Raw genomic sequence first — 113,307 nt, forward strand, 5'->3', positions numbered from 1 at the left:
ACTCAAGGTGATTGACAATCCGTTAGCCAAGCAGAAGGAGATGCTGTGGACACCAAATTCACCACCAAGTCTCAAGAAGCCCTGAGCGCCGGGGCGTCGAACGCCGCGACCGCGGGCAATCCCAACATCGAGCCCGCCCACATCCTCAAGGCCCTCATGGACCAGCGCGACGGCGTGGCCGTGGCCGTCCTGAAGGCCACCGGTGCCAACGCTGACGCCGTGTCGATCAAGGTGAGCAACATCATCCACGAGATGCCCAGCGCCTCCGGCAGCTCCACGGCCCAGCCGCAGCTGAGCCGCACCGCCCTGCAGGCGCTGCAGGCGGCGGAGACCTACGCCCGGGAGCTGCAGGACGAGTACGTCTCGACCGAGCACATCCTGTACGGCCTGGCCGCGGGGCACGACCGCACGGCGGAGGTTCTCAAGGAGGCCGGCATCACCACCGAGGCGCTGGCGGAGGCCATTCCGCAGGTGCGCGGGGACCGTCGCGTCACCAGCCCGGACCCGGAGGGGACCTTCCAGTCCCTCGAGAAGTTCGGCACGGACCTCACCGCCATTGCCCGCGAGGGCAAGCTGGACCCCGTGATTGGCCGTGACTCGGAGATCCGCCGCGTGGTCCAGGTGCTCTCGCGCCGCACCAAGAACAACCCCGTCCTGATCGGCGAGCCCGGCGTGGGCAAGACCGCGGTGGTCGAGGGGCTGGCGCAGCGCATGGTCGCGGGGGACGTCCCCGAGTCCCTGCGTGGCAAGACCCTTATCTCCCTGGACCTCGGGTCCATGGTGGCCGGCGCCAAGTACCGCGGCGAGTTCGAGGAGCGCCTGAAGGCCGTCCTGGACGAGATCAAGAAGTCCGAGGGCCAGATCGTCACGTTCATCGACGAGATCCACACCGTGGTCGGTGCGGGTGCGTCCGAGGGGTCCATGGACGCGGGCAACATGCTCAAGCCCATGCTGGCCCGCGGTGAGCTGCGCCTGATCGGCGCCACCACGCTGGACGAGTACCGCGAGAACATCGAGAAGGACGCCGCCCTGGAGCGTCGCTTCCAGCAGGTCTACGTGGGGGAGCCGTCGGTGGAGGACACCGTGGCCATCCTGCGCGGGCTCAAGGAGCGCTACGAGGCGCACCACAAGGTGCAGATCGCGGACTCCGCTCTCGTGGCCGCGGCCCAGCTGTCCCACCGGTACATCCCCAGCCGTAAGTTGCCGGACAAGGCCATCGACCTGATCGACGAGGCCGCGGCCCGGTTGCGCATGGAGATCGACTCCGCCCCGGAGGAGATCGACAAGCTGCGCCGCTCGGTGGACCGTCTGACCATGGAGGAGCTCGCCCTGGACGGCGAGACCGATCCCGCCTCGGTGGAGCGCCTGGCCGCGCTGCGTCGTGACAAGGCGGACAAGCAGGCGGAGCTGGACGCGCTCAACGCCCGGTGGGAGTCCGAGAAGGCTGGCCTGAACCAGGTCGGCGAGCTCAAGGCGCGGATCGACGAACTGCGTTCGCAGGCCGAGCGCGCCCAGCGCAACGGGGACCTCGGCGAGGCCTCCCGGTTGCTGTACGGCGAGATCCCCGCCGCGCAGAAGCAGCTCGACGCCGCCCAGGCACAGGAGGACGCCAGCGGCGTCCCCGAGGACACCATGGTCTCGGAGGAGGTCACTGCGGACGACATCGCCGAAGTCATCTCCGCCTGGACGGGCATCCCCGCCGGCAAGATGCTGCAGAGCGAGTCCGAGAAGTTGCTGCACATGGAGGAGGTTCTGGGCAAGCGGCTGATCGGCCAGCGCAAGGCCGTGACCGCCGTGGCGGACGCGGTGCGCCGCTCCCGCGCGGGGATCTCGGACCCGGACCGGCCCATCGGCTCGTTCATGTTCCTCGGCCCCACAGGCGTGGGCAAGACCGAGCTGGCCAAGTCCCTCGCGGACTTCCAGTTCGACGACGAGCGCGCCCTGATCCGCATCGACATGTCCGAGTACTCGGAGAAGCACTCCGTCTCCCGCCTGGTCGGTGCCCCTCCGGGGTATGTGGGCTACGACGAGGGCGGGCAGCTGACCGAGGCCGTGCGCCGTCGCCCGTACTCCGTGGTGCTGCTGGACGAGGTGGAGAAGGCCCACCCGGAGGTCTTCGACATCCTGCTGCAGGTGCTTGACGACGGCCGGCTCACCGACGGGCAGGGCCGCACCGTGGACTTCCGCAACGTGATCCTGATCCTCACGTCCAACATGGGCAGCCAGTTCCTGGTGGACCCCACGATGGACGAGCAGGCCAAGAAAGACGCCGTGATGGGCGTGGTGAACGCGTCCTTCAAGCCGGAGTTCCTGAACCGGCTGGACGACATCATCATATTCGAGCCGCTGAGCACCGAGGACCTCGCGAAGATCGTGGACATCCAGGTTGCCCAGCTGGCCCGCCGCCTCGCGGAGCGCCGCCTGACCCTGGTGGTCACGCCCGCGGCATGCGAGTGGCTCGGCATGACCGGCTACGACCCCGCCTACGGCGCCCGTCCGCTGCGCCGGCTGGTGCAGCGCGAGATCGGCGACCGCCTGGCGAAGGGGCTGCTGTCCGGGGCCATCCAGGACGGCGACACCGTGGTGGTGGACGTCAACCCGGACGTCGCCGAGGACGGGCTCATCGTCACGGCCGAGCGCAGCGAGTCCGACGCCTCCCGTGACAGGGATGACGACGACGTCGTGGACGCGGAGGTCGTGGAGGACTGACCCCGCGCGCCGCTGGCCCCGCGCCAGCACAGCGCGAAGCGCCGGGACAGAGGTGATCCGTCCCGGCGCTTCGTCGTGCGCACCCGCCGCTCGCCGTCGTGGCTCAGCGTCCTGCGGGAGGCTCCGGATCCACGTAGCTGTCCCCCGCGCGTAGTCGTAGTCGACGGGGCGCCCGTCCTCGTCCGTGCGCTGGTACCAGGAGCTCATGCGCTCGCCGGTGGAGTCGATGTCGGCTCCGGCGGCAGAGGGCCCCTCCTAGTGGCGGACCTCCAGAGCGAAGTCGTCACCGTGGTCTCCCATGCCCTGGCGCACGGCGTTGTCCAGGGCGGTGCGGGCGTAGCGGTAGCGCAGACTCAAGGGGTCCGTGGAGAGGTCCCGCAGGAAGGCGGGGATGAGGGCCAGCAGGATGATCGCGAAGGGCAGGGCCGCAACGGTCACGAGATCCTGAAGCCCCTGCAGGGCGTCGGAGCCTCCGACCGCGAGCATCACGGCGGCGACCCCGGCCAGGGCCACTCCCCAGAAGATCACGATCTTGCGGTCCGGCTCCGGCTTGCCCTGCTGAGACATCGAGGCCATCACGAGCGTCGCGGAGTCCGCGGAGGTGATGAAGAAGACGGCGAGCAGCACCATGATGGCGATCGGCGTGACCTGGGAGAACGGCAGGGCGTCCAGGACCCGGAACAGCATGTCCTCGGGGGACGCGGCGCCGGCAACGTCCGTGCCGGATCGCTGCAGCCAGATCGCGGTGCCGCCGAAGATCGAGAACGCGAGCACACAGATCACCGTGGGGGCCAGCAGCACCACGCTCACGTACTGGCGCAGGGTGCGACCGCGCGAGATGCGGGCCACGAAGACCCCCACGAAAGGCGCCCAGGACACCCACCACGCCCAGTAGAACAGGGTCCACGAGCGCATGAAGTCCTCGGCCTCGGGGCCCCACGAGGCGGAGAGGGCGAGCATCTGGAACATCTCCGCGAAGTAGGTGCCCACCACGGAGGGGATGAAGTTGAGCAGGAACACGGTGGGCCCGGCCACGAAGAGGAAGAACGCCACCACGGCCGCGAGCACCATGTTGAAGTTGGACAGCAGGCGGATGCCCTTGGCCACCCCGGAGACCGCGGAGACCAGGAACATGCAGGTCAGCACGGCGATGATCGCAATCAGCACACCGTTGCCCACCCGGCCCATCCCCGTGACGATCTGCAGCCCGCTGCCGATCTGCAGCGTGCCGAGCCCCAGGGAGGCGGAGGTGGCGAAGAGGATGCCCACGATCGCGAACATGTCGATGACCCGCCCGCCCACGGTGAGGTGGGCCCGCTGGCCGAAGATGGCCGACATCAGCAGCGGCCGTCCGCGCCGGTAGGCGGCATAACCCACCGCGGCGCCCACGAGCGCGTAGATGGCCCACGCCTGCAGGCCCCAGTGGAAGATGGTCTGGGCCATGGCGGAGTGCATTGCGTGGAAGCTCTCGGCCTCGGCGCGCCCCGGGGAAGGGGTCATGTAGTAGGTCACCGGTTCGTACACACCGAAGAAGATGAGGCCCACGCCCATGCCCGCGGCGAAGAGCATCGCGATCCACGAGCCCATGGAGTATGCGGGCTCCTCGCCGTCCTTGCCGAGCGGGATGCGTCCGTAGCGGGAGAAGCCCACGTAGAGCAGGAACAGCAGCACGATGGCCGCCAGCAGGGTGAAGATCCACCCGCCGTACGTCACCACCGCGTTCAGGGCGGCCGTCGAGACCGTGGTCAGGGACTCCGTGGACACCGCGCCCCAGATCACGAACCCCACGATGAGTGCACCGGCGACACCGAACGTGATCTTGTCGATGCGGTAGCGCACCCGCTGCTCCTCCACGGACACGCCGGGCACCAGGCCCGGGTGGGTGTCGTGGGGGTACCGGCCGGTGGGCCGGGGGCTGTCGTCAGGGGACGAGCTCATGGGAAACCTGCGTTCTGGTGCGGGGAAACGCGGGTGACGCCGCCCGGGCCGTCCCACTGTACCGGCCCCTTGCGGAGGCGGCGGGGAGCCGCGGATCGGCCCGGGGTGAACGGGGCCACGGGCGGTGCGCGAGACGCGGTCAAAACATGTACCCTGGACTCACGAAAAACTGACAAGACACTCCGGGGCCGTACTGTGTGCTCAACACGGCACCGCCCACCGGACACGAGACGCAGAGGGGGTCACGCCATGGGGCGCGGCCGTCAAAAGGCGAAGGCGACACGACAGGCGCGGGAGATCAAGTACTTCAGCCCGCAGACCGACTACTCGGCCCTGCAGCGCGAGCTGCGCGGCACGAAACCGTCCTCCCGAGCCGCTGACCACGAGGAAAGCTCCGACGAGGAGGACAACTATTCGTCCTACGCGGAGAAGTACTCCGACTACGACTGACCCGGCCCCGGTGCGTCCCCTCTCGTTGCTGCGCGAGCCGGAGGCCGTGATCACTCCGGGGGACAGCGGCACGACACCTCTGCAGCAGGCGCCGCAGACCTGATGGTCACCGCAGCCGTGGTGCCACACGAAGAACCGCCCGCACAAACGTGTGGGCGGTTCTTCGTGTGGGCGGGGTATCCGTGTGGGGCTCTCTGGGAGCCCCACGTTCAGCCTCAGCTCGCGTAGGAACCCGTCATGAGCACGCCGCCACCGGCCACGCCCTTGGCGCCCTGCACCCAGTCGCTGCCGTGGCGGGCCGCGTCCGGATCCACGGGACCGATGCGTCCCATGATCCAGGCGGGCAGGCCACGGGCCTCGAGGTGGGCCACGGCGGCGTCGGCGACCTCGGGGTCGACGATGGCTACCATGCCCACCCCCAGGTTCAGGGTGCGCTCCAGGTCGGGGAGCGGCACGCGGCCGAGCTCGGAGACCAGCCGGAACACCGGGGGCAGGGACCACGTGGCGCGCTCCACCGTGGCCTGCAGGTTCTCGGGCAGCACGCGGGCGAGGTTCGCCGCGAGTCCGCCGCCGGTCACGTGGGAGAAACCGCGCACGCCGTGGCCCGTGGCGCCGTCGGCCCCGTTGACCGGGAAGGCGCGCGCGAGGTCCAGCACGTCCGCGGCGTACACGCGCGTGGGCTCGAGCAGCTCCTCGCCCAGGCTGCGTCCCAGCTCGTCCACCTGGCGGTCCAGCTGCCAGCCGGCCATCTCGACCACGCGGCGCACCAGGGAGTAGCCGTTGGAGTGCAGGCCCGAGGACGCCATCGCGATGACCACGTCACCGTCGCGCACCCGCTGCGGGCCGAGCAGCTCGTCCGCCTCGACCACGCCGGTGGCGGCGCCGGCGACGTCGTACTCGTCCACGCCCAGCAGACCGGGGTGCTCAGCGGTCTCCCCGCCCACCAGGGCGGTGCCGGCCGCCTCGCAGGCCGACGCGATGCCGCGCACGATGTCCGCCACGCGCTCGGGGACCACCTTGCCGGTGGCGATGTAGTCGGTCATGAACAGGGGCTTGGCGCCCACCACCACGATGTCGTCCACGACCATGCCCACGAGGTCCCACCCGATGGTGTCGTGGACGTCCAGCGCCTGGGCCACGGCCACCTTGGTGCCCACGCCGTCCGTGGACGTGGCCAGGTATGGCTTGCGGTAGGTCGTGAGCTCGGAGACGTCGAAGAGCCCGGCGAAGCCGCCCACGCCGCCCACGACGCCGGAGGTGTGGGTCGCCTTGACCGCGGCCTTCATGAGCTCAACGGCGCGGTCCCCGGCTTCCACGTCCACCCCCGCGCTCGCGTAGGTCACGGACCGGGAGTCCTGGGGCTGCTCGGGGCTCATGCGGTGGTCTCCTCGTGCTCGAGTGCGGTGCTCGTGACGGTTGTCACGAGGTCCTCGGAGGGCTCGGCGTGGGCACCGGGTGCTTCCAGCACGGCCTTGCCGAGCCGGTCCGCCTTGGGCAGCGCGGTGGGGTAGTCCCCGGAGAAGCACGCGGTGCACAGGTTCCCGCGGGACTGCTTGGTGGCCTCGATCATGCCGTCCTCGGAGATGTAGCCGAGCGTGTCGGCGCCGAGCGAGGCGCGCACACCCTCCACCGAAATGCCGTTGGCGATCAGCTCGGCGGGGGAGGCGAAGTCGATTCCGTAGAAGCACGGCCACTTGATGGGCGGGGAGGAGATCCGCACGTGGATCTCCGAGGCACCGGCCTCGCGCAGCATCCGCACGAGTGCGCGCTGGGTGTTGCCGCGAACGATCGAGTCGTCCACGACCACCAGGCGCTTGCCCGCCACGATGGAGCGCAGTGGGTTGAGCTTGAGTCGGATGCCGAGCTGGCGGATGGTGTCCGATGGTTCGATGAACGTGCGGCCCACGTAGGAGTTCTTCACGAGACCGTGCCCGAACGGGATGCCAGCGGCCTCGGCGTAGCCGATCGCGGCGGGCGTGCCGGACTCGGGCGTGGGCATCACGAGGTCCGCCTCCACGGCGTGCTCGCGGGCCAGCTGACGGCCCATCTCCACCCGGGACTCGTAGACCGAGCGCCCGTTGATGGTGGTGTCCGGGCGGGCCAGGTACACGTACTCGAACACGCAGCCCGCAGGGGTGGCCTCCGCGAAACGGCGCGAGCGCAGGCCGTTCTCGTCGATCGCGATGAATTCCCCGGGCTCCACCTCACGCACCAGGGAGGCGCCCACGATGTCCAGGGCGGCGGTCTCGGAGGCGACCACCCAGCCACGCTCCAGGCGGCCCAGCACGAGGGGGCGAACCCCCAGCGGGTCTCGCGCGGCGTAGAGCGTGGTCTCGTCCATGAACGTGAGGCAGAACGAGCCGACGAGCTGCGGCAGCAGCTTCATGGCCGCTTCCTCGAGTGAGTTCAGGGGATGCTCGGCGAGCAGGGCGGTGATCAGCGCGGTGTCCGTGGTGTTGCCCCGGGCCATCTCGCCGCGGGACGGGAAGCCGGACTTGTCCAGCAGCAGGTCGTAGAGCTCCGCGGAGTTCGTGAGGTTGCCGTTGTGGGCCAGGGCGAGCGTGCCGTGCGGTGTGGCGCCGAGCGTGGGCTGCGCGTTCGCCCAGTGGGACGCTCCAGTCGTGGAGTAGCGCGCGTGGCCCACGGCCAGGTAGCCCTTGAGCGTGTTGAGCGTGGTCTCGTCGAAGACCTGGGACACGAGTCCCATGTCCTTGTAGACCGAGATCCGCTCGCCGTCCGAGGTGGCGATACCCGCAGACTCCTGCCCGCGGTGCTGCAGCGCGTACAGCCCGTAGTAGGTCAGTTTGGAGACGTCCTCGCCCGGGGCCCACACACCGAACACGCCGCACGCGTCCTGGGGGCCCTTCTCGCCGGGGAGAAGGTCATGGGAGAGTTTTCCGTCAGCACGAGCCACGGGTCAAGTGTCTCACGCCCCGGGGTGCTCGCCACCCCCGCGGACATCCTGGACCTCCGCGGCCCCGGTGCGGGCTCGTTTTACGGAGATCCGGTCCAGCACGAGCCCCACGATCGCGCCCACGGCACCGCCGATGATCAGGAACGTCATGAGGAAGAACCCGATGATCGCCGCGCGGGTGTACGCGATCGATCCGGGGCCGAGCGCGCCGATCAGCAGCCCGGCGATCGCCCCGATCGCCGCTCCGGCGGCCAGGAACGCGGTCACGTTGGGTGCCCGGCGCACCGTGACCTCCTGGGTGGTGGTTTCGGGACGGGGTGCGCTCTCGGGGGACTCGCGGTGGACGGACGTCATGGTCTCCACGGTATCGCGCGTGCGGGGGTGATGTGTCCGGCGGGCGGGCGGGGGCACTTGCGATCTGCTGGGAGTTTTCGGCGCGTTGGCCGGACGCTGCCGAGTCCGCGGTCCGGGGTCGGTCCCCGCCGTCTCCGCACCCGGTCCGTTCCGCGTGTTGGTCTCCTTCGGGGTCCGCCCGGCAGATTCGCCCGCACCCACTCGGCGGTCTGGGCCCGGTGGCGTCAGCGGAAAAGCGGCATCCACTCGCTGAGGTCGGTGCGGGTTCCCGACGCCGCCACGCTCCCGGCGGCGACGGCGCCGGCCCAGGTCTCGGCGCCCGTGGCCAGGGACAACCACGTGGCGGCATCCGTCTCCACCACGTTGGGCGGGGTGCCCCTGGTGTGCCGGGGCCCGGCCACACACTGGGTGACACCGAACGGCGGGACACGCACCTCCACGGAGTTGCCCTCCGCGCGGGTGCCGAGCTCCTCGAGGCAGTAGCGCACGGCGGTGGCCACGGTGCGGCGGTCGGCGGCCTCCGGGTCCTCCCGCCAGCGGGCGAGGGCCAGGGTGCCGTCAGCGGGGTCGATCCTGCGTCGCATCACGGCGGGCCTCAGACCAGCAGGTCCTGCAGGGCCGGCGCGAGCTCAACGGCGCCCACGGGCTTTCCCGCCCCCGTGATCGGCTGTGTGACGAGATCAAGGACGCGGGCGGCGTCGGCCTCGGAGATCGCCCCGGTGTGGGCGAGCAGGGTGAGGCCCACGAGGGAGTTGGCGCGCGAGGAGCCGTCGAGCATCTTGATGGCCACGGACCATCCGGCCCGGGTGCCGAGGCCGAGCACGCCCTCCGCGCCGAGCTTGGTGATCACGTCCAGCTCCTGCATGATCACCGTGTTGGAGCGCCCCGGTCCCTGCACGTACTCCGGGTAGTCGAGCATCGAGGTGGCCACGGTCGCGGCGCGGGCGTCTGCCTGGATGTTGCGGGCCGCCCGGCCGAGCGTGGAGTACATACGTGCGAGTCCCTTGAGGCTGATGGCCGGCAGCGGTGCGCCGCAGCCGTCCACCCCCACGTGGGCGGGGGCCTCGCCGGCGAACTCCTCGACCGTCTCCAGCACGAGCCGCTGCAGCGGGTGCTCGGGGTCCAGGTAGGTGTCCGTCGGCCAGCCGTTGGTCACGCAGGCGAGCAGGAACGCGGCGTGCTTGCCGGAGCAGTTCATGCACATGCGGTTCTGGCCGCGCTCCGTGCGGACCAGCCACGCGCGGGTGTCCTCGTCCTGGGGCCAGTCCGGCGGGCACTGCAGGGCCTCGGGGCCGAGCCCGGCGGCCTTGAGGATCGAGCTGACGGCATCGAGGTGGTCGAAGGTCCCGGTGTGGGACGCCGCGGCGATGGCCACCTGCTCGCCGCGCAGCGCGGCCCCCGCCTTCATGGCGGCGACCGCCTGGAACGGCTTGAGCGTGGAGCGCGGGAAGATCAGCTCCTCGGGTGCGCCCACGGAGAGGGCCACGGAGCCGTCCGGGGCGAGCACCACGGCCGAGCCGCGGTGGCGGGACTCCACGAAGCCGCTGCGCTGCACCACGGCGAGATCCACGGCCTGATCCGAGCTGAAAGTCTGCATGGGCCCAGTATGTCAGCGTCGTGGGGTGCAATCGTTGCCCGCCCGGGCCCGGTGGCCGATACGCTGAGCCGGTGAAGGTTTTGGTGGTGGGCCCCGGCGGCCGCGAGCACGCGATGATCACGTCCCTCCTGCGGGACCCGCACGTCAGCGAGGTCCACGCGGCCCCCGGCAACGCCGGGATCGCGCAGGACGTTCCGGTGCACCCGCTCAACGCACAGGATCCGGAGGCAGTGGTGGCCCTGGCCCGCGAGCTCTCGGCGGACCTCGTGGTCGTGGGCCCAGAGGCGCCACTCGTGGCGGGGGTTGCGGATGCGCTCGACGCCGCTGGGATCCCCGTCTTCGGCCCGTCCCGCGAGGCAGCCCGGATCGAGGGCTCCAAGTCGTTCGCCAAGGAGATCATGGCCGCGGCGGGTGTTCCCACGGCGCGCGCCGTCGCCACGTCGGACATGACGCAGGTGCGCGAGGCGCTCGAGCTCTTCGGCGCCCCCCACGTGGTCAAGGACGACGGCCTGGCGGCGGGCAAGGGAGTGGTGGTCACCCAGGATCGCGACCGCGCGGAGGCACACGCCCGGGAGTGCCTCGACGCCGGCGGCTCCGTAGTTGTCGAGGAGTTCCTGGACGGCCCCGAGGTCTCGCTGTTCGTGCTCAGCGACGGCGAGCACGTGGTGCCTCTGCAGCCCGCGCAGGACTTCAAGCGCGTGCGCGACGGGGACGAGGGCCCGAACACCGGCGGCATGGGTGCCTACACCCCGCTGGACTGGCTGCCCGAGGACTTCACCCGGGAGGTCGTGGAGCGCGTGGCCCGGCCCGTGGTGAACGAGCTGCGCCGCAGGGGCACACCGTTCACGGGCGTGCTCTACTGCGGTCTGGCGCTCACGCCCCGGGGCGTGCAGGTGATCGAGTTCAACGCGCGCTTCGGTGACCCGGAGACCCAGTCCGTGCTCGCGGTGCTCGAGACCCCACTGGGGCAGCTGCTGCTCGACGCCGCCCAGGGCCGCCTCTCCGAGGACCGCCCGCTGGAGTGGGCGCAGGGCTCCTCGGTGACCATCGTGCTCGCCGCCCACAACTACCCCGGCGCCCCGCGCAAGGGTGACGTGATCTCGGGTCTCGAGGACGTCTCCCAGGACCCGGACACCTGGGTGATCCACGCGGGCACCGAGCGCGACGACGCCGGGCACCTCGTCTCGGCCGGTGGTCGCGTGCTCGCGGTGGTCTCGCGTGGTGCGGATCTGCGGGAGGCCCGCGAGCGCGGTTATCGTGGGGTCGGGCGCATCACCCTGGACGGGTCGCACTACCGCACGGACATCGCCCTGGCCGCGGCGGAGGGGCGGGTCACCGTCCCGGCGTCGTCGAAGACCGCAGGCCCGGGTTCTGAAGACCCGGGCGCCGTCGCCGATCCGGACGGTCGCACCGAGCCCAGCACAGCAGAGGAGCAGGCATGAGCGAGCACGGCACACCTCCCGAGATCCCGGGCTGGAAGCACGTCTACTCCGGGAAGGTGCGTGAGCTCTACGTCCCGGACGAGTCCCGGCTCAGCGCCACCGGCGTGGCTCTGCACAACGACGCCGAGTACCGCGCGGGCGCGGTGCTGGTGGTCGCGAGCGACCGGATCTCCGCGTTCGACCAGGTGCTGCCCACCGAGATCCCGCACAAGGGCACGATCCTCACGCAGCTGTCCCTGTGGTGGTTCGAGCAGCTGGACGGGATCCCCAACCACATCCTCACCACGGACGTGCACGAGTCCGTGCGCGGTCGCGCCGTGGTGTGCAAGAACCTGTCGATGTTCCCCGTGGAGAACATCGTGCGCGGCTACCTCACGGGCTCGGGGCTGAAGGACTACCGCGCTACCGGTTCCGTGTGCGGGATCGAGCTGCCGGACGGGCTGCGGGACGGCGACCGCCTGGAGCAGCCCATCTTCACCCCCACGGGCAAGGCGGAGCTGGGCGAGCACGACGAGCCCATCACCTACCAGGAGATGGCCAACGTGGTCGGCAACTCCGTGGCGGACCGGCTGCGGGAGCTCTCCCTGAAGATCTACACTCGCGCCGAACGGATCGCACGGGAGCGCGGGATCATCGTCGCGGACACCAAGGTGGAGTTCGGCCTGGACTCCTACCGCGGGGCCATCACCCTGGGGGACGAGGTCCTCACCCCGGACTCCTCGCGGTTCTGGGATCTGGAGACCTACCGCCCCGGTCAGCCCCAGCCCTCCTTCGACAAGCAGTACGTGCGCGACTGGCTGCGCTCGGACGAGTCCGGCTGGGACGGCAACGGTCCCGTTCCCGAGCTGCCCGAGGACGTCGTCGCGCGCACCCGCGAGCGGTACGTGGAGGCCTACGAGCGCCTCACAGGGCGCGCGTTCGATCCCCGGGGCTCGTTCTTCGAGGTGGCCGGACCGCCGGAGTACTGAACCAGTTCGGCCCACCGGGCGCGGCGAACGTCCACCTGGGCCCAGTGGGCACGGGTGTCCCGCAGGGGTGTGCCCTCGCGCTCGTAGCGCTCGCGCGCCGTGATCTGCAGGTGGTCCGGCAGGGTGCCGTCCGCCCGGACGACCCGCCACCACGGCGTGCCCCGCCCCAGCTTCCCCGAGGCCATGATGCGCGCCGCGAGCCGCGGTGTGCCCAGACCGGCCAGCTCGGCCACGTCCCCGTAGCTCAGCACCGCACCCGGCGGAATGCCCACGACGACGGCGCGCACCGCCGCCACGGCCTCGTCGCCGCGCAGCGGCTCGAACGTCTCGTTCACGCGAACGGGATCCGCACGTCCAGGTGCCAGGCGGCGTCGCGCACGCCGTACTCCACGCTGCCGTCCAGCAGCGCCACACGCTCACGGATCCCGCGCAGCCCGAAGCCGGAGGTCAGCTCCCCCACGGGGCGTTCGGCCACGGCCGTGCGGGTGGAGCGCGGGGCCGGGTTCTCCGCGTGCAGGTGCACGGCCGAGTCCGCGGTGGCCACGCGCAGCGCGCAGTGAGAACCCGCCGGGGCGTACTTGATCATGTTGGTGGTGGCCTCCTGCATCACGCGCGCCGCAGTGCCGCGCACGGTCGTGGGGAGCTGCGCCGCGCCGTCGTCCAGGGCGAAGTCCGCGTGCAGCCCGGAGTGCTCGAGGCTCGAGGCGAGGGTCTGCGCGACCTCCTGCAGCGATCCCGTGGTCAGCCCGGAGGTGCCTTCGGGCTGGGGCGGGGCGGGGACGCCGGAGTCCTGCGGGCCGGGGGACTCGCGCAGGATCTGCAGCAGGATGCGCAGCTCCTGCAGCCCCGAGCGGGCCGCGGCGTCCATGGTGTCGATCGAACGGTGCAGTGCCGCGGGGTCCTGCTCACTGTGGGCCCCGGCCGCCTGCATGGTGACGAGCGTGAGCTCGTGCGCGACGACGTCGTGCAGGTCACGGGCGAGCGCGAGCCGCTCCTGCTCGCGCAGCTGCTGGTGCGTGACCTCCAGGACGGCCAGGCGCCGCGCGTTCAACCGGTACTGGGTGAGGAAGAACCGCAGGGCCACGCCGAACAGCGCGCTGATGCCCATGGGGATACCCAGCGTCCAGACGAACCGGGTGTCGTGGGAGACGGCCGAGGCCACGAGGATCCAGACCGCCGTGGCCGCCAGGTGCAGTGCGATCACCCTGCGCCGCAGCATGGCAAGGATGCCCACCGTGACGGCACACGAGGCCAGCAGTGTGGCGGCGAAGTCGTCGTGCGCCACGGACGCCGCGTAGGCCAGGAGGATCACCACAGCGCTCGCCTTCGGGGTCCACGCGAGCAGGGCCACCGCGCCGTAGCTGAGCACCGAGGTGCCCACCGCCAGGACGGCCGTGAGGGGCGTCAGCCCCGGCCACGCGGTCGAGCGCAGATCATCCAGCAGTGCGAGCGCGGCGAAGAGGGTGACGGCGATCCGCAGCCAGTTGGGCATGGTCCTCGGGGGAGCCGCGGTGAGGAGGTCGCGCGCCGAGGTCGCCGTGGTCACGGGGCTCAGTGGCCGCCCCGGCACAGGTACGGGAAGTACCCGCAGATCACGGAGGACGGGCCGGTGCGCACGGAGGCGCCGGTGTCCGCGGCGGCGGGCGCCATGGCGCCGAAGGACAGGCCACCCACGAGCATGGCGGTAAGCAGGGTCCGCACCAGCGCGGAGCGGTGCGAGCGGGCGGAATTTGCATGCGAAGTCATCGAAGTCTGAGTCATGGCACCAGTTTATGATCGCATCATGGATTTGTGCAGACTCCTCCTCGTCGATGATCACCCGCTCATGAGGGACGCGCTCGCCAACCTCTTCCGGGCGGAACCGGGTTTCGAGGTCGTCGGAGAGGCCGGCGAGGGTGCGGAGGCCGTCGAGAAGAGCGTGGCCCTGGAGCCGGACGTGGTCCTCATGGACATCCGCATGCCGGGCATGGACGGGATCGAGGCCACCGGGCAGATCGTCCAGCGCTGCCCGGACACCAAGGTGCTGGCCCTGACCACGTTCTCCACTCTGGAGTACGTGGTGCCGGCACTGCGTGCCGGAGCCTCCGGGTACCTGGTGAAGGACGCGCGCCACGACGAGATCGTCTCGGCTGTGAGCCTCGTCCGCGAGGACGAGCTGGCGCTGTCCCCGTCCGTGGCGAGCTCGCTGGCCAACAACGTGCTGGGGGACGTCCCGGTCCCGTCCGTGCGCCGCGGCAAGCGCTGGGACGCTCTCGGGCAGTCCTCGGGGCGGTGGTCCACGGGACCGCGTCCCGGAGCGCCGCAGCTCGCACCCCGCGAGCTCGAGACCCTCGAGTGGATCGCCCGGGGCCTAAACAACAGCGAGATCGCGGAGCGGATGTCCGTGTCCCACGGCAGCGTGAAGTCCTACGTCTCCCGGCTGTGCGAGAAGCTCGCGGTGCGGGACCGCGTGCAGGTGCTGATCTCGGGCATCGAGTGGGGTCTCGTGGAGCCCGCACTGCACGACGACGACGCCCCTGGCCGCCACTGACTCCCAGGGTCCGCCCAGTTTCGGGGCCAAGGTCTGGCCGTTCGGCCATGGTGGGCCCGGCGTCCGGTGCGGCACAGTGGAGGGAGGACGCCCGGAGGGGCGTCCTCCGCTGACGGAGACGGAGCGACTGTACGGCGTTCCCGTCTCCACCGGCAGCGGATCGCTGAGTTCGCGCCGGGGGCCCTCGTCCTCCCCCTGACGAGTCCCGCGAGGCCTGGATCACCTCGCGTGCGGCTCCGAGGACCCCCGACGCGTCAGCAGACCCCCGATGAGATCGGATCCGGTCCCGGCACCCTCCGACCAGGGGGTGCCGGGACGGCGCTCATCCGGCGTCCGGCCCGCCCTGCGCCGCGGGGACCGGGGCGTAGAACCCGAGGATGTGCTCGCGCAGCAGCTGCGCGGCACGCTCGCCGTCCCGTTCCACCGTGGCCTCCAGGATCTTCCCGTGCTCCCGGTGCAGACCCGCGCGCACGCCGTCCCAGTCCGGGGTGGCCGCCACGGTCTCCTGGACGTAGCCAATGGTCGCCTCGCGCAGGGAGGCCATGATCGTCTCCAGCACCACGTTTCCACCCAGCGAGGCCAGCTGGAAGTGGAACTGCGCGTCCAGGGCGTGGAACTCCGCGGCGGAGGTGGCGGGTTCACCCATCCGCTGCAGCAGGGCGGCGGCCTGCTCCAGCACGGCCGCCCGTTCGGGCACGTCCGCCGACGCCGCGTCCAGGCTCGACTGCGTCTCCAGCAGCACCCGGGTGCTCACCACGTCCGCGACCGGGAGGGATCGGGTGGCGATGTGCATCCGCAGTGCCCAGCCCAGGGCGGCGGAGGGGTCCGAGATCACGGTGGCCCCGGACTGCGGGCCGGAGCCGGTGGCCGAGCGCACGAGACCCATGGCCGCAAGGATGCGCACGGCCTCGCGCACCGAGGCGCGCGAGATGCCGAAGTCCTCCGCGAGGGTCCGTTCGGCGAGCAGCTTGTCGCCCACGCGCAGCTCTCCCGCGCGCAGCTGCCGTTCGAGCCAGTCCAGCACCACCGTGTAGGCGGGGGCAGAGCCCATGGTTCCTCCTGGGGGATCACATGCGGTGGCCCGTCACCGCTGGCAGCGGTGACGGGCCGGGAACGCTCACTGAATCTGCGGGCCTCAGGCGGCCGGCAGCATCCAGGAGAGCACGTTGGACTGCAGGAACACGAGGCAGCACAGCACGAGCAGCATGCCGAGCGACCACGGGACGACCGAGCGGAAGATGCTGGACTCCTTGCCCTGCATGCCCACCGCCGTGGAGGCGATGGCCAGCGACTGCGGGGAGATCATCTTGCCCACCACGCCGCCGGACGTGTTGGCCGCCGTCATCAGGTGGGGGTCCAGGCCCGAGCCCAGCGCCGCGGTCTTCTGCAGGTTCGCGAACAGGGCGTTGGCGGAGGTGTCGGAGCCGGTGACAGCCGTGCCCACCCAGCCGAGGACCGGGGAGAAGAACGCGAAGGCAGCGCCGAGCCCGGCCACGAAGGTCCCGATGGCCAGCGTCTGACCGGAGAAGTTCATCACGTAGGCCAGGGCGAGCACCGCCATGATCGTGAGACCGGAGAACCGCATCTTCCAGAAGCAGCGGCCGATCTCCGCAATGGCGTTGCCCATGGTGAGGCGGAACATGCCGTTGTGGTGGAACACGGAGTAGACCAGGGCCACGATCAGACCGGTGATCAGCAGCAGGGTTCCGGGACTGGAGAGCCACTGGAAGCTGTAGACGGTGCCGGAGATCGCCTCGCCCTTGGCGTTGAGCAGGTGACCGTGCAGACCGGGCCAGGGAATCTTGACGTCCGTGGCGGCCAGCGCCTTGGGCACGTTCACGCCCGCGGTCCACAGCTTGGCGACCCCGAAGATCACGACCACCAGCACGTAGGGCAGCACGGCCATCCACACGCGGCCGGGAGTCAGGACGGCCGCGCTCTCCGGCTTCTCGACGCCCAGGTCCGCGCGCACGGCGTCGGCGCCCTTGGGGCGCCAGAACCGCATGAGGACCACGGCCGCGGCGAGGCCTACAAGGGACGCCACGACGTCCGTGAGCTCGTAGGAGAAGTGCGTGGCGCACCACCACTGCGCGATCGCGAAGCTGCCGCCCACCACGAGCGCGGCGGGCCAGGCCTGCTTGAGGCCGCGGGCGCCGTCGACGATGAGCAGCAGGAAGAAGGGGACGGCGAACGCGAAGAGCGGGGCCTGGTGGCCCACGACCGCGCCGATGTGGGCGGGGCTCAGGTCGGTCAGCGTGCCGGCGGTGGTGATGGGGATGGCGATCGCGCCGAAGGCCACCGGGGCGGTGTTGGCGATCAGCACCAGGGTGGCGGCCTTGAGGGGCTTCAGGCCCAAGGCCAGGATCATGGTCGCGGTGATGGCCACGGGCGCGCCGAAGCCGGCCAGTGCCTCCAGCAGGCCGCCGAAGCAGAACGCGATCAGCATGGCCTGGATCCTCAGGTCACCGCCGCCGATGGTGTCGAAGATGGTGCGGAGGTCCTCGAAGCGCCCCGAGAGCACGGTCACCTGGTAGAACCACAGGGCCATGACCACGATCCACACGATCGGGAAGAGGCCGTAGACGGCACCCTGCGTGGCGGTGAGCAGGGCGAGCTGGGTGGGCATGCCGAAGCCCAGGATCGCCACGGCCAGGGCGACCACCAGGGAGGTCAGCCCGGCCACGTACGCGCTGGCGCGGAAGGCCAGCAGCATCACGAAGAAGGTCAGCAGGGGGAGGCAGCCCACCAGGGCGGAGAGGCCGATGCTGCCTCCCACGGCATCGGTCACGGCGGTGAAGGTGGTCACAGGATCTCCAAGGGGTGAGGGGTGGATCGGAACCGCAGTTCTCGGGGTGGGGCGGTTCTGGCCGGGGCGGTGTGCACCGTGTTCGGAACCGGTCGTAGGATAAGTGGTCAGGCCACAGTGGTCCGACCACACAGCGTACATGATCCAGGTCACACGATTAAGGCATGGCGCCCGGTGATTCGTGAGATGACGAGCGCGTCCGGCGGATGTCCGCGGCAGCGTGCGCGCATTGTTGTGATCCGGTTCACGGGCGTAGCCTGGCCTGGACGCAGAGATGGACCGAGGCAGACGATGACCAGAGCAGACGGTTGGGAGACCACAACATGAGAATCGCGCTCTTCGCCACGTGCATTGTGGATGCCATGTATCCGAAGGTGGCCCTGGCCACCGTGCGGATTCTGGAGCGGCTGGGACACGAGGTGGTGTTTCCCCAGGGGCAGGGCTGCTGCTCCCAGATGCACATCAACAGCGGGTACTTCGAGGACGCCGTTCCCGTGATCCGCAACCATGTCCGGGCCTTCACCAGCACGGACTACGACGTCGCCGTGGCGCCCTCCGGCTCGTGCGTCGCCTCCCTGGGCCACCAGCAGCCGCTGGTCGCGCGGCAGTGCGGGGACGCCGCGCTCGCCGATGACGCGGCCATGGTTGCGGAGAACACCTACGAACTCTCGGAGCTGCTCGTGGACGTGCTCGGCGTGACCGACTCGGCCGCCCAGCTGGGCTCCTGGTTCCCCCACCCCGTCACCTACCACCCGTCCTGCCACGGCATGCGCCTGCTCGGGCTCGGGGACCGCCAGAAGGACCTCGTGCGCTCCGTGGAGGAGATCGAGTTCCACGAGTTGCCGGACGCCGAGGAGTGCTGCGGCTTCGGCGGCACCTTCTCCTTCAAGAACCCGGACGTCTCCGGCGCCATGGCGGATGAAAAGCTGCGCAACATCGTGGACGCCGGTGCCTCCCTGTGCACCGGCGGGGACGCCTCCTGTCTCATGCACCTGGGCGGAGCCGCCTCCAAGCGGAAGCTGGACGTGCAGACGGTCCACTTCGCGGAGATCCTCGCGTCCACCCGCGCCAACCCGTTGATCGTGGACGGGCCCGTGGAACTGTCCATCCCCCAGCCCGGCCGCCGGTCGGCAGCCCCGGTAGGAGCCACCCGATGAGTATCACGTCCCTGGGCATGCCCGCCGTGCGCCCCGTCCACGGCCAGGGCAACCTTCACGCTCAGGTGGCCTTCCCACAGGCCGCCAAGAAAGAGCTGCAGAACGAGCAGATGCGCGCCAACATCCGGCACGCCACCCACTCCATCCGCGCCAAGCGCGCGAGAGTGGTGGGCGAGGTCCCCGACTGGCAGGCGCTACGCGACACAGGGTCCGCGACCAAGGAAATGGTCATGGCGCACCTTCCCGAGCTGCTCGAGGAGTTCGAGCGCAACTTCACCGCGCAGGGCGGCGTCGTCCACTGGGCGCGGGATGCGGACGAGGCCAACGCCATCGTGACGAGCCTGATCCAGGAGCAGGAGGTCACGGACGTCATCAAGGTCAAGTCCATGGCCACCCAGGAGATCGGGCTGAACGAGCACCTGCAGGAGCACGGCATCTCCGCCACGGAGACGGACCTCGCCGAGCTGATTGTGCAGCTGGGCAAGGACAAGCCCTCTCACATCCTGGTCCCCGCCATCCACAAGAACCGCGAGGAGATCCGCGAGATCTTCCGCAGCGAGATGACCGAGATCACGGACGAGCTCACGAGCGAGCCGCGCGTGCTGGCCGAGGCGGCCCGAAAGCACCTGCGCGAGAAGTTCCTGACCTCCAAGGTCGCGATCTCCGGAGCGAACTTCGGCATCGCGGACACGGGAACGCTGTCCGTGGTGGAGTCCGAGGGCAACGGCCGCATGTGCCTCACCCTGCCCGAGACGCTGATCACGGTGATGGGTATCGAGAAGCTGCTGCCCAGCTACGAGGACCTCGAGGTCTTCTTCCAGCTGCTTCCGCGCTCCTCCACCGGTGAGCGCATGAATCCGTACACCTCCCTGTGGACCGGTGTCACCCCCGGCGACGGGCCCCAGAACGTGCACGTGGTGCTGCTGGACAACGGCCGCTCGGCGGTGCTCTCGGATCCCGAGGGACGCTCCGCGCTGCACTGCATCCGCTGCTCGGCGTGCCTGAACGTGTGCCCGGTGTACGAGCAGGTCGGCGGCCACGCCTACGGCTCCACCTACCCGGGGCCCATCGGCGCGATCCTCTCCCCGATGCTCACCGGCATCACCTCCGAGGAGAACGCCTCCCTGCCCTATGCCTCCACCTTGTGCGGGGCCTGCTACCAGGTGTGTCCCGTGAAGATCAACATCCCCGAGATCCTCGTGCACCTGCGGGACGAGGACGTCCGCACGCAGCACGGGGAGCGCACGGACGTGGCCGCCTCAGCGCCCACCTCGACGGATCCCGCGATCACCGCGGGGGACGAGTGGCGCGAGGAGAAGTCCCTCACCGCGGACGAGGGCAACGGCGGACAGGACGGCGCGCCCGAAGAAGGGACGCTCAAGGACCTCTCCACGAAAGCGCGGCGCGTCGGCCGCCGGATGCGCGATGCCGTTCCCACGCGCGGGCTGCCCACGCAGATGGACGCGATGATGAAGGGTGCGTCCTTCGTGATGTCCTCGGGTCAGCGCATGTCCCTGGCCGAACGCGCCCTGCCTCTGGGCCGCGTGGTAGCGGGACGGGACCACGCGATCGGCTGGCTCCCCGGCATGCTGGGTGGCTGGACCCAGCAGCGTGACGTCCCCGCGCCGCCCAAGGAGTCCTTCCGCAACTGGTGGAAGAAGCACGAGGACGAGACGGCCCAGCGTCTGGATCGGGACGGCGCGACGCTTGACGCCCGGGCGGAGGTGCCCGGGTCGGATCGCTCCGCGCCCGCGGATGGCAGTGCAGCCGACCAGGGCGTTGCGTCCAGCCGGGGCAGTGCCGCCGGTAAGAGCAGTGCCGCTGGTGGTGGGTCCGCCGGTGGGGAGTCCTCCGGGGTTTCCGGAGCGAGAGCGGACGACGTCGCCGGGGGAGTCTCGGAGGCGAACGCCGACCCCACCGAGCACAACGACCGGAACGCCGGGCGACGCACGGAAGAGAACGGGGAGCAGGCATGAGCACGGACGCCAAGACCGAGATCCTGGAGCGGCTCGCGGGCGCGCTCTCGGACCATCCGCAGGCACCCGAAATCCCTCGGGCCTACCGGCGGCACTCCGAGCTGAGCCGCGAGGAGATCGTGGACATGCTCGAGGACCGGCTGCTGGACTACAAGGCCAACGTGTTCCGCGAGAGCGCGGAGACCGTGGCCGAGCGGATTGCCACCCAGCTCGGTGCGTCTGCCCGCTACGTGATCCCGGAGGGCTTCGACACCGCCCTGCTGCCCGAGGACACCGCCGCGCGCCGCGTGATCGTGGACCCCAACGACTCCCGCCGTGCCTCCGCGCTGTCCGTGCGGGAGCTGAACCGGGTGGACGCCGTGGTGACCTCCTCCACGGTCTCCTGCGCCCAGACGGGGACCATCTTCCTGTCCGGCCGCCCGGACGAGGGACGCCGCGCCATCACGCTCGTGCCGGACCACCACATCTGCATCGTGCCGCTGGACACCGTGTTCGAGCTGATCCCGGAGGCCATCGCCCGGGTGGAGCCCACCGCTCCCACCACCATGATCTCGGGGCCGTCCGCAACCTCGGACATCGAGCTCGAGCGCGTGGAGGGCGTGCACGGCCCGCGCACCCTGGACGTGATCCTGCTGGGCTGACCGGGCAGGCGCGAACGTCAAGTGCAGCTAACGCCATCTACCCATCGGTAGGTGGCGTTAGCTGCACTTAGAACTGCTCTCGCGGGTGGCTCGGAGCCGTTCTCCTTGTCGGAGCGACCGCGGGCGGCGGGGTCAGTAGCGGGGGAGGTTCGGTGCCACTGCGTCGATCCAGGCGAGGACGCCGCCGTCCAGGTGTTTCACGCGGTCCTCGCGCATCGCGTAGTCCGGGCGCAACGCCGCCAGGGCACGGGCGGAGCGGACCCCGGCCTTGCAGTGCAGGATCACGTCCCCCTCGGTCCCGGCGGGCAGCGCACGCGCACCGTCGGCAAGCAGCCGTTCCAGCGGGACCGGAACCGCTCCCGGGATGGAGACGAGCTCGCGCTCCCAGTCGTCCCGCACGTCCACGAGCGTGAACGCGGTCTCCCCGCGCTCCCGAGCGGCCAGCAGGAGGGCCAGTTCTTCCGCCTCCACGGTCTCGGCGGCGCTCGGCGCGGCGGGGTCGGTGGCGGATGGGGCCGCGGCCCCGGGCCCGGAGGCCGACGCCGCGGCGTCGCCGGGGGAGGGGATACCGCACGCCACCAGGACCTCCGAGAGGTCCGTGACCGGCTCCCGCGCGGGGTCCGGCAGCACGGTGAGGGTGCGCCAGGTCTGGGCGAGGGCGTCGTGGACGAGGACCCGGCCCACGAGCGGATCGCCCATGCCGGTCAGGAGCTTCAGCGCCTCCGTGGCCATGACCGAGCCGATGGTCGCCGGCAGGACGCCCAGCACACCGCCCTCCGCGCACGAGGGCACGGAACCGGCCGGGGGCGCCTCCGGGTAGAGGTCGCGGTAGACGGGACCGTGGCCGGCCCAGAACACCGAGACCTGGCCGTCGAAGCGCAGGATGGAGCCCCACACCACCGGGATGCCGGTGAGCTCCGCGGCGTCCGCCACGAGGTAGCGGGTGGGGAAGTTGTCGGCGCCGTCCAGCACGAGGTCGTACTGCCCGAGGACCTCCAGGGCGTTCTCGGGACTCAGCCGTGTCTCGTGCGTGCGCACCGTGACGAGCGGGTTCAGGCGTGCCACGGCGTCCGCGGCGGAGTCCACCTTGGGTCGTCCCACGTCCTGCACCGTGTGGATCACCTGGCGCTGCAGGTTAGAGACGGAGACGACGTCGTCGTCCACGATCCCGAGGGTCCCCACCCCGGCCGCGGCGAGGTACTGCAGGGCCGGTGCCCCCAGGCCCCCGGCGCCGACCACGAGCACGCGGGCGTTCTTGAGCCTGCGCTGCCCCTCCGGACCGAACCGGTCCAGCGTGAGGTGACGGGAGTAGCGCTCCAGCTCCTCCCGGGTCAGGGGCTCGCCCGGCGTCACGAGGGGCTCGAAGCGTGAGGTGGACGTCATCGGGTGGTGCTCCCACCCGCGGCGGGGTGGTCTCCGCGCCGCGCGGGCCAGTCGCCCCGCGGTGTCTCGGCGTCCGCCGGAGCGATGCGCCCGGCCATCGGGGAGGAGGCCACGGCATGCGTGCGCGGCGCGATGCGTCCCGCACCGCGCGCGAGGCGCCCCGCCTGCACCGCGTGGCGCATCGCGTGGGCCATGGCCACCGGGTCCTGCGCGCGGGTCACGGCGGAGGCGAGCAGCACGGCGTCGCACCCCAGCTCCATGGCCAGGGCCGCCTCCGAGGCGGTGCCGATCCCGGCGTCGAGCACCACCGGCACGGAGGCACGGGAGGCGATGAGCTCGATGTTGTGCGGGTTGAGGATGCCCAGTCCCGTGCCGATGGGCGCGCCGAGCGGCATCACCGCGGCGGCACCGGCGTCCTCGAGGCGCAGTGCGAGAACGGGGTCGTCCGTGGTGTATGCGAAGACCGTGAAGCCTCGGCGCACGAGCTTCTCGGTGGCGTCCAGCAGCTCCACGCCGTCCGGCAGCAGGGTGTCCTCGTCCGCGATGACCTCGAGCTTGACCCAGTCGGTCTCGAGCGCCTCGCGCCCCAGCTCCGCGGTCAGCAGGGCGTCCCGCGCGGTGTAGCACCCGGCGGTGTTGGGCAGGACGCGGATGCCGTTGCGGTGCAGGATCCCGTACAGGCTGTCCTGAGGAGCCCCGGCCCCGGCGGAGCCAGCGGCACCGGCCGACGACGCCGCCGCGTTGCCCGCTCGGCCGCCCGCCGTCGCGTCCTCCGCCGGGTGCCCTGCGACCGTGCCGCCCGAGTGCGACCGTGGGCCCGGCGTGAAGCGGCGCAGGGCAACCGTGGTCAGCTCGGTGCCGGAGGCCGTCAGTGCGCGTTCGAGCATTGCGAGGTCCGTGAGCCCGCCGGTGCCCATGATGAGCCGGGAGCCGAGCTCCACCCCCGCCACGGTGAACGGGGTGTCGTGTGCCTGGTGGTCCGTCACGGTCAGCCTCCCTGGACCGCGGTGACGATCTCCACGCCCTGGCCCGCGGTGACCGGGGTGGTAGCCCACAGGGACCGGGGGACCACGGCGTCGTCCACGGCCACCGCGATGCCCAGGGGCGCGCCGTCCGCGGAGGTGCCCCGCGCGGTGAGTTCGCGGCCCGTGAGCTCCGAGACCATGTCCCTCAGCGTGAGCCCCTCGCGCACCGGCACGGGCGAACCGTTCACGGTGGCAGTGGGGGTGGAAGAGGTGCCGGGCCCCGGGGAGGGCGCGGGCGGCGTCGTCGTGGGGTCCGTGGTCATGCGAGTCCTCCCGGGAAGTGGTCGCGGTCGGGTGTGCCGGTCTCCGCCCGCGAGTGGCGGGCGGGCGCGGTCGAGACGAGGAACTCTCCGTCCAGCGCATGGTCCTGCTGCGGATCCAGGATGCCGGTCACGAGCTCCGCGACCAGGCGCGAGGCTACAGGGGTCAGCAGGATGCCGTGGCGGAAGTGGCCCGTGCTGACCACGAGTCCGGCCACGGAGGTGCGGCCCAGGTAGGGGAGGTCGTCCGGGGTGCCGGGTCTGGCGCGGGCCATCATCTCGAGGACGTCGCAGTCGTCGATGGCGGGCAGCACGGCGCGGGCGTCGCGCAGCAGCTGGTGCACGCCCCCGGCCAGCACGGACTCCCGGCCGTCCTCGCGGCTGGTGGCGCCGAGCACCAGGGTCTGGTCCTCGCGCGGCACCACGTAGACGGGCCGGCCGAGGACCTGTGCGCGCACCGTGCGGGTCACCAGGTGCTTCTCGCCGGGCGCGAGCACCGAGTCCGGAACGCGCAGCCGCAGGACGTCCCCGAAGACGGGCCGCAGCCGCAGCTCGAGGTCCCGGGGCAGCCCGCCCATGGTGTTGGCGGTCAGCCCGGTGGCCACGACCACGGCGTCCGCGGGCAGCTGCTCGCCCGAGTCCAGGTGCACGCCGGTGACCTGCCGGTGCCCGCCGCGGGTGATGAGCAGGGAGTCGACCCTGCTGGTGAACCACCGGGCGGGACCGGCGTCCGGGACACCGCCCAGGGTCTCGACGGCCGGGGCGTTCAGCGCCTCGACCATGGCGGAGGCCAGCAGCCGCGGGTCCACCTGCCGGTCCGAGACGATCCGCACCGCTCCGGCCAGCCGGGGTGCGAGAGCGGGTTCCAGGGAGCGGGCCTCCCGCACGGAGATCTCCTGGACGTCCATGCCGGAGGCGATCTGGTGGGAGGCGAGGTCCGAGAGGGACCGGGCGTCCGCGGCGTCCGAGGCGACCACGAGGGTCTCCTCCGTGCGGTAGCCGGTGGGCAGTCCGGTGATGGCGGTGACGCGCTGCACGAACGCCGGGTACTCCGCGGCCGAGGCGCGCATGAGGGGGTAGAGGGGTTCCTGGCCGTACTGCGTCTCCGCCACGGGGGCGAGCATCCCGGCGGCGGCCCGGGTGGCGCCCCACGCGGGGCGCGGGTCCACCACGGTCACGGCGGCGCCCCGGCGTTGCAGCTCCACGGCGGTGGCCAGGCCGATCAGACCGGCTCCGGCGACGACGACGTGCTCGGGCACGTTCTCGGACATCTTTCCTCCCTCCGGCGGCATGACCCGCATCAGGTGAACGGTCGGCGGCTCACGCCCTCTCAGCCCGCTGCGGTGGTGCGTGTGACGAGTGCGGGCTCCCGTGGTGCTCCGGGGGTCGGCCACATGTGCCGACCACGAGCAAGTGTGCCCAGTCTAGCTGCGTGCCGCACGGGTGCCCCCGGGGGACTCGCGGTGAGGAGATCGCCCACCGTGCGCGTGCCCCCCCCGGTTCGTGCCACGATGGCGTCATGGCACAGACCGAGAACCCGGGCACGCGACGTCGTGCCGCCCTGCAGGACGCGCGGCTCTACGTGTGCGTCACGGCGCGGCGGGAGCGGGGTGACCTGCGCCAGTTCCTGCACGCCGCCTACGAGGGCGGGGTGGACATCATCCAGCTGCGGGACAAGTCGCTCGAGGCCGCCGCGGAGATCGAGGCCATCGAGGTCCTCGCGGAGGTCGCCCGGGAGCACGGGAAGCTGTTCGCCGTCAACGACCGCGCGGACGTCGCCCTGCTGACCGGCGCGGACGTCTTCCACGTGGGCCAGGGCGATCTCACGACCGCGCAGGCGCGCACGGTGCTGGGCCCGGACGTGGTCCTCGGGCGCTCCTGCCACTCCACGGCGCAGGTGGACGCCGCCGTGGCGGACGACGGTCTGGACTACTTCTGCACCGGGCCCGTGTGGGAGACCCCCACCAAGCCGGGTCGCCCGGCGGTGGGGCTCGAGCTGGCCGAGTACGCGGCGCAGCACGCGCAGCACAAGCCGTTCTTCGCGATCGGCGGGGTCGACGCCGCCCGGCTGCCCGCGGTGCTGGCCACCGGTGCCTCGCGGATCGTGGTGGTCCGGGCGGTCACGGAGGCCGACGACGCCGCCGCGGCGGCCCGCGCGCTGCGCGAGGCCCTGCGCGCCTGAGTTCGGCCTGTGGCGGGCGTTGTTCCGGTCCGTCAGTGGCCGGGGCCGCACTGCCCCGGGTGCTGCTCGCACCACGGGGTGACGCCCGGGAAGTGGCGCCGGTGCTCCGCGACCCAGCGGTAGGCGGCCTCCAGCGCCCGCCCGATGAGCGGCAGGCCGTAGACCCGCTCGGTCACGTGGATGCCGAGCGCAGTGTCCAGCACGACGGCGACGGCGTGCGCCCCGCCGACGGCGTGCCCGCCGACGCCCCATTCCTCGCGGACGGCCCACACAGCGGCGTCGGCCTGCTCCGGCGTGACCCCGAAACGGTCCAGGACCCCCGGGACCTGCGAGGCGTGCAACTCCACCCGGTGGCCACGGTCCAACTTCTGCGCCCAGCCCACGGCGCGGGTGCAGAAGCCGCAGTTGCCGTCGAAGACCACGTGCAGCTGAGCCGTCACAGCAGCACGCTCCCGGTCACGCACACGGTGCACCGGCCGCCCACGAGCACGTCCGCTCCCGAGGACGTGACGGTGACGAGGCCGCGCCGCCCCAGCCGTGTGCCCTGCCGCGCGACGTAGTCGGAGGGTGCGCGACCGGTGCGGATCAGCCACTGGGCGAGGCTCGCGTTGAGGCTGCCCGTGACGGGGTCCTCGTAGCCGCGGGGCCCGGGGACGAAGGCGCGGACCTCGAAGCTGTGGTCCTCGGTCCCGTGGGCGGGGTCTGCCGCCGTGAGGGAGCCGGACGGAAGAGCGCCGGACTCGCCACTGTGGAAGGCGAGTGGGAAAGAACCGGAATCGGGGGAGCCGACAGAACCGGCGGAGTCGTCCTGTGCGGCCTCACGGAGCACCGGGCCCAGGACCCCCACCTTGTGCTCGCCCAGTGCCGGAAACTCGGGCTCGAGATCGAGCACCTCCCGGTCCGAGCGCAGCAGGACCGCGGCCCAGCCGGGACCGTTGTCCACCCACTGGTGGGCCACCACGTCCGCCTCCGAGATGCCGAGTCCGGTGGTGATCGCGCGCAGGACGTCGTCCTCGAGGGGACCCGTGCGCACGGTGGGCGGGGCCTCGAAGGCGAGCGGGGCGGCGTCGTCGTTCCAGGTGGACCCCGGGGCCGAGGACGCGGCGGACGCCTCGGACACGGACGAGGGCGTCGCGGCGGGGGAGCGGTGGATGCGCACGAGGCCCGGGGCGCACTCCTGGACCAGGACGTCCCCGGAGTGCGGGGCGTTGCCGGCGGCGAGCCACGCGCGCGCGGAGCCGAGGGTGGGGTGGCCCGCGAAGGGCAGCTCACCGCTCGGGGTCCAGATGCGCAGCCGGTAGTCGGCCTCGGGCGTGGTGGGCGGCAGGACGAACGTGGTCTCCGAGAGGTTGGTCCAACGTGCGAAGCGGGCCATCTGCTCGTCCGAGAGGTCCGTGCCGTCCAGCACCACGGCCACGGGGTTGCCGAGGTACGGCTCGGCGGAGAACACGTCCACCTGTGCGAAGGGGCGGGGGCGGGAGGTCATGGGCACGATTCCACCACACCGTCACGGCGGGCGGGAGGTCTCCGTGGCGACTCTCACGGACGGCGGCAGCGGAGGGAGAAGGCCCGTCTGGATGGTGCCGGGGCATGAAAAAATCCCCTTGCTCCGGTTGCGGAGGAGCAAGGGGATTTCGGTCGGGATGACAGGATTTGAACCTGCGACCTCGTCGTCCCGAACGACGCGCGCTACCAAGCTGCGCCACATCCCGCTGTCGCACGGAGAACCTCCGCGAACAACTGCTCCAGCATAGCGTCAGGAATCCGGGAATGTGAAATCTCCCGAACCCTGCAACGGCGCGTGGCTGCCGAGTTCCCGCCCCCGTCAGCGCGTGACCCGCTCCAGGATCTGCAGCACGTGCTCGTAGGGGCGGCCGGTGGCCTCCGTGAGGGCCTGCTCGCACGTGCGGTTGAGGGAGGCGTAGGCCCCGAAGTCGCCGGAGCGGATCTCCGCGGCCTCCCGCGCGGTGGCCGAAGCGGTGAGCTCGGGGTGCAGCATCCCGCGGTCCCCGGCGTAGCCGCAGCAGCCCCAGGACACCGGCACAGTGACGTCCTCGGCGCACGCGTGGGCCACCCGTAGCAGGTCCTCGGTGATCCCCAGGTGCACGGAGGAGCACGTGGGGTGCAGCGCCAGGGAGTCGATGCGCGCGTCCTGCGGCAGCCGGGGCACCACGTGCTCGGCGGTGAACGTCACGGCGTCCACGAACGTCAGGCCCGAGTACCGGGGGTGCTCCCGGGCATGCTCCCGCATGGTCTCCAGCCCCTCGGTGCACGAGGAGGCATCGCACACCACCGGCAGCCGCCCCGCGTCCGTGGCCCGCCACAGCAGCTCGAGCGTCCGCTCGCTCATGATGGCGTAGCCGGTGGGCAGGCCCTTGGACTTCCACGGGGTGCCGCAGCACGCGGAGTCGATCCCCTCGGGGACGTGCAGCCGGAACCCGGCCCGTTCGCACACCGCGAGGAACGCCTCGGACGTGGACGGTCCCTCGCCCTGGACCGTGCCGAAAATCGCGCCGATGCAGGCCGGGAAGAAGACGGCGTCCGGCGCGGCACCGGGGCGAGCGGGCGGTGTCGTCAACCGGGAGCGGCGGCTGCCGCCGGCCGGCAGCTCGGGGCTGTAGGCGGGGACCGCATCCGCGCCGAGCGCCGCGCGGGCGAGCCGGGTCGCGGAGACGGGCAGCGCGGTGGGCAGGTGCGAGGCGAGCGTGAGCGCGAAGGCGGCCCCCGCGGACGTCGCCGCCCAGGACCGGGCCGCCGCGCCCCACGCGAGGTCCGCGACCTTCGAGTGGTTCTCCGCGCGCAGGCGCCGCACCAGGTCCCCGGTGTTGATGTGCACGGGGCACGCGGTCACGCACATGCCGTCCACCGCGCACGTCTGCAGCCCGGCGTAGTCGTACTCCCGGCGCAGCCGCGCGGCGAGCTCGGTGTTGCCGTCCGCCTCCGCCCGCGCGATCTCCCGGCGCCCGACGATGCGCTGGCGCGGCGTGAGCGTGAGGTCCTGCGAGGGGCACACCGGCTCGCAGTAGCCGCACTCCACGCAGCGGTCCACCTCGGACTCCACCGGTGGTGCGGTTTTCAGGTCGCGCAGGTACGAGCGGGGGTCGTCGCTGAGGACCACGCCCGGGTTGAAGCGCAGGTCCGGGTCGATCAGGGTCTTCAGCTCGCACATGACCTCGTAGAGCTCGTCCCCGTACTGCCGCCGGACGAACGGCGCCATGATGCGCCCCGTGCCGTGCTCGGCCTTGAGCGAGCCGCCGCGGCCCAGCACCAGGTCCACCATCTCCTCGGTGAACCGTTCGTAGCGTTCGAGCTGCCGTGGGTCGTCGAACTGCTCGTTGAGCATGAAGTGGACGTTGCCGTCCTTGGCGTGGCCGAAGATCACGGAGTCGCGGTAGCCGTGGGCGTCGAAGAGCCCGGTCAGCTCCTCGCACGTGCCGCCCAGCTGCTCCACGGGGACCACCACGTCCTCGAGCAGCGCGTTGGTGCCCTGCGGCCGGTTGCCGGCAACGGTGGTGTACAGGCCCTTGCGCACGGTCCACAGGCTCGCGCGCTCCGCGGCGTCCGTGGTCAGGGAGACGGGGCCCGTGAGGTCCAGGGTGTCGAAGGTCGCCGCCGCCGCCCGCCCCAGGTCTTGCACCGCCTCCGCGGTGTCCCCCTGGTACTCCACGAGCAGCGCGGCCTGCTGCTCCACCGGGATGTCCATGATGGCGGGCGGAGCCAGGCCGGTGCGCTGCGAGACGGCCAGGGAGGTGGCGTCGAGCAGCTCGAGGGTGGCGCAGCGGGAGCCGACGAGCTCCGGGACCGCGTTCGTGGCCGCGACCACCGTGGGGAACACGAGCAGGCCCGTGGCCACGTGCGGGTGGACCGGGACCGTGCGCAGCGTGGCGCTCGCCACGAACCCGAGGGTGCCCTCCGAGCCGATCATCAGGTGCTCGAGGATCCGCACCGGGTCCTCGTGGTCCAGGAACGTGTTGAGCCCGTAGCCCATGGTGTTCTTCATGGCGAACAGGCGCTCGACGGTCCGCACGGACTCGCGGTTGCTCCGGACACGGTCCCGCAACCGCAGCAGGCCGTGGAACAGCTCGGGCTCCCGGGCGCGCAGCTGCTGCTCGGCGTCCGGGGCGGCGGTGTCCAGCACCGTGCCGGAGGGCAGCACGAGCACCATGGACTCCAGGGTCCGGTACGTGTTGAACTCCGTGCCGCAGGCCATCCCGGAGGAGTTGTTGGCGACGACGCCGCCGACCGTGCACGCGGTCTCGCTCGCCGGGTCCGGGCCGAGCGACCTGCCGTGCGGTGCCAGCCGGGCGTTGACCTGCCGGACGGTGACGCCCGGCGCCACACGCACGCGGGCGCCGTCGTCGAGCACCTCCACACCCTTGAAGTGGCGCCGCACGTCCACGAGGAGCTGGTCCGTGACCGCCTGCCCGGACAGGGACGTGCCGCCCGAGCGCAGGGTGAGGTCCGCGCCGTGGGCCGCGGCTGCGGCGAAGATGTGCCCCACCTCGGTCTCGTCGCGCGGGCGCAGCACCGCCGCCGGGTCCATCAGGTAGTGGGACGCGTCGTGCGCGACCGCCCGCCGCTCGAGCTCGCTGCGGACGACGACGCCGCTGCCGCACTCCCGCTCGACGCGCCGGACCGCGCGCGCCGCGGGGGAGTCGGGAGCGTCCGTGGTGGACGCGGGAAGGGTGCCGGACGGTGTCATGAGTGGACCTCAGTCTGTGAGCGTGACCAGGACTGCCTGGGGCGGGCAGAACAGGCGCACGGGTGCGAAGCGGGACTCGCCGAGCCCCTGCGAGATGTTGACGGGCACACCGCGGTGGTGGATGAGCCCCTTGCAGATGGCGGGGTCCAGGTCGCAGTTGCTCACCAGGGCCCGGCCGCCCGGCAGGCAGACCTGCCCGCCGTGGGTGTGGCCCGCGAAGACGATGTCCGCGCCGTCCGCCGCGAAGCGGTCCAGGGTGCGCACGTACGGGGCGTGGGCCACGCCGATCCGCACGGCCGCGGGCGATTTCTGGTCCGCGGGGAAACCCGGGTGGCGGTCGTAGCGCAGATGGGGGTCGTCCACGCCAGAGAAGTCTACCACCGTGCCGGCCACCTCAATCCGCCGCGCGCGGTTGATGAGGTCCGTCCAGCCGTGCTCGTCGAACGCGCGGTGCATCTGCGCGGTGGGCAGCAGCACGGGCTCGTCGCCGTCGCCGCCGTTGTCCCCGCTGCGTTCCCCGGCCGTGGTGCGCCACAGGTAGCGGAAGGGGTTCTTGGGCTGCGGCGCGAAGTAGCAGTTGGACCCCGGCACGTAGACGCCCGGGAACGCGAAGAGCGGCTCCAGGATCTCCAGCAGGTACGGCAGGGCCCGCAGGTGGGAGAGGTTGTCGCCGGTGTCCACCACCAGGTCCGGCTCCAGGGCCGCCAGGGAGTGCACGAAGCGCTTCTTGGCCTCCTGGCCCGGCACGGTGTGCAGGTCCGAGAGGTGCAGGAGGCGCAGCGGCCGGGAGCCGGCGGGCAGCACCCGCACGGTCTCCTGGCGCAGCTGGAAGCGCCGACGCTCGCCGAGCACAGCCCACCCGAGGGTTCCGGCACCGGCCGCGAACAGGCCCGCCCCGGCCGCGGCGAGGGTTCGCACGGCCGGGGCGGGCCCGGAGTCCACGGTCTCCACTACTTGTTGGCGGACAGGACGCTGGCCGGGGGCTCGGAGAACGCCGAGGTGTCGTAGTTCGGCGCGACCTCCTTCATGTAGTTCTGCCACTGCCCACCGGCGTACGTGGCGCCGTCCACCCACGTGGTGCCGGAGCCGCCGGAACGGCCGCCGATGTTCAGGCCGTTCAGGGAGCGCGAACCGTACTGGTAGTTGCCCACCCAGGAGGCGGTGGCGAGACCCTTGGTGTAGCCGAGCATCCACGTCTGGGTGGAGTTGTCGGTGGTGCCCGTCTTGGCCGCGGAGGCGTTGGGCAGACCGATCGAGCGCTGGTAGCCGGAACCTCTCACGAGCACCTGCTGGAGCACGTAGTTCACACCCTGGGCGACCTCCTTCTTGATGACCTGCTTGCAGGAGTCGCCGGGGACGTCGTACGTCTTGCCCTGGGCGTCCACCACCTTGGTCACCGCGCGGGGCTCGCACATCCTGCCGTCGTTCGCGAAGGCCGAGAACGCGCGGGCCATGGTCATGGGGGCGATGTCCGCCGAACCACCGAGCAGCGAGGAGAGAACGGTCGTGTCCACGGGGTCGCCGGTCTTGCCGTCGTGGATGCCCAGCGCCTTGGTGAGCTCGCCGATCTGGCACAGGTCAAGGTCAGCCGCCATGGCGTACAGCGCCGAGTTGATGGAGTTGTAGATGCCGTAGTCCACGTCCATGACCTTCTGGTACCCCTCCTCGGCGTTCTGGAAGGTCAGGCCGTTGCCGTCCTTGCCCGGCTCGATCTTGTACCCGTTGGGAAGACAGGACGCCTTCCACCGGTAGTCCGCCGGGTAGCTGAGCCTGCGGGCGTCGATGCTCGCCTTCACGCCCTTGCCCGCGTTGATCCACTGGGCGAGTGTGAACGGCTTGAACGTGGAGCCCACCTGGAAGCCGCCGGCGCCACCCATGGACGTGTCCACGTTGAAGTTGTAGGTGGTGTTGGCCGCACCCTCCGCCGCGGAGTAGTTGGTGTTCTGCGCCATGGACACGATGTGCCCGTTGCTGGGCTCCAGGGAGATCAGGGACGTGGAGACGCTGTCCGGGTTGTTGTCCTTGGGCTGCGTCTGGTTGACCTGGGTGTCCGCCGCCTTCTGGGCCTTGGGGTCCAGCGTGGTGCTGATGGTCAGACCGCCGCGCTGCAGCGTGGCCAGGCGCTCCTCCGGCGTCTTGCCATAGGCGTCCGACTGCATGACCTCGTTCTCCACGTAGTCGCAGAAGTACGGGGCGGTCTTCGCCGCCGAGCAGCCGGAGCTCGTGGTGTGGATGTCCAGGTTCATCGGCTCGTTGGCCGCCTTGTCCGCCTCCGCGCGGGTGATGGCACCGGTCTGGACCATGGTGTCCAGCACCAGGTTGCGACGCTGCGTGGACAGTTCGGGGTTGACCTGCGGGTTGTAGGTGTTGGGGGACTGCACCATGCCCGCCAGGGTCGCGGACTGGGCGACGCTGAGCTGGGAGGCGTGGATGCCCCAGAAGTACTGCGAGGCGGCCTCGACCCCGTAGTTGGACCCACCGAAGAGCACGATGTTGAGGTAGCCCTCGAGGATCTCGTCCTTGGACTTCTCCTGCTCCATGGACAGCGCGAGCTTCATCTCCTTGATCTTGTCCACCACGCCCTTGTCGGCGCCGATGGTGCTGGCCTTCTCGCCGTTGCGGACCTGCTGGTCGATCAGGAGGTTGTTCACGTACTGCTGGGTGATCGTGGAGGCGCCCTGGCGGTTGTTGGGCCGCAGCAGGTTGTTGCCGATCGCGCGCACGATGCCCCACGGGTCCACGGCACCGTGCTCGTAGAAGGTGCGGTCCTCGATGGACAGCAGCGCGTTGCGCATGTTGGGGGAGATCTTGTCCAGCGGGACCGGGTCCCGGTTCTGGGCGAAGAACGTGGCGATCTGGGAGCCGTCCTTCGCGACCACGGTGGAGGCGCGGGACAGCGGTCCCGTCTCCATGTCCGCGGGCAGGGACTTGAACCAGCCGATGGACGCGTTGGCAGCGAGCCCGGCTGCCGCGGCGGGGGGGACCAGCAGGCCGGCCGCGACCACGCCGGCGACGACTGCAACGGCGATGAACGCCACCACGTTGCCCAGTACCGACGTGGGCTCCGAGCCCGAGTTGTTGCGTGATGCCATTGCGCCAGTGTACAAGCCGGGGCTGGGTGGGGCGCGGCATCCGGGGCCACCGCGAGGCTGTGATCTCCCCGGACGGCGGCCCGCGCGTTCTGCGGCCCCGGACAGTAGTGTGGTGGCCATGACCACTTGGGAATACGCAACCGTTCCGCTGATGATCCACGCCACGAAGCAGATCCTCGACAACTGGGGTGACGACGGCTGGGAGCTCGTGACCGTCCTGCCCGGCACGCAGGCCGCCGACACCCCCGCCGGCAACGTCAACGCCCCCACGCAGACCAACCCGATCGCCTACTTCAAGCGCCCCAAGAACTGACGGCGCGGCAGGAGCCACACCATGAGTGACAGCTACGAGGACCGGCTCGCGGAGCTCGGACTGCAGCTTCCGGAGGTCGCCGCGCCGTTGGCGGCCTACGCGCCGGCCGTGACGAGCGGGAACCACGTGTACACCGCGGGTCAGCTCCCGCTGGTCTCGGGCGCGCTGCTCGAGACGGGCGTGGTGGCCGAGTCCGGGGAGCCGGGCACGGTCTCCCCGCAGCGGGCCGCCGCGCTGGCCGAGCGCTGCGCGTTGAACGCGCTGGCCGCGGTGAAGTCCCGGATCGGGCAGCTGGAGCGGATCCGGCGCATTGTGAAGGTGACCGGTTTCGTGGCCTCCGCACCGGACTTCTACGGCCAGCCGGCCGTGGTGGACGGTGCCTCCGCGCTGCTGGGGCGTGTCTTCGGCGACGCCGGTGAGCACGCCCGCTCCGCCGTGGGCGTGAGTGTGCTGCCGCTGAACTCCCCGGTGGAGGTCGAGCTGATCGTCGAGTTCGCCTGAGCATGGGTGCGGCGGCACAGGGGGAGCGGATCTTCGCGATCCCCCCGTCCTACAGCAAGGCGGCCCGCGCCTGGATGGAGCGCGGGCTGGGGCTGCATGCCGCCACGCCTCGGCGGGGGGCCGCCACCGTCTTCGTCCGCGACGGCGACAACGGCGTGGAGACCCTGATGATCCACCGCCCGGGGCGACAGTCCATGGGCACCCTCTCGTTCCCCGGCGGAATCACGGAGCCGAGCGACGACGAGCCCCTGGACTGGCGCGGCCCCAGCTCCCCCCAGTGGGCGCACAAGCTGCTCTCCGAGGACATCGGCCAGGCCCGACGCAGCGTGGTCACCGCCGCGCGCAAGACGTTCGTGGAGACCGGCATCCTCTTCGCGGGCGCGCCCATGCACGGCGTGGCCGAGAACGTGGAGGGTGTGGACTGGATGCGCTCCCGCGAGCAGCTTGCCACGCAGGACCTCTCCTTCGCCGAGCTGCTCGACAAGCGCAGCATGGCCTTCCACAGCGAGTGCCTGCGGCCGCTGTCCCACTGGATGACCTCGGACTTCGTCCACCAGCGCGTGGACCTGCAGTTCTTCGCCGCGGCCGTGCCCGTGGGCCAGAAGGAGTCCCCGCTCGCCACGCAGCGCGACCTTGCCTGGCTGGGCTGGGTGGACGCCCGCACGCTGCTGGAGGACCCGTGGTCCACGGCCGTGCCGGAGCTCTTCCGGGACGAGTCGCAGGACAGCGCCCAGAGCGAGGACCCGTGGCACTTCGACTTCAACGAGCTCACCACGCCCGGCGTGCAGTGCGCGGTGGAGGCCGTGGCCGAGGCGAGCTCCGCCCTGGCGTTCCTGGCCGCCCGGCGGGACCTGCGGGTCAAGGTGCCGCGCCTGGACCTGCGCGATAACGAGCCGGTTCTGGTGCTCGACGCCTGAGCCCCGGTCCGGCTCTCCTGTGCGCCCGATCCGTACCGGCACGGCTCACGGAGCCGACAGGCCCCTGGGCGGGACGGCTGTTGCGACCCCGGCCCGGCAGCAGGGACGACGACGCCCGCGGCACGTGCCGCGGGCGTCGTCGTCGGAAAAGCGCAGTGTGTCAGCGCGAGCGCTGCTTGAGGCGCTGCAGGTCCAGGATGACCACGGCGCGGGCCTCGAGGCGGATCCAGCCGCGCTGCACGAACTCCGCGAGGGCCTTGTTCACGGTCTCGCGGGAGGCGCCGACCAGCTGGGCGAGCTCTTCCTGCGTGAGCTCGTGGGCCACGAGGATGCCGTCCGTGGCGGGGCGCCCGAAGCGGTCCGCGAGGTCCAGCAGGGCCTTGGCCACGCGGCCGGGGACGTCCGAGAACACGAGGTCCGCCAGGTTCTCGTTGGTGCGGCGCAGCCGGCGGGCCAGGGCCTGCAGCAGCTGGGCGGAGACCTCCGGGGAGCGCTGGATGACCTTGCGCAGGTTCTCGTGCTTGAGCCCGGCGAGCCGCGACTCGGAGACCGCGGTGGCGGACGTGGAGCGGGGGCTGGGGTCGAACAGGGCCATCTCGCCGAAGATCTCGCCGGGGCCCATGACGGCCACCAGGTTCTCGCGGCCGTCGCTGGCCGTGCGGCCGAGCTTCATCTTGCCCGAGACGATGAAGTAGAGCTGGTCCCCGGGATCGCCCTCGTAGAAGAGGGTGGCGCCGCGGGAGAGATCCACCTCGGTGATCTCCTCGGTCAGAGCGGCGAACGCCTCGTCGTCCAGGGATGCGAACAGGGGAGCGCGGCGCAGGACGTCTGTATCCAAGGTGTATCTCCTCACCAAAGTCGGGGGCGCCCCTGACGAGGGGCGCGTGCATGCTTACGTCACATCGTAACGAGTTTCACACCCGTCGTGGCTACTCAGGGGTTGTGCCGAGTGTGAACATCCGGGGAAACGCCAGCCCCCGGCACGGTCCGGGCCCTCCCACCGGCAGTGCATGATTTCTCCAGGGCCCCGCCGTATGCTCGTGCCCCACGCGCGACCGATCCCCGCGCGCTTCCCCCACCCGTGAGGACTTTCATGAGCCTGTCCCTGAACCTGCTGGACGTCGTGCTCGTCCTGGTGCTGATCGCCTACCTCGTGGCGGGCTTCCGTCGGGGGTTCTTCCGCTCCTTCGCGGCGCTGGTGGGGCTCGTGCTGGGTGCGGTCGTGGCGTTCTGGGCGGGCCCGGTGGTGGCCGCCTACGTGGACGGCACGTGGCAGGTCCCGGCCGTGCTGCTCACGGTGCTCGTGCTGCTGGGCCTCGGCGAGTACCTGGGTTCCATGCTGGGCAGCATGCTCGCGCGGATCACCGAGAAGACCGGGCTGGGCGTGGTGGACCGCGCGGCTGGTGCGGTGCTCAACGTGGCGGTGGCCGGGATCATCATGTCGCTGCTGGCGTCCCTGGTGGGGCAGATGGGTCTGCCCGCGCTGTCCCAGCAAGTGGCGTCCTCGCAGGTGCTGCGCGGGATCGAGCGGATCACCCCGGAGCCCGTGCGCAACGCCATGACCCAGACCCGCAACGCGGTGAGCGGTTCCCAGGGGATCCGGCAGCTCGACGAGCTGCTCTTCCCCTCCGAGGCCGCCCCGGACCCGAAGGACACCCCGGACACGCAGGTGGTCGCGGACGCCGGCCGGTCGGTCGTGCAGGTCTACGGCACCGCCGCCCAGTGCGCCCAGAACCAGACGGGCTCCGGCTTCGTGGCGCAGGACGGCACGGTGGTCACGAACGCCCACGTGGTGGCCGGGGTGGAGCAGCCGGTGGTCCAGACCCGCGACGGACAGGTCTACCGCGCGGAGACGGTGCAGTACGACGCCGCCTCGGACCTGGCGGTGCTGCGCGTCCCCGGCCTGCCGGAGACCCCCCTGGCTTTGGAAGACGGGGTCTCCCCGGGCGAGGGCGTCTCCTTCGCCGGCTACCCCCTGGGCGGGCCGTACACGCTGCGCGCGGCCACCGTACAGGGCGAGGCCGTGGCCCCCGTGCAGAACGTGACCACTGGGGAGACCCAGACCCGCAGCATCATCCAGTTCGCGGGCAACGTGGAGCAGGGCAACTCCGGTGGGCCGCTGCTCAACGCCTCCGGCCACGTGGTGGGCGTGGTCTTCGCGAAGGCCGTGAAGGACCAGGTGGGCTACGCGATCCCGGTGCAGCGCGTGGGCGAGATCCTCGACGCCGCCGGGGACTCCACGGCGGCCGTCCCGACCGGGCAGTGCGTGGCCGCCTGAGAGCGGCCGGGCACGGCGGCGTCGTACGGGGAGCGGTGCTCGCACCGCGGCCGTGAGGCGCGCAGGCCCGCAACCGCGGTAGGTAGGGGCCCGGCGTCGGAGGCTGGGCGGGGACGCGCCGTCGTGTCAGCGCAGACCCAGGTGCTGGGCGACGACGTCCACTCCGAGCTCGTAGCCCAGGATGCCCGCGCCCGCGATCACGGCGGTGGCCTGCGGGGAGACGAACGAGGTGTGCCGGAAGGACTCGCGCCGGTGCACATTGGAGATGTGGACCTCCACAATGGGCATCTCGCACATCTCCAGGGCGTCGTGGATCGCCACGGAGTAGTGGGTCAGCGCCGCCGGGTTGATCACGATGGCACAGGCTTCGGTGCGCGCCTGCTGGATCCACTCGACGATCTGACCCTCCCAGTTGGACTGCTCGAACACGACGTCCAGCCCGTAGGTCTGCGCACGGGCGCGCACGTTCGCCTCCACGTCCGCGAGCGTGGCGCGGCCGTAGACCTCGGGCCTGCGCGTGCCCAGGGTGTTGAGGTTGGGGCCGTTGAGGACGTAGACCGGTAGCTCGCTCATGCGTCCATTGAACACGACCCGGACGCGACGACGCCGCCGCGGGGTCTCGCGTGGGCGAGGTGCCGCGGCGGCGTCGTCGGCTCGTGGGGCCGGGGCCGTGGAACGCGGGGCGCCTACTTCTCGCCCAGGGAGTCCACGATCTGCTGCATGACCGTCTGGTCCGCCAGGGTGGAGACGTCGCCCACGGGGCGGTCCTCCGCGACGTCCTTGAGCAGGCGGCGCATGATCTTGCCGGAGCGCGTCTTGGGCAGCTCGGGGACGATCAGCACCTTCTTGGGCTTGGCGATCGGGGAGATCTCCCGGCCCACGTGGCCGCGGATCTCCTCCGCGAGGTCGTCCTTGTCCCGGCCCTCGGCGGTGGCCTGGTCCGAGAGGATGACGAACGCGAAGACGGCCTGGCCGGTGGTCTCGTCCGCGGCACCGACCACGGCGGCCTCCGCCACGGACGGGTGGGAGACCAGCGCGGACTCGATCTCCGGGGTGGAGAGGCGGTGGCCGGAGACGTTCATGACGTCGTCCACGCGACCCAGGATCCAGACGTCCCCGTCAGCGTCCCGCTTGGCGCCGTCGCCGGCGAAGTACTTGTCGCCGAACTGGCCCCAGTAGGTGTTCACGAAGCGCTCGTCGTCGCCCCAGATGGTGCGCAGCATGGACGGCCACGGCTCGCGGACCACCAGGAAGCCGTCCGTCTCGTTGGGCAGGGAGGTGCCGGCGTCGTCCACGACGTCCACGGCGATGCCCGGCAGCGGCACCTGCGCGGAACCCGGTTTCGTGGCGGTCACGCCCGGCAGCGGGGAGATCATCATGGCGCCGGTCTCGGTCTGCCACCACGTGTCCACGATGGGGCAGCGGTCCTGGCCGATCACGCGGCGGAACCAGGTCCACGCCTCCGGGTTGATGGCCTCGCCCACGGTGCCCAGCAGGCGCAGGGAGCTCAGGTCCCACTCGGCCGGGATCTCCTCGCCCCACTTCATCATGGTGCGGATCGCGGTGGGGGAGGTGTAGAGGATGCTCACGCCGTACTTCTGCACGATCTCCCAGAACCGGCCCCGGTGCGGGGAGTCCGGGGTGCCCTCGTAGATCACCTGGGTGGCGCCGTTCACGAGCGGTGCGTAGGTGATGTAGGTGTGGCCCGTGACCCACCCGACGTCCGCGGTACACCAGTAGACGTCCGTCTCCGGCTTGAGGTCGAAGACGTTCTTGTGCGTGAACGCGGCCTGCGTGAGGTAGCCGCCGGTCGTGTGCAGGATGCCCTTGGGCTTCCCTGTGGTGCCGGAGGTGTAGAGGATGAACAGGGGGTCCTCGGCGTTCTGCTCCGAGGGGGTGTGCTCCGTGGAGGCGTCCCCCACGACGTCGTGCCACCACACGTCCCGGCCGTCCTGGAAGGCGACGTCCTCGCCGTTGCGCTGGACCACGACCACGTGCTTGACGGTCTCCCCGCCCTTCTCCAACGCGGCGTCCACCGCGGGCTTCAGCGTGGTGGGCTTGCCGCGGCGGTAGGAGCCGTCCGCGGTGACCACGAGCTTCGCCTCGCCGTCCTCGATGCGCGAGCGCAGGGCGTCCGCGGAGAAGCCGCCGAAGACCACGGAGTGGATGGCACCAATGCGCGCGCACGCGAGCATGGTGATTACGGCCTCCGCGATCATGGGCAGGTAGACGGCCACGCGGTCGCCCTTGCCCACGCCCAGCGACTCGAACGCGTTCGCGGCCTTGGAGACCTCGTCCTTGAGCTGCGCGTACGTGTAGACCGCGCTGTCCCCGGGCTCACCCTCGAAGTACAGGGCCACGCGGTCACCGTTGCCGGCCTCCACGTGGCGGTCCACGGCGTTGTACGCGGCGTTGAGCGTGCCGTCCTGGAACCACTTGGCGAACGGCGGGTTGGACCAGTCCAGCACCTCGGTGAACGGGGTGGACCACGTGAGCAGGTCGCGGGCCTGGCCTGCCCAGAACTCCTCGCCCTGCTCCTTCGCCTGCTCGTAGAGGTCCGCCGTGGCGTTGGCCTGCGCGGCGAACTCCTCGCTGGGCGCGTAGCTCGTCGGCTGGGCTGCTGCGGGTTCCGGGGTCATGGTGCTCCTTCACTGGGCGTTGCTGGGCGTCATGGGCTGCTGCGTGCCACCGGGGCGGCACGTGGTGCAGTTCACATTCTGTCCCCACCTTAGACGAGGGGCGACGTCGGTCTCCATCGGGCGCGGCCGCATGTCGCCGGTGGTCGGCGGTGCCTTTCGCGCGGCCGGTTCCCCGGTTTGACCGGCACCACGGCGGCCAGCATGATCGAGGGCATGGATTCCCCCGCTGCCGCCGCCCATGTGCGGTTCGTGACCCCGCGGCACGCGCAGCAGGCGGCCGCGCGGCGTCGTCGTGCGGGGGAGGAGACCGCACTGGCGCGAACGCGGCGCGCGCGGCGGATCGAGCGCATCCTCGCCGAGACCTACCCCTACGCCGTGGCGGAGCTCGACTTCGACGACGCCTGGCAGCTGCTCGTGGCCACCGTGCTCTCCGCGCAGACCACCGACATCCGCGTCAACGCCGTGACCCCCGGACTCTTCGCGGCCTACCCCGGCCCGCGCGAGCTCGCCGAGGCCCCGGAGGAGGACGTCCAGGAGATGGTCCGCTCCCTGGGCTTCTACCGCTCCAAGGCGCGGTCCGTGCAGGCGCTCGCCGCGCGCATCGTGGACGAGTACGACGGCGCCGTGCCCGGCACGCTCGAGGAGCTCGTGACCCTGCCCGGCGTGGGCCGCAAGACCGCGAACGTGGTGCTCGGCAACGCCTTCGGCCAGCCCGGGATCACCGTGGACACGCACTTCGGGCGGCTGGCCCGCAGGTTCGGCTGGACCGAGCAGGAGGATCCCGTGAAGGTCGAGAAGGACGTCGCGGCGCTCTTCCCGTCCGAACGGTGGACTCAGCTGTCCCACGAGCTGATCTACCACGGGCGCCGGATCTGCCACTCCCGCAAACCCGCGTGCGGGGTGTGCCCCGTGGCGGACCTGTGCCCCTCGTACGGCGCGGGCCCCACGGACCCCGTGGCCGCGCGGGAGCTGCTGGGCTACGAACTGAAACCCGGGCGCGAGGAGCTGCTTGCGGGATTCATGGCGGGACGCACCCGGCGGCAGCTGCGCGCCGCGGGACACTCGCTCGGCGCGTGAAAGGACATGCGATGACTACCTCCCAGCCCTCCTCGGGCAGTCCGCAGGGCCAGCCCTTCGCCGGCGGCCCCGGGGTTCAGCCCTTCCCCGGCACTCCCCGGGACCAGCTCGTGGAGCTCGCGCGCCACGGTGACTCCGTGGTGATGCAGGACCGCGAGCCGTGGCGGATCGGCGAGCTGGACGAGGACTACCGGCACTCGGCGGTGCTCGTGCTCTTCGGCGCCCTGGACAGCGTGCCCGCCGGGTACGCGGAGCACTCGGAGGGGCCCGGCCGGGACCTCGACGTGCTCTTCGTCCAGCGCGCGGACACCCTGCGCGCCCACCCGGGGCAGGTCGCCTTCCCCGGCGGGCGCCTGGACCCGCCGGACGGCGAGATCGGCACGTTCGTGGACGTCCCCGGGGGAAGCGTCAGCGCGCCCCACGTGCGCGCCGCCCTGCGCGAGGCGCACGAGGAGACCGGCCTGGATCCCGCCGGGGTGGAGGTCCTCGGTGCACTGCACCCCGTGCCGCTGCCCGTGAGCAACCACCTGGTGACCCCGGTGATCGGCTGGTGGTGCAAGGAGTCACCCGTGGATGTGATGGACCACGCGGAGTCCTCCCTGGTCTTCCGCGTCCCCGTGCTGGACCTCATCAACCCCGCCCACCGCTACTACGCGACCGTGACCCGCGGCCCCCGCACTTACAAGTCCCCGGCGTTCGACGTCCAGGTGCCGGGCGTCCCCGGCACCGTGAGCGTGTGGGGCTTCACCGGGGTGGTCCTGGACCGCATCCTCGACCGGCTCGGGTGGTCCGTGGAGTGGGACCGCTCGGTCAAGCGGCCCGCGCCGGGGGTTGGCGGAACGACGTAGCAGTCCGCGGGATCGGCCAGTGCGCGCGTGGTGCTCGGATTCAGAACCCGGTCACGGGTTGCCCTCGAGGCGCATGGTGCGCACGGCCCGCGAGGTCGCCAGCAGCAGGACACCCAGGAGCCCCACGAGGCACACACTCGACCCGAGCGCGGTGCTCAGCCCGGCGGACACGGCGGCGCCGGAGAGCACCGGGGCCACCACGGAGGCCAGTCCGCCCACGAGTCCGAAGGTGGCGAGCACGCGTCCCTGCATACCTGGTTCGGTGCGTGCGAAGACGTAACCGAACAGTCCCCCGTTGAGAGCGGGGGAGGGCACCATGCACACCACGGCCATCAGGAACATGGGCACGGGCGTGTGGGGCAGGGCGAAGAAGCTGCCGAAGGCCACCACCATGAACCCGAGTCCCAGGATGGCCGTCCATCCTGCGGGAACGTGGTCGGTGATGACCGGGGCAATCGCGCTGCCGACGATTCCACCCACGGCAAACCCCGCCATGACCAGACCGATCTGGAATGCGGGCATCCCGTCGGCCCGCAGGGAGAACACGGCCCACGTGGTGGCGGTGAACACCATGAGGTTCACCAGCGGAGCGCTGATCAGCACCCGGAGCAGCGCGGCTTCACCGGCGAGGTGGCGCAGACTCTCGCGATACCCGGTGATGATCTGGCGGGGCAGCATGCGTTTCCGGGCGTCCGCACCTGGGACGGGCGGAGGCCCCAGATCAACGGTGATGGCACGGAGGCACAGCAGAAATCCTGCATCGCACACGCAGCGCAGCACGAACGGCAGCGCCGGGAGAACGCCGTAGAGGGCTCCCGACGTGGGGGACCCGACGATGGAGAGCGTGGCGCTTCGTGCGTGTGCCGCACCCACGGCGCGTGGGTACTCGGTGGGGGTGATCAGCGTCTTGAGGGAGCCGTCCAGCGCCGGATCCGACACGCCGGAGGCACTCGCCGCCACCGCGGTGAGGGCGACGAGCACCACGGCGAAGCCCCACGAGGGCCCCACCCCCGCCAGGGTGACGGCCACGAGGAGGGCGGCCAGGGCGACGTCGGCGGCACACAGCACCAGGACGGCACGGTGCAGGAGCCGACGGCGCGACCTGAGGTCCCCGAGCCCACCGCCCACGATCCCGGCCACGAGTTCGAGTGCCGTCAGACAGCCCGCCACCACACCGGCAACGGCCACGTTCCCGGTGGCGTCGATGACCGCCAGGGAGACCGCAAGGGTGGTGCTGGACGAGACCGTCAGGAAAGTGGTGGCTCCGAACCAGCGTCGGTAGGACGGATGGCGGAACGGGTTGCGAGAGTTCACCACTGTGCGCTGCAGAGCCTTTGCTGTGGGGGAAAGACCGCCTCAGCGTACCCGTTGACGTGTGGCTCCGGTCACTTCGCGTCCGCGTAGGACGTCACCACGGTCGCCGCCACCGGGACCTCCACGGGCACGGTGCCGAAGACCGTGCGCACCGCGTGCTCCGCGGCGGCCGTGACGATCTGCCGCACCTGCTCCGCGTGCTGCTCGGGGCAGTCGACCATGACCTCGTCGTGCAGGAAGAACACCAGGTGGGCCGCGAGCCCGGCGCGGTGCAGGTCCCGGCGGATGTGCCCGAGCCACGCGAGCGCCCACTCCGCCGCGGAGCCCTGCACTACGAAGTTGCGGGAGAACCGCCCGTGGCTGCGGGACTCCCGGGTGGCGCGGCGCTCGCCGGCCTCGGTGTCCACCGCGCGCTGCACCTCGAACCACTCGGGCCCCGGGGCCGGGGACCAGCGCCCCAGGTAGGTGCACACCTGCTCGCCGCGCTCGCCCACCCGCGCCGCGTGCTCCACGTATCCCACGGCCCGCGGGAACATGCGGGTGAGCTGCGGCATGAAGCGCCCCGCCGCCCCGGACGTCGCGCCGTACATGGCCCCCAGCAGGGCGATCTTCGCGTGGGAGCGCTCGGTGAGCTCCGCCCCGCGGGCCCGGCCCTGCTGGGCGATCGACTCGTAGAGGTCACGCCCGCGCGAGGCCTCGGCCAGAGCGTCGTCGCGCGCGAGGATCGCGAGCACGCGCGGCTCCAGCTGGGCGGCGTCGGCGACCACCAGCGCACGGCCCGGATCCGCGCGCACGGCGTCGCGGATGTACTTGGGGATCTGCAGGGCGCCGCCGCCGCGCGCCGCCCACCGGCCGGTGACGACGCCGCCCACCACGTACTCGGCGTGGAACCTGCCGTCCTGCACCCAGGTGTCCAGCCAGTGCCACCCGGTGCTCGAGAAGACACGGGAGAGCTTCTTGTACTCCAGCACGGGCGCGACGACCGCCACCCGCTGCTCCTGCGGCTGACCGTTGACGAGCGTCCACTCCTGCAGCTTGAACGCGCGGGTCGTGTCCACGTCCACGCCCGTGTTGCGCAGCGCCTTGAGCAGCTCCACGGGCGAGTCCGGGTTCAGCGTGGGCGCGGAGAGAGCCGTGCGGACCCGCTCGGCGAACTCCTGCATGCGGGCGGGGCGCTCCTCCCCGGTGGGCTCGGGGCCGAGGAGGTCCTCGAGGATCTGCCGGTGCACCCCCGGGTCCCACGGGATGCCGCGGTGGCGCATCTCCGCGGCCACCAGGGCGCCCTGAGACTCCAGTCCCAGCAACCGTTCCAGGCGCGCAGGGTTGCGGGCCGTGGCGCAGGCACGGGTCTGGGCGGCGAGTTCCGCGGCGAGCTCGGCCACCCCGGGACCCGTCTCGGACGCCACCGAGAACAGGGACCCCTGGTCTGCCGGTACCGAGGCCCGCGGGCCGGGGACGTGACGGGAATCGGAGGGTTCGACGACGGCGCGGTAGTCGAGCGGGCGCGGTTCGCCGGTCTCCGCGTCGGGAGCGCCGGAACCGGGCGCCGTCGCCGCCGTGGCGAGGATCGTGGCGCACAGGGAGAGGTCGCGGCAGCGCGTGACCCACACGCCGGCCGCAGCGAGCAGGGGCGCGAGAACGGAGGTGTCCCGCCAGGTCCACACGGGTGGTGGGACACCGGCCTCGCGCGCGGCATTCTCCCGACGGGCGGCCAGGGCGGGCAGCTCCGCATCCGCGAGTGTCAGGTCCTCACCGGCGCGCTCGCCGTCCGCGGAGACGACCCGCAGGGACCAGGTCCCGGGCTCGGCGGCGGCCACGACGATGTGCATGGGGTCCATTATGGGGCGGGGCTCCGACAGCGCTCATCCAGCCTCGGAACGGCGGTGCCGCGCCGGGACCGGGCCGGTTCGTGTCCTGCCCGCTGACGGACAGCGGTTCCCGGAAGCGTGGGACGGCGTGCCGGCGGGCTATCCAGCTGCCAGGACCTCCCGGGCGTGCGCGTACTTCCGCTCCAGCCGTGCATGGGTGTCAGCGTCCAGGAGGGCGGTGCGAGCAGGGTCCGTGTTGTCGTCCAGGTCCGCCTGCTTCACCAGGCGCGCCAGGGGATCCGCGGCGACCCTCCGGTAGTAGGCGTCGCGGTCCTCGTCCGCCCGCTTGGTCATGGCATCCACCCCGGCGACGACCTCCCGCGGGAACTCCGCGCTGAGGTCCTCGAGCGTGACGGGGGTGTCCTCCACGACGTCGTGCAGCCATGCGACCACCTGAGCGGCCTCCAGCTGCTCTGCCTCCGCGTAGTGGCGGACCCGGTTCGCGACGCGGCGGGGGTGGTCGATGTAGTCGGCGCCGGTCTTGTCCGTCTGACCGTGGTGCGCGCGGGTGGCGATCTCCCGGGCGCGGTCCGTGAGCGTGCTCATGCGTTCTCCTCGACGGTGGCGGAGCGGTGGCCGCGGGCGCGTGGACGGGGAACCGTCCTCGCGGATGGTCCGTGGACACCGGGCTCCGTGCGTACCCCCACATCTACTCAGGGGTGGTGACACGCATAAGCGACCACGCGGCGTCGGCCTCGGTGATGCTGCCGCCGCGACGGTGGGAGACTCGGGGCATGACGAACGACGCGCAGCCCGAGCAGGACGTCCCCTGGGCCATGCAGCTGGTGGTGCACCGGGACCGCGCCCACCCGGCGCGGGAGGTGGACGTCGCGGAGGCGGCGGCGCGCGCCGTTGTGACCCTGCTCGCGGACGGGCGCAGCGCCCCCGGCGGCCCGTGGCACGACGCCGTGCGGACCTGGCGGGACGTGGCCATCCGCAAGCTCGTGCGGCGCGCGGACGGCAAACGCTGGGAGGACGTGCAGCTGCTCCCGGGCGTGACCGTGGTGCAGGAGGGCCCCGAGGGCCACGGCGACGCCATGGTGCGCGCCGTCGTCCCCGCGCCCGTTCAGCCGCTGCCCAAGGCGCTGCACAAGCTGCAGGTCTCCGGAACGCAGTTCCCTGACGAGGGAGCCTCGGGGAGCACGGGTGCGCTGGTGACCGTGGAGGTCGCCCCCGGTCTCGGGATCTCCAGCGGCAAGCTCGCCGCCCAGTGCGGGCACGCCGCGCAGCTCGCGTGGGAGGAGATGCCCGCCGACGTGCGCGAACGCTGGGCCGCGGACGGCTATCGACTGCGGGTCGAGTTCCCCTCGCGGCAGGAGTGGGAGAGTGTGAGCCGCCCGGTCACCGTCACGGACGCCGGCCTCACGGAGCTGGACGGCCCCACGGACACGACGCGGGCGTGGTGGTGAGGGCGTCCGCAGGCTTGCCCCGTCTCAGCCGTCCCGACGCCGCGGGGCCGGGGTGCCTGCCGCCGCTCCGGAGGCTTCCGTGGGGCGGCCGGCGCGGAGACCGCTGAGGAACCGGTACAGGTACTTCTCGCTGCGGCCCCAGTTGGTGAGTCCCAGGAGGAAGGCCGGGCGGCACGTGGCCGTGACCACGGAGCGGGTTTCAAAGAGGGGCTCCACGGCGAAGCGGATGCGTTCGCCCCAGGACCTGAACGCCATCCCGGTCGACACCTTCCCACCCTCCGCCGTGTTGAGGTCGAGTCCCAGCTCGGGGTCTTCCGCGCACACGTGCAGGACGACGACGGGCACCTCCTCCGCGGGCACGTCCACGACGGCGTGGCCCTGGGACCACGCGCCGTAGGTCGTCATCTCGAGGCCGTCCTCGTGGCGGACCTTCACGCTGGCACACCCTTGGCGGACAGGGCGATGGCCGTGTGGCCAGAGTTGAGGTCGGCAGCGGGGCGTGAGCACCGGGTTGCGCCGTCTTTCTGGCTTTCCCCTTTCCTTCGCCGGGCCGCACGGCAACCGCACTGCAGAGGGGCCCGATGACCCTGGGGAGCCGGTCGGTCCTCCACAGTCGGCCCGGTCCGCGGACGGGACAGGGCACCCGCCAGCGACTGTGGGGCCATGACGAGCGCACACACCCCGGACCCCGGCGCCCTGCTCACCGACCCGCCCCGCCGGGTTCGCCGGGCCACCACCGACGCATCCGCGGATGGCTTCCCGCCGGCTGCTCAACGAGTGGTCGCCACCAGAGACGTTGGAGCCCAGCACGCCGAGGGGTCCCACGGGACGGCACCGCGCCGACGGACCGGTGGCTCGTCTACACCGGGGTACGCAGGAAGCGCTCCCAGTCCGGGCCGCGGTGGTCCCGGGCGCGCCCGCGGCGTCCGCCTGGTCAGCTCCTCCCCGGAACTCCGCGAGGCCGTGGAGGCGGTCTGCATCGGGGTGGGGGTGCCGCTCACGGTGGCCGACGACGCCGCGGGGGCCGGGGCGTCGTCGTCGGACCTGCTGCTCGTGGACGCCGCCGTGGGCGGCCAGGCGGTGCCGCGCGGCGCCGTGGTCGTGGCGCTCGCGGACCAGCCGGAGGCGTGGGAGACCGCGGCCCGGCACGCGGCCTCCGCGGTGGTGGTCCTGCCGCACGCCGCGGCGTGGCTCGCGGAGCTGATCTCACGCTCCGCCACACCGGAGGTGGCCGTGGCACTCGGACGGGTCTACGGCGTCGTCGGCGCGACCGGGGGAGTCGGGGCCACCACGCTCGCGTGCTGGCTCGCGGCCCACGTCGCGGCGGCCGGCACCGCCACCGCGCTCATCGACGGGGACCCGCTCGGGGCCGGCGTGGACCTCGCTCTCGGCGAGGAGGCCGTGGACGGGCTGCGGTGGCCCGAGCTGAACCAGTTCTCCGGGGCCGTGGCCGCGGACCAGCTCTGGACCGCGATGCCGCGCGTGGACGAGCTGCGCTACCTCTCGTGGGACCGCCACGGCAGCCACGCGACCACGGTGCCCGCCGCCACCGTGGTCGCCGCGCTGCGCGGTGCCGCGGCCGTGCAGGTCGTGGACCTCTCCCGCGCGGACCTCGAACGGCAGGCGCGGTGGTGCGACGCCGTGGTGGTCGTGACTCCCCGCACGGTGCGCGGCGTTCTCGCGGCGGAGCACACGGCCCGGCGCTGCGGTGCGGTCCCGGCCGTCACCGTCCTGGCGGGTGTCGACGTCGCGGACCTCGAACCCCGAGTGCTCGCGGAGTCCGTGGGCGTTCCGTGCGTGGCGACCATCGCGTTCGACCCGCGGGTGCCCGAGCACCTGGACGCGGGCACCGTGCTGCGCCGCGCCCGTCGTCCCCGGCACGCGAAGGCGCTGGCCGCCATCCTGCGTGCGGTGGAGGGGCTGTGATGACCGCCGCCGACCGCCTCCACGCCCCGGACTCCAATGCTCCCCACCCCGAAACGCCCGACCTCGACGACGCCTTCGTCGCCCAGGTGCGCGAACGCCTCCTGAGCGAGGGCGGCGCGATCACGGACACCCGGATCGCCCGCGCGGTACGGGAGACCGGCCGCGTGCTCGGGGCCGTGGGTGCGGTGCAAGCCGCCCAGCACATCAAGGCGCAGCTGACCGGACTCGGTCCCCTCGAACCGCTCCTGCCCACCACCGGGCTCAGCGACGTCTACGTCAACGGCCACGAGCACGTCTTCATCGAGACCCTCGACGGGATTCGGCGCGTGCCGAGCCCGTTCGACTCGGAGGCCCAGGTGCGCGCGCTCGCGGTGCGGCTCGTGACGGCGGCGGGGCGCAGGCTCGACGACGGCCACCCGTGCGTGGACGTCCAGACGGCGGACGGGGTGCGTGTCCACGCCGTGATTCCGCCGGTCTCCACGGGCGGCACGCTGCTGTCCATCCGCTTCCGGGCACCCCAGCGGCTCTCACTCGCGGACCTCGTGTCCTCCGGGACCGTGCACCCGTTCCTCGCGGACGTGCTCACGGACGCGATGGCCGCCCGCGCGAACCTCATGATCAGCGGCGCCACCGGTTCTGGGAAGACCACGGTGCTCTCGGCGCTGCTCTCGCAGTGTCCGCCGGAGCAGCGGCTCGTGCTCGTGGAGGACGCCGCCGAGCTCGACCCCGTGCATCCGCACGTGGTGGGGCTGCAGTCGCGCCAGGAGAACGTGGAGGGCGCGGGATCGGTGGACCTCACGGAGCTCGTGCGGCAGGCCCTGCGGATGCGCCCGGACTGGCTCGTGGTGGGCGAGTGCCGCGGGGCCGAGGTGCGCGACCTGCTCACGGCCCTGAACACCGGGCACAGCGGAGCGGGCACCGTGCACGCGAACTCGGCACGCGCGGTCCCCGCACGTCTTGCCGCACTCGGATCCCTCGCGGGCCTCGATCGCGCGGCGGTGGACCTGCAGGCGGCCAGCGCCCTGGACCTCGTCGCCCACGTGAGCCGGACGCCCGCCGGCCGGCGGCTCGCCTCGCTGTGCACGCTGACCCTCGAGGACGGTGTGCTGCAGACCGTCCCCGCGCTGACCGTGGACGCGGAACACCCCGTGAAGGGCCCGGGCTGGCCCCGGCTCGCCGCGCTCCTGGCCCGGGGACGTGAGGCCTCGTGACCGCCGCCGTGGTCGCGGGCCTGCTCGTCCTGGCGGCGGTGCTGCTGGGGACGGGGTCCCCGGGCGTCCGCTCGCGGGTGCTCGCCCTGGTCGGCCCCGGTTCGGACGAGGCCGCCCCGAAGCAGCGTTTCCCGTTCCGGCCCCGCCGCGACCGGGCCGGCGAGGCCATGCAGTGGGTCACCGTGGTGCGCCGGCTCGCCGCGCTGCTGCAGGCGGGCCGACCGCCCTCGCTCGTGTTCGGTGAGCTCGCCGCCACCACGGGCCACGCGGACCCCACCTCCCGGTGGATCGCGCGGGTCTGCCGTGACGTGCACGCCGCCGCACGCGTGGGCGTTCCTGTCTCTGCGGGTCTCGGCCGGTTCTCCCGCGGAGCCGTTCCCGTGGGGGACCGCTCGCTCGCCGCCACGGCACGCTCCGTGTGCGCCCAGCTCGCGGCGTGCTGGGAGATCTCGGAACGCTCCGGCGCACCCCTCGGACAGACCCTCGCGGGGGTCGCCCGCTCGCTCGAGTCCCAGCTCGACGCGCAGGCCGCCCGGGACAGCGCCCTCGCCGGGCCTCGCGTCACCGTCAGGACCCTCTCGTGGCTGCCCGTGCTCGCCCTGGGCCTCGGAATGCTCATGGGCACCGACCCGGTGAGCACGCTGCTCACCACCCCGTGGGGACGGCTCGCGCTCGCCGCCGGAGCCGCTCTGAGCATCGCGGGCCGCGTGTGGACGCGGACCCTGCTCCACCGCGCCGAGGCGGTGACGGGCTCGTGATCGCGGCACTGCTCGTCGGAGTCCTGGGCGCGTTCGCCCTGCTGCTGTGGGTCTCTCCCGGCGCGGGCCCGATCGCTGTCCGAGGACGACGCCGCCGCGTCCCCCAGCTGCGCACGTTCGCCCGGGTGCCGTCCCCGACTACCGGGAGGACCCGACCGTCGCCGGTCGTGGTTCCCGCTCAGGTGGATGGGCCAGCCAGGACAGACGGACGGCAGTCAGAGGGGCCACCGCAGGGAGGCTCGTTGCGGGCACGGGTCACGGGAGGGGAGGCTCCTGCGCTGCCCGCGGCCGCCCTCGTCGAACTCACCGCGTGCCAGCTCGATGCCGGGCTTTCCCTTCCGGAGGCGGTCGGGGTGCTCTCGGAGAGCTGCGCCGGCGCATCACACCCTGAGCTTGCGCGGGCGGCCGCCGCCCTGCGCCTCGGCCTGTCGTGGGACACCGCCTGGCCCGAAGGGCGGGGGCTCTCCCGGGACGTCCGCGACTACCGGGACGCCCTGGAGTTCACGGCGTCGTCGGCCACGGCCTCCGCGTCGGTCCTGCGGGGCCAGGCGGAACTCGTGCGACGCGCGCAGTACCGCAGGGCTGAGCGCGCCGCCGAAGCCCTCGCGGTGAAGCTCGTGCTGCCCCTGGGGCTGTGCTTCCTGCCCGCCTTCATGTGCTGGGGCGTGGTGCCCGTGCTCATGAGTCTGCTGCCGCGGGTGTTCGGGTCATGACCGCCCGCACAGAACCCGCCGTGGCACGGGGGCGAGGACCGCCGGGCCCTCGTGCCACGCCATCGGTCACCGCCGAATCTGCTCGTCCACCACCTCAGCACCACACCACCCAAGGAGAACCACCATGTCCACGATCGTCCTTCCCGCCGTCCGCCCCGCCCACGCCACCCACCAGTCACACGACGTTCTGACGGACTCCGCCTGTGACACGGAAGCATCCGTCTGTGCCACGGAGATCCCGGTCGAGGAGGCCCTCGCACCCGTCGGCACCGCCCTCGCCCTGTCCCACGACGACCCGGACCTCGGGGCGTCGACGGCCGAGTACGCCGTGATCGTGCTGGCCGCGGCGGCCTTCGGCGGGGTCATGGCGGCGGTGCTGTCCTCGGACACCGTCTCCGGTCTGCTGCTCGGCATCATCCAGAAGGCCCTGTCCTTCTGAACATGCCTGCGCCGGTCCTCGGCCCGGCCCGGTGCGCCACGCGGGCCCGGTCCGAACACGCAGAGCGCGTGGGGCTCTCGTCGCACGGTGAGAGCCCCACGCGCTTCCAGAAAGGAGTTCCCATGCGCCATCAACCCCTCCAGGGGCGGGACGACCCCGACCACGGTGCCGTGACCGTGGAGACCGCGGTCGTGATGCCCGCGCTGATCCTGCTGCTCGCCGTGCTGCTGGCCGCCGCGGCCGCGGGCATGACCACCGTGCGGTTCGAGGAGGCCGCCCGGGCGTCGGCGCGTGCGGCGGCCCGCGGTGAGGACCTGGCCGCCGTGGAGCACACCGCGCGCGAGATCGCCGGCGACGCCGCCTCGGTGCAGGTCTACGCGGCGGCGAACCGGGTCACGGTCGCCGTGAGCGGGCCCGCCCCCGGAGTGCTCGGCCAGTGGAGCGACTGGCGGCTGCACGCGGACGCGACGGCCGCGGTGGACGCCACCGGGGGTGACCATGACGACCCCTGAGCGAGTGACAGTGCTCGGCGAATCCGCGCAGGACCCCGACGCCGGGTCCGGCACCGTGCACGGCATGACCCTGGCGGTGGTGCTGTGCTTCCTGCTCGTCGCCGTGCTGCTCGTGGCCCAGGCAGCGATCCTCACGCACCGCGCCGCGAAGGCGGCGGATCTCGCCGCCCTGGCCGCGGCCGACGTCGCCCGGGGCCTGAATCCCGGCGTCCCGTGCGACGTGGCCGCCCGGGTGGCCACGGAGAACGGCGCCCGGATCGAGGAGTGCTCCCCGGTGGCACCGGAGAACACGACGGTGGACGTCACCGCGGTGGTCGAGCTCCCCGCACCACTGACTGTGCTGGGACCGGCGACCGGTCTCTCACGGGCGGGGCCGCCGCCGGACGACCCGTGAGGAGAGGAGCAGCGGGGCGCGGGTCGGTGCCACGCCGATCGACGCGGTCTTCGGCCCTGGCGAGCCCCTCACGGCGCGAAGCGCAGCACCCCGTTGAGCAGCTTCAGGGCACCGGCCTTGTCCAGGGGGTTGTTGCGGTTGCCGCACTTGGGGGACTGCACGCAGGAGGGGCAGCCGGACTCGCACTCGCACTGGGCGATGGCGTCCCGGGTGGCGGTGATCCAGCGCTGGAACATGTCGTAGCCCCGTTCCGCGAATCCGGCGCCGCCGGGGTGCCCGTCGTGCACGAAGATCGTGGGGAGCTCGGTGTCCACGTGCAGGGCTGTGGAGAGCCCGCCCACGTCCCACCGGTCGCACGAGGCGAGCAGCGGCAGCAGACCGATCATGGCGTGCTCGGCCGCGTGCAGCGCCCCGGGGATGTCCGGTTCCTCGATGCCCATGGCGGCGAGCTGCGGTCCCGAGACCGTGAACCACGTAGCGACGGTGGAGAGCTGGCGCGGCGGCAGCTCCAGCGGTTCCTCCCCGGCCACCTCGTTGGAGGCGGTGAGCTTGCGCTGGTAGCTGATGACCTGGGTGGTCACGTCCACCTCGCCGCGGTGGATCGTGACCGGCCCCCAGCTCATGGAGTCCGCCTCGGAGCGCACCCGCACCTCCGTGACGTCACGGGCCACCGTGTAGAAGTCCGGGAACGCGCGCCGCACCGCGGCCACGTTCAGCTCCTCGTCGAGCTCCTCCACCAGGTAGGTGCGGCCCTGGTGCACGTACACCGCTCCGGGGTGCGCCTGGTAGTGGGACTGCGGGGCGCCCATGGTTCCCAGTACCGAGCCGGTGTCCGTGTCGATGATCTGCACGGGGCCGCCGTCCCCGGAGCGGATCGAGACCATGGCCGAGGGCTGCTCGGAACGGGTCCAGAACCAGCCGGTGGGGCGCCGCCTCAGGTGACCGGCTGCGGCGAGGGAGTCCACGACGTCGTGCGCGGTGGGCCCGAACAGTGCGAGCTCGTCCGGCCGCAGGGGAAGCTCCGCGGCCGCGGCGCACAGGTGCGGGGCGAGCACGTACGGGTTCGAGGCCTCGAAGACTGTCGCCTCCACGGGGACGTCGAAGATCGCCTCGGGATGGTTGACCAGGTAGCCGTCCAGGGGGTCGTCCCCGGCGATCAGGGTGGCCAGCGCGTGCTGACCCGCTCGGCCCGCACGGCCGATCTGCTGCAGGAAGGAGGCACGGGTGCCGGGCCAGCCGGCCACGAGCACGGCGTCCAGGCCCGCGATGTCGATGCCCAGCTCCAGGGCGGACGTGCTCGCCACCCCGAGGAGCCGACCGTCCCGCAGCTGCTGCTCGAGCTCCCGCCGCTCCTCGGGGAGGAACCCGGAGCGGTACGCGGCCACGCGGTGCCCGAGGGAGGCGTCCACCTCCTCGAGCTGCCGGTGGGCGTTCTGGGCGATGGTCTCGGCACCGCGGCGCGAACGGATGAAGGCGATGGTGCGGATCTGGCGCAGCACCAGGTCGGTGAGCATGTCGGAGGCCTCGGCCGTGACGGTACGACGCCGCGGCGCCCCGTTGTCGGAGCCGCCCGGGGACTGCTCGGGCTCCCACAGCACCACGGTGCGGGAGCCGCGCGGAGAGGTGTCGTGCTCCACGGCGGTGACCTCCGCGGGATCCGCGCCGATCAGCTTGGCGAAGGACTCCTGCGGGGACGCGCTGGTGGCGGACGCCCCGATGAACTGGGGGGACGCCCCGTAGTGGGCCGCGATCCGTGTGAGGCGTCGCAGCAGCACCGCCACGTGCGAGCCGAAGACCCCGCGGTACGAGTGGGCCTCGTCCACGATCACGTACCGCAGCCGCCGGAAGAACCGGGACCACCCCGCGTGGTGCGGCAGGATCGCGTGGTGCAGCATGTCCGGGTTGCACAGGATCACGTCCGCGTGCTCACGGATCCAGCGCCGCTCGGAGGGGTCGGTGTCGCCGTCGTAGGTGGCGCTGCGGACGTCCTCGAAGTGCAGGGAGCGTAGCGAGGACAGCTGGTCCGCGGCCAGTGCCTTGGTGGGGGAGATGTACAGGGCGGTGGCCTCGTCCGGGTGGTGCAGCATCCCGGGGCGCTGCGCCACGGCGAGCTTGCCGCGGTGCACGGCGTCCAGCACGAGCGACTGGTAGACCAGCGACTTCCCCGAAGCCGTTCCCGTGGCGACGATGGCGTGCCGGGGTGCCTCCAGCGCGGCGACCTGGTGGGCGTAGGGCTCGTGGATGCCCAGCCGTTCGTAGGCGGCCACGACGTCCGGGTGCAGCCATTCGGGCCAGGGCGCGTGCACGGCCGGCTGCTCGGGGATCTCGCGGACGTGACGGACCTGCTCGGGGCGGGGACCGCGGCCGAGCAGGTCCACCATCTCCTGCGACGTCGTCATCCCGCCATTCTCGCTCACCGAGGCGTCCGGACCGGCGGCGTGCTCCCAGAGCTGAACCGCTCCGTTCCTCGCCGGTCGAGGGCTCCGGACCGCGGCCTTCCAGCCTCGCGGCACATCCGGTGGACGACGACGTCGCCCGCGCGGGTCCGGGGCGCTGCGCACCGCCGGCACGGGACGGCGACGCCGCCCGGCACGGGAGAAGCGCGCCGCGCACCGTCCGCGCGGGGCCCCTGCGTGAGATCATGGAGCCATGGCGCACAACGAGCACCCGCACCCCATGAACATCGCCGGCGAGCACGACCGCGAGGACGCGGCCCAGGGCTCACCCGTGACCGAGCTGAGCGAGCAGGAGAGCTGGGACCTGTTGAAGCAGGCCCGCTTCGCCCGTCTGGCCACCCGCGACGGCGACGAGATCGACATCACGCCGTTGAACATCGTCACGGACGGCGAGAAGCTCTTCTTCCGCTCCGCCAAGGGCACGAAGGTGCTGCACCTGCAGCTGAACCCGAACGTGACGGTGGAGATCGACCGCGCGGCCGGTTCGGAGGCGCACTCGGTGGTCGTGCGCGGGACCGCCGCGATGATCACGGACACGGACCGGATCACGTACGTGGAGGACCTCGGGCTGCGGCCGTGGCTGAACACGGAGAAGATCGAGTTCGTGGAGATCACGCCCACCCGCGTGACCGGTCGCACGTTCCGCCTGGGCCACTGAGAGTGACACCGGCACACGACGCACCCGCCCCGTACGGCGAGCCCACCGCGCCGCCCGGCGCGCCGACTCCGCACCGTGCTTCCACCCAGCCCACCGCCCTCGGAAGTGTCGAGCAGGCCGAGAAGCGCGGCGTCGACGCCGCCCCCGCGTTCAGCACCGTCCCGGACGCCCCGCGCTCCGAGGACCCTGTCCTGGTGGCAGGCCTGCGCGAGGATCTCGTCGCGGCGGGCTTCACGGTGGACCGCGTCACCGAGCTGGTGGGCGAGCAGGCCATGTCCGCGTGGTCCCGGGACGAGGCCGTCCCGGCGCGCCGCGCGCTGGAGCGCCACGGCTCCCGCGACCCGCTGCTGACCACGCTCGCCGCGTTCTTCCTGCTCGGGGACCCCGTGTCCGCTCCGGAGCTCGACGCCGCCCTGCCCACCGTGGGCGCCACGGGTCTGCGTTCCCTGGCGCTCGCGGAGGACGGCCCCGCGGCCGGCGAGCTGCTGGCCACGATGGATCTGCGCCCCTACGCCACGGACGCCTCGGACGAGTGGTTCGTGGCGAGCGACCTCGGCGCGTTCCAGCGCCCGGGCGTGCTGCGCCACGACCATGTGCTGGGCATCGGCGGAGCGTCCACCACGCTCGTGCAGGCGACCCCGCGGCGGGACGTGGAGCGCGCGCTGGACCTGGGCACCGGTTGCGGCATCCAGACCTTCCACCTGCTCTCGCACGCGCGGCACGTGACCGCCACGGACATCTCCGAGCGCGCCCTGGCCACCACCCGCTTCAACCTGGTGCTCAACGCCGCGCAGCTTGGCCTCGACCCCGACGACCTCTCGGCGCGGGTGCGGCTGGCGCACGGCAGCATGCTGGAGCCCGTGGCGGGGGACCGCTTCGACATGGTGGTCTCGAACCCGCCGTTCGTGATCACCCCGCGCACTCCCGGGGACGACGCCGCCCGCTACACCTACCGCGACGGCGGGCTGCCGGGGGACCGGCTCGTCAGCGACCTGATCGCCTCCCTGCCGGAGGTCCTGACCCCCGGCGGCACCGCCCACATGCTCGCCAACTGGGAGATCACGGCGGACCCGGAGCAGGGCCCGTCCGAGACGTGGTCCCGCCGCCCGGCGTCGTGGATCGCCCCGGGGACCGGCGCGTGGTTCGTGCAGCGCGAGCTGCAGGACCCGTGCGAGTACGCGGAGACCTGGCTGCGCGACGCCTCCCAGCAGCGCGACCTCGCCGGCTACGAGGCCGCGTATCGCGCCTACCTGGAGGACTTCGACTCGCGGGACGTTGCCGCCGTGGGCTTCGGCATGGTCTGGCTGCAGCGCCCGGGGGCCGTGGAGCCGGATTCGACGACGACGCCGCGGCCCGGTACGCAGGCCCCCGATGCCCCAGTCCTGCCGCGGGCCACGGAGAACCGACCCCTGCCGCGGGTGTTCGAGACGATCCCCCACCCCATCCAGCAGCCGATCGCGCCCGCGCTGGCCGCCGAGTGGGACCGGATGGTGCGCTTCGGGACGGACCACGCGGCAGCGGACGCCGCGGTGGAGCCCGCCTCCTCGGCCGCGGCCGATGCGCAGGGCGCTGCGGGAACCACTGACGGGTCCCTCACCGCGGCGGAGACCGGGGCCCGCGACGTCGTCCCCGGAACCGGACCATCGGCCTGGACCGGCACGGGCGCCGTCGTCCCCGCCACCCCCGCGTGGCTGGATGCCCACCTCACCGTGGCGCCGGACGTCACCGAGGAGCGCCACGGCGCGCCCGGTGCGGACGACCCCGCCCTGATCCTGCTGCGGCAGGGAGCGGGGCTGCGCCGGACGGTGATCCTCTCGAGCGAGGCCGCCGGCTTCGCGGGCGTGTGCGACGGTGAGCTGAGCGCCGGGCAGATCCTCACCGCGCTGGGCTCGCTGCTCGGGTGGCAGGACGGCCCCGAGCCGTGGCTCACCTCCGAGATCAACGGTCTGGTCGAGCACGGCTTCCTGGTGGAGGTGTAAGACTGGTCCCATGAGTGAGAACGCGAATCCCATCCAGGCCATGGACTCCCAGCGCGTGTGGGAGCTGCTCACGCAGCTGCCGTACGGCCGCCTGGCGGTGCAGGCCGCGGGACTGGTGGACATCTTCCCGGTCAACTACGTGGTCAGCCAGTGCAAGCTGTACTTCCGCACCGCGCAGGGCACCAAGCTCGCGAGTCTCGTGGTGAACCACCACGTGGCGTTCGAGGTGGACCGGGTGCGTGACGGGCACGTGGAGTCGGTCGTGGTGCACGGCCGCGCCCGCCGCCTGGAGACCCGCGCGGAGCTCGAGGCCGCGGAGGAGCTGCCCCTGCAGCCGTGGGCGCCCACGGAGAAGTTCCACTACGTGGTGCTGGAGCCGGACGATGCCACGGGCCGTGAGTTCACCATGCACACCGGGGCGGATCCGCAGCCGGCGTGACGGCGCGTACCGTACGCTGACGGTTCGGGTGGGCGACGCCGCCCACGCCGGGGAGTCCCGGGGCGGCGTCGTCATCCGGGCGCGAGAGACACAGACAGACCCGGCGGGCCACCGCGGGGTACGACGAGGAGCACCTTTGGCATCCAAGGCCACCAAGAACGCCGGTACGGGCAAGAGCCTGCTGATCGTGGAGTCACCGTCCAAGGTGAAGACGATCGCGGGGTACCTGGGCGACGCCTACGAGGTGGAGTCGTCCATGGGCCACATCCGTGACCTGCCCCAGCCCTCCGAGCTGCCCACGGACATGAAGAAGGGCCCCTACGGCAAGTTCGCCGTGGACGTGGACCACGAGTTCGACCCGTACTACGTGGTCAACCCGGACAAGAAGAAGAAGGTCACGGAGCTCAAGCGCAAGCTCAAGGACGCCGATGCGCTCTACCTGGCCACTGATGGGGACCGCGAGGGCGAGGCCATCGCCTGGCACCTGCTGCAGGTGCTCAAGCCCAAGGTCCCGGTGTACCGGCTCACGTTCCCGGAGATCACCAAGGAGGCCATCGAGCGCGGCTTCGCCCAGCTGCGCGACATCGACCAGGACCTCGTGGACGCGCAGGAGACCAGGCGCATCCTGGACCGCCTCTACGGCTACGAGATCTCCCCGGTGCTGTGGCGCAAGGTCTCCTCGGGCCTGTCCGCCGGCCGTGTGCAGTCGGTGGCCACGCGCCTGGTGGTGCAGCGCGAGCGCGAGCGGATCGCGTTCGTCCCCGCGGACTACTGGGACCTCACGGGCACGTTCTCGCGCCCGGACGGCCAGGATCCCGGGCGTCCCTTCACCGCGCGCCTGAGCTCGGTGGACGGCCGCCGCGTGGCCACGGGCAAGGACTTCGACGACCGCGGCCAGCTCAAGTCCGCGCCCTCCGGCAACGCTCCCGTCACGCTGGACGAGGCCGTGGCCACCGCGCTCGCCGCCGGGCTGCAGGACGCAGAGTTCTCGGTCCGCTCTCTCGAGACCAAGCCCTACACGCGCCGCCCCGCGGCGCCGTTCACCACCTCCACGCTGCAGCAGGAGGCCGCCCGCAAGCTGCGGTTCACCTCCCGCACCACCATGCGCGTGGCGCAGCGGCTGTACGAGAACGGCTACATCACCTATATGCGTACGGACTCCGTGGCGCTGTCCGACCAGGCGGTCAACGCGGCCCGGGCGCAGGCCAAGGAGCTCTACGGCGCGGAGTTCGTGCCCTCCTCCAAGCGCGTGTACGCCTCCAAGTCCAAGAACGCGCAGGAGGCGCACGAGGCCGTGCGACCCGCGGGGGACCGGTTCCGCACGCCGTCGCAGGTGCGCTCGCAGCTGTCCGTGGACGAGTTCAAGCTCTACGAGCTGATCTGGAAGCGCACCGTCGCCTCCCAGATGGAGGACGCCAAGGGCAGCACCGCGACCGTGCGCCTCGGGGCCAGCGCCACCTCTGCGGCCGGTGACCACGCCGGGGCGGACGCGGAGTTCTCGGCCTCCGGCACCGTCATCACCTTCCGCGGCTTCCTGGCCGCCTACGAGGAGGGCCGGGACGTGAACCCGGACCTCGCGCAGGACTCGGGCAAGAAGGGCCAGAAGGACGAGGACAAGCGGCTGCCCGTGATGGCGGAGGGCGACGCCCTGGACGCCTCCGAGGTCACCGCGGACGGGCACACCACCACCCCGCCGGCGCGCTACACCGAGGCGTCGCTCGTGAAGACGCTGGACGAGCTGGGCATCGGACGCCCCTCCACGTACGCGGCCACGATCTCCACGATCATGGACCGCGGCTACGTGCAGGTCCGCGGCTCCGCACTGATCCCCTCGTGGCTCGCCTTCTCCGTGGTTCGCCTGCTCGAGGACCACTTCTCCGACTACGTGGACTACGACTTCACGGCGGAGCTCGAGGACGACCTCGACCGGATCGCCCGCGGCGAGGCCGAGCGCGTCGCCTGGCTCAACGGCTTCTACTTCGGCGAGGCCCCGGAGGAGCCCGGGCTCAAACCGCTCGTGGACGACCTCGGGGAGATCGACGCCCGCGCGGTGAACTCGATCCCCGTCACGGACGACATCACGCTGCGCGTGGGCAAGTTCGGCCCCTACCTGGAGTCCGGCGGCACCGTGGACCCGGAGACCGGCGAGATCACCGACCCCGTGCGCGCCAACGTCCCCCTGGACCTCGCGCCGGACGAGCTCACCCCGGACAAGGCCCGTGAGCTCATGGAGATCGGCAAGGCGGACGGCCGCGAGCTGGGCGTGAACCCGGAGACCGGTCGGATGATCGTGGCCAAGGACGGCCGCTACGGGCCCTACGTGACCGAGATCGTCCCGGAGCCCACGCAGGAGGAGCTGGACGCGATCCCCACCGAGTACTACAAGAACGGCAAGCCCAAGCCCAAGAAGATCGAGAAGCCCAAGCCGAAGACCGCGTCCCTGTTCTCCTCCATGAACCTGCAGGACATCACGCTCGAGGACGCCCTCAAGCTGCTGTCCCTGCCGCGGGAGCTCGGCGAGGACACGGACGGCGAGACGATCACCGTGCAGAACGGCCGCTACGGCCCGTACCTGAAGAAGGGCTCGGACTCGCGCTCCATCTCCTCCGAGGACCAGATCTTCACGATCACCCTGGACGAGGCGAAGACCATCTACGCCCAGCCCAAGCAGCGGGGGCGCGCGGCCGCGAAGCCGCCGCTCGCGGACCTCGGAGCGGATCCCCTGACCGAGAAGCGGATGATCATCAAGGAGGGTCGCTTCGGTCCGTACATCACGGACGGCGAGACCAACGTGACGGTTCCGCGCGCGGAGGCCATCGAGCAGATCACCGCCGCACGTGCCTCCCAGCTGCTCGCGGAGAAGCGCGCGAAGGGCCCGGCTCCGGCCAAGTCCCCGGCACGCGGTCGCGCCAAGAGCACCACGGCCAAGAGTTCGGCTTCCAAGAGCTCGACGTCCAAGACCGCGGCCTCGAAGAGCGCCGCGGGCAAGACAGCGGCCAAGCGCACGACCAAGACCGCCACCGCGAAGCGCAGCTCTGCCACGAAGGCCGGTACGACAAAGCGCACCTCCGCCACGAGCGCCACCGGCGGCAGCAAGTAGCGCACACGACGACGCCGCCCGCCCGGAAGGCCACGGGCGGCACCGTCCGCGCGCTGCCCGCCGCGGCGTCGTCGGCCGGTCGGAGCCCGTCACCGCAACCGAAGGAACTCGCATGAGGCTCTCAGTCCTGGACGTCGGGTCGAACACCGTGCACCTGCTGCTGCTCGACGTCTACCCGGGCGCGCGCCCCGAGCCGTACGCGTCCCACAAGACCGCGCTGCGGCTCGTGGACCACCAGGACGAGCAGGGGCAGATCACGGACGAGGGCCGGGACCTGCTGACCGCGTTCGTGGTGGAGGCGCGGGACTTCGCGGTGGAGCACCGGGCTGAGGACCTGCTGGCGTTCGCCACCTCGGCGATCCGCGAGGCCGCGAACGGCGCTCAGGTGCTGGAGCACGTGCAGTCGGTCTCCGGTGTCACGCTCACGGAGCTGTCCGGGGACCAGGAAGCCGCGATCACGTTCTCCGCAGTGCGCCGCTGGTTCGGGTGGAGCGCCGGGCGGATCCTGGACCTGGACATCGGCGGCGGCTCCTTCGAGATGGCGATCGGCACGAATGCGCTGCCCACGGTGGCCACGTCCGTGCCGCTGGGAGCGGGCCGGCTGTACCGCGCCTACCTGGCCGGGGACGACGTCGCCCCGCCGGCCAGTTTCAAGGCCCTGCGCAAGCACGTGCGCACCACGCTGCGCCCCGCCGTGGACCGGATCGCAGCCGGCGGGCACCCGAACCTCGTGGTGGGCACGTCCAAGACGTTCCGCTCGCTCGCGCGGATCTGCGGTGCCGCGCCGTCCGCCCGCGGACCGTACGTGCCGCGCGTGATGCACCGGGAGGACCTGCGGCTGTGGGCCCGGCGCATGGAGGCGATGTCCGTGGCCGAGCGCGCGGACCTGCCCGGCGTCTCCGAGCAGCGTGCCGCGCAGGTGGTGGCCGGCGCCATCGTGGCCGAGACCGCGATGGACATGCTCGGCATCGACACCGTGCAGATCTCCCCGTGGGCCCTGCGCGAGGGCCTGATCCTGCGCCGCATGGACCGGCTGGTGCGGGACACCTCCAACGAGACCGCCGACCCGAAGGACCTGGTGAGCAGCCCATGAGCGAGAAGCCCGCCGAGTACCGCCCGCACGTGGCCCTGTCCACGAGCTCGCTCTACCCGCAGGGCGTGCCCGAGACCTTCGAGGCCGCCCAGCGGCTGGGCTACGACAGTGTGGAGGTGCTCGTCACCCACGAGCGCATGAGCCAGCTGACGCACCAGCTGCTCGACAACATCCAGAAGTACCAGATCCCCATCTCCACGATCCACGCGCCCACCCTGCTGTTCACGCAGCAGGTGTGGGGCAAGTCCTGGACCAAGATCCAGATGGCCGCGAAGCTCACGCACCAGGTGGGCGCGGAGGTCGTGGTGGCCCACCCGCCGTTCCGGTGGCAGCGCAAGTACGCGCGGAACTTCGTGGCCGGGGTCCGCGAGGTCTCCCGTATGACGGAGACCAAGATCTCCGTGGAGAACATGTACCCGTGGCGCGTGGCCGGGCGCGAGGCGGTCGTGTACTCGCCGCACTACAGTCCGCTGGGCCAGGACTACGAGTGGGTCACGTGGGACTTCTCCCACGCCGCCACGGCCAAGATGGACTCGCTCGCCGCCGTGAAGGAGCTCGGCTCGCGGCTGGGGCACGTGCACCTCACGGACGGTTCCGGGGAGACGCTTGCGGACGAGCACCTGCTGCCGGGCCACGGCGTGCAGCCCGTTGCCGAGACCCTCGAGCACCTGCGGGACCAGCGCTGGCAGGGCGTGGTGGGCGTTGAGGTCTCCACCCGCAAGTCCCGGGACGCGGACCAGCGCGACGAGTGGCTCGCGGAGTCCCTCGTCTTCGCGCGGCGCCACATGACGGTCTGAGCCCTCTGGCGCCGGACGATGACGCCGCACGCTCCCGGTGGGCGTGCGGCTGCCGGGTCCTGCGCCCCTCGGCTCCGTCCCGTACTGGACTCCCGGCGGGCGCTCGCGGCCGCCGCCCCGCGGGCGGTAGCGTCGTGAGCAGCATGTCCAGCCCACCCGCACCCCGTGGGGCGCACCGGTGCGCCGGTCGCGGCCGCGGGAACGAAAGGACCGATGAGATGACCGAGACCACCCTTGCCTTCCTGGGCGCCGGATCCATGAACGGTGCGATCCTGCGCGGCGTCCTGGCGGGAGGCACCAGCCCGCAGGCCGTGCGCGCGACCACCCGTTCGGCGTCGTCGGCGAAGAGCCTGCACGAGGAGACCGGCGTGGCGGTGTTCTCCGGCGAGGAGAACGAGGACGCCAACGCGAAGGCCGTGACCGGCGCGGACATCGTGCTGCTCGGCGTGAAGCCGTACGACATCCTGGACCTCGCGCGCGAGATCGCTCCCGCGCTGGACCGCGAGACCGTGGTGGTCTCCGTGGCCGCCGGCGTGGCGCTGGACGCCCTGCAGAAGGCGCTGCCCGAGGGCCAGCCGGTCGTGCGCTCGATGCCCAACACGCCGTCGAGCGTGGGCCGCGGCGCGCTGTCCGTGACCCCGGGGGAGCACGTGACGGACGAGCAGCTGCGCGCCGTGAAGGATGTCCTCTCCGCGGTGGGCGCCGTGGTGGAGGTTCCCGAGCACCTGATCCGCGCGGTCACCGGCGTCTCCGGCTCCGGCCCGGCCTACGTCTTCTACCTGGCCGAGGCCATGCAGCAGGCGGGCGAGGAGCTCGGCCTGGACCCGGAGACCGCGCGCGTGCTCGCCAAGGAGACGGTGTCCGGCGCGGGCGTGCTGCTCGAGCCCGACGACGCCGATCCCGCCGCCCTGCGCAAGGCTGTCACGAGCCCCGGCGGCACCACGGAGCAGGCCATCCGCACCTTCGACGAACAGGGCCTGCGGGACATCATCCGTAAGGGTGCCGAAGCGTCGGCGGCCAAGGGGGATGATATGGAGAAGGAATACGGCGGCGAGTGAGCCAACCGCCCGAGTTCACACCACGACACGAGGCGGTAGCAGGATGAGCACGTTCGGCATCGAGGAGGAGTTCCTCCTGATGGACCGGGAGGACCACCTCCCCGCACGACCCACCCAGGAGCAGGCGCAGCAGCTGACCACGCTGGAGGTCGGCGGCGCCTCCGCGACTCCCGAGTGGCTCGCGTGCCAGGTCGAGGAGACCTCCCCGATCTTCCACGACTCCGCCACGGCCATGGACTCGCTGGTCGCGTTCCGCACGGCCCTGCACGACGCCGCGGCACCCATGGGCATGGACGTCGTGGGTCTCGCCGCCGCCCCGGACATCCGGCCCGAGCCGGCCGCGCCGTCCTGGAACGAGCGCTACACGCGCCACGCCGTCCAGACGCCCGCGATCGCGGCGGACCAGTACATCAGCGGGCTGCACGTGCACCTGGGGTTCCCGGACCTGGAGGTCGCCGTGCAGGCGCTGAACGGTCTGCGCGGCTGGCTGCCCGCACTCGTGGCGCTCGGCGCGAACTCGCCCCTGTGGCGCGGCTCGGAGGCCGGCTTCGAGAGCTGGCGCTCGATCCACTACCGCCGCTGGATGGCCAACGGCGTGCCGCCGCACTTCAAGGACCTCGAGGACCACGAGGTGCGGGTCGCCATGCTCAGCGCGTTCGACGTGATCGAGAACCCGTCGAGCCTGAGCTGGCTCGCACGGCTCTCCCACCGCCACGGCACCCTGGAGATCCGGGCGTGCGACGTCCAGCTCGAGGCGCGGGACTCGGTGTCCATCGCGGTGCTGATCCGCGCGCTCGCGAACTACACCCTGGAGAACCCGCCGGAGGTGCAGTTCACGCAGGAGTACCTGGACATCGCCCTGTGGCAGGCCGCCCGCTGGGGTCTCGGCGGCCGCGTGCTGGACCCGGAGACCGCGGGCCCCGTTCCCGCGGACGGACTGATCGAGACCCTGCTGCAGCGCGTGCGCGGGCACTACACCTCCGAGGCGGACCGCGAGTTCGCGGAGGCCGGGATCCGGCGCATCCTCAAGAACGGCAACGGCGCCGTCCGGCAGCGCCGCGCGTTCTCGCAGCACGGCCTGCCGGGACTGATGGCCATGGCCTCCGAGGCCATGACGGCATGCAGCTGAGGGTTCCCCGGGGAGCGTCGTGACGAAATCGGCGCTCAGGGGCGCGCCGCGAACCGCTCGATCAGGTCCACGTGCCCGGAGACGATCAGCAGGTCCCGGGAGCTGACCACGGTGTCCGGGCGGGCGTAGGTGAAGTCCTCGCCGGGGGACTTCACGCCCACCACGGTCACGCCGTACTTGGAGCGGATGTCCGACTCGCCGAGGGTGAAGCCCTGGATCTCGCGCGGGGGGTACATCTTGACGATCGCGAAGTCGTCGTCGAACTCGATGTAGTCCAGCAGGCGCCCGGAGACCAGGTGGGCCGTGCGGCGCCCGGCGTCCGCCTCCGGGAAGATCACGTGGTGCGCGCCGATGCGCGAGAGGATCTTGCCGTGCGCGGGGGAGATGGCCTTGGCCCAGATCCGGTCGATGCCCAGGTCCACGAGGTTCGCCGTGATCAGCACCGACGACTCGATGGAGGTGCCCACCCCCACCACGGCGGAGGAGAACTCCGCCGCGCCGATCTGCCGCAGTGCGTCCATGTCCGTGGCCTCGGCCTCGACCACGTGGGTGAGCTGACCGGCCATCTTCTGCACCAGCGCGGGGTCCCGTTCGACGCCGAGCACCTCGCGGCCCTGCTGGATCAGCTGCAGGGCCGTGGCGGCGCCGAACCGGCCGAGCCCCACCACCAGGACGGGTGCGGAGTGGGAGGAGTTCTTAGCCAATGATCGGCCTTTCTTCCGGGTAGGAATACAGTCGGCACCGTGAGCGCAGCGCGAGGGCGGTGGCCACGGTGTTCGTGCCGATGCGTCCCACGAGCATGATGAGCACCAGCACGTACTTCCCGAGGTCCGGCGACGCCGCGGAGACGCCCGTGCTCAGCCCGCACGTGGCGTAGGCGGAGATCACCTCGAACAGCACGTGGTCCAGCGGCAGGTGGGTCAGCGCGACCATGGCCGCGGACCCCAGCAGCACCACGGACGCACCCATCATGATCACGGAGATCGCGATGCGCAGCACGGAGTCCGGGATGGTGCGGAAGAACGCGATCACGGACTGGTCGCCGCGGGCCTCCGCGAGGATCGAGAGGAAGACGACGGCGAGCGTGGTCACCTTGATGCCGCCGGCCGTGGACGCCGAGCCGCCGCCGGCGAACATCATGGCGTCCGTGAGCAGCAGCGTGACCTGGGAAGTGTCCGGCATGTCCACGAGGTTGAAGCCGCCGGAGCGCATCATCACGGAGGCGAAGAAGCCCTGGAAGATCCGCTCCGCGGGGTCCATCCCGCCGAGCGTGTCCGGGTTGCCCCACTCGATCACCGTGAACAGCAGCCACGCGACCAGCAGCAGGGCGCTCGTGGTCACCACCGTGAGCTTGGCGTTGAGGTTCCAGCGGTTGAAGCGGAAGCCCACCTGGCGCAGCACCAGGACCACCGGGAAGCCCAGGGAGCCCACGACCACGCCGAGGCACACGGGCATCAGGATGAGCCACGCGGTGGGCCCGGCGTGGTCGTAGGGGACCAGGCCGTCCGTGTGCGGGGTGAAGCCGGCGTTGTTGAAGCTCGAGACCGCGTAGAACACGCCGTGCCACAGGGCGGTCCCCAGTGGCTCGCCCTCCGCGAGGAAGCCCACGGACAGCACCACGGCCAGGGCCACCTCGATGCTCACGGAGGTGATCACGATGATCTGCAGCAGCGAGCCGACCTCCCCCAGGCGCCCGATGTTCAGGGCGTCCTGCGTGATCAGCTTGGACTTCAGCCCGAGCTTGCGCCCGATGGCCAGGGCCAGGATGGAGGTCAGAGTCAGGGTGCCCAGGCCACCCACCTGGATGGCCACCAGGATCACCACCTGCCCGAACACGGACCACTGGGCTGCGGTGGAGACGGTGGTGAGACCGGTGACCGTCACGGCGGAGGTCGCGGTGAAGACGGCGTCCACGAAGCGCGTGTCCTGCCCGTGCTTGGCGGCCACGGGCAGCCACAGCAGCAGCGCGAAGCCCAGGTCCACGATCACGAAGACGATCACGGCCAGGCGCGCGGGGGACGAGTCCGCGATCTGGTCCACGAAGTCCCGGAAACGGCGGGCCGTGCGGGTGGTCAGGGGCTCGGCGTCCGCCGGCTGCGAGGGGTGCTCCTCGGCGGCGTCCTGCTGTTCGAGCTCGCTCACTGCACCTCCTCGCGGGTTTCCGGGCCGTCCCGTGCCCTCGTGGACCGGGGTGGGCCATGAGGGTCGCGGAACACGACTCCAGCCAGTATCCCCCGTCCTGGCGCGCTGCCACGACACCCCGGTTCCCGAGTGTTCTAATGGGTTTGTGACCTCCGCAACATCGAGCAACGACGCAGCCCGTCCCACCACCGTCTACTGGGACCCGCAGCTGCTCAGCTACAACTTCGGCGACTACCACCCCATGCACCCGAGCCGTCTGGACGCGACCATGCGGCTCGTGCAGAGCCTGGGCCTGGACACCGCGGAGAACGTCCGGGTCACGGTCCCGGAGGTCCCCGACGACAGCGTCCTGGAGCTCGTGCACACCAAGAAGTACGTGGAGTCGGTGCGCGCGGTGTCCGAGGACCCCACCCGGCAGATCCCCGACTGTGGGCTGGGCACGGAGGACACTCCGGGCTACGAGGGCATCCACGAGTCGAGTGCCCGCCTCGTGGGCGGCAGCTACCAGGGGGCGATGGACCTGCTCAGCGGCAGGGCCGTGCACGCCGTGAACTTCAGCGGGGGCATGCACCACGCCGCCGCGGACAAGGCCTCCGGGTTCTGCGTGTACAACGACTGCGCCGTGGCCATCCAGCACCTGCTGGACAGCGGCGTGCACAGGGTGCTCTACCTGGACGTGGACGGCCACCACGGGGACGGCACCCAGTCGATCTTCTACGACGACCCCCGCGTGATGACCATCTCGTTGCACGAGACCGGACTCTCGCTGTTCCCGGGCTCGGGCTTCGCCAACGAGATCGGCACCGGGGAGGCGGCCGGCACCGCGGTCAACGTGGCCATGCCCACCCGCGCGGACGACTCCCAGTGGCTGCGCTCGTTCGACGCCGTGGTCCCGCCCATCGCGCGCCAGTTCCGTCCGGAGGTGATCGTGTCCCAGCACGGCTGCGACTCCCACTTCCAGGATGAGCTGACCCACCTGCGCGTGAGCATCGACGGGCAGCGTCAGGTCGCGCTGGCCGTCTGCGACCTCGCGGGGGAGCTGTGCGAGGGCCGGTGGATCGCCACCGGGGGCGGCGGCTACGACGTGCACGACGCCGTGCCCCGCGCCTGGGCCCACCTCGTGGGGGTGGCCGCGGGCCGCCCCGTGGCCGTGACCACCGCGGTGCCCCAGGACTGGCGCACCTACATGAGCGAGAAGTACGGCGGGCACCCGCCGGAGCTGATGGGGGACGAGGTGGACCTGTGGTGGCGCTCGTGGGAGATCGGCTACGACCCCAACGACGAGACCGACCGCACCATCATGGCCACCCGCAAGGAGGTCTTCCCCCACTGGGGACTGGACCCCTGGTACGACTGACCTGGGACTGCTCCCTCGGCTCCCTCGACTGCTTCGACCCCCCCCGGCGGATGCGCCGGTCCGGCACGCCGGGACGCTCCTGATTGGGGCGTGACCAGGGCGCCCGTCTAGAGTTGTTCCCATGTCCCACGACGCATATTCCGCACTCTCCGACCCCACGCGACGACGCATCCTCGAGGCGCTGCGCGGTGGACCGCGGCCGGTGGGGGAGCTGGTCACGGAGCTCGAGGTCTCGCAGCCCACGGTCTCCAAGCACCTCAAGGTGCTGCGCGACGCCCAGATGGTCGTGACCCGCGCGCAGGGACAGAAGCGCTTCTACAGCCTCACGGCCGAGCCGCTGACGGGCGTCGTGACGTGGCTGGAGGACCTGATCTCCGCGGCCGCCGAGACGGACGAGGCCCGGCCCGCCGTGGCAGCGCCCGCCGCAACCGAGGACGACGCCGCCGCGCCCGTCCCCGCCCCGGGCGAGCGCTCGCTCCCCTGGTTCACCGCAGAGGTGACGGAGATCACGGAAACGGACGAGGGTGGCGTCGTCGAGCCCGAGGACGAGGTGCGCGAGGGCACCGACGAGAAGTCCGTCGAGCCCCGGGAATCCGCGGTCGGTGCACAGGACACGCCCGCCGAGGAGGATCGCGAGGCCTCCGGGGAAGACGCCGCCGACGAGGCAGGGGGCGCCCCCGAGCCCGAGGAGCCGCAGGTCACACCCGCTAGTGTGGAAACCGGTGACCACGCCGCGTCGGCAGCCCGGCCCAAGGTCGAGGACGATGTCGACCCCCGCGACGGCGCGCCCCGCACCACCTCGCCCGAGGCGTTCTCGGCCGAGAGCGCGGAGGCGTTGCGGCCGCGAGGGGGAGCGCATCGCCGTCAGAGCGGCCTGCTGTCCACCCTGACGGGATTCCGGCGCCGTGGTCGCGGCACGCGTCGCGACTGAGTGGTCATCCTCCGAGATTCCCAGACGGCAGGAGAGACATGCACGAGAAACTGATTCCCATCCGCCAGATCGTCACGGCGCGCAACCCGGGTGAGTCCGAGTTCCACCAGGCCGTGGACGAGGTCTTCGAATCGCTGGGGCCCGTGGTGGCCCGCTACCCGGACCTGCTGGACTCGGCCATCGTGGAGCGCATCTGCGAGCCGGAGCGCCAGATCATCTTCCGCGTGCCGTGGACCGACGACAAGGGTCGGGTGCACATCAACCGCGGTTTCCGCGTGGAGTTCAACTCCGCGCTGGGCCCCTACAAGGGCGGGCTGCGCTTCCACCCGTCCGTGTACCTGGGCATCGTGAAGTTCCTGGGCTTCGAGCAGATCTTCAAGAATGCCCTCACCGGCATGCCCATCGGCGGCGGCAAGGGCGGCTCGGACTTCGACCCCTCGGGCCGCAGCGACGCCGAGATCATGCGCTTCTGCCAGTCCTTCATGACCGAGCTGTACCGCCACATCGGCGAGTACACGGACGTCCCCGCCGGTGACATCGGTGTGGGTGGCCGCGAGATCGGCTACCTGTTCGGCCAGTACAAGCGCATCACCAACCGCTACGAGTCCGGCGTGCTGACGGGCAAGGGACTGTCCTGGGGCGGTTCGCTCGTGCGCACGGAGGCCACGGGCTACGGTGCCGTGATGTTCGCGGAGGAGATGCTCAAGACCCGCGGTCAGGACCTGGAGGGCCGCGACGTGATCGTCTCGGGCTCCGGCAACGTGGCGATCTACGCGATCGAGCGCGCCCAGGCCCTCGGTGCCAAGGCCCTGACGGCCTCGGACTCGAGCGGCTACGTGGTGGACACTGAGGGCATCGACCTCGAGCTGCTCAAGCAGATCAAGGAGGTCGAGCGCGGACGCATCAGCGAGTACGCCGAGCGCCGCGGGCCCAGCGCCCGCTTCGTCTCGGACGGCTCCGTGTGGGACGTCCCCGGCTCCGTCGCGCTGCCGTGCGCCACGCAGAACGAGCTCAACGGACGCCAGGCCAAGCGCCTGCTCGAGAACGGCGTGGTGGCCGTGGCGGAGGGCGCGAACATGCCCTGCACCACCGAGGCCGTGCACCTGTTCCAGGAGTCGGACGTGCTCTTCGCGCCCGGCAAGGCGGCGAACGCCGGTGGTGTGGCCACCTCCGCGCTGGAGATGCAGCAGAACGCGTCCCGCGACTCGTGGAGCTTCGACTACACGCAGCAGCGCCTGCAGGAGATCATGCGCGGGATCCACGACCGCTGCGCGTCCACCGCGGAGGAGTTCGGGATGCCGGGCAATTACGTGGCCGGTGCGAATATCTCGGGCTTCATCAAGGTCGCCCGGGCCATGGTCGCGCAGGGCATCATCTGAGGCGACCCGCCTTCACATGACGTCTCGACGGCGGTTCGACCGCGACATGGTGCGGTCGGACCGCCCCCGAGTTTAGGGTAGGGAACATGGCAACGCATCGAGAGGTTCTGCAGTGGCTCGAGAACGAGCTGTTCGACGGACACCTGGTGCTGGGGCAGCGCCTGCCCTCGGACAAGGACCTGGCGGCCATCTTCCGGGTCTCCCGCAACTCCATGCGCGAGACCCTGAAGATCCTCGAGGCGCAGGGCATCGTCAAGCTCTTCGAGGGTCAGCACCGCAGCATCCTGCCCATCCTGGTGCGTGAGCCGGCCGCGTCCGCCGGTCCGGCGCTGCAGCTGCACATGGCCACGTCCGAGCACCCGCTGCGGGACATCGTGCGCACCCGTGTGCTGCTGGAGACGGCGTCCCTGGAAAGCGCGGAGCAGCGTCACGTCCCACGCGAGGAGCTGCTGGGCATCATGACCCAGATGGACCGCGAGGACCTGGGGCTCAAGCAGTTCCACGACCTCTACGTGAGCTTCCACATCGCCCTGGTGAAGTCCTCCGGCAACGCGGTGAACGTCGCACTGTTCACGGCCCTACGGGACTCGATCTACGAGTACACGATGGCCCTCGTAGGCCACGTGCCGCTGTGGTCCACCACGTCCAGCCGCATCCGGGCGGAGCACCGCGCGATCGTGGGCGCGCTCGAGGCGGGGGACCGCACGCTCGCGGCCCGGCTCGTCGCCGAGCACATCGCGTACCAGTACGAGGAGGCCGGGGTGGACCCGGAGGACTCCCGTGCGACCGCCGCGGAACCCCGTCCGCTCGAGAAGTCCGCGGGCCGTTCGCGCCGCGGTGCGAAGAAGGCCGCGAAGGTTGGTGCCGCAGACCCCGCCGATGCGCCGGGCGACGTCGACGACCTCCGCGAGCAGCGCCGCACCAGCGCCTGAGCCGCCCGCGTTTTCGGGCGCAACGGCTCAGGCGGTAAGGTGTGGCAGTAGTTTGCCGTTAATCGGATGTTGCCCCTGAGCTCGACGGGGCGGGGTGGTGCTCCGGCGCCGTCCCGAGCAAACTCCACTGTCCAGACAAGACTGCGAGGGATCCTATGGGTTCGGTCATCAAGAAGCGCCGCAAGCGCATGTCCAAGAAGAAGCACCGCAAGCTGCTTCGCAAGACGCGTCACCAGCGCCGCAACAAGAAGTAGTCGCGCGCCGTGACAGGCCCCGTTCCCGCGCAGGGAACGGGGCCTTCGTCGTCCCCGGGGCGGGCGTCGTCGTCGTCGAGGCGGCGTGCTGGGTGCCGCTCGGCGACGTGGCGGGCACGGCCGTCGCCGGCGGGCTCGCGTCCGGGCCCGACCGCAGTGGTCGGTGCGTAGCATGGTCGCCATGGCGGCGAAGGATGCACACGACGACGACGGCGCGGCGCCCGCGGGCGGCGCAGGGGCACCGGCGGCGCGGCGCGGGGGACTGCTGGCCGGCGTGGACTGGACGCGCAGCGCACCGGCCCACACCGTGACCCTGCTGGGGAAGCCGGGGTGCCACCTGTGCAAGGACGCCCGGCGGACCGTGACGGCGGTGTGCGAGGAGACCGGCACCGCGTACGAGGAGCGGGACATCACCGCGGACCCGGCGCTGCTGCGCGACTACGCGCAGTACGTGCCCGTGGTCTTCGTGGACGGCGCACCGTGGGACCGACTGCGCATCGACGCCGAGCGGCTTCGGGCTGTCCTCTCCTGACGGGGCCCGCCCGGATTGGGGCCTTACCCCGGGGTTTGAGACACTGGGACCATGCCTTCTGCGACCGTCCACCTCCTGCGCCACGGCGAGGTCCACAACCCGGAGCACGTCGTCTACGGGCGCCTGCCGGACTACCACCTCTCGGAACGCGGTGCATGCATGGCCGAGGCCGCCGCGGCGGAGCTGGCCCGGCGCGTGCAGGACGGTGACCGGATCGTGTACCTCGCGAGCTCGCCGCTGACCCGCACGCGGGAGACGGCCGCGCCGGTGGCCCGTGAGCTGGACCTGGACGTCCACACGGACGAGCGGCTGATCGAGCCCGCCAACCACTTCGAGGGGCTGCACGTCACGGGCCGCGAGCTCGCCAGGCCCCGGCACTGGCCGTTCCTGCTCAACCCCCTGCGCCCCTCGTGGGGAGAGCCCTACCGCAGCCAGGTGGAGCGCATGGCGGAAGCCGTGCGGGAGATCGCGCGCGAGGCGGTGCTGCGCGGCGGGGACGGTGCGCAGGCGGTGGCGGTCTCCCACCAGCTGCCCATCTGGCTCACACGCCTCTCGGCGCAGGGACGCCCCCTGCCGCACGACCCCCGGCGGCGCGAGTGCAACCTCGCCTCGCTGACGTCCCTGACCTTCGACGACGTCGACGATCCGGGGGTTCCGCGCGTCTCCTACAGCGAGCCGGCCGCGCACCTCTACTCAGGCGTCAATCAGCTTCCCGGCTCATAATCGATGTCCGATCCCCGACCCTCTTCCCAGGTGCTGCGCCCGTGAATTCTCTGCGATCTTCTTCCGCCCGCCCCGCTGCACGCACGCGCGTGCGCACCGGGCTGGTGGCCGTGGTGGCCTCGCTGGGCCTCGCGCTCACGGGCTGCGCCACGACCGACGACAACCTCGCCCAGCAGGCCAACGCTGGCGGGGACAAGGGCTACGTGGCCGGGGACGGATCCGTGAGCGAGTACGCCGCGGACAAGCGCGGTGAGCCCGTCGCGTTCGACGCGAAGATGTTCGACGGCAGCACCGTCACCGCCGAGAGCCTGCGTGGCAAGCCGGCGGTCGTGAACTTCTGGTACGCCGGCTGCGCCCCGTGCCGCGCGGAGGCCCCGGACCTGGTGGCCCTGCACGGCGAGTACAAGGACGAGGCGCAGTTCCTGGGCGTGAACCTGCGGGACCAGCAGGCCACCGCGGAGGCGTTCGAGCGCAACTTCAAGGTCGGGTACCCCTCCGCGAGCGACCTCGACGGCGCCGTGCTGCTCGCGCTGAGCGACTACGTGCCGCCGCAGGCCGTGCCCACCACCCTGGTGCTCGACTCCCAGGGGCGGGTGGCCGCGCGCGTGCTCGGCAAGGCGGACAAGTCCACGCTGGCCGCACTGATCAAGGACACGGTGGCCGAATCCGCATGAACGGCAATCCCTTCGCCGAGGTCATCCTCGACGGCTCCCTGATTGCCGCGCTGCCCGTGGCTCTGCTCGCGGGCTTCGTCTCCTTCGCCTCGCCGTGCGTGCTGCCCCTCGTGCCCGGCTACCTGGGCTACATCACGGGCCTGACCGGCGCGGACCTGCGGGAGCAGAAGCGGGGGCGGATCTTCTGGGGCGTGCTGCTGTTCGTGCTGGGCTTCTCCGCGGTCTTCGTGCTGATGTCCGTGGTGCTCGCCCAGCTCGGTGCCTTTGCCTGGTTCCTGGGGCAGCGGTGGATCATGGTGGTGCTCGGGCTGCTCGTGATGCTCATGGGCATCGTGTTCATGGGCGGCTTCTCGTGGTTCCAGCGCGACCGCAAGATCGAGCGCCGCCCGCCGCCCGGGCTGTGGGGTGCACCCCTGCTCGGGATGACCTTCGGCCTCGGCTGGGCGCCGTGCATCGGGCCCACCTTCGCCGCGGTGCAGGCGCTCGTCTACGTGGACGGTGCCTCCACCGGCAAAGCCGTGGTGCTGACCCTGGCGTACTGCCTGGGGATGGGCGTGCCGTTCGTGCTGATCGCCCTGGCGCTGCGCCGCGGCATGGGCGCGATGGCGTTCTTCCGCCGCCACCGCCTGACCCTGCAGCGGGTGGGCGGTGGTGTGCTGGTCCTGATCGGGCTGGCCATGGCCACGGGCGTGTGGTCCGCACTGGTCTCCTGGATCCAGTCCGAATTCGTAACCGATTGGGTGATGCCGATATGACCAAGGCGCGTACAAGGCGCGAGCGGAAGGCGCAGCGCGCGGCCGTGGAGGTCCCCGCGCTGGGGCCCGTCGGCATGCTGCGCTGGGCGTGGCGGCAGCTGACCAAGATGTCCACCGCCCTCGTGCTGCTGCTGCTGCTCGCGATCGCCGCGGTCCCCGGCTCCCTGTTCCCGCAGCGCGTGCAGGACCCGGACGCCGTGGCGGACTACATCAAGGCCAACCCCGTCATGGGGCCGTGGCTGGACCGGGTCCAGCTCTTCGACGTCTTCTCCTCCTACTGGTTCTCCGCGATCTACCTGCTGCTGTTCATCTCGCTCGTGGGCTGCGTGATCCCGCGGGCGTTCCAGCACTTCAAGGCGTGGCGTTCCAAGCCGCCGCGCACCCCGCGGCGGATCTCGCGGCTGCCGCAGTACCGCAAGGTGATGCTCGGCGGGCGCGAGGGCGCCGCGGCACCCACCCCGGACGACGCCGTCGAGGCGGCGGCCGCGGCCCTGAAGAAGCGCGGCTACCGCGTGCAGGTGCAGGACCTCGGGACCGGGGCGCCGTCGGTCGCGGCCGAGCGCGGCATGCTCAAGGAAGTGGGCAACATCCTCTTCCACGTGGCCCTGCTGGGCGTGCTGATCTCGGTGGCCGCGGGATCCCTGTTCGGCTACAAGGGGCAGAAGGTGATCGTGGAGGGGGAGTCCTTCGTGAACACCCTCGTGGACTACGACTCCTTCAACCCCGGCACGAACTTCAACGCGGACTGGCTCAACCCGTTCTCGATCTCGCTGAAGTCCTTCGAGGCCACGTTCAACCGTGACACGAGCGACCCCGAGCACTACGGCCAGCCCACAGACTTCAACGCGGACCTGACCGTCACGGACGCCCCCGGCGCCACCCCGCAGGACGTGCACCTGGCGGTGAACAAGCCCCTGAACGTGGGCGGCACCAAGGTGTACCTGGTGGGCAATGGCTACGCGCCGGTGATCCGCGTCAAGGACGGCGACGGCCACGTCGCGTACGAGGGGCCCGTGGTCACCGTGCCCTCGGACTCCGTCTACACCTCCTCCCTGACGCTGAAGGTCCCGGATGCCCGCCCGGACCAGCTGGGCTTCGTGGGCCTGCTGCTGCCCACGGCCGTCTCCCAGGACGGCTCGATCCCCAAGTCCGTGGACCCGGGGCTGAACAACCCGGCGCTGATCCTCTCCTCGTACAGCGGTGACCTGGGCCTGGACAGCGGTCAGCCGCAGAACGTCTACGTGCTGGACACCAAGGGGCTCAAGGAGCTCAACGCGATGTCCAGCAGCAACGGGCCTGTGCTCCTGGACGGCCAGCACCGGAAGGTGGACCTCCCGGACGGCAAGGGCAGCATCGAGTTCCTGGACGTCAAGCGCTACGTGGGTCTGGACGTGCACAGCGATCCCGGGCGCATCCCCGCGTTCGTCTCCTTCCTGGTGGCGTTCGCCGGGCTCGTGATGAGCCTGTTCATCGCGCGCCGCAGGGCCTGGGTGCGCGCCACGGAGACCGAGGACGCGAATGGCGTCCGGTGTACTGTTCTGGAGTACGGCCTGTTGGCGCGGGGCGAGGATCACCGCCTGGGCGCGGAGGCGGAGAAGCTGACTGCTCTGTGGACGTCATTGTGGGAGGACCGCGGAGTGCGGGAGTTCCACCTGAAACCGTCGGATAAGGCGTGAGGTAATGGGTAGCGACATCAACGTGACTTTGGGCAACTGGAGCGAGTGGTTCATGCTCCTGGCCGCCATGACCTACATGGTGGTGTTCGTGGCGTTCGTGTGGGACATGGCCAGCCACTCCAAGACGCTCGGTCTCAACGAGCAGGCGCGGGAGAAGCGCCGCACGGAGGCCGAGGCGAACTCCCGGCAGCTCGTGGGAGCCGGGGCGGCGGCGTCGTCCGTGGCCCACGGCGCGGCGGGAAGCAGCGGCGCGGTCTCCCGGGGTGCTGACGACGCCGTGGCCGCCGAGTTCCGCACGTCCGCCGAGAACTCTACCAAGGGAGTGGGCGAGTTCGAGGCCCTGAACTACAAGCGCGGCAGCCGCCGCCCGGCCGCCCGCGTGGCCGTGACGCTCATGGTCATCGCGTTCGCGCTGCACGTCTTCGCGGTCGTCTCCCGCGGCGTGGCCGCGGACCGCGTGCCCTGGGCCAACATGTACGAGTTCTGCAGCACCGGCGCCATGGTGGTGGCCGGCGTGTACCTGGTGACCCTGATCTTCAAGGACCTGCGCTTCGTTGGGCCCATGGTCTCCGGGCTCGTGCTCATCATGCTGTGCCTCGCGACCATCGTGTTCCGCACCCCGGTCTCGCCCCTGCAACCGGCGCTGCAGTCCTACTGGCTCATCATCCACGTGTCCATCGCGGTGGCGGCCTCCGGCATCTTCACCATCACGTTCGCCATGGCCGTGCTGCAGCTGCTGCAGGCCCGCCGCGAGAAGCGCCTGGCCGCGGGGGAGACCTCCCGCATGGGCTTCCTGCGCGCCGTGCCCAGCTCCGTGACCCTGGAGAACTTCGCGTTCCGCCTGAACTCCGTGGGCTTCGTGTTCTGGACCTTCACCCTGGCCGCCGGTGCCATCTGGGCGGACCAGGCCTGGGGCCGGTTCTGGGGCTGGGACACCAAGGAGGTCTGGACCTTCGTGGTGTGGACCGTCTACGCCGCCTACATGCACGCCCGCGTGACCCGCGGCTGGAACGGCAACCGCTCCGCGTGGCTGTCGATCGCCGGCTACATGTGCGTGGTCTTCAACTTCACCGTGGTCAATACACTCTTCCCGGGTCTGCACTCCTACTCGGGCCTGTGAGGCGCTGAGCCTCGCGGGGAGTCCCTGAGCGCCGCTGGACTTCCAGTCCGTCGGGCCCTTGTCGAGGCCCGTTGCGGCGGCGCGTTCCGCACGACGACGCCGCCAGCGCACCGCACAGATGATGCCCGCCTCCCCGTTCGGGGAGGCGGGCATCGTTCGTCGGTCCAGGTGCCACGTTCGGAGGTCTGCTGCGTCAGGAGGACTGCTACGACCGGGTGTTGGCTGCTTCCGGAGGTCTCCTACTTCTGTGCGTCGTCCGGGCCCGGTGTGTCGTTGCGCGGGCCCGGAGTGTCGTCGTGGGGCTTCGGAGCGTCGTTGCGGGGGTCCGAGGGGTCCAGGGGCTCGTCGGTCTCCGGGTGGGTGCCCGGGGCGCGGCCCGTGCGTTTGAGCTCGTTCTCCCACTCCTGCAGCCGGCGGGCCTGCTCCTGCTGCCTGCGGTGCTGCTCGAGGTGGCGCAGGAACTGGGGGTCGTCGTCCGGGCCGCGGCCGCGCTGCGCCTCCGCTGCGACGTCCTCCCGGCGGGGGCGGCCGAAGAGCAGCCACAGCACCGCCCCGACCACCGGCAGCAGCAGGATCACCAGCAGCCACGCCCACTTGGGCAGCGCACGCACGCTGTAGCGCTCCGACTGTGCACACTCGATGAGCGCGTAGATGATGACGCCCACCGCGAGTGCGCCCGCGCCAATGATCAGAATTGCTCGGCCCATGCCGAACATCCTAGGGGAGTGTCCAGGGCGGGCGCCTAGACTGGCCGGGTGAACTTCTTGAAGTACTCCCTGCTGCGCCTCGGCATTCTGATCGCGTTCTTCCTCGTGTGCCTCTACCTGGGCCTGGGACTCGTGTTCTCCGGGATCGCGGCCGTGATCGCCGCCTTCGCGATCTGCTACATCTTCTTCCCCAAGCTGCACTACGCGGCGGGGCAGGACTTCCACCGCTTCATCTCGCGCTCGCCCAAGCCGCAGAACCGCGTGGCGCTCGAGGACCAGGAGTTCGAGGACTCCTACACGGACACGGAGAGCCGCAAGGACGTCTGAGGCTCGGGGTCCAGCACCCCGGGACCTGCGGTCCGGCCACCCGGGACGTCGTGGGCGGGCCGGATGGGCTCCGCAGCCGCCGGAGCCGGCAGGGCCGGCCCCGCGCGAACCGTGGGGGCGAGGAGATGCACCGCCGCGCGGCGTCGTCGTCCCCGCGGAGGCGGCTGGATCAGCCCACGTACTGGAAGACGAGCACGGCCACGGCGTAGAGCACGGTGACGCCCAGGTTGATGAAGCCGCACTGCTTGAGCACGGGGATCAGCTCGCGGCGGTCGGTGCTGCGCAGCACTGTGATGGCCGCGCCCACGGCCAGCGGGCTCATCGCGTAGACCAGCAGCACCCACGGGTTGTGCGGGACGAGCAGCAGGGGCAGGACCATACCCACGAACATCTCGCCGGTGAAGGTGAGCCGCGCCCTGGAGTCGCCGAGCCGCACGGCCATGGTGCGCTTGCCCGCGACCTCGTCCCCGGGGATGTCGCGGATGTTGTTGGCCATCAGCAGGGCGCACGCGAAGAGTCCGGTGGCCACGGCCAGCACCCACGAGTCCAGGTTCAGGCGCCCGGCCTGCGTGACGGTGGTGCCCAGAGTGGCCACCAGGCCGAAGAAGATGAAGACGAACACGTCCCCGAGTCCCATGTAGCCGTAGGGCTTCTTGCCGCCGGTGTAGCCCCAGGCCGCGGCGATCGCCAGGACCCCCACCACGCCGAGCCACCACTGCTGCGACAGCGCCACCAGGGCGACGCCCGCCACCGCGGCGAGACCGAAGCACGAGAAGGCGGCCAGCTTGACCTGCCGCGGGGTGGCCGCGCCGGAGGCGGTGAGCCGCAGCGGGCCCACGCGGTCGTCGTCCGTGCCGCGCACACCGTCCGAGTAGTCGTTGGCGTAGTTCACGCCGATCTGCAGGAACAGGGCCACGAGCAGTGCCAGGAGGGCCGGGACGGCGTGCGCGGCGTGCATCGCCTGCGCGGCGGCGGTACCGGCGATCACCGGTGCCGCGGCCATGGGCAGCGTCCGCAGACGAGCCCCCTCGACCCACTGAGCTGGTGTGGCCACGGTGCAACGACCTTTCGACGACGGAGTTCGGGTTCGCCCCATTCTCCCACGGGTCGTGCACCGGCCCGGGCCGCCCCGGCGCACGGTGGCTGGCGCGGAGCCGGCTCTGTCGGGGGCGAGGGCCGCGGTCAGCCCCGGGGGCCTGCGCGGCGGGCGTCCTGGGTGTCCAAGGTCTCGGAGCCGTCGGAGGTGTCGGGGAGGCCGGGGCGTGCCGGTGGTGTCAGGGGGGTGCCGGTCGTACCGGGGGTGCCGGTGGTGGCAGACGCGTCGGCCGTGCCGGTGAACAGCGCTGCCGCGGCGGAGCGGTCCGGCTTGCCGGTCGCGAGCAGGGGGAGCTGCTGCGCGTGGTGCCACAGCTTGGGCACCGCGGCGGCCCCGAGCCGATCGCGCACCGCCGCGGAGAGCTCCCGTTCGAGCGTCGTGCTCCGCTCCGTGCCCGGCCGGGGGACGACCACGGCGGCGACGCTCTGCCCCCACTCGGGGTGCGGCACGGCCACCACGAGCGCCTGCCGCAGCGCGGGGTGCTCGAGGAGAACAGAGGCCACGAGACCGGCCGAGACCTTCACACCGCCGGTGTTCACGACGTCGTCCGTGCGCCCCAGCACCGAGAGGGCACCGCCCTCCCCGCGGGCGCCGAGGTCGTCCGTGCGGTACCAGCGCACGCCGTCGAGCACGCGGAAGTGTGCGGCGGTCTGGGCGGGGTCGTCCAGGTAGCCGGCGGCCACCACGTCCCCGCCGAGCCAGATCCGGCCCTCGGAGAAGGCTCCCGGCCCCTCCGCGACGGTGAGGGCCGCGCGGGCGGCGGCCGGGGCGGCGTCGTCCGGGAGCAGGCGCACGGCCACGGTGTCGAGGGCCACGCCGTCGTAGACGCACCCGCCGCACGTCTCGGACATCCCGTAGGTGCGCACGACCCGCACGCCCGCCTCCGCGGCGCGCGCGGCGAGGGCGGGGGACAGCGCGGAACCGCCCACGAGCACGGCGTCGAAGCGCGCGAGGGCGGCCACCGCGCGGAAGTCGGGGGCGCCCTCGGCGGGGTCGAGGATCCGCTGCAACTGGGTGGGCACCACGGACACGTAGCGCACCGGGGCGTCCATGCCCTCCGCGACATCCGCGAACGCCGCGGGGGTGAAGTGTCCGGTGGACATGACCACGGGGTGGGTGCCCGCGAGCACGGAGCGCGCGAGGACCTGGACGCCCGCGACGTAGTGGGCCGGCAGGCACAGCAGCCACTGCCCCGGACCGGACGTGGCCCGTTCGGTCGCGCGACCGGAGGCCTCCAGGGCCTCGGTGGTCAGGACCGTCTTTTTGGGGCGGCCGGTGGAGCCGGACGTCGCGACGACGACCGCCGGGCCGGGGCGGGACAGCGCGGTCCGCAGCCGCGGCAGCAGCTCGAGCGGGTCACCGGGGAGGGGGCCGTCGAGCACGACGACGTCGCGGGGCAGAGCACCGAGCGCCGGTGCCGGCAGCGCGGTGCCCGGGAGGGCGGCGTCGTCGGGCTCGGGGGAGAAGGGCGAGGTCATGCGGCGACCGTCAGAAGTAGTAGGGGAACGCGGACCAGTCCGGGTCCCGCTTCTGCAGGAAGGCGTCCCGGCCCTCCACGGCCTCGTCCGTCATGTAGCCCATGCGCGTGGCCTCGCCGGCGAAGACCTGCTGGCCCACCATGCCGTCGTCCGGCAGGTTGAACGCGTACTTGAGCATGCGCACGGCCTGGGGGGACTGGGAGGTGATCTTCCGTGCCCACTCCACGCACGTGGTCTCGAGGTCCTCGTGGGGCACCACGCGGTTCACGGCGCCCATGCGGTGCATGTCCTGCGCGGAATACTCGTCCGCGAGGAAGAAGATCTCGCGGGCGAACTTCTGGCCCGCCTGGCGGGCGAGCAGGGCCGAGCCGTAGCCGGCGTCGAAGGAGCCCACGGTGGCGTCCGTCTGCTTGAACTTCCCGTGCTCCGCGGAGGCCACGGTGAGGTCGCACACCACGTGCAGCGAGTGCCCGCCACCGGCGGCCCACCCGGAGACCGCCGCGATGACGACCTTGGGCATGGTGCGGATCAGCCGCTGCACCTCCAGGATGTGCAGGCGCCCGGCGCGGGCCGGGTCGATCGAGTCCGCGGTCTCGCCCTGCGCGTAGTGGTAGCCGTCCCGGCCGCGGATGCGCTGGTCCCCGCCGGAGCAGAACGCCCAGCCGCCGTCCTTCGCGGACGGGCCGTTGCCGGTGAGGATCACGGCGCCCACGTCCGAGGACATGCGGGCGTGGTCCAGGGTGCGGTACAGCTCGTCCACGGTGCCGGGGCGGAACGCGTTGCGCACCTCTGGGCGGTCGAACGCGATGCGGACCCACGGCAGGTCCTTCACCACGGTGCCGTTCGCGTCCCGCTCCACGCCGCGGTGGTAGGTGATGTCCTCAAGGTCGGTGAAACCCTCGACGGGTCGCCACTGCTGAGGATCGAAGATCTCGGACACACGGTCGGGAAGCTGCGCGTTGGTCATGGGTACCACTGTAGGACGGGTGGGGCTGGGGAGGTTTTCGGGGAGGTGGTGACGCCCCGGTAGTACCGGGCGGGCATTTGTACTTACAATGAGACAAAAACCGTCGGGCTGACCCGGGAGAGACATGGCCTTTCCATCCACCATCACCATCGACAGGGCATCCCCCGTGCCGCTGTACCACCAGCTCGTGCACGGCATCGAGTCCGCCATCACGGAGGGCGAGCTGCCGCCCGGGACCATGCTCGAGAACGAGCTGTCCCTGGCCAAGAACCTCCACCTTTCGCGTCCCACCGTGCGCAAGGCGATGGACGAGCTCGTGCGTTCGGGGCTGCTCGTGCGCAAGCGTGGAGTGGGCACGCAGGTGGTCGCCTCCGAGGTGCGCCGCCCGGTGCGCCTCACCTCGCTCTACGACGACCTCGCCCAGGACGCGTCCAATCCCGCGACGCAGGTGCTCTCCCTCGAGGAGGTGCCCGCGCCGGCGGAGACCGCCCGCGCCCTGAACATCGCGGAGGGGGCCGCCGTCTACCACCTTCGGCGGCTGCGCAGCCGCGGCGGCAAGCCCCTGGCGATCATGGAGAACTGGGTGCCCCCGGAGATCGCGACCCTGGACACCCAGGAGCTCGCCGAGCACGGGCTGTACGAGATCCTGCGCCGCGAGGGCGTGAACTTCCGGGTGGCCACGCAGAAGATCGGCGCCGCCGTGGCCTCCGCGGAGCAGGCCAAGCTGCTGGGCATCACGGAGGGTGCGGCCCTGGTGACGATGTCGCGCACGGCCACGGACGACGTCGGGCGGCGCGTGGAGACCGGGCGTCACTTCTACCGTGCGGACTCCTACTCGTTCGAACTGACCCTCTCCGCCTGAGACGGGGCGGGACGGAGCGGAACGGGCGGTTCGGGGATGGGTGCAGCGGCGGGCGCCGCGCGGCGGCGTCGTCGGTCCGTCCCGACGGAACGCCCATCGAACCGCACATCGCCGAACCGCCGCCCGCTGAACCGCCGCCCGCTGAACCGCCGCCCGGCGGCACCCTGCACCACCAGGAGCACACCGAGGATCCGCTCCACCGAGGAAAGGAACGACCCATGACCGACTGGTTCTACCCCGCAGGCACCGCCGCGCAGGCACCGTGGGATCTCTCGATCGGCGGGCACGACTCGCTGCTGGAGGTTCCCGGGTGGGAGCACACCGGCCTGCGCACCGTGACGTTCGGCGCCGAGCCCGTGACGCTGGAGGCCGCCCCCGAGGAGCGGATCGTGATTCCCCTGGCCGGGGGTGACGTGACCGCCGTCGTGGCCGGCGAGACCTACCACCTGGCCGGGCGTGAGTCCGTCTTCCACGGCCCCACGGACATGCTCTACACGGGGGTCGAGCAGGCGCTCGAGCTGTGTGCCGAGTCCGGCGCACGCGTGGCCGTGGCCAGTGCCCCCGCTCGCCACGAGTACCCCGTCCGCCTGGTCCGCAAGGACGAGGCGCCCCTGGAGCTGCGCGGCGCGGGCAACTGCTCCCGCGAGGTCCGCAACTTCGGGACGCCCGCGGCCCTGGAGGCGGACCGGTTCATCGTGTGCGAGGTGCTCACCCCGGCCGGGAACTGGTCCTCCTACCCGCCGCACAAGCACGATGAGGAGAAGGAGGGGGAGACCCGGCTCGAGGAGATCTACTACTTCGAGACCCGCGTGACCCCGGACGCTCCCGCGGAGGCCACGGACGCCATCGGCTACCAGCGCGTCTACGCCTCGGACGAGCGGCCGATCGACGTCAACGCGGAGGTGCGCACCGGTGACGTCGTGCTGGTGCCCTACGGCTGGCACGGTCCAGCCATGGCTCCTCCCGGCTACGACATGTACTACCTCAACGTCATGGCCGGTCCCGGCCCGGTGCGCGAGTGGCTGATCAGCGACGACCCGCACCACGGCTGGGTGCGCCGGCAGTGGGACGGCGCCGAGGTGGACGCCCGGCTGCCGTTCGGCGGATGATCAGCGGGTGCTTCCCGACCTGACCCTCCTCGCGTGGGCGGGGCTGCTGTGCGGGGCCCTGCTCGTGGGCTTCTCCAAGACGGCCCTGCCCGGCATCAACACGCTCGCCGTGGCCCTGTTCGCGGCGATCCTCCCGGCCAGAGCCTCCACCGGGGCGCTGCTCGTGCTGCTGCTGGTGGGCGACTGCTTCGCGCTGTGGAACTACCGCCGCCACGCCCACTGGCCCACGCTCGTCCGCATGATGCCGGCGGTGGTCGCGGGGCTTGCGCTCGGCGGCGTGTTCCTCGCGTTCGCCGGGGACTCGCTCGTGCGGCGCGTGATCGGCGTGCTGCTGATCCTGCTCATGGGGATCACCTTGTGGCAGCGGCGGGGGCGACGCCGGGCGGAGGCTCGGGGCGCGGCGTCGGCTCCTGGCGCAGGTGCGGGGTCGGTGCCGGCCGTGGGGCCCGGCTCTGACTCCGGGGCCGTACCGGGCTCGGACGCGGGGCCGACCTCGGGTTCGAACTCGAGCGTGAACTCAGCCTCGGACGACGACGCCGCGGCCCCCGCGGACTCGCACGGCACCTCGAAACTCGCGGCGGCCGGCTACGGGACGCTCGGCGGATTCACCACGATGGTCGCCAATGCCGGCGGGCCCGTGATGTCCATGTACTTCCTGGCCGCGCGCTTCCCCAAGCACGCCTTCCTGGGCACCGCCGCGTGGTTCTTCGTGACCATGAACCTGCTCAAGGTCCCCGTCTCCGTGGGTCTCGGCCTGCTCACGACCCACACCCTCGTGATGGACGCGCTGCTCGTGCCCGGCGTGGTGGTGGGAGCGCTGGTGGGGAAGTGGGCGCTCGCGCGGATCGCGCAGCACGTCTTCGACCGGGCCGTGATCGCGGTGACCCTGCTGGGGGCGGTGTACCTGCTGTTCTGAGGGGCGGCGGCGCGGGCCCCGTCGTGGGTCGCGCGCCGTCCTTCCATGGCTTCGCCGAACCGGTGTGGTGCGGTGGGTGGCAGTGAACGGGGACGGGCCGCGCTCGCGGCCCGGGCGGCGTCGTCATCCCTTGACGTGATCTTCCCCACCCCCGGATAATTGTACGGACATACTAACAAGCGGATCATTAAGTGAGGATCGTCATGAGCGCAGAAGAACTGTCCGTCGCCGTCGTCGGGGCCGGGATGGCCGGCCGTGCCCACGCCTACGGGTACCGCCAGGCGGGCACCGTCTACGACTCCGTGTTCCCGAAGATCCGGCTCGCCGCGATCGCGGACGCCAACGTGCCGCTCGGCGAGGACGCCGCGCGCCGCTACGGCTTCGAGACCACGTACTCGGACTGGCGCCAGGTCGCGGAGGACCCGAGCATCGACGCCGTGAGCATCGTGGTGGGCAACGCCCTGCACCGCGAGATCGCCCAGGGGCTGCTGGAGACCGGCAAGCACGTGCTGTGCGAGAAGCCGCTCGCGGGCAACCTGGAGGATGCGCGGGCCATGGTCGAGCTCGAGCGCGAGCACGGCTCCCGCACGGACTCCGCGGGCCGCCCGCTGATCACTGCCACCGGCTACACGGTGCGCCGCACCCCGGCGCTCAACGCGATCCGCGAGCGGGTGGAGAACGGCGAGTTCGGCCCGGTCAGCAACTTCATCGCCACGTACCTGGCCGACTACTCGTGCGATCCCCGCGCCCCCATGTCCTGGCGCTACAAGGGCGCCCCGGGCTCGGGTGCGCTGGGGGACCTCGGCTCGCACGTGATCGACACCGGCGAGTTCCTCAACGGCCCCATCACGGCCGTGCGCGGCGCGTTCATGGACACCGTCCACAAGGAGCGCCCCCTGCCGGTGGGCAACGTGGTGGGCCACGCGCACGCGGAGGTCTCGGACGAGGTGGAGCCCGTGGAGAACGAGGACTTCCTGACCTTCACGTGCACCTTCGCCAACGGCGCGATCGGTACGTACACGATCTCCCGCGTGGCCTTCGGCTCGCCCAACGGGCAGGCCTACCAGGTGGTCGGGCCGCGGGCGCAGGCCTCGTGGCGCATCGACAAGCCCGCCGAGTTCGAGTACGACGACGCCCAGGCCGGCTACCAGACGCGCGGCCCCCGCCGGGTGCTGATCAACCCGGAGACCCCGCTGTTCGCCAACTCCTGCGCGATGGACGCCCCCGGCAACGGCTGGAACTACAACGAGAACTTCGTGATCCAGGCCCGGGCGTTCCTGGAGCAGGTCGTGGGCCGGCCGAGCGGCCTGCAGCCGTGCGCCTCCTTCGCGGACGGGCTGCACACCTTGGAGGTCATCCAGGCGGTCGCGGACTCCGCGCAGCAGGGCGGCCGCGAGGTGGCGATCACCCGCTGAGACCGTGAGCCCCACGGAGCACCTCGGGGACGTCCGCAGGGATTCCCCAGGGGGTCTCGCGGGGTCACCACCGCCGACGACGAACGCCCGGCCCGCTGGCAGCGGACCGGGCGTTCCTCGTGTGGCGGGGGAGCGGGACTACTTCTTGTTCACGGTGAAGATCGCACCGGTGGTGACGTCCTCCTCCACGGCCTCCAGGGTGCGGCCGCGGGTCTCTGGGAGGAACTTCCACATGACCAGGGCTGCCACGGCGTTGACAGCCGCGAAGCTGAAGAACGAGCCGTTGATGCCGATCGAGGCGATCAGGGAGGGGAATACCCAGCTCAGCGCTGCGTTGGCCATCCAGAGGCAGAAGACCGTGATGCCCATGCCCACGGCGCGCATGTGCAGCGGGAAGATCTCCGAGAGCAGCACCCACGTGGCCACGTTCAGGAACGTCTGCATGGACCCCACGAAGCACACGACCAGCACCAGGATCACGTACGGGCGGGCCGCGCTGCCCTCGGGGAAGAACGCGGCGGACAGCCCGATCAGCAGGTGGAAGATCGTGACCAGCACGTAGCCCGTGATGATGGTGGTGCGGCGGTTGATCCTCTCCATCATCCACAGGGCGATGAAGCCGCCGACCACGGCGATCACGCCCGGGGCGATGTTCGCGATCAGGGCGGCGTCCGCGCCGAAGCCGGCGTCGCGCAGGATGATCTGGCCGTAGTACATGACCGAGTTGATGCCGGTGAGCTGCTGGAAGACCGCCAGGGCCACCCCCACGAGCAGGATGCGCAGCAGCCACTTGTTCTTGAGCACCGAGGAGATGCCGGTCTCGTGCTCCTTGGCCTCGAGCTCGCTGACCCGCTCGACCTCGCCCATCTCGGCCTCCGCGCGGTCCTGCGAGCGGATGGTCCTGAGCACCTCCAGGGCTTCGTCGTACCGGCCCTTGGAGATCAGCCAGCGAGGGGACTCCGGCATGCGCAGCATGCCGAAGAACAGGAAGACCGCGGGGATGGCGCAGACCGCGAGCATGATCCGCCACACGCCGTCGAGGTGGCCCAGGGCGTTGCCCAGGATCGCGTTGACGATGAACGCCGCGAGCTGGCCGATCACGATCATCAGCTCGTTGCGCCCGGAGAGGGAGCCGCGGATCTCGTACGGGGCGAGTTCCGCGAGGAACACCGGGACCACGGTGGACGCGCCGCCCACGGCGAGGCCCAGCACGAAGCGCCCGACCAGCAGGATCGCAAGGCCCGGGGCGAAGACGCACGCCAGGGTGCCCGCGAAGAACAGGACGGCGAGCAGCAGGATCGTCTTGCGTCGACCCCAGCCGTCCGAGAGGCGGCCGATCGACACGGCGCCCAACGCGGCACCGATCAGCAGGGTGCTCGTCACGGTGCCCTCGGACTGGGCGTTGAGCCCCAGCTCCTCGGACATCGGCAGCAGCGCACCGTTGATCACGCCGGTGTCGTAGCCGAAGAGCAGACCCCCGAAGGTGGCCACGAGGGCGACCAAGCCGAGGCGTCGGGTGTGGGGCCCGGGCTTCAGCGGTGGAAGCTGCGTGGCCCCGGGACTGCCGGCCACCGGACCGGCGGATGATTGCGACATGTTGGCTCCTTTGCCGTTGTGCCGTACGAGCCGCTCAGCGCTCGCTGATGGCCTGGTGGATCTTGTCCTGCATGGTCTGCAGCTGGTACCGGGAGACCTCCGGGGCTTTCTCGTTCTCCGCGAAGACGCTGGAGACCATCACGGTGTCAGGATCGCCCAGGAAGCCGATCTCCGACAGACCCGAGAAGAACTCGTCCCAGTTGACGTCCCCGTCCCCGATCTTCAGGTGCTGGTGCACGCGCACCGGGTTGCCCGGGGGATTGGTGATGTAGCGCAGCCCGTGGGAGCGGTGGTGGTCCATGGAGTCCGCCACGTGCACCACGCGCACCCGGCTGCCCGCCGCGCGCATGATCTCCAGGGGCTCGTCCTCCATGTGGAAGGTGTGGCACGCCACGTACGTCAGCCCGATGTTCGGGGAGTTCAGCCCGCGGATCACGCGCCACGCGGAGAGCCCGCGCTCCACGAAGTCGTCCGGGTGCGGGTCGATCGCCACGTTGAGACCTTCGCGCTCGATGATCGGCAGCAGCTCCTCCATGGAGCGGTGGAAGCTGTTCTCGGACTCCTCGTAGCGCTCCGGGCGCCCGGAGAACTCGGTGTTCAGCTGGGTCACTCCCAGGTCCACGGCGATCTGGATCACCCGCTTCCACTTGCGCACCGCGGCCTCGCGCTCCTCCTCCACGGGGGAGGACCAGCGCAGCACGGGCAGGATGGACGCGATCTCCACGTTCGTGTCCTTCAGCGCCCGGGCGAGGTCCGAGACCAGTTGGTCGTCCGCCGTGGGGTGCGTGAAGAACGGGATGAAGTCCGGGTGCGGGGTCATCTGCATGTAGTCGTACCCCAGGTCCTTGACCACGCGGGGGAACTCCAGCAGCGAGTGCGTGGAGTGGAACGGGGTGGGGTCGAGCGCGATCTTCACGGTGTTCTCCTCGGGTCCTGACCGCTCAGCGGTACAGCTCGGGCTTCTCGTTCAGCTCCACGTCCACGGTGGTGCCGGGGGCGGCGACGGCGCGCAGTCCGGCCTCGCAGCACGCGGCGGCGGCGTAGCCGTCCCAGGCGTCCGGGCCGGCAATCTCGCCGCGCAGGCAGCCGTCGATCCAGTCCTGCACCTCGGTGTCGTACGCGTCCACGAAGCGCTCCTCGAAGCCGGGCAGCACCTGGTCCACGCCCTCCTGCAGGTGGGTCTGCTCGAACGCGGCGCGCGTGGTCACGGCGTAGCCGTACTGCGCGGTCACGTGCGTGTTCACCGAGACCCTCACACCGGACTCGGTGTCCATGAGGATCTGGGCGGGGTCCTTCAGGCCGTCGGTCTGCACCTTCCGGGAGTCCTTGCCGGTGCGGACCTGGACCGCGACGATCTCCTCGCCGGTGAGGAAGCGCACGCCGTCGAACTCGTGCACCACGGTGTCGTCGATCAGGTTGCCGCCCGTGTAGGCGGCGGGGACGTCCGGGTTGATGTGCTCGCAGTCCAGGGCGAGCAGCTCGCCGTGCTCGCCGGAGGCCACGGCCTCGCGGATCCGGCGGTACCCGGCGTCGAAACGGCGCATGAAGCCCACCTGGATCAGCTTGCGGCCCAGCGCGGACTCGGCCTGCACCACGCGCCACGCGGACTCGGAGTCCGGGGTGAGCGGCTTCTCGCACAGGATGGGCAGGCCCTGCGTGAGGGTGGGCAGCAGGACGTCCTCGTGCAGGAAGCCCGGGGTAGCCACGAGCACGGCGTCCACGTCCCCGGAGGTGATGGCCTCCGTGAAGTCGGTGTACACGCGGGCACCCTCGATGCCCTCGATGGCGGCCTGCGCCCTGGCCTCGTCGATGTCGACGATCGCGGTGATCCGCGCCCGCCGCATGCGGTGGTGGATGCGTTCGATGTGGTCCGAACCCATGCGTCCGGCGCCGACGACGGCGATTCTCAGGTCTTCGCTCATGGTGGCGGTGCTCCCTTCGGTCGGGTTCCCCTGCGGCGGTGGCGCGCAGCGGGAGGAGTGCGGCGGGTGGCGCTCAGGCCACGGTGGTCCGGGAGCCGCACGAGAGCAGGTACGTGCAGGTCCGGGAGGCGATGGGCAGGGGGTCGTCAAAGCTCGCCACGGGGTACATGTCCTGCTCGACGATCCCGAACAGCGGCCGGCCCAGGCACTCGGCGTGCTCGATCACCTCGCGCAGGTCCGGCAGCCCCTGCGGCGGCTCGCACATCACGCCGGCGGCCGTGGCGTCCTTGAACGTCATGTCCTCGGCGCGCACGCGGGCGAGGACGTCCGGGTGGACCTGCTTCAGGTGCAGGTAGCCGATGCGCTCGGGGTGGTTGCGGATCAGCTCCACGGAGGACGCCCCGCCGTACTCGGCGTGGCCGGTGTCCAGGCACAGCGTGACCAGCGAGGGGTCCGTCATGGCCAGGAACTTCTCGATCTGCGGCATGGTCTCCACGTGCGAGTCCGCGTGCGAGTGGAACTGCTGGAACAGTCCGAACTCCCGCTGCAGCGTGCGGCCCAGACGGTCGTGGCCCGCGGCGAGGTCCTCCCACTGCTGCTCGCTGAGCGTGCGGTCCTCCACGGCCTCGCCGGTCTTGTCGTCGCGCCACAGGGCGGGGATCACGACGACGTGCTTCGCGTCCATCGCGGCCGTAAGCTCCGCGACCCGGCGGGCGGGTTCCCACGCCTCGTCCCAGGTCCCGGCGCCGCGGTGGAACGCGGTGAACACGGTGCCCGCGCTGATCTGCAGGTCCCTGGCCTTCAGCTCACGTGCCAGCGTCTGCGGGTCCGTGGGCAGGTACCCGTAGGGGCCCAGCTCGATCCACTTGTACCCGGCCTCCGCGACCTCGTCGAGGAACCGCTGCCACGGTGTCTGCTTCTCGTCCTCCGGGAACCACACACCCCAGGAGTCCGGGGCGGTGCCGATGATCAGCTGGTTCTCGCTCATGCCGGTGCCACGCTTTCGTCGTCGGTCGGGGGCCCTCCCGAGAGGGTCCGGTATTCGTCCGTATGTAAGGACATAGTATTAATTGCCAGTGTGAGTGGCGACACTTTCGCCCGGGGAATTCCTGTGTGACGACGGTGCCCCGGGTACGGCCGACGGATCGGCCGCACCCGGGGCACAGGGACGAGCCGGGGAGGACTCAGTGGTCCCCGCTCGTGGGCATGTTGAACGAGGCCCCGGAGATGCTCTCGGGCTCCGGGAAGCGCTGCGTGACCACCTTGCCGCGCGTGTAGAAGCGGATGCCGTCCGGACCGTAGATGTGCAGGTCACCGAACAGCGAGTTCTTCCAGCCGCCGAAGGAGTGCCACGCGACCGGCACCGGGATCGGCACGTTCACGCCGATCATGCCCACCGTGACCTTGCGCTGGAACGTGCGGGCCGCCGCGCCGTTCTGCGTGAAGATCGCGGTGCCGTTGCCGTACGGGTTGGCGTTGATGAGGTTGATGGCCTCCTCCAGCGAGTCCACCCGCAGCACCACGAGCACCGGCCCGAAGATCTCCTCCTCGTAGGCGGCCATCTCGTGGCGCCCCTGGTCGATGATCGTGGGCCCCACGAAGAAGCCCTCCTCGTGGCCGGGCACCACCAGGTCGCGGCCGTCCAGCACCAGCGCGGCGCCGTCCTGCTCCGCCTCGGTGATGATGCGCGTGATGCGCTCCTTGGCCTGCGGCGTGATGACCGGGCCCATGTCCGAGCCCTTCTCCATGCCGTTGCCCACGGTGACGCCCTCACCCAGGGCCTTGACCTTCTCGATCACCCGGTCCGCGGCGTCGCCCACCGCCACGGCCACGGAGATGGCCATGCAGCGCTCACCGGCGGAGCCGAAGGCCGCGGCGTTGAGGTGCTCGGCGGCGTTGTCCATGTCCGCGTCCGGCATGATCACCGCGTGGTTCTTCGCCCCGCCCAGCGCCTGGACGCGCTTGCCGTTGCGGGTGCCCGTCTCGTAGACGTACTTGGCGATGGGGGTGGAGCCCACGAAGGAGATCGCGTCCACGTCCTCGTGCGTGAGCAGCCCGTCCACCATCTCCTTGCCGCCGTGCAGCACGTTGAACACGCCGTCCGGCAGACCTGCCTCCTTCCACAGGCGGGCCAGGAGCATCGCGGCGGAGGGGTCGCGCTCGGAGGGCTTGAGGATGAACGTGTTGCCCGCGGCGATTGCGACCGGCGCCATCCACAGGGGCACCATCACGGGGAAGTTGAACGGGGTGATTCCCGCGACCACGCCGAGCGGCTGGCGGAACGAGTAGACGTCGATGCCGGTGGAGGCCTGCTCCGAGAACTCCCCCTTGAGGTGCTCGGAGATGCCGCACGCGAACTCCACGACCTCCAGGCCGCGGCCCACCTCGCCCTTCGCGTCCGAGAAGACCTTGCCGTGCTCGGAGGTGATGATCTCCGCGAGCTCGTCCGTGTGCGCGTGCACCAGTTCGCGGAATTTGAAGAGGATGGCGGTGCGCTTGGCGATCGAGATGTCGTTCCAGGACTCGGCAGCCTTCTTCGCGGCAGCCACCGCGGCCTGCAGGTCCTCGGGGGAGCCGATGTGCAGGGAACCGGTGGCCTGGCCGGTCGCCGGGTTGAAGACGTCCTGGCGGTCCTCTCCCGCCCCGGCGACCTCCTGGCCGTCGATGAAGTGCAGGATCTCAGTGGTCATGTGCTTCTCCTAACTGAGCAGCGGGCGCTGCGTGGACTTCTGGGCGTGGTAGGTCTGGTAGGCCTCCTGCGTGGAGGCGAGTTCGGACACGCTCGTGACGGGGACGTCCCACCAGGACTCGGAGGACGGCGCGTCCGCCTCGAGCAGCGTGTCCACGTGGATCAGCACGGGGCCCGACCCTTCCGGCAGGGCCTTCGCCGCGGCCACGGCCTCCGAGAGGTCCGCCCCCGTGTTCTCACCCGGTGCCACGCGGATCACGCGCACGCCCAGGGACTCGGCGTTCGCGGCGAGGTCGATGGGCAGGGTGTCCCCGTGGTCGAAGCTGTGTTGCTTCTCGTCCAGGTAGCGGTACTTGGTGCCGAAGCGCTGCGAGCCCAGGGACTCGGACAGCGCGCCGATGGACGCGTAGCCGTGGTTCTGCAGCAGCACCACGATCAGCTTCAGGCCCTCCGCCACCGCGGTGACGAGCTCGGTGTGCATCATGAGGTACGAGCCGTCCCCCACGGTCACGACGACGTCGCGGTCCTCCCCGTGGTCGAGCACGGCCCGTTTGACGCCGAGCCCGCCCGGGATCTCGTAGCCCATGCACGAGTACGCGTACTCCACGTGGTAGCCGAAGGGGTCCTTGACGCGCCACAGCTTGTGCAGGTCACCGGGCAGGGAGCCCGCGGCGCAGATCACGACGTCGTGGTCGTCCATGGCCTCGTTGACCCGCCCGATCACCTCGTTCTGGGACATCACCGGGCGGAAGCGCTCGGCGAACGCGGTGTCCGCGATGTCGTCCCAGCGCTGCTTCTGGGCGCCGATCTCGGTGCTCAGGGCGTCGCTCACGCGGATGCCCTCGGAGGCCGCGTTCAGCGCGACGAGTGCCTTGCGGGCGTCGGCCACCATGGGCACCGTGGAGCCGTGCTTGAAGGCGTCGAAGCTCGCCACGTTGATGTTCACGAAGGAGACGTCCGGGTTCTGGAACGCGGTGCGGGAGGCGGTGGTGAAGTCCTCGTAGCGCGTGCCGATCCCGATCACGAGGTCCGCGTCCCGCACGAGCGCGTTCGCGGCGGTGGAACCCGTGGAGCCTACCGCGCCCACGCACAGGGGGTGGTCCCAGTCCATGACGCCCACCCCGGCCTGCGTGTACGCCACGGGGATCCCGGTGGCCTCCGCGAACCGGCGCAGCTCGTCCTGCGAGAACGCGTACGCCACGCCGCCACCGGCGATGATGACGGGCTTCTCGGCGGAGCGGATGCGCGCCACGGCGGCGCGGACGTCCACGTCCTCCGGCTCCGGGCGGCGGATGCGCCACTCGCGGGGTGCCAGGAACTCGTCCGGGACCTCCACGGCCTCCGCCTGGACATCCTGCGGCAGGGAGATCACCACGGCACCGGTCTCCACCGGGTCGGTCAGCACGCGCATGCCGTTGAGCAGCGCGGAGAAGACCTGCTCCGGGCGCCACACGCGGTCGAAGTAGCGGCTGACTGGGCGGAAGGCGTCGTTGACCGTGACGTCGTAGGCGTCCGGGCGCTCGAGCTGCTGCAGCACCGGGTCCGTGGCCCGGGTGGCGAACACGTCCGAGGGCAGCAGCAGGGCGGGCAGCCGGTTGGTGGTGGCGAGCGCCGCGCCGGTGACCATGTTCGTGGAACCCGGCCCGATCGACGTCGACACCGCGAAGGTCTGGCGACGCCGCGTGTGCCGGGCGTAGCCCACGGCCTGGTGCACCTGGGCCTGCTCGTTGCGGCCCTGGAAGTAGGGCATCAGCTCGGGTTCGAGCTCCTGGAACTGGCGCAGGGCCTGGCCCACGCCCGCCACGTTGCCGTGGCCGAAGATGCCGAACGTCCCCGGGATCGTGCGCTCCCGGAAACGGGTGCCGGCGATCTCGTCCACGGTGTACTGGTTGCCCAGGAACTTCACGACGGCCTGGGCGACCGAGAGCTTCTGTGTCATGTTCGTCTCGATTCCTTCAGGAGTGCAGCAGGGAGGCTGCGGTGGCCACGGCCCCGGCGACGTCGCCGTCCTCGGGGTAGAGCAGGGTGCGTCCCACGGTGAGTCCCTGGACGCCCGGCAGCGCGAGGGCCTCGGCCCAGGTGGCGAAGACCTCGTCCGGTGAGCCGGTGGGGTCCCCGCCGAGCAGCACGGTGGGCAGGGTGGTCGCCGCCATGACGCGCTCCATCTGTGGCACCACGGGCAGCTTCATCCACGTGCGGGCGCTGCTCGCACCGAGGCCCGAGGCGATCGCGGCGGAGCGGATCACGGCCTCCGGGGAGAGGTCGTTGCGGATCGCTCCATTGACGGTCTCAGAGATGAACGGCTCGACCATCGCGTAGAGGCTCTGCTCGGCGAGCGCGTCCACGGCGTGGGCGGTGCTCTCCAGGGCGACGACGGTTGCGGGGTCGCCGTAGTGGATGCGGGTGAGCATCTTGCCGCCGTCCGCGCCGAGGCGCTTGAGGTGGCGTGCGGTGTGGCCGGTGAAGCGGTCGTCGATCTCGTTGACGAGCCCGGAGAGTCCGCCGCGGTTCATAGAGCCGAACACGAGCTTGCCGTCCAGCGCACCGAGGAGCAGGAGGTCGTCGAGGATGTCCGGGGAGGCCAGTACGCCGTCGACCGCGGGGTTCGCGAGCGCGGTGAGCAGGCGGTCCAGGAGGTCGCGGCGGTCCGCCATGGCATCCGCCACGCCGCGCACGGACAGGGCGCCGCGCGCCGGGTGGTCCGCGGCCACGATGAAGTTCTGGGTGCCGTGGACGGGCCGGGCGTGGGGCACGCGGGCGTCCGCGGCGCGCTGCACGGCGTCCGGGTCCTCGAGTCGGATCCGGGTGAGGTCCTCGTAGCGCGCGGGGTCCGTGGAGCCGGGAGCCGGCGGCCTGACCAGGGGCGACGTCGCGTTCATGCCTGGAACCCCCGGTCCCGTGCGGTCAGCAGGTCCATGACGTCCTGCTGCAGCGGCATGTCCTCCGAGCACGCGATGCGCGAGGCCACGATGGCCCCGGCGGCGTTCGCGAAGTCCAGCACGTGCTGCAGCGGCCAGCCGGAGAGCAGGCCGTGGACGAATGCCCCGCCGAAGGAGTCCCCGGCACCCAGGCCGTTCTTCGTCTCCACGGGCACGGGTGCGGAGATCACGGTCTCGGACGCGGTCTTGGCCATCACACCCTGCGCGCCCATCTTGACCACGGCCATGCTCACGCCGGCCTCCAGCAGTCGGTCCGCCTGCTCGTCCGGGGAACCGTCACCCACGGCGACGGCGCACTCCTCCCGGTTGCCGATGGCGATGCTCGCGTACTGCAGGTTCTTGCGCACCTGCTCGGTGGCGTCCGCCTGCGAGTCCCAGAACATGGGGCGGTAGTCGAGGTCCAGGACCGTGTGCCGGCCCTCCCCGAGCTCTTCCCGGGGGCGGGCGGCGTGGGCGTGCAGCTGGGCCTCCCGCGCCGGGGACTGCGCGAGCCCGGTCACCGTGGTCCAGAAGACCCTGGCGTCCCGCACGGCTTGGACGTCGATCTCCTCGGGGGTGATCTTCCAGTCCGGGGCGGTGGGGAAGCGGCCGTAGAAGTAGAGGGGGAAGTCCTCCGGCGGCATGATCGCGCAGAACGTGGCCGGGGTCTGGAGGCACTGCACGGGGGAGACCATGGAGTCGTCCACGCCGTAGCGGCGCAGCTCGCGGTGCAGGTACTCGCCGAACGGGTCGTCCCCGGTGCGGGTGATGACGGCGGCGCTGCGCCCGTACTTCGCGGCGGCCACCGCCACGTTGGACGGGGAGCCGCCCAGGTACTTCCCGAACGAGGTCACGTCCGAGAGCGGGACCCCGATGTCGTTCGGGTAGATGTCCACGCTGATGCGCCCCATGGTCAGCAGGTCATGGCTCACGGGCCGGTCCTTCCGTCGAACGGTTCGGGGTGGTCCCCGGTACGCGTCCAGTCTGACTCGGGGAATATGTCCTGTCAAACCTTTGTGCAGACAAAGTCGGAAATGTGTTCTAGCCTGGAGCGCACCGGACCGCTCCGGTCCCGGCCGTCCCGGTGCCACCGGCACCCGATCCGCGCCCGCCCGCGGGCGAGAGGAGCACAGCATGAAGTTCGGTGTCTACAACGCGATCCTGCACGACCTGTCCCTCGAGGACGCGCTGGACCAGGTGGCCGCGCTCGGGCTGGACGGCATGGAGGTCAGCTCCGGGGGCTTCCTGCCGCCCGTGCACCTGCCGGTGGACGAGATCCTGCGCAGCGACTCCGCCGCGCAGCGCTATCGCCGCCGCTTCGAGGACCGCGGTCTGGAGATCCTCGGGCTGAACTGCAACGGCAACCCCCTGAACCCGGACCCGTCAATCGGCCCGGAGGACGCCGAGGACATCAAGCGCTCGATCCGCGCGGCCGCCGCCCTGGGGCAGACCCGCGTGGTGACGATGTCCGGGCTGCCCGCCTCCGACCCGGGCGGGAAGTACCCGGCCTGGAACGTCAACACGTGGGGCTCCCACGCTCTGGACTCGCTCGAGTGGCAGTGGGACCGGCTCGCCGAGTTCTGGGAACCGGTGGACGCCCTGGCCCGCGAGCACGGGGTCAAGGTCGCTCTGGAGCTGCACCCCCAGAACCTCGTGTTCAACCCGCCCACGGCGGAGCGCCTCGTGCAGCGGAGCGGCGCCACGAACATCGGTGTGGAGCTGGACGCCTCCCACCTGTTCTGGCAGCTCATGGACCCCGTGGCCTGCGTGCGCCGCCTCGGGCCTCTCACGTTCCACGCCGCGGCCAAGGACATCCGCATCAACCGCGAGAACTGCGAGACCGCCGGCGTGCTGGACGAGCGCTTCCGCCGCCTCGCCCCGGACGAGCAGCGCACGTCCCTGGGCGGGGACGAGTACGTCAACGAGTGGCCGCGTGAGTCCTCATGGGACTTCGTCACCGTGGGCGTGGGTCACGACGCCGGCTACTGGGCCGAGTTCCTGCGCGCACTCTCCGAGGTGGAGCGGTCCACGGGGGAGACCATGTGCGTGAACATCGAGCACGAGGACGTCTCCATGTCCGCGCAGGACGGGCTGCGGATGGCCGCGGACACCCTGCGCGAGGCCGCGGAGCTCGCCGGGCTGCGGTAGGAGCGGCCCCAGGGGACGACGCCGCCGGCCCCCGTCCGCGCCGCCCAGCCCGACTCCCTGCCTGCCGGCCCCCGCCCTCGGCCCCCAATGCCCGCCGCATTTGCTCCGTTGTTGCAGATTTTGTGCCGTTCAGCTGCATTTGCTTCACTGCACAGCGCGTGAACTGGGCCGGGCGGGGGTGGCTGCGCCGTCGCCCCGGGCCTCGGCCGCCCCAGCCGGTCGACGCGAAGCAGGAGCCTGCTCATGTGGGCAGCGTGCGCTTAGGGTGAGGCCATGGCCTCCCACCCCTTCGACCTGGACCGGATCGGCCGGGACCTGCCTTTCACGGCGTCGGTGCCGCGGCTGCGGGAGGCGCTGCGCGGCGGCGTCGCCGTGGTCCAGGCGCCACCCGGCACCGGCAAGACCACCGTGGTGCCGCCCGTCGTGGCGGACCTCGTGGCCGCGGGAGATGAGGCTGAGCCGAACGCGGGCCGCGTGGTCGTCGTCCAGCCCCGCCGGGTCGCAGCACGGGCCGCCGCGCGCCGACTTGCCGCGCTCACGGGAACCACGGCGGGCGACGTCGTCGGCTGGAGCGTGCGCGGTGAGCACCGGACGAGCGCGCGGACCCGCGTGGAGTTCGTGACCCCCGGCATCATGCTGCGCCGCCTGCTGAGCGAACCCGAGCTGCCCGGCACGGCGGCGGTGGTGCTGGACGAGGTGCACGAGCGCGGCGTGGAGTCGGACCTGCTCGTGGGGATGCTCGCGGAGCTGCGGCAGCTGCGCGAGGACCTGGTGCTGGTGGCGATGTCCGCGACCGTGGACGCCGCCCGGTTCGCCGCGCTGCTCGGCGGGGACGAGCCCGCGCCGGTCGTGGACTGCCCCTCCGCACTGCACCCGCTCGACGTCGTGTGGGAACCCGGGCCGCAGCGGCTCGACGAGCGCGGCGTCACCCCCGCGTTCCTCTCCCACGTGGCCCGCGTGACGGCCCGCGCCCACACCCGCGCGCTCGCCGAGGACCCCTCCGCGGACGCGCTCGTGTTCCTGCCCGGTGCCCGCGAGGTCGCCCGGGTCGCCGCGGAGCTGCGCGCCCCGGGCGTGGAGGTCCTCGAACTCCACGGACAGCTCCCGCCCCGCGAGCAGGACCGCGCGGTGGCCGGGCGCGCGCCGGGGGACCCGCCGCGCATCGTGGTGGGCACGTCCCTCGCGGAGTCCTCGCTGACGGTGTCCGGCGTGCGGCTCGTCGTGGACTCGGGGCTCGCGCGCCAGCCGCGCCGGGACGCCGGTCGGGGAATCTCCGGGCTTGTGACGGTCTCGGCGTCGAAGGCCTCCGCGGAGCAGCGGGCGGGCCGCGCGGCACGCCAGGGGCCGGGCACCGCCGTGCGCTGCTACGACGACGCCGCCTGGGGCGCCATGCCCGCCCACACCGTTCCCGAGGTGCGCACCGCGGACCTCACGGTCGCGTGCCTGGCGCTCGCCGTGTGGGGCTCACCCGGCGGGGACGGTCTCGCACTGCCGGACCCCCTGCCCCCGCGGGCGCGGGCGGATGCCGAGGAGGTGCTGCGCGGGCTCGGCGCGACCGACGAGGGCGGCCGCGCCACCGAGCTCGGCCGCGTGCTGATGACGCTGCCCGTGGACCCGCGCTGGGGCCGCGCACTGCTGGACGGCTCCGACCTCGTGGGCTCGCGCCTCACGGCGCAGGTGCTGGCTGCCCTCTCTGACGCCCCGCGCATCCAGGGTGCCGACGTTCCCGCCCATCTCCGGGCCCTCCGCGGGGGCAAAGCGGGGGACGCCGCCCGATGGACGCGCGACGTCGCCCGGCTGGAACGGATGGTGGACGCACCGGGGACCTATGACGAGCAACGGGCGGTTGAAGCCGGCCCGCCCGAGGGAGCCGTGCCTGCCGAGTCGCGGGAGGGCGCCGTCGTCGCGCTCGCCCGGCCCGAGTGGATCGCGCGCCGCGTGGACGCGAGTGGTGACCAGTGGCTGCTGGCCTCCGGGACCCGCGCGGGCCTGGAGGCGGGCAGCCCGCTGCGCCACCACGAGTGGCTCGCCGTGGCGGAGCTCAGCCGTGCCGCGGGTCGCGCGGCCGCCGGGACCGGTGCCGTGATCCGGGCCGCCGCGCCGCTGGACGCGGACACCGCTCAGCTCACCGCCGGGACGCTCGCCCGCGAGGAGACGAGGGCGAGCTTCGCGAACGGCCGCGTGCTCACGCGCCGCGTGCGAGCGGTGGGCGCGATCGAGCTCTCGGCCACCCCGGTCACCGCGGACCCCGAGACCGGCGGCGCCGCGGTCCGGGACGCGCTCGTCCGGGACGGTCTGGACCTGCTGCCCTGGGACGACGCCGCACGCGCCCTGCGCGCCCGCCTCGCCCTGCTCCACCGCCACCTGGGCGAGCCCTGGCCCGCCGTGGACGACGCCGCCCTGGTCGCCTCCCTGGACACGTGGCTCGGCCCCGAGCTGCGGGACCTCGCCCGCGGCGCCTCCTTGCGCTCGATCCGCGTGGCGGACGCCCTGCGCCGGCTGCTGCCGTGGCCCGAGGCGGCGCGTCTCGACGAGCTCGTCCCGCACCGGTTGGCCGTCCCCAGCGGGAACACCGCTCGGATCGACTACCCACCGGTGTTCTCGGACGCAGAGCCCGAGCAGCCGCCCGTGGTGGCGGTGAAGCTGCAGGAGTGCTTCGGGTGGGCGGCGACCCCGCGCGTGGTGGACGGTCGCGTGCCCGTGCAGTTCCACCTGCTGTCCCCGGGCCGCGCGACGCTCGCCATCACGGACGACCTCGCCTCCTTCTGGTCCGGCCCGTACGCCCAGGTCCGCGCGGAGATGCGCGGGCGCTACCCCAAGCACCCGTGGCCGGAGGACCCCTGGAACGCGGTGGCCACGGCGAAGACCTCGCGGGCGCTGCGCCGGGAGCGCTGAGGGGAGGCCCGTTTGAGTTGCCCCTGTGACGTGCGTTACGGTGAAAGCACCGTTTCTGCCCGTGCGCGCCACCGAGCGCGCGGCAGCTCCACCCATCCACCTGATGACGTGGCGCCGCCGGGCACCAGACTGGCGGCCGATCCCGCACCCACCGCTCCACCTCCGGGTGGGTCCGGCGCGTCGGCCGACCCGCGCCATCCCACCACTCGCGCACCACCCGGTGCGCCGCCGCACGCCCCGCCCGTGACACGCTGGGCCGAGCGGCCGTTGCCGGGACCGTGCCCGAGGACCGCGGGGGCGTGTCCGTTCTCAGACACAGATCGCGAAGTGAGACCATGACCACGTTTGCCGACACCGAAGCCGACACGATGACCATCGACCCGACCGACATGCCCACCGTGGGCCCCGAGCTCGCCCGTTCGTGGCTGCTCGTCAACGGCTCCCACACCGAGCGCTTCGACGTCGCCGCGCAGAGTGCGGCGGACGCCGTGGTCCTGGACGTCGAGGACTCCGTGGCCCCGGCGGACAAGGCCCAGGCCCGGGAGAACGTCATCCAGTGGCTCGGCCGCCGCGGCGAGAACGGCCAGTACAACCGTGCCTGGGTCCGCATCAACGGCTTCGGCACGGCGTGGTGGGAGGACGACCTCCGCGCCCTGCGGGACGTCCCCGGCCTGGACGGCGTGATGCTCGCGATGACCGAGTCCCCGGAGCACGTGACCCGCACCGCGGAGATGCTGCGCGGCACCCGGATCGTCGCGCTCGTGGAGACCGCCCGCGGCGTGCAGAACCTGCAGGACATCGCCACGGCCCGCTCCACCTACCGCCTGGCGTTCGGGATCGGCGACTACCGCCGTGACACCGGTTTCGGCGAGAGCCCCACGGCGCTGGCCTACACACGCTCGCAGTTCACCATCGCCTCCCGCGCGGCGAACCTGCCCGGCCCCATCGACGGTCCGGCCGTGGGCGCCCTCGGTGCGAAGCTCGCGGAGGCCGCCGGCGTGACCCTGGAGTTCGGCATGACCGGCAAGCTCTGCCTCATGCCCGAGCAGACCGCCACGGTCAACGAGGGCCTCTCCCCGTCTCTGAACGAGCTGTCCTGGGCCACCGAGTTCCTGCAGGAGTTCGAGGCAGACGGCGGCCAGATCCGCAACGGCTCCGACCTCCCGCGCCTGGCGCGCGCCCGCAAGGTGCTGGGCCTGGCCACGGCGTTCGGCATGCGCCTGCCGGAGGGCTACGACATGCACTTCGAGGCCCCCACGGACACCTACCACTGCTGAGTCCGCTCGTAGAACGAACGACGCCGCTCAGCACGAACGACGCCCCGCACCGGGAAGGTGCGGGGCGTCGTTCGTGTGAGGCAGAAACGGATCAGACCGTCCCGGCGGGGGCGTCCCCGGCAGCGGCGGCCTTCGCCGCGGCGGCGGGATCGGCCTGCTCCGGGTGGCGCACGAGGCGGATGGTCTCGTCGAACTCGCGGTCGATCTCCGGGTCACCGCGGTAGGTGAGCAGGGACACGACGATCCCCACGATCCCGCCCAGGAAGAAGCCGGGGATGAGCTCGTAGAGGTCGCTCCACGGGGTGAACTGCCAGGTGAACACCGTCACGGCACCCACGAGCATCGCGCTGATGGCGCCCGCGTTGGTGAGCTTGCGCCAGAACAGGCTCATGAGCACCACGGGGCCGAACGCCGCGCCGAAGCCGGCCCACGCGAAGCCCACGAGGTCCAGGATCGTGGAGTTCTGCTCCCACGCGAGGGCCGCGGCGACGAGCGCCACGAGCAGCACGCCGGCGCGGCCGAGCCACACCTGCGCCTTGGGGGAGGGGCGGCGCTTCACGGCCAGGTTGTAGAGGTCCTCCACGAGTGCGGAGGACGAGACGATCAGCTGCGAGGAGATCGTGGACATGATGGCCGCGAGCACGGCGGCGAGCACCAGGCCGGCGACCAGCGGGTGGAAGAGCACCTGGGACATGTCCAGGAAGATGGCCTCCGGGTCCGTGGGCTCCTGGCCGGGGCGGTTGCCGTAGTAGGCGATGCCCACGAGCGCCGTGCCGATGGCGCCGAGCACCGTGAGGACCATCCAGCCGATGCCGATCCGGCGCCCGGCCTTCGCATCCGCCGGGGTGCGCAGCGCCATGAAGCGCACGATGATGTGCGGCTGGCCGAAGTAGCCCAGGCCCCACGCGAGCGAGGAGATGATGCCCACGGCGGTGCCGCCCGCGAACAGGGACAGCGCGTTGGGCTTCACGTTCTCGATCTCGGTGATCATCTCACCGGGCCCGCCCACCAGGAAGATGCCCACGATCGGCACCATGAGCAGCGCGGCGAGCATCAGCAGGCCCTGGAAGAGGTCCGTGTAGGACGCCCCCAGGAAGCCGCCGAAGAACGTGTAGAGCACGGTCACGCCGGCCACCAGGAGCATGCCGGCCAGGTAGCTCGTGCCGAACGAGGACTGGAAGAACACGCCGCCGGCCACCATGCCGGAGGACACGTAGAACGTGAAGAACACCAGGATGATCAGCCCGGAGATCACGCGCAGCATCCGGGTGCTGCCCTTGAGTCTGTTGTCCAGGAAGGAGGGGATGGTGATGGAGTTGTGGGAGACCTCCGTGTACGCGCGCAGCCGCGGCGCCACGATCTTCCAGTTCACCCACGCGCCGATGGTCAGTCCGATGGCGAGCCACGCCTCCACCAGGCCGGAGAGGTACACCGCGCCGGGCAGGCCCATGAGCAGCCACCCGGACATGTCCGAGGCACCGGCGGACAGCGCCGCCACACCGGGCTTGAGGTTGCGCCCGCCGAGCATGTAGTCGTCGAGGTTCTTGGTCTTGCTGTTGGCCCAGAGGCCGATGCAGATCATGGCGATGAAGTACGCCAGGATCGCAATGAGTTGGTACGCCTGATCGGACATGCACGTGCCTTCCGGTACGGGATGGATGGACCGCGCTCACCGGGGTGGCATGTGCGCGGTCACCAGGAGGGGTGAGTGAGGCAACACCCCAAGATACCCGCTGTGAGAGGGCCGTCACGCATCGTGTCGACGGCGCGGAGTCGGCCGCCCGAGCGGCGGCCACGGCGTGAAGACCGCCGGTTCGCGCGTCCAGCTCGCCGGGTCCCAGCGCTCGAGCACGTCCGCCGCGCGGCGCACCGGGCGTTCGATCCCGAGAGACTCCCCCAGCCATGCCAGCACGTCCGGCGTCGAATACCCCAGCTCCCGCAGCTCGCGCAGGGTCACGGCACCGTCCCGCTTGGCGAGCCGGTCACCACCCGGACCGAGGACGAGCGGCACGTGCGCGTAGGACGGAGCCGCGTGACCCAGCAGCTGCGCGAGGTACGCCTGGCGGGGTGCGGAGGGGAGCAGGTCGTCCCCGCGCACCACCTGGTCCACGCCCTGCTCGGCGTCGTCCACGACCACGGCCAGGTTGTAGGCGGGGGTGCCGTCGTTGCGCACGAGCACCATGTCGTCCACGGCGCCGGTGCACGTCCCCGCCAGTTCGTCGGTCACGGTGAACTCGCGGGTCTGCGCCCGCAACCGGATGGCGGGCGGACGTTCGGCACGACGCCGCTCGCGCTGCGCCGCGCTCAGGTTCCGGCACGTGCCGGGGTAGGCCCCGGGGATGCCGTGCGGGGCGGACGACGCCGCGTGGATCTCCCTGCGCGTGCAGAAGCACTCATACGTCAGACCCGCGTCCGTGAGGGTTCGCACCCGGTCGAGGAACTCGGGGATGCGCGTGGACTGCAGGTCCACGGGCCCGTCCCAGTCCAGGCCGAGCTCCCGCAGGTCCTCGACGTTGCGCTCGGCCGCACCCTTCTTCACGCGGTCCAGGTCCTCCACGCGCAGCAGGAACCGGCGGCCGGTGGCACGTGCGAAACCCCACGCGGCCAGTGCCGTGCGCAGGTTGCCCAGGTGCAGGTCCCCGGAGGGCGACGGCGCGAACCGCCCCGCCGGGGCGGGTGCGGTCTGGGGGCTGCGGGGGAACACGCGGCACACAGTAGCACCGGGCGCAGCGCCGCGGAGGCGCGCGTCGTCGTCGTTCTCGGGGCCCGTCCGCGCGGGAGGCAATGCGTCCCGCCGCAGGTCGGGGCGCCTGCCGTGCGGTGGAACGATGCGGGGGCGCCGGGGCCACCCGATAGAGTGGGCTCATGGCACGCACCCAGGAGCTGCGCCGCGGCGTCTACGTGATCGGCACCGAGAACTGGAGACTGAACTCCGGTCTGGTGCTGGGCACTCAGCGCGCCCTGGTGATCGACACGGGTGCCGGTCCGCGCCAGGGGCGGGAGATCCTGGCCGCCGTGCGGGACATTACGGACCTGCCGCTGACCGTGGTGAACACCCACGCGCACTACGACCACTACATGGGCAACGCCGTGTTCGCGCGCGCCGGGGCCACCGAGTTCTGGGCGCACAAGGCGTGCGCGAGTGCGATGGCGGAGGTCGGCGAGTTCCAGCGCAGCTTCGTGGGCACGCAGGAGCCGGAGATGGGCGACGCCACGGGCATCGACACCCAGCTCGTGCTGCCCACCAACACGCTTCCGGGCAACGGCCGCCGGCCCTCGCTCACGCGCATCGACCTGGGTGAGCGCCCGGTCACCCTCTTCTTCCTGGGCCCCGGCCACACGGACAACGACGTCTGCGTGGGCGTGCACGACGTCGTGTTCTGCGGCGACCTCGTGGAGGAGGGCGCGGACCCGAACTTCGAGGACGCCTACCCGCAGCGCTGGGTCGAGTCCCTGCGCGCCCTGGCCACCCTGGAGCGCTACATCGCGTTCGTCCCGGGTCACGGCACGCCGGTCACCGCGAACTTCGTGGCGCAGCAGGCGGACACCATGGACCTGGCGGTGCACCGCGCGAAGGACGTGATCGCCTCCGGCGAGGGGCCGTCCACCGCCGCGATGTACCGCTTGCCGTATCAGGCCGGGGTCGCGCGGGTCTTCCTGGACCGCCTCGCGCTCATCGCAGCGGAGAGCGAAGCCGAGCTGCAACCGCGGCCCACCCCAGAGCTGCCGCAGCCGCAATCCCCAGGTACCCCGCCAGCAGGGTGATCCGCCCCGCGAGCGTGCCGGCCACGGTCGGGTAGGGCCACCACACGGCGGCCGCGAGCAGCACCGCGCTGAGCACGAGAAGCATGACGGCCGTGGCCACGCGGGGTCGCGCCGGGAACCACGGGCTGCCGTCCTCCACATCGCGCCGAACGCCCTGCTGCCAGGGCTCCGGCTGCCCGTTCACGGCGCCGTACGACGACGCCGCCCGCTCCCGTTCCTGCCACTGCCGCGCCTGCTGCTCCTGCGCCTGCCGCTCGTGGGCGGGCGGGACGAACGCGCTGTCCCCGCGGTCCTCGCGCCAGGAACGCTGCCGGCGGCGTCGGGAACGGTCCTCCCGGAGGCGCTGGATGTTCCCCGCCGCGGTGCCGCGCGCACCCCGCCCGGAGCGGGCTCGGGCGAGTCCGATCAGTCGCTCAGCCAGCGCGGCGAGCAGACCCCAGCCGCCCACGACGAGCAGCGCGGCGGCGGCGTCCGTGGGGCGGTGCCAGCCGTTGAGCACGGTGGTCATGCCCACGACAGCGGCCAGGAACGCACCCCAGCGCCCGGTCTTCGCACGGCGGTGGGCCGGTGCCACGAGCAGCAGCGCCATCAGCAGGGACGCCGCGGCGGTCGTGTGGCCGGAGGGGAACGAGTTGGAGGCGATCTGCTGGATCCCGAGGTCCGGCTTGTCCAGCACGCCGTGCTTAAGGAACTGCGTGGTGACGTTCGCAGCGAGCACCGCGCCCGTCGCGCACAGGGCGGCCGTCCAGCGCCGGTAGCGCACCGCCCACACGAGGGCCACGAGCCCGGCCACCACGGCCACGACCTCCGGCAGGTACTGCGAGACCACGAGCGCGAAGCCCGGGAAGTAGCCGGTGCGGTCCGCCTTGGCCTGGGCCAGCGCGACCTCGTCCAGGGCCTGGCCCGTGACGGTCTGCAGGCCGCCGTGGGCGATGACGAGCACCAGGCCCCACAGCAGCGCGAGCACCACCAGGGTGCCCACCACGGAGCGCGCCCGCACGCGCGGTGCGGGAGCGCCGGACGGCGCAGCACCGACGGGGTGCTGGGCCGGGGGGCCAGGGGGGAAGGGAGCGTACGACACGGAAGAACTACCTCACCGGATGACAGGGGGAGGCCCGCCTGGATCACGGGGGCCGTGCACCATGGTGGCACGTTCCGCTATGCCGTGGCTGTGAGGGCGGACGCGTCCGGGCTCCGGGGCCGACGCCGCCTGGCCGGGCCCGGCGCTCGAGCGGCCGCGGCGTCGACGTCGTGCCCCGCGGAGGCGGGCGGGGCGCCGTGGTGCGCGGGCGGCGTCGTCGTCCGTCAGCGGCGCGTGCGCGTGAAGGCGGAGACGCCGGTGATGGCGCGGCCGACGATCAGGGCCTGCATGGAGTCGGTGCCCTCGTACGTGGAGACGACCTCCATGTCCGTGACGTGGCGTCCGATGTGGTTCTCGAGCAGCAGCCCGTTGCCGCCGAGCATGTCCCGGGCGGTGCGGCACATGTCCAGGGCCTTGCGGGAGGTGGTCATCTTCACGAGCGAGGCCATGGCGTCCGTGAGCTGGTCCGACTCCTGCAGCTCGGCCATGCGCGTGCACAGCAGCTGCATGGAGGTGAGGTCCGAGAGCATGGTCGCGAGGCGCTCCTGCACGAGCTGGTAGTTGGCGATCGGCAGCCCGAACTGCTCGCGCTCCAGGGCGTAGCTGGCCGCGATCTCGAACGCCGCCATGCCGTGGCCCACCGCCTCCCAGGACGCCCCGCCGCGGGTGGCCTTCAGGACCGTGTTGACGTCCTTGAAGCTGCGGCACCCGGGGAGCTGGTTCTCGGCCGGGATGTGCAGGTCCGTGATGACGATATCCGCCTGGTTGATGGCGCGCTTGCCGATCTTGCCGTCGATCACGGTGGGCTCGTAGCCGCGGGGGTAGCCGCCGTCCTGCTGCTTCTCCACGACGAAACCCTTGACCTGCCCGTCCGCCTCGTCCCGGGCGTAGAGCACGATCACGTCCGCCGCGTGGCCGTTGCCGATCCACCGCTTGTGCCCGTTGAGCACCCAGTGCTCGCCGTCGCGGCGCGCGGAGGTCTCCAGGGACACGGAGTCCGAGCCGTGGGCGGGCTCGGTCAGCGCGAACGCCCCGGTCTTCTCGATCCGCGCCATCGAGGGCAGCCACCGCTCACGCTGCTCGTCGCTGCCGAGCATGTAGATGCTGCCCATGCACAGGTTCGAGTGCACGCCGAAGAACGTGTTCACGGAGCCGTCCACGCGGCCGAGTTCCCTGGCGACCACGCCCGCCGCCCGTCGTGAGAGCCCGGGGCAGCCGTAGCCGGGGATGAACGTGCCCACGATCCCCAGCTCCGCGAGGCCCGTGAACGCCTCCGTGGGGTGCTCGCCCTTCTCCCACGCCTCGTTCACGACCGGCAGGATCCGCTCGCGGCCGTACGCGCGGACCCGGTCGCGCAGGGCGACGTCCTCCGCGGAGAGGTCCTGGTCCAGCAGGAAGAAGTCGGGGTTCTCGAGAAGTTCGCTCATGAGGGGTCCTTTCGGGAGCGCAGCCACGCGAGGACGTCCTCGCGATCCGCGCCGAGGGCGGGCGGTGCCTTGTCGTAGGTCACGGGTGTGCGGCTGTAGGTCACGGGGTTCTTGACGAGGGGCACGGCGTCGTCCCCCTGCCCCACCTGCACGACCGGTTCCAGTCCCAGGAACGCCGCGTACTCCACGCCCTCCGGAACGGTGAGGATGGGCGCGCAGGCCACCCCCTGGTCCTGCAGCCGGGTGGCCCAGGCCTGCGCGGTGTCGCCGCGCAGGGCCCCGTTCAGCAGCGGGCGCAGCTCCTCCCGGTGGTTGTTCCGGTGCTCCACGGTGTCGAAGCGCGGGTCCTCGATGAGGTCCGGCATGCCCAGGACCGTGGAGAAGCGCCGGAACTGCGAGTTGTTGGCCACCGTGATGATCAGCTCCTTGTCCGCGGTGGGGAATGGACCGTAGGGGAACAGACTCGGGTGCTCGTTGCCCTGGCGCTGGGGGTCGTTGCCGCACGCGGCGTAGCCGGTGGTCTGGTTGACCATCCCGGACAGCGCCGCGGAGAGCAGGTCCAGGGCCACGTGCTGACCGCGCCCGGAGACGGTGCGCTCGTGCAGGGCACCCAGGACGGCGACGGCGGCGTGCAGCCCGGTGATGACGTCGAACAGCGCCACCCCGCCGCGCTGGGGAGGCCCGTCCGGGAAGCCCGTGACGGACATGAAGCCCGAGACCCCCTGCACCAGCAGGTCGTAGCCCGGCAGGTGCGCCCCGCCCCGGGTGCCGAAACCCGTGATGCTCGCGTGCACCAGGGACGGCCACCGCTCGGCCACGGAGGCCGGGTCCAGGCCGAACTGCTCCAGACCGCCCGGCTTGAAGTTCTCGATGAACACGTCCGCGGAGTCGATGATCTCGTAGGCCGTTTCCAGGTCCTCCGGGTCCTTGAGGTCCAGCACGATCGAGTGCTTGTTGCGGTTCACCGAGAGGAAGTACGTGCCGATGCCGTCGCGGCTCGGAGGCTTGTACAGCCGGGTGTCGTCCCCCTCCGGGCCCTCCACCTTGATCACCGTGGCACCCATGTCCGCGAGCAGCATGGTGCAGTACGGGCCGGCGAGGATCCGGGAGAAGTCGGCGACGACGACGCCGCTGAGCGGGCCGGATCCGGTGGGGTCGGGGGTCAGGGACATGCGTTCTCCAGGGCATCGGTGGTGTGTCTCAGAACACACAAGCACTAGCATTGGGTTCTGTCCAATATAAAAACATGCGCTCATTGATGCGCCACAGGCAATAAAGCCGACGGCGCGCGAGGCCTGTCCCGGCGGCGTCGGGCGCGGGAGGAGCGCACAGTGAGCACGCGGCGGAAGGTGGTCCCGGTCATGGAGGTGCACGAGGCAAAGGCGTTCCTCGCGGTGGCGCGGGAGCTGCACTTCGGGCGCGCAGCGGCGTCCCTGCGGATCGCGCAGCCGCCCCTGAGCAGGCTCATCAAGAGCATCGAGACGTCCCTGGGCACGGCGCTGTTCGAGCGCAGCACCCGCCAGGTGGCACTGACCCCGGCGGGGGAAGCGCTCGTGGAGCCCGCGAAGGCCCTGGTGGCGGCGTCCGAACAGGCCCGCGGCGCCGTCGCCAAATCGGTCACCGGGGAGACCGGGAGGGTGAGACTGGGCTTCGCGGGGGCGTCGATCAACAGGACGGTCGGCGCGCTGGCCCGCACCGTGCGCACCCACCGCCCGGGCATCCACCTGGAGCTGCACGGCTCGCAGTTCTCCCACCTGGCCATGCAGAAGGTGCTGGACGGCTCCCTGGACACCGTGATCGGGCGCTGGGACTTCGTTCCGGCGGAGCTGCGCTCCAGCGTGCTCGGCTACGAGGAGGTCATGGCGGTGCTGCCCGCGGACCACCCGCTCGCGGGGGAGGCGAGCGTGAGCATGGCGCAGCTCGCGGAGGAGTCGTGGGTGGTGCTGCCTTCGGGGCCCGGTGCCGCGCTGCAGAATCGGCTGACCTCGCTCGCCATGGCCGCCGGGTACATGCCCCGGATCGCGCAGGTGGCGCCGGACTCGTGGACGCTGCTCGTGCTCGTGGCCGCCCAGATCGGCTGCGCACTCAGCCTCGACACCGTGCGCGACAACGTCTCCTCCGAGGGCGTGGTCTTCCTCCCGCTCACTGAGGAGCAGCCGCCGCTGGAGGTGCAGATCCTCTGGCGCGGCGGCGACCCGAACCCCGCGCTGCGCTCGGTCGTCGCCATGGCGCAGAACCTCTACGGCGGCCCGCGCCGGGCGGGCGGATCCGGGGCCGGGGTGGGATGAGCCGGGTAGCGGTCCAGGCGCCGGGCTGCCGGAACGCCGGGGCCGACGCCGCCCGGGGGCCGCGGCGTCGTCGACCCCGGCCCTGACGGGTACCGGGGTGGAGCCGAGCCGAACGGCGACGGGCCGCCACGCAGCTTCCGTGCCGCCTGCGGGCCATGCCGACGCAACCCGGCGGCGTCGTCCTCGCGTGCCCGTCTACCGGTAGTCGTACCAGCCCTTGCCGGACTTGCGGCCGTGCTCGCCGGCCTCGTACTTCTCCTTGATGGATTCCGCAGGCAGGGAGGCGGGGTCCCCGGTCTGCTCGTACTCGGCGAGGCGGATCAGGTAGACGACGTCGATCCCCACCATGTCCATGAGCTCGAACGGGCCCATGGGGTGGCGCAGGGCGGTGCGCGCGGCGGTGTCGATGTCCTCGAAGTCCGCCACGCCGTCCTCGTAGAGCTTCAGGGCCTCGGCCCGCAGCGCGCCGAGCAGGCGGTTGGCCACAAAGCCGGGGACCTCCTTCTTCAGCTCCACCGGCTGCTTGCCGAGCGAGCGGGCGAAGGCGACGGCGGTCGCGACCGTCTCGCGGGACGTGCCCGCGTGCGGGACCACCTCCACGCACTCCATGACGAGCGCCGGGTTGAAGAAATGCACGTTGCACACCTTCTCCGGGCGGTTCGTGGCGTCCGCGACGCGCGAGGAGACGATGTTCGAGGAGTTCGTCGCCAGGATCGTGTGCGGCGGGCACACCCGGTCCAGCTCCGCGAAGACCTGACGCTTGATCGTGAGGTCCTCCACGGCGGCCTCGATCACGAGGTCCGCGTGGGCGGCGCAGGCGTCCCGGTCCGTGGAGAAGGTCAGGCGCTCGAAGGCCGCGTCAACGTCCTCCGGCGTGCGGCGGCCCTTGCTCACGTCCCGGTCCATGCGGGCGTGCAGCTGCTCGGACGCGCGGTCCACGGCGTCCTGGGCGATGTCCACGACGTCGGTCTCGTACCCGGCCAGCGCGCAGACCATGGCGATCTGCGAGCCCATGGCCCCGGCGCCGACCACGGTGACGTGCTGGATGTTCTCGCTCACTTGTTCACGTCCTTCTTGATGTCCTTCTGTGCGGCGGTGTGGAAGTCCGGGGTCCGCTTCTCCAGGAACGCGGTGGTTCCCTCGGTCTTCTCCGCGCTGCTGTAGAGCACGGACTGCGCCAGACGCTCCAGCAGGATGCCGGTGGCGTGGTCCACGTCGAAGCCGTGGCGGATCACCGTCTTGGCGAGCTGCACGGCCAGGGGGCCCTTGCTCATGATGGCGCGCGCGGTCTCGCGGGCGGTGTCCAGGAGGTCTGTCGGCGCCACGACTTGGGTGACGAGGCCCATGGCCAGGGCGTCCTCGGCCTTCACGCGGCGTCCGGTGAGGATGATCTCGGTCGCCCGGCCCACCCCCACCAGCTTGGCGAGGCGCTGCGTGCCACCGGCCGCGGGCATGATGCCGAGCCCGGTCTCCGGCAGCGCGAACTGCGCGTTGGTGGAGGCCACGCGGATGTCGCACGCGAGCGCCAGCTCGTGCCCGCCGCCGAACGCGTACCCGTTCACCGCCGCGATCGTGGGCTTGGGGAACTGCTCGACCTTCTCGTACACGCCCTGCATGGTCGCCTTCAAGCCGTCCTTGGGGGTGCGCACGGCGAGCTCGTTGATGTCCGCGCCGGCCACGAACGCCTTGTCCCCGGCGCCGGTGAAGATCAGGACCTGGACGGCGTCGTCGTGCTCCAGGTCCGCCAGGGTGCGGGTCAGCGCCTGCAGGACCGTGGCATTGATCGCGTTGCGCACCTCCGGGCGGTTGACCGTGACCAGGGCGATCCCGTCCGTGACCTCGACGGTCAGGACGTCGCTGCTCTCCGCGCTCATGGGGTGTTCTCCTCGGTGGTGTGGGGCGTAACGGTGCTCGTTGCATCGGTGGGCGGGCTGTGGGCCCCGCCTCTCATCCACATTCATACCGTCTCCGAGTGACCGGAAGCAGGTTCCGGGCAG

General features: G+C 71.6%; 101 protein-coding genes and 1 tRNA gene. 52 read left to right on the forward strand and 50 right to left on the reverse strand.

What is annotated here, in order from left to right:
• The first annotated feature begins 45 nt into the window (after positions 1 to 45).
• Positions 46 to 2,709, forward strand: coding sequence for an ATP-dependent chaperone ClpB (clpB, locus tag KVA01_RS05580; RefSeq protein WP_141269255.1), 2,664 nt, complete (start codon positions 46 to 48; stop codon positions 2,707 to 2,709).
• A 255-nt stretch (positions 2,710 to 2,964) separates the two neighbouring features.
• Here the strand turns inward: clpB and KVA01_RS05585 are convergent, their stop codons facing one another.
• On the reverse strand, positions 2,965 to 4,647 hold the full coding sequence (locus KVA01_RS05585) for a BCCT family transporter (RefSeq protein ID WP_233438770.1): 1,683 nt from the start codon (positions 4,645 to 4,647) through the stop codon (positions 2,965 to 2,967).
• A gap of 249 nt (positions 4,648 to 4,896) precedes the next feature.
• Here KVA01_RS05585 and KVA01_RS05590 point away from each other — a divergent pair, with 249 nt between their 5' ends.
• Positions 4,897 to 5,097: a DUF3073 domain-containing protein gene (locus KVA01_RS05590; protein WP_068471186.1), complete on the forward strand. Its 201-nt coding sequence runs from the start codon at positions 4,897 to 4,899 to the stop codon at positions 5,095 to 5,097.
• A gap of 215 nt (positions 5,098 to 5,312) precedes the next feature.
• Here KVA01_RS05590 and purM read toward each other — a convergent pair whose 3' ends face one another.
• The 5 genes from purM to KVA01_RS05615 all read right to left on the reverse strand — a co-directional run bounded on the left by purM (position 5,313) and on the right by KVA01_RS05615 (position 9,962).
• Complete coding sequence (gene purM / locus KVA01_RS05595) at positions 5,313 to 6,473, reverse strand: phosphoribosylformylglycinamidine cyclo-ligase (protein ID WP_141269257.1); 1,161 nt, start codon at positions 6,471 to 6,473, stop codon at positions 5,313 to 5,315.
• On the reverse strand, positions 6,470 to 8,011 hold the full coding sequence (purF, locus tag KVA01_RS05600) for an amidophosphoribosyltransferase (protein WP_141269259.1): 1,542 nt from the start codon (positions 8,009 to 8,011) through the stop codon (positions 6,470 to 6,472). Before purF ends, purM begins: the two co-directional genes overlap by 4 nt.
• A 12-nt stretch (positions 8,012 to 8,023) precedes the next feature.
• Complete coding sequence (locus tag KVA01_RS05605; RefSeq protein WP_082810528.1) at positions 8,024 to 8,365, reverse strand: hypothetical protein; 342 nt, start codon at positions 8,363 to 8,365, stop codon at positions 8,024 to 8,026.
• A gap of 224 nt (positions 8,366 to 8,589) precedes the next feature.
• A complete protein-coding gene (locus tag KVA01_RS05610) occupies positions 8,590 to 8,949 on the reverse strand; it encodes a sterol carrier family protein (RefSeq protein WP_068467829.1) in 360 nt (119 codons plus the stop codon).
• Positions 8,950 to 8,960: 11 nt separating this feature from the next.
• Positions 8,961 to 9,962, reverse strand: a complete 1,002-nt coding sequence (locus KVA01_RS05615) for an asparaginase (RefSeq protein ID WP_055082276.1) — start codon at positions 9,960 to 9,962, stop codon at positions 8,961 to 8,963.
• A 71-nt stretch (positions 9,963 to 10,033) separates the two neighbouring features.
• Here KVA01_RS05615 and purD point away from each other — a divergent pair, with 71 nt between their 5' ends.
• Both purD and KVA01_RS05625 read left to right on the forward strand, forming a co-directional pair.
• Entirely contained in the window at positions 10,034 to 11,404 is a 1,371-nt protein-coding gene (gene purD, locus KVA01_RS05620) for a phosphoribosylamine--glycine ligase (protein WP_141269261.1), read from the forward strand.
• Entirely contained in the window at positions 11,401 to 12,372 is a 972-nt protein-coding gene (locus KVA01_RS05625; RefSeq protein ID WP_141269263.1) for a phosphoribosylaminoimidazolesuccinocarboxamide synthase, read from the forward strand. Before purD ends, KVA01_RS05625 begins: the two co-directional genes overlap by 4 nt.
• On the opposite strand, the gene KVA01_RS05630 is transcribed toward KVA01_RS05625, so the two are convergent.
• The 3 genes from KVA01_RS05630 to KVA01_RS05640 are packed head-to-tail and all read right to left on the reverse strand — an operon-like array spanning position 12,297 to position 14,133.
• Positions 12,297 to 12,707, reverse strand: coding sequence for an MGMT family protein (locus KVA01_RS05630; protein WP_233438771.1), 411 nt, complete (start codon positions 12,705 to 12,707; stop codon positions 12,297 to 12,299). The genes KVA01_RS05625 and KVA01_RS05630 overlap by 76 nt on opposite strands.
• On the reverse strand, positions 12,704 to 13,918 hold the full coding sequence (locus tag KVA01_RS05635; protein ID WP_233438772.1) for a sensor histidine kinase: 1,215 nt from the start codon (positions 13,916 to 13,918) through the stop codon (positions 12,704 to 12,706). The genes KVA01_RS05630 and KVA01_RS05635 overlap by 4 nt, the downstream gene beginning before the upstream one ends.
• A 5-nt stretch (positions 13,919 to 13,923) precedes the next feature.
• The gene (locus KVA01_RS05640; protein WP_141269267.1) at positions 13,924 to 14,133 is read right to left on the reverse strand and encodes a hypothetical protein; all 210 of its coding nucleotides are present in this window, start codon (positions 14,131 to 14,133) and stop codon (positions 13,924 to 13,926) included.
• Positions 14,134 to 14,155: 22 nt separating this feature from the next.
• Here KVA01_RS05640 and KVA01_RS05645 point away from each other — a divergent pair, with 22 nt between their 5' ends.
• On the forward strand, positions 14,156 to 14,902 hold the full coding sequence (locus KVA01_RS05645; RefSeq protein WP_233438773.1) for a response regulator transcription factor: 747 nt from the start codon (positions 14,156 to 14,158) through the stop codon (positions 14,900 to 14,902).
• Between the two features lie 322 nt (positions 14,903 to 15,224).
• Here KVA01_RS05645 and KVA01_RS05650 read toward each other — a convergent pair whose 3' ends face one another.
• Both KVA01_RS05650 and KVA01_RS05655 read right to left on the reverse strand, forming a co-directional pair.
• Entirely contained in the window at positions 15,225 to 15,953 is a 729-nt protein-coding gene (locus KVA01_RS05650) for a FadR/GntR family transcriptional regulator (RefSeq protein ID WP_141269271.1), read from the reverse strand.
• Between the two features lie 84 nt (positions 15,954 to 16,037).
• Positions 16,038 to 17,708, reverse strand: coding sequence for an L-lactate permease (locus KVA01_RS05655; protein WP_141269273.1), 1,671 nt, complete (start codon positions 17,706 to 17,708; stop codon positions 16,038 to 16,040).
• Between the two features lie 323 nt (positions 17,709 to 18,031).
• Here KVA01_RS05655 and KVA01_RS05660 point away from each other — a divergent pair, with 323 nt between their 5' ends.
• Genes KVA01_RS05660 through KVA01_RS05670 form a run of 3 tightly spaced genes read left to right on the forward strand, consistent with a single transcriptional unit; the run spans position 18,032 to position 21,482 of the window.
• Positions 18,032 to 18,865, forward strand: coding sequence for a (Fe-S)-binding protein (locus KVA01_RS05660; RefSeq protein WP_141269275.1), 834 nt, complete (start codon positions 18,032 to 18,034; stop codon positions 18,863 to 18,865).
• Positions 18,862 to 20,841 carry a lactate utilization protein B gene (locus KVA01_RS05665; RefSeq protein ID WP_141269277.1) on the forward strand — a complete coding sequence of 660 codons (1,980 nt, stop codon included), beginning with the start codon at positions 18,862 to 18,864 and terminating at the stop codon, positions 20,839 to 20,841. Before KVA01_RS05660 ends, KVA01_RS05665 begins: the two co-directional genes overlap by 4 nt.
• On the forward strand, positions 20,838 to 21,482 hold the full coding sequence (locus KVA01_RS05670) for a LutC/YkgG family protein (RefSeq protein WP_068467842.1): 645 nt from the start codon (positions 20,838 to 20,840) through the stop codon (positions 21,480 to 21,482). Before KVA01_RS05665 ends, KVA01_RS05670 begins: the two co-directional genes overlap by 4 nt.
• Before the next feature lie 132 nt (positions 21,483 to 21,614).
• On the opposite strand, the gene moeB is transcribed toward KVA01_RS05670, so the two are convergent.
• Genes moeB through thiO form a run of 4 tightly spaced genes read right to left on the reverse strand, consistent with a single transcriptional unit; the run spans position 21,615 to position 25,544 of the window.
• A complete protein-coding gene (gene moeB / locus KVA01_RS05675) occupies positions 21,615 to 22,865 on the reverse strand; it encodes a molybdopterin-synthase adenylyltransferase MoeB (protein ID WP_141269279.1) in 1,251 nt (416 codons plus the stop codon).
• A complete protein-coding gene (locus tag KVA01_RS05680; RefSeq protein ID WP_269449165.1) occupies positions 22,862 to 23,851 on the reverse strand; it encodes a thiazole synthase in 990 nt (329 codons plus the stop codon). The genes moeB and KVA01_RS05680 overlap by 4 nt, the downstream gene beginning before the upstream one ends.
• 2 nt (positions 23,852 to 23,853) lie before the next feature.
• Entirely contained in the window at positions 23,854 to 24,153 is a 300-nt protein-coding gene (gene thiS, locus KVA01_RS13095) for a sulfur carrier protein ThiS (protein WP_141269283.1), read from the reverse strand.
• Positions 24,150 to 25,544 carry a glycine oxidase ThiO gene (gene thiO / locus KVA01_RS05690; RefSeq protein WP_443093541.1) on the reverse strand — a complete coding sequence of 465 codons (1,395 nt, stop codon included), beginning with the start codon at positions 25,542 to 25,544 and terminating at the stop codon, positions 24,150 to 24,152. Before thiO ends, thiS begins: the two co-directional genes overlap by 4 nt.
• A gap of 125 nt (positions 25,545 to 25,669) precedes the next feature.
• Between thiO and thiE the strand changes: the two genes are divergently transcribed.
• Complete coding sequence (thiE, locus tag KVA01_RS05695) at positions 25,670 to 26,332, forward strand: thiamine phosphate synthase (protein WP_068467850.1); 663 nt, start codon at positions 25,670 to 25,672, stop codon at positions 26,330 to 26,332.
• A 32-nt stretch (positions 26,333 to 26,364) separates the two neighbouring features.
• Here thiE and KVA01_RS05700 read toward each other — a convergent pair whose 3' ends face one another.
• The 6 genes from KVA01_RS05700 to KVA01_RS05725 all read right to left on the reverse strand — a co-directional run bounded on the left by KVA01_RS05700 (position 26,365) and on the right by KVA01_RS05725 (position 34,126).
• Positions 26,365 to 26,772 carry a thiol-disulfide oxidoreductase DCC family protein gene (locus KVA01_RS05700; protein ID WP_233438774.1) on the reverse strand — a complete coding sequence of 136 codons (408 nt, stop codon included), beginning with the start codon at positions 26,770 to 26,772 and terminating at the stop codon, positions 26,365 to 26,367.
• Positions 26,769 to 27,818 (reverse strand): PhzF family phenazine biosynthesis protein, encoded by a 1,050-nt coding sequence (locus KVA01_RS05705; protein WP_068467852.1) that lies wholly within the window; start codon positions 27,816 to 27,818, stop codon positions 26,769 to 26,771. The genes KVA01_RS05700 and KVA01_RS05705 overlap by 4 nt, the downstream gene beginning before the upstream one ends.
• Positions 27,819 to 27,970: 152 nt before the next feature.
• Positions 27,971 to 28,044, reverse strand: a tRNA-Pro gene (locus KVA01_RS05710).
• Positions 28,045 to 28,157: 113 nt separating this feature from the next.
• Entirely contained in the window at positions 28,158 to 31,034 is a 2,877-nt protein-coding gene (locus tag KVA01_RS05715) for an FAD-binding and (Fe-S)-binding domain-containing protein (RefSeq protein ID WP_141269287.1), read from the reverse strand.
• Between the two features lie 9 nt (positions 31,035 to 31,043).
• The gene (locus tag KVA01_RS05720) at positions 31,044 to 31,976 is read right to left on the reverse strand and encodes a metallophosphoesterase (RefSeq protein ID WP_233438775.1); all 933 of its coding nucleotides are present in this window, start codon (positions 31,974 to 31,976) and stop codon (positions 31,044 to 31,046) included.
• 8 nt (positions 31,977 to 31,984) lie between these two features.
• Positions 31,985 to 34,126 (reverse strand): transglycosylase domain-containing protein, encoded by a 2,142-nt coding sequence (locus KVA01_RS05725; protein ID WP_068467856.1) that lies wholly within the window; start codon positions 34,124 to 34,126, stop codon positions 31,985 to 31,987.
• 118 nt (positions 34,127 to 34,244) lie between these two features.
• On the opposite strand from KVA01_RS05725, the gene KVA01_RS05730 reads away from it, so the two are divergent.
• The 3 genes from KVA01_RS05730 to KVA01_RS05740 are packed head-to-tail and all read left to right on the forward strand — an operon-like array spanning position 34,245 to position 35,857.
• Positions 34,245 to 34,439, forward strand: a complete 195-nt coding sequence (locus tag KVA01_RS05730) for a DUF4177 domain-containing protein (RefSeq protein WP_068467954.1) — start codon at positions 34,245 to 34,247, stop codon at positions 34,437 to 34,439.
• A gap of 21 nt (positions 34,440 to 34,460) precedes the next feature.
• Positions 34,461 to 34,940 carry a RidA family protein gene (locus tag KVA01_RS05735; protein ID WP_068467858.1) on the forward strand — a complete coding sequence of 160 codons (480 nt, stop codon included), beginning with the start codon at positions 34,461 to 34,463 and terminating at the stop codon, positions 34,938 to 34,940.
• A 2-nt stretch (positions 34,941 to 34,942) separates the two neighbouring features.
• Positions 34,943 to 35,857, forward strand: a complete 915-nt coding sequence (locus tag KVA01_RS05740) for an NUDIX hydrolase (protein ID WP_068467860.1) — start codon at positions 34,943 to 34,945, stop codon at positions 35,855 to 35,857.
• Between the two features lie 160 nt (positions 35,858 to 36,017).
• On the opposite strand, the gene KVA01_RS05745 is transcribed toward KVA01_RS05740, so the two are convergent.
• Positions 36,018 to 36,695 carry a Crp/Fnr family transcriptional regulator gene (locus KVA01_RS05745; RefSeq protein ID WP_068467862.1) on the reverse strand — a complete coding sequence of 226 codons (678 nt, stop codon included), beginning with the start codon at positions 36,693 to 36,695 and terminating at the stop codon, positions 36,018 to 36,020.
• A gap of 255 nt (positions 36,696 to 36,950) precedes the next feature.
• Here KVA01_RS05745 and KVA01_RS05750 point away from each other — a divergent pair, with 255 nt between their 5' ends.
• On the forward strand, positions 36,951 to 38,135 hold the full coding sequence (locus KVA01_RS05750) for a MarP family serine protease (protein ID WP_141269291.1): 1,185 nt from the start codon (positions 36,951 to 36,953) through the stop codon (positions 38,133 to 38,135).
• Positions 38,136 to 38,261: 126 nt separating this feature from the next.
• Here the strand turns inward: KVA01_RS05750 and aroQ are convergent, their stop codons facing one another.
• Both aroQ and acs read right to left on the reverse strand, forming a co-directional pair.
• Positions 38,262 to 38,708: a type II 3-dehydroquinate dehydratase gene (gene aroQ / locus KVA01_RS05755; RefSeq protein WP_068467865.1), complete on the reverse strand. Its 447-nt coding sequence runs from the start codon at positions 38,706 to 38,708 to the stop codon at positions 38,262 to 38,264.
• Between the two features lie 113 nt (positions 38,709 to 38,821).
• Positions 38,822 to 40,774, reverse strand: coding sequence for an acetate--CoA ligase (gene acs / locus KVA01_RS05760; protein ID WP_068467867.1), 1,953 nt, complete (start codon positions 40,772 to 40,774; stop codon positions 38,822 to 38,824).
• A 213-nt stretch (positions 40,775 to 40,987) separates the two neighbouring features.
• On the opposite strand from acs, the gene nth reads away from it, so the two are divergent.
• Positions 40,988 to 41,851, forward strand: coding sequence for an endonuclease III (gene nth, locus KVA01_RS05765; RefSeq protein WP_082810243.1), 864 nt, complete (start codon positions 40,988 to 40,990; stop codon positions 41,849 to 41,851).
• A gap of 143 nt (positions 41,852 to 41,994) precedes the next feature.
• Positions 41,995 to 42,699 carry an NUDIX hydrolase gene (locus tag KVA01_RS05770; RefSeq protein WP_141269355.1) on the forward strand — a complete coding sequence of 235 codons (705 nt, stop codon included), beginning with the start codon at positions 41,995 to 41,997 and terminating at the stop codon, positions 42,697 to 42,699.
• A 51-nt stretch (positions 42,700 to 42,750) separates the two neighbouring features.
• Here KVA01_RS05770 and KVA01_RS05775 read toward each other — a convergent pair whose 3' ends face one another.
• The 3 genes from KVA01_RS05775 to KVA01_RS05785 all read right to left on the reverse strand — a co-directional run bounded on the left by KVA01_RS05775 (position 42,751) and on the right by KVA01_RS05785 (position 46,427).
• The gene (locus KVA01_RS05775; protein WP_170221124.1) at positions 42,751 to 44,013 is read right to left on the reverse strand and encodes an MFS transporter; all 1,263 of its coding nucleotides are present in this window, start codon (positions 44,011 to 44,013) and stop codon (positions 42,751 to 42,753) included.
• 71 nt (positions 44,014 to 44,084) lie between these two features.
• Complete coding sequence (locus tag KVA01_RS05780) at positions 44,085 to 45,842, reverse strand: bifunctional 3'-5' exonuclease/DNA polymerase (protein ID WP_141269295.1); 1,758 nt, start codon at positions 45,840 to 45,842, stop codon at positions 44,085 to 44,087.
• Positions 45,843 to 45,980: 138 nt separating this feature from the next.
• Positions 45,981 to 46,427 (reverse strand): HD domain-containing protein, encoded by a 447-nt coding sequence (locus KVA01_RS05785; protein ID WP_068467873.1) that lies wholly within the window; start codon positions 46,425 to 46,427, stop codon positions 45,981 to 45,983.
• A 188-nt stretch (positions 46,428 to 46,615) separates the two neighbouring features.
• Between KVA01_RS05785 and KVA01_RS05790 the strand changes: the two genes are divergently transcribed.
• Positions 46,616 to 47,290 carry an aminoacyl-tRNA hydrolase gene (locus tag KVA01_RS05790; protein ID WP_068467874.1) on the forward strand — a complete coding sequence of 225 codons (675 nt, stop codon included), beginning with the start codon at positions 46,616 to 46,618 and terminating at the stop codon, positions 47,288 to 47,290.
• Between the two features lie 24 nt (positions 47,291 to 47,314).
• Here the strand turns inward: KVA01_RS05790 and KVA01_RS05795 are convergent, their stop codons facing one another.
• The gene (locus tag KVA01_RS05795) at positions 47,315 to 47,725 is read right to left on the reverse strand and encodes a hypothetical protein (RefSeq protein ID WP_141269297.1); all 411 of its coding nucleotides are present in this window, start codon (positions 47,723 to 47,725) and stop codon (positions 47,315 to 47,317) included.
• Positions 47,726 to 48,253: 528 nt separating this feature from the next.
• On the opposite strand from KVA01_RS05795, the gene ssd reads away from it, so the two are divergent.
• The 7 genes from ssd (at position 48,254) to KVA01_RS05830 (ending at position 53,243) form a co-directional block, all read left to right on the forward strand.
• Entirely contained in the window at positions 48,254 to 49,216 is a 963-nt protein-coding gene (ssd, locus tag KVA01_RS05800) for a septum site-determining protein Ssd (RefSeq protein WP_233438776.1), read from the forward strand.
• On the forward strand, positions 49,216 to 50,427 hold the full coding sequence (locus KVA01_RS05805; protein ID WP_068467878.1) for a TadA family conjugal transfer-associated ATPase: 1,212 nt from the start codon (positions 49,216 to 49,218) through the stop codon (positions 50,425 to 50,427). The genes ssd and KVA01_RS05805 overlap by 1 nt, the downstream gene beginning before the upstream one ends.
• Positions 50,424 to 51,185 (forward strand): type II secretion system F family protein, encoded by a 762-nt coding sequence (locus KVA01_RS05810; protein ID WP_068467879.1) that lies wholly within the window; start codon positions 50,424 to 50,426, stop codon positions 51,183 to 51,185. The genes KVA01_RS05805 and KVA01_RS05810 overlap by 4 nt, the downstream gene beginning before the upstream one ends.
• Positions 51,186 to 51,427: 242 nt before the next feature.
• Entirely contained in the window at positions 51,428 to 51,898 is a 471-nt protein-coding gene (locus tag KVA01_RS05815; RefSeq protein WP_233438777.1) for a type II secretion system F family protein, read from the forward strand.
• A gap of 124 nt (positions 51,899 to 52,022) precedes the next feature.
• Positions 52,023 to 52,337: a DUF4244 domain-containing protein gene (locus KVA01_RS12915; RefSeq protein WP_082810238.1), complete on the forward strand. Its 315-nt coding sequence runs from the start codon at positions 52,023 to 52,025 to the stop codon at positions 52,335 to 52,337.
• Between the two features lie 122 nt (positions 52,338 to 52,459).
• Complete coding sequence (locus KVA01_RS05825) at positions 52,460 to 52,849, forward strand: TadE family type IV pilus minor pilin (protein WP_068467881.1); 390 nt, start codon at positions 52,460 to 52,462, stop codon at positions 52,847 to 52,849.
• Positions 52,836 to 53,243 (forward strand): Rv3654c family TadE-like protein, encoded by a 408-nt coding sequence (locus KVA01_RS05830; protein ID WP_068467962.1) that lies wholly within the window; start codon positions 52,836 to 52,838, stop codon positions 53,241 to 53,243. The genes KVA01_RS05825 and KVA01_RS05830 overlap by 14 nt, the downstream gene beginning before the upstream one ends.
• Positions 53,244 to 53,311: 68 nt before the next feature.
• Here the strand turns inward: KVA01_RS05830 and KVA01_RS05835 are convergent, their stop codons facing one another.
• A complete protein-coding gene (locus KVA01_RS05835) occupies positions 53,312 to 55,642 on the reverse strand; it encodes a DEAD/DEAH box helicase (RefSeq protein WP_141269301.1) in 2,331 nt (776 codons plus the stop codon).
• 250 nt (positions 55,643 to 55,892) lie between these two features.
• On the opposite strand from KVA01_RS05835, the gene KVA01_RS05840 reads away from it, so the two are divergent.
• The 8 genes from KVA01_RS05840 (at position 55,893) to KVA01_RS05875 (ending at position 65,952) form a co-directional block, all read left to right on the forward strand.
• Positions 55,893 to 56,357 carry a pyridoxamine 5'-phosphate oxidase family protein gene (locus KVA01_RS05840; protein WP_068467885.1) on the forward strand — a complete coding sequence of 155 codons (465 nt, stop codon included), beginning with the start codon at positions 55,893 to 55,895 and terminating at the stop codon, positions 56,355 to 56,357.
• 2 nt (positions 56,358 to 56,359) lie between these two features.
• Complete coding sequence (locus KVA01_RS05845; protein ID WP_233438778.1) at positions 56,360 to 58,336, forward strand: DUF7059 domain-containing protein; 1,977 nt, start codon at positions 56,360 to 56,362, stop codon at positions 58,334 to 58,336.
• A gap of 10 nt (positions 58,337 to 58,346) precedes the next feature.
• Positions 58,347 to 58,775 carry a pyridoxamine 5'-phosphate oxidase family protein gene (locus KVA01_RS05850; RefSeq protein WP_068467887.1) on the forward strand — a complete coding sequence of 143 codons (429 nt, stop codon included), beginning with the start codon at positions 58,347 to 58,349 and terminating at the stop codon, positions 58,773 to 58,775.
• Between the two features lie 136 nt (positions 58,776 to 58,911).
• A complete protein-coding gene (gene topA, locus KVA01_RS05855) occupies positions 58,912 to 61,875 on the forward strand; it encodes a type I DNA topoisomerase (protein ID WP_141269303.1) in 2,964 nt (987 codons plus the stop codon).
• Between the two features lie 112 nt (positions 61,876 to 61,987).
• Complete coding sequence (locus KVA01_RS05860) at positions 61,988 to 62,968, forward strand: Ppx/GppA family phosphatase (RefSeq protein ID WP_141269305.1); 981 nt, start codon at positions 61,988 to 61,990, stop codon at positions 62,966 to 62,968.
• Positions 62,965 to 63,765, forward strand: coding sequence for a sugar phosphate isomerase/epimerase family protein (locus tag KVA01_RS05865; RefSeq protein WP_068467892.1), 801 nt, complete (start codon positions 62,965 to 62,967; stop codon positions 63,763 to 63,765). Before KVA01_RS05860 ends, KVA01_RS05865 begins: the two co-directional genes overlap by 4 nt.
• A 218-nt stretch (positions 63,766 to 63,983) precedes the next feature.
• Positions 63,984 to 64,823, forward strand: coding sequence for a pyrroline-5-carboxylate reductase (gene proC / locus KVA01_RS05870; protein WP_068467894.1), 840 nt, complete (start codon positions 63,984 to 63,986; stop codon positions 64,821 to 64,823).
• A 43-nt stretch (positions 64,824 to 64,866) separates the two neighbouring features.
• Positions 64,867 to 65,952, forward strand: a complete 1,086-nt coding sequence (locus KVA01_RS05875) for a carboxylate-amine ligase (protein ID WP_068467896.1) — start codon at positions 64,867 to 64,869, stop codon at positions 65,950 to 65,952.
• A gap of 35 nt (positions 65,953 to 65,987) precedes the next feature.
• Here the strand turns inward: KVA01_RS05875 and KVA01_RS05880 are convergent, their stop codons facing one another.
• Entirely contained in the window at positions 65,988 to 66,656 is a 669-nt protein-coding gene (locus KVA01_RS05880; RefSeq protein ID WP_068467898.1) for a potassium channel family protein, read from the reverse strand.
• Positions 66,649 to 68,094, reverse strand: a complete 1,446-nt coding sequence (locus KVA01_RS05885; RefSeq protein ID WP_068467899.1) for a TrkH family potassium uptake protein — start codon at positions 68,092 to 68,094, stop codon at positions 66,649 to 66,651. The genes KVA01_RS05880 and KVA01_RS05885 overlap by 8 nt, the downstream gene beginning before the upstream one ends.
• Before the next feature lie 145 nt (positions 68,095 to 68,239).
• On the opposite strand from KVA01_RS05885, the gene KVA01_RS05890 reads away from it, so the two are divergent.
• The 11 genes from KVA01_RS05890 to ccsB all read left to right on the forward strand — a co-directional run bounded on the left by KVA01_RS05890 (position 68,240) and on the right by ccsB (position 78,427).
• A complete protein-coding gene (locus KVA01_RS05890; RefSeq protein WP_174805709.1) occupies positions 68,240 to 69,451 on the forward strand; it encodes an acetoin utilization protein AcuC in 1,212 nt (403 codons plus the stop codon).
• Between the two features lie 121 nt (positions 69,452 to 69,572).
• The gene (locus tag KVA01_RS05895) at positions 69,573 to 70,382 is read left to right on the forward strand and encodes an ArsR/SmtB family transcription factor (RefSeq protein WP_082810240.1); all 810 of its coding nucleotides are present in this window, start codon (positions 69,573 to 69,575) and stop codon (positions 70,380 to 70,382) included.
• 38 nt (positions 70,383 to 70,420) lie between these two features.
• A complete protein-coding gene (gene gdhA / locus KVA01_RS05900; RefSeq protein ID WP_068467905.1) occupies positions 70,421 to 71,761 on the forward strand; it encodes an NADP-specific glutamate dehydrogenase in 1,341 nt (446 codons plus the stop codon).
• 86 nt (positions 71,762 to 71,847) lie between these two features.
• Positions 71,848 to 72,693: a FadR/GntR family transcriptional regulator gene (locus KVA01_RS05905; RefSeq protein ID WP_068467907.1), complete on the forward strand. Its 846-nt coding sequence runs from the start codon at positions 71,848 to 71,850 to the stop codon at positions 72,691 to 72,693.
• 155 nt (positions 72,694 to 72,848) lie between these two features.
• Positions 72,849 to 72,947, forward strand: coding sequence for a 30S ribosomal protein bS22 (locus KVA01_RS05910; protein WP_005504750.1), 99 nt, complete (start codon positions 72,849 to 72,851; stop codon positions 72,945 to 72,947).
• Positions 72,948 to 73,128: 181 nt separating this feature from the next.
• Positions 73,129 to 73,479, forward strand: coding sequence for a glutaredoxin family protein (locus tag KVA01_RS12920; RefSeq protein ID WP_141269307.1), 351 nt, complete (start codon positions 73,129 to 73,131; stop codon positions 73,477 to 73,479).
• A 51-nt stretch (positions 73,480 to 73,530) separates the two neighbouring features.
• Positions 73,531 to 74,202, forward strand: a complete 672-nt coding sequence (locus KVA01_RS05920; protein WP_141269309.1) for a histidine phosphatase family protein — start codon at positions 73,531 to 73,533, stop codon at positions 74,200 to 74,202.
• A gap of 41 nt (positions 74,203 to 74,243) precedes the next feature.
• Positions 74,244 to 74,876, forward strand: coding sequence for a TlpA family protein disulfide reductase (locus tag KVA01_RS05925; RefSeq protein ID WP_233438779.1), 633 nt, complete (start codon positions 74,244 to 74,246; stop codon positions 74,874 to 74,876).
• On the forward strand, positions 74,873 to 75,631 hold the full coding sequence (locus KVA01_RS05930; RefSeq protein WP_068467910.1) for a cytochrome c biogenesis CcdA family protein: 759 nt from the start codon (positions 74,873 to 74,875) through the stop codon (positions 75,629 to 75,631). Before KVA01_RS05925 ends, KVA01_RS05930 begins: the two co-directional genes overlap by 4 nt.
• Positions 75,628 to 77,307: a cytochrome c biogenesis protein ResB gene (gene resB, locus KVA01_RS05935; protein ID WP_141269311.1), complete on the forward strand. Its 1,680-nt coding sequence runs from the start codon at positions 75,628 to 75,630 to the stop codon at positions 77,305 to 77,307. The genes KVA01_RS05930 and resB overlap by 4 nt, the downstream gene beginning before the upstream one ends.
• A 4-nt stretch (positions 77,308 to 77,311) precedes the next feature.
• Positions 77,312 to 78,427, forward strand: coding sequence for a c-type cytochrome biogenesis protein CcsB (gene ccsB / locus KVA01_RS05940; RefSeq protein ID WP_233438780.1), 1,116 nt, complete (start codon positions 77,312 to 77,314; stop codon positions 78,425 to 78,427).
• Between the two features lie 239 nt (positions 78,428 to 78,666).
• Here the strand turns inward: ccsB and KVA01_RS05945 are convergent, their stop codons facing one another.
• The gene (locus KVA01_RS05945; RefSeq protein WP_068467968.1) at positions 78,667 to 79,134 is read right to left on the reverse strand and encodes a PLDc N-terminal domain-containing protein; all 468 of its coding nucleotides are present in this window, start codon (positions 79,132 to 79,134) and stop codon (positions 78,667 to 78,669) included.
• A 48-nt stretch (positions 79,135 to 79,182) separates the two neighbouring features.
• Here KVA01_RS05945 and KVA01_RS05950 point away from each other — a divergent pair, with 48 nt between their 5' ends.
• On the forward strand, positions 79,183 to 79,461 hold the full coding sequence (locus tag KVA01_RS05950) for a DUF4229 domain-containing protein (RefSeq protein WP_068467916.1): 279 nt from the start codon (positions 79,183 to 79,185) through the stop codon (positions 79,459 to 79,461).
• A gap of 169 nt (positions 79,462 to 79,630) precedes the next feature.
• On the opposite strand, the gene KVA01_RS05955 is transcribed toward KVA01_RS05950, so the two are convergent.
• The 3 genes from KVA01_RS05955 to KVA01_RS05965 all read right to left on the reverse strand — a co-directional run bounded on the left by KVA01_RS05955 (position 79,631) and on the right by KVA01_RS05965 (position 83,002).
• Positions 79,631 to 80,515 (reverse strand): 1,4-dihydroxy-2-naphthoate polyprenyltransferase, encoded by an 885-nt coding sequence (locus tag KVA01_RS05955; RefSeq protein WP_068467918.1) that lies wholly within the window; start codon positions 80,513 to 80,515, stop codon positions 79,631 to 79,633.
• A 128-nt stretch (positions 80,516 to 80,643) separates the two neighbouring features.
• The gene (locus KVA01_RS05960) at positions 80,644 to 82,035 is read right to left on the reverse strand and encodes an AMP-binding protein (protein ID WP_141269313.1); all 1,392 of its coding nucleotides are present in this window, start codon (positions 82,033 to 82,035) and stop codon (positions 80,644 to 80,646) included.
• Positions 82,036 to 82,045: 10 nt separating this feature from the next.
• Entirely contained in the window at positions 82,046 to 83,002 is a 957-nt protein-coding gene (locus KVA01_RS05965; protein ID WP_068467919.1) for a 1,4-dihydroxy-2-naphthoyl-CoA synthase, read from the reverse strand.
• Between the two features lie 124 nt (positions 83,003 to 83,126).
• Between KVA01_RS05965 and KVA01_RS05970 the strand changes: the two genes are divergently transcribed.
• The 4 genes from KVA01_RS05970 to KVA01_RS05985 all read left to right on the forward strand — a co-directional run bounded on the left by KVA01_RS05970 (position 83,127) and on the right by KVA01_RS05985 (position 87,304).
• Complete coding sequence (locus tag KVA01_RS05970) at positions 83,127 to 83,864, forward strand: GntR family transcriptional regulator (protein ID WP_141269315.1); 738 nt, start codon at positions 83,127 to 83,129, stop codon at positions 83,862 to 83,864.
• A gap of 218 nt (positions 83,865 to 84,082) precedes the next feature.
• Positions 84,083 to 84,973: a 5-deoxy-glucuronate isomerase gene (gene iolB / locus KVA01_RS05975; protein ID WP_141269317.1), complete on the forward strand. Its 891-nt coding sequence runs from the start codon at positions 84,083 to 84,085 to the stop codon at positions 84,971 to 84,973.
• A 7-nt stretch (positions 84,974 to 84,980) separates the two neighbouring features.
• Positions 84,981 to 85,889, forward strand: a complete 909-nt coding sequence (locus tag KVA01_RS05980; protein WP_068467925.1) for a sulfite exporter TauE/SafE family protein — start codon at positions 84,981 to 84,983, stop codon at positions 85,887 to 85,889.
• Between the two features lie 203 nt (positions 85,890 to 86,092).
• Entirely contained in the window at positions 86,093 to 87,304 is a 1,212-nt protein-coding gene (locus KVA01_RS05985; RefSeq protein ID WP_141269319.1) for a Gfo/Idh/MocA family protein, read from the forward strand.
• A 138-nt stretch (positions 87,305 to 87,442) separates the two neighbouring features.
• Here KVA01_RS05985 and KVA01_RS05990 read toward each other — a convergent pair whose 3' ends face one another.
• The 8 genes from KVA01_RS05990 to iolC all read right to left on the reverse strand — a co-directional run bounded on the left by KVA01_RS05990 (position 87,443) and on the right by iolC (position 97,361).
• Positions 87,443 to 88,900: a sugar porter family MFS transporter gene (locus KVA01_RS05990; protein ID WP_141269321.1), complete on the reverse strand. Its 1,458-nt coding sequence runs from the start codon at positions 88,898 to 88,900 to the stop codon at positions 87,443 to 87,445.
• 34 nt (positions 88,901 to 88,934) lie between these two features.
• Complete coding sequence (locus tag KVA01_RS05995; RefSeq protein ID WP_141269323.1) at positions 88,935 to 89,816, reverse strand: sugar phosphate isomerase/epimerase family protein; 882 nt, start codon at positions 89,814 to 89,816, stop codon at positions 88,935 to 88,937.
• A gap of 25 nt (positions 89,817 to 89,841) precedes the next feature.
• Positions 89,842 to 90,822: a Gfo/Idh/MocA family protein gene (locus tag KVA01_RS06000; protein ID WP_141269325.1), complete on the reverse strand. Its 981-nt coding sequence runs from the start codon at positions 90,820 to 90,822 to the stop codon at positions 89,842 to 89,844.
• Between the two features lie 73 nt (positions 90,823 to 90,895).
• Positions 90,896 to 91,810, reverse strand: a complete 915-nt coding sequence (locus tag KVA01_RS06005) for a sugar phosphate isomerase/epimerase family protein (protein WP_141269327.1) — start codon at positions 91,808 to 91,810, stop codon at positions 90,896 to 90,898.
• A gap of 196 nt (positions 91,811 to 92,006) precedes the next feature.
• The gene (locus KVA01_RS06010) at positions 92,007 to 93,512 is read right to left on the reverse strand and encodes a CoA-acylating methylmalonate-semialdehyde dehydrogenase (protein WP_141269328.1); all 1,506 of its coding nucleotides are present in this window, start codon (positions 93,510 to 93,512) and stop codon (positions 92,007 to 92,009) included.
• Positions 93,513 to 93,521: 9 nt separating this feature from the next.
• Complete coding sequence (gene iolD, locus KVA01_RS06015) at positions 93,522 to 95,450, reverse strand: 3D-(3,5/4)-trihydroxycyclohexane-1,2-dione acylhydrolase (decyclizing) (protein ID WP_068467935.1); 1,929 nt, start codon at positions 95,448 to 95,450, stop codon at positions 93,522 to 93,524.
• Positions 95,451 to 95,466: 16 nt separating this feature from the next.
• On the reverse strand, positions 95,467 to 96,390 hold the full coding sequence (locus KVA01_RS06020; protein WP_068467937.1) for a Cgl0159 family (beta/alpha)8-fold protein: 924 nt from the start codon (positions 96,388 to 96,390) through the stop codon (positions 95,467 to 95,469).
• Entirely contained in the window at positions 96,387 to 97,361 is a 975-nt protein-coding gene (gene iolC / locus KVA01_RS06025) for a 5-dehydro-2-deoxygluconokinase (RefSeq protein ID WP_233438781.1), read from the reverse strand. The genes KVA01_RS06020 and iolC overlap by 4 nt, the downstream gene beginning before the upstream one ends.
• Positions 97,362 to 97,563: 202 nt before the next feature.
• On the opposite strand from iolC, the gene KVA01_RS06030 reads away from it, so the two are divergent.
• The 3 genes from KVA01_RS06030 to KVA01_RS06040 all read left to right on the forward strand — a co-directional run bounded on the left by KVA01_RS06030 (position 97,564) and on the right by KVA01_RS06040 (position 102,749).
• Entirely contained in the window at positions 97,564 to 98,577 is a 1,014-nt protein-coding gene (locus tag KVA01_RS06030; protein WP_068467941.1) for a sugar phosphate isomerase/epimerase family protein, read from the forward strand.
• A 273-nt stretch (positions 98,578 to 98,850) separates the two neighbouring features.
• The gene (gene hrpB, locus KVA01_RS06035; protein WP_068467648.1) at positions 98,851 to 101,472 is read left to right on the forward strand and encodes an ATP-dependent helicase HrpB; all 2,622 of its coding nucleotides are present in this window, start codon (positions 98,851 to 98,853) and stop codon (positions 101,470 to 101,472) included.
• A gap of 368 nt (positions 101,473 to 101,840) precedes the next feature.
• Positions 101,841 to 102,749: an HpcH/HpaI aldolase/citrate lyase family protein gene (locus KVA01_RS06040; protein ID WP_218023600.1), complete on the forward strand. Its 909-nt coding sequence runs from the start codon at positions 101,841 to 101,843 to the stop codon at positions 102,747 to 102,749.
• 91 nt (positions 102,750 to 102,840) lie between these two features.
• On the opposite strand, the gene putP is transcribed toward KVA01_RS06040, so the two are convergent.
• Positions 102,841 to 104,382 carry a sodium/proline symporter PutP gene (putP, locus tag KVA01_RS06045; RefSeq protein WP_068467644.1) on the reverse strand — a complete coding sequence of 514 codons (1,542 nt, stop codon included), beginning with the start codon at positions 104,380 to 104,382 and terminating at the stop codon, positions 102,841 to 102,843.
• Positions 104,383 to 104,496: 114 nt separating this feature from the next.
• On the reverse strand, positions 104,497 to 105,453 hold the full coding sequence (gene gluQRS / locus KVA01_RS06050; protein WP_141269332.1) for a tRNA glutamyl-Q(34) synthetase GluQRS: 957 nt from the start codon (positions 105,451 to 105,453) through the stop codon (positions 104,497 to 104,499).
• 161 nt (positions 105,454 to 105,614) lie between these two features.
• Between gluQRS and KVA01_RS06055 the strand changes: the two genes are divergently transcribed.
• On the forward strand, positions 105,615 to 106,514 hold the full coding sequence (locus tag KVA01_RS06055) for an MBL fold metallo-hydrolase (protein WP_141269334.1): 900 nt from the start codon (positions 105,615 to 105,617) through the stop codon (positions 106,512 to 106,514).
• Here KVA01_RS06055 and KVA01_RS06060 read toward each other — a convergent pair.
• The 3 genes from KVA01_RS06060 to KVA01_RS06070 form a co-directional block, all read right to left on the reverse strand.
• Positions 106,423 to 107,595: a phosphatase PAP2 family protein gene (locus KVA01_RS06060; RefSeq protein ID WP_233438782.1), complete on the reverse strand. Its 1,173-nt coding sequence runs from the start codon at positions 107,593 to 107,595 to the stop codon at positions 106,423 to 106,425. The two genes, KVA01_RS06055 and KVA01_RS06060, sit on opposite strands and share 92 nt — an antisense overlap.
• A 224-nt stretch (positions 107,596 to 107,819) precedes the next feature.
• Positions 107,820 to 109,022 carry an acyl-CoA dehydrogenase family protein gene (locus tag KVA01_RS06065; protein WP_141269336.1) on the reverse strand — a complete coding sequence of 401 codons (1,203 nt, stop codon included), beginning with the start codon at positions 109,020 to 109,022 and terminating at the stop codon, positions 107,820 to 107,822.
• Positions 109,019 to 110,194 (reverse strand): CaiB/BaiF CoA transferase family protein, encoded by a 1,176-nt coding sequence (locus KVA01_RS06070; RefSeq protein WP_068467633.1) that lies wholly within the window; start codon positions 110,192 to 110,194, stop codon positions 109,019 to 109,021. Before KVA01_RS06070 ends, KVA01_RS06065 begins: the two co-directional genes overlap by 4 nt.
• A gap of 159 nt (positions 110,195 to 110,353) precedes the next feature.
• Here KVA01_RS06070 and KVA01_RS06075 point away from each other — a divergent pair, with 159 nt between their 5' ends.
• Complete coding sequence (locus KVA01_RS06075) at positions 110,354 to 111,310, forward strand: LysR substrate-binding domain-containing protein (RefSeq protein ID WP_231860553.1); 957 nt, start codon at positions 110,354 to 110,356, stop codon at positions 111,308 to 111,310.
• Between the two features lie 195 nt (positions 111,311 to 111,505).
• On the opposite strand, the gene KVA01_RS06080 is transcribed toward KVA01_RS06075, so the two are convergent.
• The gene (locus KVA01_RS06080) at positions 111,506 to 112,369 is read right to left on the reverse strand and encodes a 3-hydroxyacyl-CoA dehydrogenase family protein (RefSeq protein WP_082810219.1); all 864 of its coding nucleotides are present in this window, start codon (positions 112,367 to 112,369) and stop codon (positions 111,506 to 111,508) included.
• Complete coding sequence (locus tag KVA01_RS06085; RefSeq protein ID WP_068467632.1) at positions 112,366 to 113,184, reverse strand: enoyl-CoA hydratase/isomerase family protein; 819 nt, start codon at positions 113,182 to 113,184, stop codon at positions 112,366 to 112,368. The genes KVA01_RS06080 and KVA01_RS06085 overlap by 4 nt, the downstream gene beginning before the upstream one ends.
• Positions 113,185 to 113,307 lie beyond the last annotated feature (123 nt).

Source organism: Kocuria varians (assembly GCF_006539885.1).
Lineage (GTDB): Bacteria > Actinomycetota > Actinomycetes > Actinomycetales > Micrococcaceae > Kocuria > Kocuria varians.

Excerpts from the sequence above, each read along its gene's own strand:
- KVA01_RS05865 (WP_068467892.1), top strand. The coding sequence starts at position 62,965 with ATGAGCGAGAAGCCCGCCGAGTACCGCCCGCACGTGGCCCTGTCCACG.
- KVA01_RS05740 (WP_068467860.1), top strand. The coding sequence starts at position 34,943 with ATGGGTGCGGCGGCACAGGGGGAGCGGATCTTCGCGATCCCCCCGTCC.
- iolB (WP_141269317.1), top strand. The coding sequence starts at position 84,083 with ATGACCGACTGGTTCTACCCCGCAGGCACCGCCGCGCAGGCACCGTGG.
- KVA01_RS05780 (WP_141269295.1), bottom strand. The coding sequence starts at position 45,842 with ATGCACATCGTCGTGGCCGCCGCCGAGCCCGGGACCTGGTCCCTGCGG.
- KVA01_RS05840 (WP_068467885.1), top strand. The coding sequence starts at position 55,893 with ATGGCGCACAACGAGCACCCGCACCCCATGAACATCGCCGGCGAGCAC.
- KVA01_RS05750 (WP_141269291.1), top strand. The coding sequence starts at position 36,951 with ATGAGCCTGTCCCTGAACCTGCTGGACGTCGTGCTCGTCCTGGTGCTG.
- KVA01_RS12915 (WP_082810238.1), top strand. The coding sequence starts at position 52,023 with ATGTCCACGATCGTCCTTCCCGCCGTCCGCCCCGCCCACGCCACCCAC.
- KVA01_RS06040 (WP_218023600.1), top strand. The coding sequence starts at position 101,841 with ATGACCATCGACCCGACCGACATGCCCACCGTGGGCCCCGAGCTCGCC.
- moeB (WP_141269279.1), bottom strand. The coding sequence starts at position 22,865 with ATGACGTCCACCTCACGCTTCGAGCCCCTCGTGACGCCGGGCGAGCCC.
- KVA01_RS05860 (WP_141269305.1), top strand. The coding sequence starts at position 61,988 with ATGAGGCTCTCAGTCCTGGACGTCGGGTCGAACACCGTGCACCTGCTG.
- thiS (WP_141269283.1), bottom strand. The coding sequence starts at position 24,153 with ATGACCACGGACCCCACGACGACGCCGCCCGCGCCCTCCCCGGGGCCC.
- KVA01_RS05830 (WP_068467962.1), top strand. The coding sequence starts at position 52,836 with ATGACGACCCCTGAGCGAGTGACAGTGCTCGGCGAATCCGCGCAGGAC.
- KVA01_RS12920 (WP_141269307.1), top strand. The coding sequence starts at position 73,129 with ATGGCGGCGAAGGATGCACACGACGACGACGGCGCGGCGCCCGCGGGC.
- KVA01_RS05930 (WP_068467910.1), top strand. The coding sequence starts at position 74,873 with ATGAACGGCAATCCCTTCGCCGAGGTCATCCTCGACGGCTCCCTGATT.
- KVA01_RS05615 (WP_055082276.1), bottom strand. The coding sequence starts at position 9,962 with ATGCAGACTTTCAGCTCGGATCAGGCCGTGGATCTCGCCGTGGTGCAG.
- KVA01_RS05725 (WP_068467856.1), bottom strand. The coding sequence starts at position 34,126 with ATGGCATCACGCAACAACTCGGGCTCGGAGCCCACGTCGGTACTGGGC.
- ccsB (WP_233438780.1), top strand. The coding sequence starts at position 77,312 with ATGGGTAGCGACATCAACGTGACTTTGGGCAACTGGAGCGAGTGGTTC.
- KVA01_RS05640 (WP_141269267.1), bottom strand. The coding sequence starts at position 14,133 with ATGACTCAGACTTCGATGACTTCGCATGCAAATTCCGCCCGCTCGCAC.
- KVA01_RS05805 (WP_068467878.1), top strand. The coding sequence starts at position 49,216 with ATGACCGCCGCCGACCGCCTCCACGCCCCGGACTCCAATGCTCCCCAC.
- KVA01_RS06005 (WP_141269327.1), bottom strand. The coding sequence starts at position 91,810 with ATGAGCGAGAACCAGCTGATCATCGGCACCGCCCCGGACTCCTGGGGT.
- KVA01_RS05970 (WP_141269315.1), top strand. The coding sequence starts at position 83,127 with ATGGCCTTTCCATCCACCATCACCATCGACAGGGCATCCCCCGTGCCG.
- aroQ (WP_068467865.1), bottom strand. The coding sequence starts at position 38,708 with ATGAGCGAGCTACCGGTCTACGTCCTCAACGGCCCCAACCTCAACACC.
- gdhA (WP_068467905.1), top strand. The coding sequence starts at position 70,421 with ATGCACGAGAAACTGATTCCCATCCGCCAGATCGTCACGGCGCGCAAC.
- KVA01_RS05645 (WP_233438773.1), top strand. The coding sequence starts at position 14,156 with ATGGATTTGTGCAGACTCCTCCTCGTCGATGATCACCCGCTCATGAGG.
- KVA01_RS05735 (WP_068467858.1), top strand. The coding sequence starts at position 34,461 with ATGAGTGACAGCTACGAGGACCGGCTCGCGGAGCTCGGACTGCAGCTT.
- KVA01_RS05650 (WP_141269271.1), bottom strand. The coding sequence starts at position 15,953 with ATGGGCTCTGCCCCCGCCTACACGGTGGTGCTGGACTGGCTCGAACGG.
- KVA01_RS05985 (WP_141269319.1), top strand. The coding sequence starts at position 86,093 with ATGAGCGCAGAAGAACTGTCCGTCGCCGTCGTCGGGGCCGGGATGGCC.
- KVA01_RS06030 (WP_068467941.1), top strand. The coding sequence starts at position 97,564 with ATGAAGTTCGGTGTCTACAACGCGATCCTGCACGACCTGTCCCTCGAG.
- KVA01_RS06065 (WP_141269336.1), bottom strand. The coding sequence starts at position 109,022 with ATGAGCGAACTTCTCGAGAACCCCGACTTCTTCCTGCTGGACCAGGAC.
- KVA01_RS05835 (WP_141269301.1), bottom strand. The coding sequence starts at position 55,642 with ATGACGACGTCGCAGGAGATGGTGGACCTGCTCGGCCGCGGTCCCCGC.
- KVA01_RS05895 (WP_082810240.1), top strand. The coding sequence starts at position 69,573 with ATGTCCCACGACGCATATTCCGCACTCTCCGACCCCACGCGACGACGC.
- KVA01_RS05610 (WP_068467829.1), bottom strand. The coding sequence starts at position 8,949 with ATGCGACGCAGGATCGACCCCGCTGACGGCACCCTGGCCCTCGCCCGC.
- KVA01_RS05730 (WP_068467954.1), top strand. The coding sequence starts at position 34,245 with ATGACCACTTGGGAATACGCAACCGTTCCGCTGATGATCCACGCCACG.
- KVA01_RS05590 (WP_068471186.1), top strand. The coding sequence starts at position 4,897 with ATGGGGCGCGGCCGTCAAAAGGCGAAGGCGACACGACAGGCGCGGGAG.
- nth (WP_082810243.1), top strand. The coding sequence starts at position 40,988 with ATGGATTCCCCCGCTGCCGCCGCCCATGTGCGGTTCGTGACCCCGCGG.
- KVA01_RS05670 (WP_068467842.1), top strand. The coding sequence starts at position 20,838 with ATGAGCACGGACGCCAAGACCGAGATCCTGGAGCGGCTCGCGGGCGCG.
- KVA01_RS05920 (WP_141269309.1), top strand. The coding sequence starts at position 73,531 with ATGCCTTCTGCGACCGTCCACCTCCTGCGCCACGGCGAGGTCCACAAC.
- KVA01_RS05965 (WP_068467919.1), bottom strand. The coding sequence starts at position 83,002 with ATGACCAACGCGCAGCTTCCCGACCGTGTGTCCGAGATCTTCGATCCT.
- KVA01_RS05960 (WP_141269313.1), bottom strand. The coding sequence starts at position 82,035 with ATGACCTCGCCCTTCTCCCCCGAGCCCGACGACGCCGCCCTCCCGGGC.
- KVA01_RS05990 (WP_141269321.1), bottom strand. The coding sequence starts at position 88,900 with ATGTCGCAATCATCCGCCGGTCCGGTGGCCGGCAGTCCCGGGGCCACG.
- KVA01_RS05660 (WP_141269275.1), top strand. The coding sequence starts at position 18,032 with ATGAGAATCGCGCTCTTCGCCACGTGCATTGTGGATGCCATGTATCCG.
- KVA01_RS05875 (WP_068467896.1), top strand. The coding sequence starts at position 64,867 with ATGAGCACGTTCGGCATCGAGGAGGAGTTCCTCCTGATGGACCGGGAG.
- KVA01_RS05625 (WP_141269263.1), top strand. The coding sequence starts at position 11,401 with ATGAGCGAGCACGGCACACCTCCCGAGATCCCGGGCTGGAAGCACGTC.
- KVA01_RS05605 (WP_082810528.1), bottom strand. The coding sequence starts at position 8,365 with ATGACGTCCGTCCACCGCGAGTCCCCCGAGAGCGCACCCCGTCCCGAA.
- proC (WP_068467894.1), top strand. The coding sequence starts at position 63,984 with ATGACCGAGACCACCCTTGCCTTCCTGGGCGCCGGATCCATGAACGGT.
- KVA01_RS05770 (WP_141269355.1), top strand. The coding sequence starts at position 41,995 with ATGCAGGACCGCGAGCCGTGGCGGATCGGCGAGCTGGACGAGGACTAC.
- purM (WP_141269257.1), bottom strand. The coding sequence starts at position 6,473 with ATGAGCCCCGAGCAGCCCCAGGACTCCCGGTCCGTGACCTACGCGAGC.
- KVA01_RS06055 (WP_141269334.1), top strand. The coding sequence starts at position 105,615 with ATGGCACGCACCCAGGAGCTGCGCCGCGGCGTCTACGTGATCGGCACC.
- KVA01_RS06070 (WP_068467633.1), bottom strand. The coding sequence starts at position 110,194 with ATGTCCCTGACCCCCGACCCCACCGGATCCGGCCCGCTCAGCGGCGTC.
- KVA01_RS05715 (WP_141269287.1), bottom strand. The coding sequence starts at position 31,034 with ATGACACCGTCCGGCACCCTTCCCGCGTCCACCACGGACGCTCCCGAC.
- KVA01_RS05705 (WP_068467852.1), bottom strand. The coding sequence starts at position 27,818 with ATGACCTCCCGCCCCCGCCCCTTCGCACAGGTGGACGTGTTCTCCGCC.
- KVA01_RS05910 (WP_005504750.1), top strand. The coding sequence starts at position 72,849 with ATGGGTTCGGTCATCAAGAAGCGCCGCAAGCGCATGTCCAAGAAGAAG.
- KVA01_RS05850 (WP_068467887.1), top strand. The coding sequence starts at position 58,347 with ATGAGTGAGAACGCGAATCCCATCCAGGCCATGGACTCCCAGCGCGTG.
- putP (WP_068467644.1), bottom strand. The coding sequence starts at position 104,382 with ATGTCCGATCAGGCGTACCAACTCATTGCGATCCTGGCGTACTTCATC.
- KVA01_RS06020 (WP_068467937.1), bottom strand. The coding sequence starts at position 96,390 with ATGAACGCGACGTCGCCCCTGGTCAGGCCGCCGGCTCCCGGCTCCACG.
- KVA01_RS06010 (WP_141269328.1), bottom strand. The coding sequence starts at position 93,512 with ATGACCACTGAGATCCTGCACTTCATCGACGGCCAGGAGGTCGCCGGG.
- KVA01_RS06000 (WP_141269325.1), bottom strand. The coding sequence starts at position 90,822 with ATGAGCGAAGACCTGAGAATCGCCGTCGTCGGCGCCGGACGCATGGGT.
- KVA01_RS05665 (WP_141269277.1), top strand. The coding sequence starts at position 18,862 with ATGAGTATCACGTCCCTGGGCATGCCCGCCGTGCGCCCCGTCCACGGC.
- KVA01_RS05585 (WP_233438770.1), bottom strand. The coding sequence starts at position 4,647 with ATGAGCTCGTCCCCTGACGACAGCCCCCGGCCCACCGGCCGGTACCCC.
- KVA01_RS05905 (WP_068467907.1), top strand. The coding sequence starts at position 71,848 with ATGGCAACGCATCGAGAGGTTCTGCAGTGGCTCGAGAACGAGCTGTTC.
- KVA01_RS05785 (WP_068467873.1), bottom strand. The coding sequence starts at position 46,427 with ATGAGCACGCTCACGGACCGCGCCCGGGAGATCGCCACCCGCGCGCAC.
- acs (WP_068467867.1), bottom strand. The coding sequence starts at position 40,774 with ATGACCCCGGAACCCGCAGCAGCCCAGCCGACGAGCTACGCGCCCAGC.
- resB (WP_141269311.1), top strand. The coding sequence starts at position 75,628 with ATGACCAAGGCGCGTACAAGGCGCGAGCGGAAGGCGCAGCGCGCGGCC.
- iolD (WP_068467935.1), bottom strand. The coding sequence starts at position 95,450 with ATGACACAGAAGCTCTCGGTCGCCCAGGCCGTCGTGAAGTTCCTGGGC.
- KVA01_RS05825 (WP_068467881.1), top strand. The coding sequence starts at position 52,460 with ATGCGCCATCAACCCCTCCAGGGGCGGGACGACCCCGACCACGGTGCC.
- KVA01_RS05790 (WP_068467874.1), top strand. The coding sequence starts at position 46,616 with ATGACGAACGACGCGCAGCCCGAGCAGGACGTCCCCTGGGCCATGCAG.
- KVA01_RS05945 (WP_068467968.1), bottom strand. The coding sequence starts at position 79,134 with ATGGGCCGAGCAATTCTGATCATTGGCGCGGGCGCACTCGCGGTGGGC.
- thiE (WP_068467850.1), top strand. The coding sequence starts at position 25,670 with ATGGCACAGACCGAGAACCCGGGCACGCGACGTCGTGCCGCCCTGCAG.
- hrpB (WP_068467648.1), top strand. The coding sequence starts at position 98,851 with ATGGCCTCCCACCCCTTCGACCTGGACCGGATCGGCCGGGACCTGCCT.
- KVA01_RS06085 (WP_068467632.1), bottom strand. The coding sequence starts at position 113,184 with ATGAGCGCGGAGAGCAGCGACGTCCTGACCGTCGAGGTCACGGACGGG.